Source organism: Curtobacterium sp. BRD11 (assembly GCF_031844345.1).
Lineage (GTDB): Bacteria > Actinomycetota > Actinomycetes > Actinomycetales > Microbacteriaceae > Curtobacterium.
The window spans coordinates 1-111,360 of record NZ_JAUZUZ010000009.1 but is presented as its reverse complement, the minus strand read 5'-3'; the positions used below and the strand labels follow the sequence as shown (position 1 = coordinate 111,360).

The 111,360-nt window shown below is 71.5% G+C and carries 114 protein-coding genes (1 of these 114 only partly in view); 51 read left to right on the top strand and 63 right to left on the bottom strand.

What is annotated here, in order from left to right:
• A protein-coding gene (locus Q9R28_RS16515; RefSeq protein WP_066656115.1) for a hypothetical protein crosses the window boundary here: on the top strand, positions 1–62 show its 3' end. 280 nt of this gene lie to the left of the window's left edge; only the last 62 of its 342 coding nucleotides appear in the window; the start codon falls outside the window, past its left edge; its stop codon occupies positions 60–62.
• A 100-nt stretch (positions 63–162) separates the two neighbouring features.
• On the opposite strand, the gene Q9R28_RS16510 is transcribed toward Q9R28_RS16515, so the two are convergent.
• Positions 163–1,020 carry an ABC transporter permease subunit gene (locus tag Q9R28_RS16510; RefSeq protein ID WP_066656118.1) on the bottom strand — a complete coding sequence of 286 codons (858 nt, stop codon included), beginning with the start codon at positions 1,018–1,020 and terminating at the stop codon, positions 163–165.
• Positions 1,017–1,937, bottom strand: a complete 921-nt coding sequence (locus tag Q9R28_RS16505) for an ABC transporter ATP-binding protein (protein WP_311206643.1) — start codon at positions 1,935–1,937, stop codon at positions 1,017–1,019. The genes Q9R28_RS16510 and Q9R28_RS16505 overlap by 4 nt, the downstream gene beginning before the upstream one ends.
• A gap of 214 nt (positions 1,938–2,151) precedes the next feature.
• Here Q9R28_RS16505 and Q9R28_RS16500 point away from each other — a divergent pair, with 214 nt between their 5' ends.
• Complete coding sequence (locus Q9R28_RS16500; RefSeq protein ID WP_209685837.1) at positions 2,152–2,610, top strand: DUF4383 domain-containing protein; 459 nt, start codon at positions 2,152–2,154, stop codon at positions 2,608–2,610.
• 208 nt (positions 2,611–2,818) lie between these two features.
• Here the strand turns inward: Q9R28_RS16500 and Q9R28_RS16495 are convergent, their stop codons facing one another.
• The 3 genes from Q9R28_RS16495 to Q9R28_RS16485 are packed head-to-tail and all read right to left on the bottom strand — an operon-like array spanning position 2,819 to position 5,581.
• The gene (locus Q9R28_RS16495; protein ID WP_066656122.1) at positions 2,819–3,760 is read right to left on the bottom strand and encodes a 3-oxoacyl-[acyl-carrier-protein] synthase III C-terminal domain-containing protein; all 942 of its coding nucleotides are present in this window, start codon (positions 3,758–3,760) and stop codon (positions 2,819–2,821) included.
• On the bottom strand, positions 3,757–4,584 hold the full coding sequence (locus Q9R28_RS16490; RefSeq protein WP_311206642.1) for an MBL fold metallo-hydrolase: 828 nt from the start codon (positions 4,582–4,584) through the stop codon (positions 3,757–3,759). Before Q9R28_RS16490 ends, Q9R28_RS16495 begins: the two co-directional genes overlap by 4 nt.
• Positions 4,577–5,581 carry an NAD-dependent epimerase/dehydratase family protein gene (locus Q9R28_RS16485; protein WP_311206641.1) on the bottom strand — a complete coding sequence of 335 codons (1,005 nt, stop codon included), beginning with the start codon at positions 5,579–5,581 and terminating at the stop codon, positions 4,577–4,579. The genes Q9R28_RS16490 and Q9R28_RS16485 overlap by 8 nt, the downstream gene beginning before the upstream one ends.
• A gap of 50 nt (positions 5,582–5,631) precedes the next feature.
• Here Q9R28_RS16485 and Q9R28_RS16480 point away from each other — a divergent pair, with 50 nt between their 5' ends.
• The gene (locus tag Q9R28_RS16480) at positions 5,632–6,885 is read left to right on the top strand and encodes a glycosyltransferase (RefSeq protein WP_251155779.1); all 1,254 of its coding nucleotides are present in this window, start codon (positions 5,632–5,634) and stop codon (positions 6,883–6,885) included.
• 56 nt (positions 6,886–6,941) lie between these two features.
• On the opposite strand, the gene Q9R28_RS16475 is transcribed toward Q9R28_RS16480, so the two are convergent.
• The 3 genes from Q9R28_RS16475 to Q9R28_RS16465 are packed head-to-tail and all read right to left on the bottom strand — an operon-like array spanning position 6,942 to position 10,302.
• On the bottom strand, positions 6,942–8,099 hold the full coding sequence (locus tag Q9R28_RS16475; RefSeq protein WP_311206640.1) for a Gfo/Idh/MocA family oxidoreductase: 1,158 nt from the start codon (positions 8,097–8,099) through the stop codon (positions 6,942–6,944).
• The gene (locus Q9R28_RS16470) at positions 8,096–8,938 is read right to left on the bottom strand and encodes a sugar phosphate isomerase/epimerase (RefSeq protein ID WP_311206639.1); all 843 of its coding nucleotides are present in this window, start codon (positions 8,936–8,938) and stop codon (positions 8,096–8,098) included. Before Q9R28_RS16470 ends, Q9R28_RS16475 begins: the two co-directional genes overlap by 4 nt.
• On the bottom strand, positions 8,935–10,302 hold the full coding sequence (locus tag Q9R28_RS16465) for an MFS transporter (RefSeq protein ID WP_066656135.1): 1,368 nt from the start codon (positions 10,300–10,302) through the stop codon (positions 8,935–8,937). The genes Q9R28_RS16470 and Q9R28_RS16465 overlap by 4 nt, the downstream gene beginning before the upstream one ends.
• 302 nt (positions 10,303–10,604) lie before the next feature.
• Here Q9R28_RS16465 and Q9R28_RS16460 point away from each other — a divergent pair, with 302 nt between their 5' ends.
• Entirely contained in the window at positions 10,605–10,910 is a 306-nt protein-coding gene (locus Q9R28_RS16460; protein WP_066656138.1) for a putative quinol monooxygenase, read from the top strand.
• 118 nt (positions 10,911–11,028) lie between these two features.
• Here Q9R28_RS16460 and Q9R28_RS16455 read toward each other — a convergent pair whose 3' ends face one another.
• A complete protein-coding gene (locus Q9R28_RS16455; protein WP_311206638.1) occupies positions 11,029–12,285 on the bottom strand; it encodes an endo-1,4-beta-xylanase in 1,257 nt (418 codons plus the stop codon).
• A gap of 203 nt (positions 12,286–12,488) precedes the next feature.
• On the opposite strand from Q9R28_RS16455, the gene Q9R28_RS16450 reads away from it, so the two are divergent.
• From Q9R28_RS16450 to Q9R28_RS16425, 6 genes are all read left to right on the top strand, one after another.
• Entirely contained in the window at positions 12,489–14,543 is a 2,055-nt protein-coding gene (locus Q9R28_RS16450; protein ID WP_311206637.1) for a glycosyltransferase family 39 protein, read from the top strand.
• 28 nt (positions 14,544–14,571) lie between these two features.
• Positions 14,572–15,180 (top strand): NTP transferase domain-containing protein, encoded by a 609-nt coding sequence (locus Q9R28_RS16445; protein ID WP_311206636.1) that lies wholly within the window; start codon positions 14,572–14,574, stop codon positions 15,178–15,180.
• A gap of 4 nt (positions 15,181–15,184) precedes the next feature.
• On the top strand, positions 15,185–15,517 hold the full coding sequence (locus Q9R28_RS16440; RefSeq protein ID WP_311206635.1) for a DUF6457 domain-containing protein: 333 nt from the start codon (positions 15,185–15,187) through the stop codon (positions 15,515–15,517).
• The gene (locus tag Q9R28_RS16435) at positions 15,514–16,710 is read left to right on the top strand and encodes a molybdopterin molybdotransferase MoeA (RefSeq protein WP_271826342.1); all 1,197 of its coding nucleotides are present in this window, start codon (positions 15,514–15,516) and stop codon (positions 16,708–16,710) included. The genes Q9R28_RS16440 and Q9R28_RS16435 overlap by 4 nt, the downstream gene beginning before the upstream one ends.
• Positions 16,711–16,816: 106 nt before the next feature.
• Positions 16,817–17,683: a formate dehydrogenase accessory sulfurtransferase FdhD gene (fdhD, locus tag Q9R28_RS16430; protein ID WP_066656158.1), complete on the top strand. Its 867-nt coding sequence runs from the start codon at positions 16,817–16,819 to the stop codon at positions 17,681–17,683.
• A 38-nt stretch (positions 17,684–17,721) separates the two neighbouring features.
• Positions 17,722–19,986, top strand: a complete 2,265-nt coding sequence (locus Q9R28_RS16425) for an FdhF/YdeP family oxidoreductase (protein WP_251160760.1) — start codon at positions 17,722–17,724, stop codon at positions 19,984–19,986.
• A 145-nt stretch (positions 19,987–20,131) separates the two neighbouring features.
• Here the strand turns inward: Q9R28_RS16425 and Q9R28_RS16420 are convergent, their stop codons facing one another.
• From Q9R28_RS16420 to Q9R28_RS16380, 9 genes are all read right to left on the bottom strand, one after another.
• The gene (locus Q9R28_RS16420) at positions 20,132–21,001 is read right to left on the bottom strand and encodes a hypothetical protein (protein WP_311206634.1); all 870 of its coding nucleotides are present in this window, start codon (positions 20,999–21,001) and stop codon (positions 20,132–20,134) included.
• A complete protein-coding gene (locus Q9R28_RS16415; RefSeq protein WP_066656163.1) occupies positions 20,998–21,558 on the bottom strand; it encodes an RNA polymerase sigma factor in 561 nt (186 codons plus the stop codon). Before Q9R28_RS16415 ends, Q9R28_RS16420 begins: the two co-directional genes overlap by 4 nt.
• Before the next feature lie 67 nt (positions 21,559–21,625).
• Positions 21,626–22,135 (bottom strand): hypothetical protein, encoded by a 510-nt coding sequence (locus tag Q9R28_RS16410; RefSeq protein WP_311206633.1) that lies wholly within the window; start codon positions 22,133–22,135, stop codon positions 21,626–21,628.
• A 120-nt stretch (positions 22,136–22,255) separates the two neighbouring features.
• On the bottom strand, positions 22,256–24,103 hold the full coding sequence (locus tag Q9R28_RS16405) for a choice-of-anchor G family protein (protein WP_245172510.1): 1,848 nt from the start codon (positions 24,101–24,103) through the stop codon (positions 22,256–22,258).
• A 65-nt stretch (positions 24,104–24,168) separates the two neighbouring features.
• Positions 24,169–24,894, bottom strand: coding sequence for a hypothetical protein (locus Q9R28_RS16400; protein ID WP_066656170.1), 726 nt, complete (start codon positions 24,892–24,894; stop codon positions 24,169–24,171).
• Positions 24,891–25,478: a signal peptidase I gene (locus Q9R28_RS16395; RefSeq protein ID WP_066656173.1), complete on the bottom strand. Its 588-nt coding sequence runs from the start codon at positions 25,476–25,478 to the stop codon at positions 24,891–24,893. Before Q9R28_RS16395 ends, Q9R28_RS16400 begins: the two co-directional genes overlap by 4 nt.
• Positions 25,475–26,155, bottom strand: a complete 681-nt coding sequence (locus Q9R28_RS16390; RefSeq protein WP_209685865.1) for an acyl-CoA dehydrogenase — start codon at positions 26,153–26,155, stop codon at positions 25,475–25,477. Before Q9R28_RS16390 ends, Q9R28_RS16395 begins: the two co-directional genes overlap by 4 nt.
• A gap of 236 nt (positions 26,156–26,391) precedes the next feature.
• Positions 26,392–27,993, bottom strand: a complete 1,602-nt coding sequence (locus Q9R28_RS16385; RefSeq protein WP_251155737.1) for an MFS transporter — start codon at positions 27,991–27,993, stop codon at positions 26,392–26,394.
• A gap of 197 nt (positions 27,994–28,190) precedes the next feature.
• A complete protein-coding gene (locus Q9R28_RS16380) occupies positions 28,191–28,415 on the bottom strand; it encodes a PLDc N-terminal domain-containing protein (RefSeq protein ID WP_066658679.1) in 225 nt (74 codons plus the stop codon).
• 111 nt (positions 28,416–28,526) lie between these two features.
• On the opposite strand from Q9R28_RS16380, the gene Q9R28_RS16375 reads away from it, so the two are divergent.
• The 3 genes from Q9R28_RS16375 (at position 28,527) to Q9R28_RS16365 (ending at position 30,913) form a co-directional block, all read left to right on the top strand.
• Entirely contained in the window at positions 28,527–28,943 is a 417-nt protein-coding gene (locus Q9R28_RS16375; RefSeq protein ID WP_209685867.1) for an HIT family protein, read from the top strand.
• Positions 28,944–29,049: 106 nt separating this feature from the next.
• A complete protein-coding gene (locus Q9R28_RS16370; RefSeq protein WP_251155735.1) occupies positions 29,050–29,481 on the top strand; it encodes a hypothetical protein in 432 nt (143 codons plus the stop codon).
• Position 29,482: 1 nt separating this feature from the next.
• Positions 29,483–30,913 carry an FtsX-like permease family protein gene (locus tag Q9R28_RS16365; protein ID WP_311206632.1) on the top strand — a complete coding sequence of 477 codons (1,431 nt, stop codon included), beginning with the start codon at positions 29,483–29,485 and terminating at the stop codon, positions 30,911–30,913.
• A 30-nt stretch (positions 30,914–30,943) separates the two neighbouring features.
• Here the strand turns inward: Q9R28_RS16365 and Q9R28_RS16360 are convergent, their stop codons facing one another.
• Together Q9R28_RS16360 and Q9R28_RS16355 are read right to left on the bottom strand one after the other, a co-directional pair.
• Entirely contained in the window at positions 30,944–31,372 is a 429-nt protein-coding gene (locus Q9R28_RS16360; protein ID WP_311206631.1) for a hypothetical protein, read from the bottom strand.
• Between the two features lie 211 nt (positions 31,373–31,583).
• Complete coding sequence (locus tag Q9R28_RS16355) at positions 31,584–32,033, bottom strand: DUF4383 domain-containing protein (RefSeq protein ID WP_066656188.1); 450 nt, start codon at positions 32,031–32,033, stop codon at positions 31,584–31,586.
• A 161-nt stretch (positions 32,034–32,194) separates the two neighbouring features.
• On the opposite strand from Q9R28_RS16355, the gene Q9R28_RS16350 reads away from it, so the two are divergent.
• Positions 32,195–32,917, top strand: coding sequence for a tyrosine-protein phosphatase (locus tag Q9R28_RS16350; RefSeq protein WP_311206630.1), 723 nt, complete (start codon positions 32,195–32,197; stop codon positions 32,915–32,917).
• A gap of 101 nt (positions 32,918–33,018) precedes the next feature.
• Here Q9R28_RS16350 and Q9R28_RS16345 read toward each other — a convergent pair whose 3' ends face one another.
• A complete protein-coding gene (locus Q9R28_RS16345; protein ID WP_311206629.1) occupies positions 33,019–33,885 on the bottom strand; it encodes an SMP-30/gluconolactonase/LRE family protein in 867 nt (288 codons plus the stop codon).
• Positions 33,886–33,914: 29 nt separating this feature from the next.
• The gene (locus tag Q9R28_RS16340; RefSeq protein WP_311206628.1) at positions 33,915–34,943 is read right to left on the bottom strand and encodes an LLM class flavin-dependent oxidoreductase; all 1,029 of its coding nucleotides are present in this window, start codon (positions 34,941–34,943) and stop codon (positions 33,915–33,917) included.
• 59 nt (positions 34,944–35,002) lie between these two features.
• Between Q9R28_RS16340 and Q9R28_RS16335 the strand changes: the two genes are divergently transcribed.
• Positions 35,003–36,913 (top strand): ABC transporter ATP-binding protein, encoded by a 1,911-nt coding sequence (locus Q9R28_RS16335; protein ID WP_066656205.1) that lies wholly within the window; start codon positions 35,003–35,005, stop codon positions 36,911–36,913.
• Between the two features lie 431 nt (positions 36,914–37,344).
• A complete protein-coding gene (locus Q9R28_RS16330; RefSeq protein WP_311206627.1) occupies positions 37,345–37,833 on the top strand; it encodes a hypothetical protein in 489 nt (162 codons plus the stop codon).
• Between the two features lie 24 nt (positions 37,834–37,857).
• Here Q9R28_RS16330 and Q9R28_RS16325 read toward each other — a convergent pair whose 3' ends face one another.
• Positions 37,858–38,805 carry a LysR family transcriptional regulator gene (locus tag Q9R28_RS16325; RefSeq protein ID WP_066656220.1) on the bottom strand — a complete coding sequence of 316 codons (948 nt, stop codon included), beginning with the start codon at positions 38,803–38,805 and terminating at the stop codon, positions 37,858–37,860.
• A 119-nt stretch (positions 38,806–38,924) separates the two neighbouring features.
• On the opposite strand from Q9R28_RS16325, the gene Q9R28_RS16320 reads away from it, so the two are divergent.
• The 6 genes from Q9R28_RS16320 (at position 38,925) to Q9R28_RS16295 (ending at position 43,167) form a co-directional block, all read left to right on the top strand.
• On the top strand, positions 38,925–39,929 hold the full coding sequence (locus Q9R28_RS16320) for a putative oxygenase MesX (RefSeq protein ID WP_209685877.1): 1,005 nt from the start codon (positions 38,925–38,927) through the stop codon (positions 39,927–39,929).
• A 20-nt stretch (positions 39,930–39,949) separates the two neighbouring features.
• Complete coding sequence (locus Q9R28_RS16315) at positions 39,950–40,999, top strand: methionine synthase (RefSeq protein ID WP_311206626.1); 1,050 nt, start codon at positions 39,950–39,952, stop codon at positions 40,997–40,999.
• 154 nt (positions 41,000–41,153) lie between these two features.
• Positions 41,154–41,579 carry a PRC-barrel domain-containing protein gene (locus Q9R28_RS16310; protein WP_311206625.1) on the top strand — a complete coding sequence of 142 codons (426 nt, stop codon included), beginning with the start codon at positions 41,154–41,156 and terminating at the stop codon, positions 41,577–41,579.
• Positions 41,576–42,088: an RES domain-containing protein gene (locus Q9R28_RS16305; protein WP_311206624.1), complete on the top strand. Its 513-nt coding sequence runs from the start codon at positions 41,576–41,578 to the stop codon at positions 42,086–42,088. Before Q9R28_RS16310 ends, Q9R28_RS16305 begins: the two co-directional genes overlap by 4 nt.
• A 78-nt stretch (positions 42,089–42,166) precedes the next feature.
• Positions 42,167–42,610, top strand: a complete 444-nt coding sequence (locus Q9R28_RS16300) for an SdpI family protein (RefSeq protein WP_311206623.1) — start codon at positions 42,167–42,169, stop codon at positions 42,608–42,610.
• Positions 42,611–42,639: 29 nt separating this feature from the next.
• Positions 42,640–43,167, top strand: a complete 528-nt coding sequence (locus Q9R28_RS16295; protein WP_311206622.1) for a histidine phosphatase family protein — start codon at positions 42,640–42,642, stop codon at positions 43,165–43,167.
• A 37-nt stretch (positions 43,168–43,204) separates the two neighbouring features.
• Here Q9R28_RS16295 and Q9R28_RS16290 read toward each other — a convergent pair whose 3' ends face one another.
• Positions 43,205–45,277, bottom strand: a complete 2,073-nt coding sequence (locus Q9R28_RS16290; RefSeq protein ID WP_311206621.1) for an acyltransferase family protein — start codon at positions 45,275–45,277, stop codon at positions 43,205–43,207.
• Between the two features lie 163 nt (positions 45,278–45,440).
• Between Q9R28_RS16290 and Q9R28_RS16285 the strand changes: the two genes are divergently transcribed.
• From Q9R28_RS16285 to Q9R28_RS16240, 10 genes are all read left to right on the top strand, one after another.
• On the top strand, positions 45,441–45,848 hold the full coding sequence (locus Q9R28_RS16285) for a hypothetical protein (RefSeq protein WP_251155710.1): 408 nt from the start codon (positions 45,441–45,443) through the stop codon (positions 45,846–45,848).
• Positions 45,849–46,221: 373 nt separating this feature from the next.
• Positions 46,222–47,493, top strand: coding sequence for an MFS transporter (locus tag Q9R28_RS16280; RefSeq protein ID WP_311206620.1), 1,272 nt, complete (start codon positions 46,222–46,224; stop codon positions 47,491–47,493).
• Between the two features lie 151 nt (positions 47,494–47,644).
• A complete protein-coding gene (locus Q9R28_RS16275) occupies positions 47,645–48,223 on the top strand; it encodes an NADPH-dependent FMN reductase (protein WP_251155708.1) in 579 nt (192 codons plus the stop codon).
• 71 nt (positions 48,224–48,294) lie between these two features.
• Entirely contained in the window at positions 48,295–48,840 is a 546-nt protein-coding gene (locus Q9R28_RS16270; RefSeq protein ID WP_311206619.1) for a DJ-1/PfpI family protein, read from the top strand.
• A gap of 236 nt (positions 48,841–49,076) precedes the next feature.
• Positions 49,077–50,384 (top strand): ice-binding family protein, encoded by a 1,308-nt coding sequence (locus Q9R28_RS16265; RefSeq protein ID WP_311206618.1) that lies wholly within the window; start codon positions 49,077–49,079, stop codon positions 50,382–50,384.
• Between the two features lie 140 nt (positions 50,385–50,524).
• The gene (locus Q9R28_RS16260; RefSeq protein WP_311206617.1) at positions 50,525–50,692 is read left to right on the top strand and encodes a hypothetical protein; all 168 of its coding nucleotides are present in this window, start codon (positions 50,525–50,527) and stop codon (positions 50,690–50,692) included.
• Positions 50,693–50,705: 13 nt separating this feature from the next.
• A complete protein-coding gene (locus tag Q9R28_RS16255) occupies positions 50,706–51,671 on the top strand; it encodes a diacylglycerol kinase family protein (protein WP_311206616.1) in 966 nt (321 codons plus the stop codon).
• A gap of 16 nt (positions 51,672–51,687) precedes the next feature.
• Positions 51,688–52,413, top strand: a complete 726-nt coding sequence (locus Q9R28_RS16250) for a GrpB family protein (protein ID WP_311206615.1) — start codon at positions 51,688–51,690, stop codon at positions 52,411–52,413.
• A 106-nt stretch (positions 52,414–52,519) separates the two neighbouring features.
• On the top strand, positions 52,520–52,951 hold the full coding sequence (locus tag Q9R28_RS16245) for a chemotaxis protein CheY (protein WP_251155705.1): 432 nt from the start codon (positions 52,520–52,522) through the stop codon (positions 52,949–52,951).
• Positions 52,948–53,265: a transcriptional regulator gene (locus Q9R28_RS16240; RefSeq protein WP_066656282.1), complete on the top strand. Its 318-nt coding sequence runs from the start codon at positions 52,948–52,950 to the stop codon at positions 53,263–53,265. The genes Q9R28_RS16245 and Q9R28_RS16240 overlap by 4 nt, the downstream gene beginning before the upstream one ends.
• 270 nt (positions 53,266–53,535) lie before the next feature.
• On the opposite strand, the gene Q9R28_RS16235 is transcribed toward Q9R28_RS16240, so the two are convergent.
• The 4 genes from Q9R28_RS16235 to Q9R28_RS16220 form a co-directional block, all read right to left on the bottom strand.
• Entirely contained in the window at positions 53,536–55,482 is a 1,947-nt protein-coding gene (locus Q9R28_RS16235; RefSeq protein ID WP_311206614.1) for a beta-L-arabinofuranosidase domain-containing protein, read from the bottom strand.
• Complete coding sequence (locus Q9R28_RS16230; RefSeq protein WP_311206613.1) at positions 55,479–56,342, bottom strand: carbohydrate ABC transporter permease; 864 nt, start codon at positions 56,340–56,342, stop codon at positions 55,479–55,481. The genes Q9R28_RS16235 and Q9R28_RS16230 overlap by 4 nt, the downstream gene beginning before the upstream one ends.
• A 116-nt stretch (positions 56,343–56,458) precedes the next feature.
• Positions 56,459–57,409, bottom strand: coding sequence for a sugar ABC transporter permease (locus tag Q9R28_RS16225; protein ID WP_311206612.1), 951 nt, complete (start codon positions 57,407–57,409; stop codon positions 56,459–56,461).
• A complete protein-coding gene (locus tag Q9R28_RS16220) occupies positions 57,406–58,707 on the bottom strand; it encodes a sugar ABC transporter substrate-binding protein (RefSeq protein ID WP_311206611.1) in 1,302 nt (433 codons plus the stop codon). Before Q9R28_RS16220 ends, Q9R28_RS16225 begins: the two co-directional genes overlap by 4 nt.
• Positions 58,708–58,860: 153 nt before the next feature.
• Between Q9R28_RS16220 and Q9R28_RS16215 the strand changes: the two genes are divergently transcribed.
• From Q9R28_RS16215 to Q9R28_RS16205, 3 genes are read left to right on the top strand one after another with little or no spacing between them, the layout of a single operon-like run.
• Complete coding sequence (locus Q9R28_RS16215; RefSeq protein WP_311206610.1) at positions 58,861–59,859, top strand: LacI family DNA-binding transcriptional regulator; 999 nt, start codon at positions 58,861–58,863, stop codon at positions 59,857–59,859.
• Between the two features lie 54 nt (positions 59,860–59,913).
• A complete protein-coding gene (locus Q9R28_RS16210; RefSeq protein WP_311206609.1) occupies positions 59,914–60,249 on the top strand; it encodes a hypothetical protein in 336 nt (111 codons plus the stop codon).
• 24 nt (positions 60,250–60,273) lie between these two features.
• Positions 60,274–61,221 carry a phosphotransferase family protein gene (locus Q9R28_RS16205; protein WP_396137175.1) on the top strand — a complete coding sequence of 316 codons (948 nt, stop codon included), beginning with the start codon at positions 60,274–60,276 and terminating at the stop codon, positions 61,219–61,221.
• A gap of 319 nt (positions 61,222–61,540) precedes the next feature.
• Here the strand turns inward: Q9R28_RS16205 and Q9R28_RS16200 are convergent, their stop codons facing one another.
• Positions 61,541–62,449: an LD-carboxypeptidase gene (locus tag Q9R28_RS16200; protein WP_311206607.1), complete on the bottom strand. Its 909-nt coding sequence runs from the start codon at positions 62,447–62,449 to the stop codon at positions 61,541–61,543.
• Positions 62,450–62,537: 88 nt separating this feature from the next.
• On the opposite strand from Q9R28_RS16200, the gene Q9R28_RS16195 reads away from it, so the two are divergent.
• Complete coding sequence (locus Q9R28_RS16195) at positions 62,538–63,341, top strand: hypothetical protein (protein ID WP_311206606.1); 804 nt, start codon at positions 62,538–62,540, stop codon at positions 63,339–63,341.
• A 329-nt stretch (positions 63,342–63,670) separates the two neighbouring features.
• On the opposite strand, the gene nrdF is transcribed toward Q9R28_RS16195, so the two are convergent.
• The 4 genes from nrdF to nrdH all read right to left on the bottom strand — a co-directional run bounded on the left by nrdF (position 63,671) and on the right by nrdH (position 67,658).
• Positions 63,671–64,672, bottom strand: coding sequence for a class 1b ribonucleoside-diphosphate reductase subunit beta (nrdF, locus tag Q9R28_RS16190; RefSeq protein ID WP_058725585.1), 1,002 nt, complete (start codon positions 64,670–64,672; stop codon positions 63,671–63,673).
• Positions 64,673–64,772: 100 nt separating this feature from the next.
• Positions 64,773–66,878, bottom strand: coding sequence for a class 1b ribonucleoside-diphosphate reductase subunit alpha (gene nrdE / locus Q9R28_RS16185; RefSeq protein ID WP_209685910.1), 2,106 nt, complete (start codon positions 66,876–66,878; stop codon positions 64,773–64,775).
• A gap of 17 nt (positions 66,879–66,895) precedes the next feature.
• On the bottom strand, positions 66,896–67,312 hold the full coding sequence (nrdI, locus tag Q9R28_RS16180; RefSeq protein ID WP_066656296.1) for a class Ib ribonucleoside-diphosphate reductase assembly flavoprotein NrdI: 417 nt from the start codon (positions 67,310–67,312) through the stop codon (positions 66,896–66,898).
• Between the two features lie 112 nt (positions 67,313–67,424).
• Positions 67,425–67,658, bottom strand: a complete 234-nt coding sequence (nrdH, locus tag Q9R28_RS16175) for a glutaredoxin-like protein NrdH (protein WP_058727719.1) — start codon at positions 67,656–67,658, stop codon at positions 67,425–67,427.
• Between the two features lie 412 nt (positions 67,659–68,070).
• Between nrdH and Q9R28_RS16170 the strand changes: the two genes are divergently transcribed.
• Both Q9R28_RS16170 and Q9R28_RS16165 read left to right on the top strand, forming a co-directional pair.
• Positions 68,071–69,276, top strand: a complete 1,206-nt coding sequence (locus Q9R28_RS16170; RefSeq protein WP_066656297.1) for an MFS transporter — start codon at positions 68,071–68,073, stop codon at positions 69,274–69,276.
• Positions 69,277–69,324: 48 nt separating this feature from the next.
• Positions 69,325–70,143, top strand: a complete 819-nt coding sequence (locus tag Q9R28_RS16165; protein ID WP_311206605.1) for an aldo/keto reductase — start codon at positions 69,325–69,327, stop codon at positions 70,141–70,143.
• Positions 70,144–70,183: 40 nt separating this feature from the next.
• Here Q9R28_RS16165 and Q9R28_RS16160 read toward each other — a convergent pair whose 3' ends face one another.
• From Q9R28_RS16160 to Q9R28_RS16145, 4 genes are all read right to left on the bottom strand, one after another.
• Complete coding sequence (locus Q9R28_RS16160) at positions 70,184–70,768, bottom strand: IS5 family transposase (RefSeq protein WP_311206604.1); 585 nt, start codon at positions 70,766–70,768, stop codon at positions 70,184–70,186.
• 70 nt (positions 70,769–70,838) lie between these two features.
• Positions 70,839–72,329, bottom strand: coding sequence for an MFS transporter (locus tag Q9R28_RS16155; RefSeq protein WP_311206603.1), 1,491 nt, complete (start codon positions 72,327–72,329; stop codon positions 70,839–70,841).
• A 94-nt stretch (positions 72,330–72,423) separates the two neighbouring features.
• Entirely contained in the window at positions 72,424–73,053 is a 630-nt protein-coding gene (locus Q9R28_RS16150) for a bifunctional 2-polyprenyl-6-hydroxyphenol methylase/3-demethylubiquinol 3-O-methyltransferase UbiG (protein WP_209685916.1), read from the bottom strand.
• Entirely contained in the window at positions 73,050–73,934 is an 885-nt protein-coding gene (locus Q9R28_RS16145) for an NAD(P)/FAD-dependent oxidoreductase (RefSeq protein WP_311206656.1), read from the bottom strand. Before Q9R28_RS16145 ends, Q9R28_RS16150 begins: the two co-directional genes overlap by 4 nt.
• Here Q9R28_RS16145 and Q9R28_RS16140 point away from each other — a divergent pair.
• Positions 73,842–74,105, top strand: coding sequence for a hypothetical protein (locus Q9R28_RS16140; RefSeq protein WP_271826366.1), 264 nt, complete (start codon positions 73,842–73,844; stop codon positions 74,103–74,105). The genes Q9R28_RS16145 and Q9R28_RS16140 overlap by 93 nt on opposite strands.
• Positions 74,078–74,653, top strand: a complete 576-nt coding sequence (locus Q9R28_RS16135) for a helix-turn-helix domain-containing protein (RefSeq protein WP_311206602.1) — start codon at positions 74,078–74,080, stop codon at positions 74,651–74,653. Before Q9R28_RS16140 ends, Q9R28_RS16135 begins: the two co-directional genes overlap by 28 nt.
• 762 nt (positions 74,654–75,415) lie before the next feature.
• On the opposite strand, the gene Q9R28_RS16130 is transcribed toward Q9R28_RS16135, so the two are convergent.
• The 5 genes from Q9R28_RS16130 to Q9R28_RS16110 form a co-directional block, all read right to left on the bottom strand.
• Positions 75,416–76,801: a LamG-like jellyroll fold domain-containing protein gene (locus Q9R28_RS16130; protein WP_144411376.1), complete on the bottom strand. Its 1,386-nt coding sequence runs from the start codon at positions 76,799–76,801 to the stop codon at positions 75,416–75,418.
• Between the two features lie 65 nt (positions 76,802–76,866).
• The gene (locus Q9R28_RS16125; protein ID WP_066656325.1) at positions 76,867–77,460 is read right to left on the bottom strand and encodes a hypothetical protein; all 594 of its coding nucleotides are present in this window, start codon (positions 77,458–77,460) and stop codon (positions 76,867–76,869) included.
• 133 nt (positions 77,461–77,593) lie between these two features.
• Positions 77,594–77,800: a tautomerase family protein gene (locus Q9R28_RS16120; protein ID WP_066656327.1), complete on the bottom strand. Its 207-nt coding sequence runs from the start codon at positions 77,798–77,800 to the stop codon at positions 77,594–77,596.
• A 39-nt stretch (positions 77,801–77,839) separates the two neighbouring features.
• Positions 77,840–78,742, bottom strand: a complete 903-nt coding sequence (locus Q9R28_RS16115; RefSeq protein ID WP_066656329.1) for an SDR family oxidoreductase — start codon at positions 78,740–78,742, stop codon at positions 77,840–77,842.
• The gene (locus tag Q9R28_RS16110) at positions 78,742–79,482 is read right to left on the bottom strand and encodes an SDR family oxidoreductase (protein ID WP_066656331.1); all 741 of its coding nucleotides are present in this window, start codon (positions 79,480–79,482) and stop codon (positions 78,742–78,744) included. Before Q9R28_RS16110 ends, Q9R28_RS16115 begins: the two co-directional genes overlap by 1 nt.
• A 97-nt stretch (positions 79,483–79,579) precedes the next feature.
• Between Q9R28_RS16110 and Q9R28_RS16105 the strand changes: the two genes are divergently transcribed.
• Together Q9R28_RS16105 and Q9R28_RS16100 are read left to right on the top strand one after the other, a co-directional pair.
• Complete coding sequence (locus tag Q9R28_RS16105) at positions 79,580–80,323, top strand: TetR/AcrR family transcriptional regulator (protein WP_311206601.1); 744 nt, start codon at positions 79,580–79,582, stop codon at positions 80,321–80,323.
• The gene (locus Q9R28_RS16100) at positions 80,320–80,820 is read left to right on the top strand and encodes a VanZ family protein (RefSeq protein ID WP_209685922.1); all 501 of its coding nucleotides are present in this window, start codon (positions 80,320–80,322) and stop codon (positions 80,818–80,820) included. The genes Q9R28_RS16105 and Q9R28_RS16100 overlap by 4 nt, the downstream gene beginning before the upstream one ends.
• 141 nt (positions 80,821–80,961) lie before the next feature.
• On the opposite strand, the gene Q9R28_RS16095 is transcribed toward Q9R28_RS16100, so the two are convergent.
• The 3 genes from Q9R28_RS16095 to Q9R28_RS16085 form a co-directional block, all read right to left on the bottom strand.
• Positions 80,962–81,252, bottom strand: coding sequence for an ArdC-like ssDNA-binding domain-containing protein (locus Q9R28_RS16095; RefSeq protein WP_209685924.1), 291 nt, complete (start codon positions 81,250–81,252; stop codon positions 80,962–80,964).
• Positions 81,253–81,301: 49 nt separating this feature from the next.
• Positions 81,302–82,142, bottom strand: a protein-coding gene (locus tag Q9R28_RS16090) for an IS5 family transposase (protein WP_311206600.1) whose coding sequence is annotated in 2 segments (ribosomal slippage) — positions 81,302–81,838 and positions 81,840–82,142 — 840 coding nt in all. Because the reading frame shifts where the segments join, the coding sequence is not laid out codon by codon here.
• 99 nt (positions 82,143–82,241) lie between these two features.
• On the bottom strand, positions 82,242–82,580 hold the full coding sequence (locus Q9R28_RS16085; protein ID WP_066656341.1) for a hypothetical protein: 339 nt from the start codon (positions 82,578–82,580) through the stop codon (positions 82,242–82,244).
• A gap of 149 nt (positions 82,581–82,729) precedes the next feature.
• Here Q9R28_RS16085 and Q9R28_RS16080 point away from each other — a divergent pair, with 149 nt between their 5' ends.
• Both Q9R28_RS16080 and Q9R28_RS16075 read left to right on the top strand, forming a co-directional pair.
• Complete coding sequence (locus Q9R28_RS16080) at positions 82,730–83,545, top strand: LysM peptidoglycan-binding domain-containing protein (RefSeq protein WP_311206599.1); 816 nt, start codon at positions 82,730–82,732, stop codon at positions 83,543–83,545.
• Between the two features lie 65 nt (positions 83,546–83,610).
• The gene (locus Q9R28_RS16075) at positions 83,611–84,132 is read left to right on the top strand and encodes a ribonuclease H (protein ID WP_126890654.1); all 522 of its coding nucleotides are present in this window, start codon (positions 83,611–83,613) and stop codon (positions 84,130–84,132) included.
• Positions 84,133–84,231: 99 nt separating this feature from the next.
• Here the strand turns inward: Q9R28_RS16075 and Q9R28_RS16070 are convergent, their stop codons facing one another.
• Both Q9R28_RS16070 and Q9R28_RS16065 read right to left on the bottom strand, forming a co-directional pair.
• Positions 84,232–84,483, bottom strand: a complete 252-nt coding sequence (locus Q9R28_RS16070) for a DUF6458 family protein (protein ID WP_066656348.1) — start codon at positions 84,481–84,483, stop codon at positions 84,232–84,234.
• 104 nt (positions 84,484–84,587) lie between these two features.
• Positions 84,588–87,149: a DUF3516 domain-containing protein gene (locus tag Q9R28_RS16065; protein ID WP_311206598.1), complete on the bottom strand. Its 2,562-nt coding sequence runs from the start codon at positions 87,147–87,149 to the stop codon at positions 84,588–84,590.
• A 182-nt stretch (positions 87,150–87,331) separates the two neighbouring features.
• Here Q9R28_RS16065 and Q9R28_RS16060 point away from each other — a divergent pair, with 182 nt between their 5' ends.
• The gene (locus Q9R28_RS16060; protein ID WP_311206597.1) at positions 87,332–88,354 is read left to right on the top strand and encodes an LLM class flavin-dependent oxidoreductase; all 1,023 of its coding nucleotides are present in this window, start codon (positions 87,332–87,334) and stop codon (positions 88,352–88,354) included.
• A 426-nt stretch (positions 88,355–88,780) separates the two neighbouring features.
• Here the strand turns inward: Q9R28_RS16060 and Q9R28_RS16055 are convergent, their stop codons facing one another.
• A complete protein-coding gene (locus Q9R28_RS16055; protein WP_311206596.1) occupies positions 88,781–91,267 on the bottom strand; it encodes a glycoside hydrolase family 3 C-terminal domain-containing protein in 2,487 nt (828 codons plus the stop codon).
• Positions 91,268–91,408: 141 nt separating this feature from the next.
• Between Q9R28_RS16055 and Q9R28_RS16050 the strand changes: the two genes are divergently transcribed.
• Together Q9R28_RS16050 and Q9R28_RS16045 are read left to right on the top strand one after the other, a co-directional pair.
• Positions 91,409–92,011 (top strand): TetR/AcrR family transcriptional regulator, encoded by a 603-nt coding sequence (locus tag Q9R28_RS16050; protein ID WP_081985082.1) that lies wholly within the window; start codon positions 91,409–91,411, stop codon positions 92,009–92,011.
• A 198-nt stretch (positions 92,012–92,209) separates the two neighbouring features.
• Complete coding sequence (locus Q9R28_RS16045) at positions 92,210–93,076, top strand: NAD(P)-dependent oxidoreductase (protein ID WP_066658693.1); 867 nt, start codon at positions 92,210–92,212, stop codon at positions 93,074–93,076.
• Between the two features lie 108 nt (positions 93,077–93,184).
• Here Q9R28_RS16045 and Q9R28_RS16040 read toward each other — a convergent pair whose 3' ends face one another.
• A complete protein-coding gene (locus Q9R28_RS16040) occupies positions 93,185–94,819 on the bottom strand; it encodes a methyltransferase (protein ID WP_396137174.1) in 1,635 nt (544 codons plus the stop codon).
• Positions 94,816–95,193, bottom strand: coding sequence for a helix-turn-helix transcriptional regulator (locus tag Q9R28_RS16035; RefSeq protein WP_066656359.1), 378 nt, complete (start codon positions 95,191–95,193; stop codon positions 94,816–94,818). The genes Q9R28_RS16040 and Q9R28_RS16035 overlap by 4 nt, the downstream gene beginning before the upstream one ends.
• A gap of 106 nt (positions 95,194–95,299) precedes the next feature.
• Here Q9R28_RS16035 and Q9R28_RS16030 point away from each other — a divergent pair, with 106 nt between their 5' ends.
• Positions 95,300–96,550: an MFS transporter gene (locus Q9R28_RS16030; RefSeq protein ID WP_066656361.1), complete on the top strand. Its 1,251-nt coding sequence runs from the start codon at positions 95,300–95,302 to the stop codon at positions 96,548–96,550.
• 13 nt (positions 96,551–96,563) lie between these two features.
• On the opposite strand, the gene Q9R28_RS16025 is transcribed toward Q9R28_RS16030, so the two are convergent.
• Both Q9R28_RS16025 and Q9R28_RS16020 read right to left on the bottom strand, forming a co-directional pair.
• Positions 96,564–97,031: a TIGR02611 family protein gene (locus tag Q9R28_RS16025; RefSeq protein ID WP_235426374.1), complete on the bottom strand. Its 468-nt coding sequence runs from the start codon at positions 97,029–97,031 to the stop codon at positions 96,564–96,566.
• A 262-nt stretch (positions 97,032–97,293) separates the two neighbouring features.
• Positions 97,294–97,626 carry a TraR/DksA C4-type zinc finger protein gene (locus tag Q9R28_RS16020; RefSeq protein ID WP_066656365.1) on the bottom strand — a complete coding sequence of 111 codons (333 nt, stop codon included), beginning with the start codon at positions 97,624–97,626 and terminating at the stop codon, positions 97,294–97,296.
• 56 nt (positions 97,627–97,682) lie between these two features.
• Between Q9R28_RS16020 and Q9R28_RS16015 the strand changes: the two genes are divergently transcribed.
• Positions 97,683–98,714 (top strand): LLM class flavin-dependent oxidoreductase, encoded by a 1,032-nt coding sequence (locus tag Q9R28_RS16015; RefSeq protein WP_396137173.1) that lies wholly within the window; start codon positions 97,683–97,685, stop codon positions 98,712–98,714.
• 15 nt (positions 98,715–98,729) lie between these two features.
• Here Q9R28_RS16015 and Q9R28_RS16010 read toward each other — a convergent pair whose 3' ends face one another.
• Positions 98,730–99,209, bottom strand: coding sequence for an ASCH domain-containing protein (locus Q9R28_RS16010; RefSeq protein ID WP_066658698.1), 480 nt, complete (start codon positions 99,207–99,209; stop codon positions 98,730–98,732).
• A 129-nt stretch (positions 99,210–99,338) separates the two neighbouring features.
• On the opposite strand from Q9R28_RS16010, the gene Q9R28_RS16005 reads away from it, so the two are divergent.
• Positions 99,339–99,782 carry a DUF2510 domain-containing protein gene (locus tag Q9R28_RS16005; protein WP_066656369.1) on the top strand — a complete coding sequence of 148 codons (444 nt, stop codon included), beginning with the start codon at positions 99,339–99,341 and terminating at the stop codon, positions 99,780–99,782.
• Positions 99,783–100,250: 468 nt separating this feature from the next.
• Here the strand turns inward: Q9R28_RS16005 and Q9R28_RS16000 are convergent, their stop codons facing one another.
• The 10 genes from Q9R28_RS16000 to Q9R28_RS15955 all read right to left on the bottom strand — a co-directional run bounded on the left by Q9R28_RS16000 (position 100,251) and on the right by Q9R28_RS15955 (position 110,024).
• The gene (locus tag Q9R28_RS16000) at positions 100,251–101,243 is read right to left on the bottom strand and encodes a site-specific tyrosine recombinase XerD (protein ID WP_066658700.1); all 993 of its coding nucleotides are present in this window, start codon (positions 101,241–101,243) and stop codon (positions 100,251–100,253) included.
• A 40-nt stretch (positions 101,244–101,283) separates the two neighbouring features.
• Complete coding sequence (locus Q9R28_RS15995; RefSeq protein WP_311206595.1) at positions 101,284–101,883, bottom strand: DUF1349 domain-containing protein; 600 nt, start codon at positions 101,881–101,883, stop codon at positions 101,284–101,286.
• Positions 101,880–102,479 (bottom strand): NUDIX hydrolase, encoded by a 600-nt coding sequence (locus Q9R28_RS15990; protein WP_311206594.1) that lies wholly within the window; start codon positions 102,477–102,479, stop codon positions 101,880–101,882. The genes Q9R28_RS15995 and Q9R28_RS15990 overlap by 4 nt, the downstream gene beginning before the upstream one ends.
• Positions 102,480–102,593: 114 nt before the next feature.
• On the bottom strand, positions 102,594–104,315 hold the full coding sequence (locus Q9R28_RS15985; RefSeq protein WP_066656378.1) for a CTP synthase: 1,722 nt from the start codon (positions 104,313–104,315) through the stop codon (positions 102,594–102,596).
• A 212-nt stretch (positions 104,316–104,527) separates the two neighbouring features.
• Positions 104,528–106,222, bottom strand: coding sequence for a DNA repair protein RecN (recN, locus tag Q9R28_RS15980; RefSeq protein ID WP_066656385.1), 1,695 nt, complete (start codon positions 106,220–106,222; stop codon positions 104,528–104,530).
• The gene (locus Q9R28_RS15975; RefSeq protein WP_066656388.1) at positions 106,219–107,142 is read right to left on the bottom strand and encodes an NAD kinase; all 924 of its coding nucleotides are present in this window, start codon (positions 107,140–107,142) and stop codon (positions 106,219–106,221) included. Before Q9R28_RS15975 ends, recN begins: the two co-directional genes overlap by 4 nt.
• Positions 107,139–107,984, bottom strand: coding sequence for a TlyA family RNA methyltransferase (locus Q9R28_RS15970; protein ID WP_271827128.1), 846 nt, complete (start codon positions 107,982–107,984; stop codon positions 107,139–107,141). The genes Q9R28_RS15975 and Q9R28_RS15970 overlap by 4 nt, the downstream gene beginning before the upstream one ends.
• On the bottom strand, positions 107,971–108,270 hold the full coding sequence (locus Q9R28_RS15965) for a hypothetical protein (protein ID WP_311206593.1): 300 nt from the start codon (positions 108,268–108,270) through the stop codon (positions 107,971–107,973). Before Q9R28_RS15965 ends, Q9R28_RS15970 begins: the two co-directional genes overlap by 14 nt.
• A gap of 10 nt (positions 108,271–108,280) precedes the next feature.
• Entirely contained in the window at positions 108,281–109,258 is a 978-nt protein-coding gene (locus Q9R28_RS15960) for an HAD-IIA family hydrolase (protein ID WP_066656392.1), read from the bottom strand.
• A 25-nt stretch (positions 109,259–109,283) separates the two neighbouring features.
• A complete protein-coding gene (locus Q9R28_RS15955; RefSeq protein WP_066656394.1) occupies positions 109,284–110,024 on the bottom strand; it encodes a hypothetical protein in 741 nt (246 codons plus the stop codon).
• 6 nt (positions 110,025–110,030) lie between these two features.
• Between Q9R28_RS15955 and Q9R28_RS15950 the strand changes: the two genes are divergently transcribed.
• On the top strand, positions 110,031–111,360 hold a 1,330-nt coding region (locus Q9R28_RS15950; RefSeq protein WP_311206592.1), incomplete at its 3' end, for a hypothetical protein.

The following is a 111,360-nucleotide window of genomic DNA, read 5'->3' as shown; positions in this document are numbered from 1 at the left end:
AGCCGCGGCGCTCGTGGCGACTGACGCGCGCCCTGCGCGGGCTGTTCTCACGGGCGGCCTGAACCGCCCGTACCCGGCTGCGGACGGACGGGAGGCTCGGTGCCGGTCGGCACCGAGCCTCCGTTCCGTCACGCCCCGCCTCGCGGGCCGCGCGGCTCGTCGTCAGACGTCGCGCTTCTTGACCGCGGCCAGGGCGAGGACACCGATCGCGACGACCCACGCTGCCAGGACCCCGCCGCCGGCCCAACCGTTCAGCACGACGCCCTCGGGTGCGGGCTGGCCCGCGGACCGCTCGTAGGTGTAGAGCTGGCTGCCGGCCTGGTCGGGCAGGAAGCGGGACACGTCGAGGAGCCACTGCTGGTCCACCAGCCCCGCGAAGAGCTGCAGCACGATCGGCAGGACGAGCAGCACGCCGAGCGCGATCGCGATGCCACCGGCGCTCGACCGGACCAGGAGGCCGATGCCGAAGGCGAGCAGTGCGATCCCCGTGACGTAGACCGACGAACCGAGGATCGGCATGAAGACGGCGGGGTCGGCCAGGTCGGCGTGCACGCCCTTGTCCGCCTGGAACAGCGCGACGAGCACGACCCCGATCCACGTCGCCGCTGCACTGACCACGAAGGTGGCCACGGCGAGGACGACGGCCTTGGCGAGGATCGCGCCGGTGCGCCCGGGGTCGGCCGTGAAGGTCGAGCGCACCTGCCCGGTGCCGTACTCACCCGTGATGATGAGGACACCCAGGACCGCGGCGACCAGCACGGTGAAGCCGACCGACGAGATGCTGAGGTTGACGATCTGGGCGTTCGCGACCGCCTGGGTCACCTCGGCGCCCTCGGGCAGACCGACGATCGGCGCGTAGAGCCCGAGCAGCGCACCGAGCCCGATGGTCAGCGCGACGATGATGGCGTAGCACCACCACGTCGACCGGATGCTGCGGAACTTGATCCACTCGCTGCGGACGAGTCGACCGAACCCGAGTCCGACGCGGTCGGGCATCGCGGTGGCCGTCGCGGCGCTCATCGTGCGACCTCCGCCTGGTACTCGACCTCGTCCTTCGTGAGGGCCATGTACGCCTCCTCGAGGCTCGCACCCATGGGGGTGAGTTCGTGGAGCACCGCGCCGACCCGGGCGGCGATGGTGCCGATCTGCTGTGCGTCGGGACCGACGACCACGAAGGCGCCGTCCTCGCGCGGGGTGATCGACGACGCCGCTGATCCCACGGCATCGAAGAGCTGGTCGGGGTGCGGGGTCCGGACGAGGGTCCGTGCGCCGCCGCCCTGTCCGCTGCCCGCGACGAACTCCGCGATCGGGGCGTCGGCCAGGACCTTGCCGCGGCCGAGCACGACCACGCGGTCGGCCGTCTGCGCCATCTCGCTCATGAGGTGACTGGAGAGGAAGACCGTGCGTCCCTCGGACGCCAGGTGCCGGGCGAGCTGGCGCACCCACACGACGCCGTCCGGGTCGAGGCCGTTGACCGGCTCGTCCAGGATCAGGGTCCTCGGGTCGCCGAGCAGTGCCGCCGCGATGCCGAGCCGCTGCCCCATGCCGAGGGAGAACCCGCCGACGCGCTTCTTCGCGACCGACTCGAGGCCGGTGAGCTCGATCACGTGGTGCACGCGGGACTTCGGGATGCCGTGCGTCGCCGCGAGCGAGAGCAGGTGGTTGTACGCGCTGCGCCCGGAGTGGACGGCCTTCGCCTCGAGCAGCGCGCCGACCTGGCGGAGCGGGTCGCGGAAGGACCGGTAGTCCTGGCCGTTCACCCGGACGCGTCCGGACGTGGGCGTGTCGAGGCCCATGATCATCCGCATGGTCGTGGACTTCCCGGCGCCGTTCGGCCCGAGGAAGCCGGTGACGCTGCCGGGACGGACGACGAAGGAGATGTCGTCGACGGCGGTCTTGGCGCCGTAGCGCTTGGACAGATGCTCGATCTCGATCACGTGGTCCACGCTATTTCCGGGACACCGTCGAGCGCGTCCCCCCTGGGGCGGAGACCCGGGGTCATCCCGCAGGAGGACGCCGCGCTGGAAGGACACCCGGACGGCGCACCAATCCGGCTGCGCACCTGCTCCGAAACCCCTGTACGACGACGACGCTGCCCCTGCGCGGTGACCCGGAGACGCCGTCGTGGAACGCATTCGGAAGGACCGCACCATGACCAGCAACGCAGCATCACCCCGTACCGGTTTCGCGTCGACCCTCGTCCAGAAGGGCGCACTGCTCTTCGGCGTCGTCTTCCTCATCGTCGGCATCGCCGGGTTCATCCCCGGACTCACGATGGACATGGGCACGCTGTCCTTCGCCGGCAACAGCTCGATGGCCATGCTCCTCGGCCTGTTCCAGGTGTCGGCCCTGCACAACATCGTCCACCTGCTGTTCGGCATCGTCGGCATCCTCGCCGCCCGCTCCGCCGCAGGGTCGCGCTCGTACCTGCTCATCGGCGGCATCGTCTACGCCGTGCTGTTCGTCTTCGGCCTCTTCGTCGCCGGCATGGCCGGGGCTGCGAACTTCGTCCCGCTGAACAGCGCCGACAACGTCCTGCACGCCTTCCTCGCCGTCGCGATGATCGTCCTCGGCGTGCTCCTGCCCCGCGCCGGACGCACCACCCGCTGACCGACCCCGGTGGACCGCCCGGTGCTGGGCGGTCCACCGGACCAGCGGTGGCCTCCCCGGGGATCAGGGGTCATCGGACGCCTCCGTCGCAGCAGCGGCGGGGGCGTCGTCGTGTCCCCGGCGAACCCGGCGCAGCGCCGACCGCGCGCGCCAGAGCCGCAGCGCCGACCGCGCGCGCGTCAGAGGCGCAGCGCCGACCGCGGGCGCGTCAGAGGCGCAGCGCGAGGGCGTTCGCGGTCAGGCCGGCAGCCGTCCCGCAGAGCAGCACGGTGTCCCCGCGCCGGAGCCGACCGTCGTCGAGGCACCGCGCGAGCATGAACGGCACCGACGACGAGACCGAGTTCCCGAACGCCGCGACCTCGTCGACGTACTTGTCCGTCGGGATCCCGAGCCGGCGCATCGCGAGCCCGATCGCGCCGCTGGCCTGGTGCGGTACGACCAGGTCGACGTCGTCCAGCCCGAGACCGCTGCGCTCCCAGAACCGCGCGAAGAACCCGGGCAGGACCCGGAGCATCCCGGTCAGGGCTCGCCGGCCGTGCATGTCGAACAGGTAGTCAGCGGGGTCGCCGTCGGCGTACTGCTGCGCCGGGTACCGGGACAGGCCGCCCCGGAGCTCGGTGTCGTGGGCGTGCTCCGGCCAGGTCTGCTGCAGCGCCGACAGCACCCCCTGCGTCCCGTCGCCGCGCGTCAGCACCACCGCGGCCGCAGCGTCGGAGAACAGCTCGGCGGACTCCCGTTGCGCCGGGTCGAGGAAACGTGACCCGACGTCCCCGGAGACGATGAGCACCCGGTCGTGGTCGCCGTCCTCCAGGTAGCGGGAGGCGATGTCGAGTGCCGTGATGAAGCTCGTGCACGTCGAGTTCACGTCGAACGCGGCCGCTCGGGCGTCGGGCGCGACCCGCTCCGTCACGAGTGCCGCCGTGCAGGGGATCGGCTGCACGCCGGCGGCGCAGGCGGCGATCACGAGGTCGAGGTCGGCGGCGTCGATGCCGGCGTGCTCGATGGCCCGGGACGCTGCCGTGGCGAGCATGTCGAGGTGCGACACGTCGTCGGCGATGCGGTACCGGGTGACGGTGCGGGCACCGCTGCCGTAGGTGACCGTCCGGTCCGGCAGTGCCGTCCCCCACCCGGCGATGGCGCAGTGCTTCATGGTCCCCCTCGGTCCTCGTCGTCGTCGACGAGCAGGTCCACCCCGGTCCGGTGCTCGTCGTGGCTGAACAGCAGTCTGACACCTGCGCGCTCGAGGGCGAGCAGGCGCTCGGCGGTGTCGCGCTGCGATCGGGCGTCGTGGGCGACCGCACGCGGCAGGAGGCGCAGGTCGCGCTCGCGTCCGAGCAGGTCGCGGCTCCAGGCAGCGTCGCCCGCGAGCAGCACACGGTCCTCGACCAGGACGCCGAGGTGCCCGTCGGCGTGCCCGGGCAGCCGGACGAGCCGCGTGCGACCGTCGCCGAACGGGTCGGCCGTCGACAGACCGACCGCGGCCAGCGGCCCGGTCGGGGCGGGGCCGAAGGCGCTGTCCGGGACGACCTGCAGCCGGTCGACGAGCCCCGCGGGCAGCAGCCCCCGCAGCTGCCCGGCGAGCACCCGCGGGCGGGCGGTGCTCCGGGCCACGCCCTCGGAGACCAGCACCCGCGCGTGCGGCACGGCAGCCAGCCCGCCGACGTGGTCGGGGTGCAGGTGCGACAGGACGACGTGCGTGACGTCGTCCGTGTCGATCGCGTCGGCGAGTGTGCTGCCCGGGGGGACGACGGGCGGGAGCAGGCGTCGGTACAGCCACCCGGCGGCACCCGTGCGCCACGGCAGGGGTGCGTACCCGGTGTCGAACAGCACGGAGCGGTCCGGACCGGACCAGTGGAAGACGTTCGCGGGGAAGACCCGACGGCCACGGGGTGCACCGCGGAGCAGACCGTGCACGTCGTGGGTCGTCCACCCGCAGGCGGCGGCGCGCAGGGTGCCGACCGGGCGCTCAGCCACGCGGCTGCCCACCGACGCGCCGGACGACGGTCGCGTAGCTCGCGAGTGCCTCGTCGAGCCCGACGACCGGCTGGTAGCCGAGCACCTGCCGAGCCCGGGTCAGGTCGAGGGTCTGCGAGTGCGTGATCGTCGTCACCGTGTACCGGGTGATCGGCGGCTCGGGCTGCCCGGGCAGCACCGTGCACACGGCCTCGAGCACGGCGGCCAGCGCGGACACCGGCCCGGCGGGCAGGTGCAGGTGCCGCGGCCGGACCCCGAGTCCGGTGAGCAGCTGGTCGAGGAGCTCGACGAACGGACGCGGGTCCCCGTTCGTGATGTTGAACGCCAGCCCGGCGGCCCCGGGCACCTCGGCCGCGAGCCGGACGGCGTGCGCGACGTTCTCGACGGCGGTCAGGTCGACGAGTCCGCGTCCGCCGCGCAGGAGGGGCACGCCGACCCGTTCGTGCACGCGGAGCAGCCTCGGGACGAGTCCGGTGTCGCCCGCGCCGATGATGCCGCGCGGCCGCAGGACGACGATCTCGGGTCCGTCGGGGTCGCCGGTCGCGGCGCGGAGGAGCGCCTCGGCGTGCAGCTTCGAGCGGATGTAGTGGTTCATCGGGCGGCTCGGGTCGACCTGGTCCTCGCGGATGTCGAGCCGGTCGCGCGGTGCGGCGTAGATGCCGGGCGACGACACGTGCACGAGCCGCCGCGCCCCGACGCGACGTGCGTACTCGAGCACCCGGGCGGTCCCGGTGACGTTGGCGTGCTCGAAGGCCGACCACGGGCCCCACGGCGAGCTGAGCGCCGCGCAGTGCACGACGACGTCGGCGGGGACGTCCGCGCGGGCGAGGTCGTCGAGGTCGCCGACGTGGACGTCCCCGGCGGGCAGCGCCGACGCCCGCCGACCGGACGCCGTGACGCGGTAGCCGTGCTCGCGCAGGGTCCGCACGACGTGACCGCCGACGAACCCGCTCGCCCCCGTGACCAGCGCGCGCTCCCCGGTGCCTGCTCCCCCCATGCCCCAGATCCTACGAGCCCGGCAGGAGCCGACGGCCCTAGGCTCGGGGCGTGCGGATCGCGCTGGTCACCGACTACTACCTGCCGACGCTCGGGGGCGTCCAGACGGCGGTGCGCTCCCTGGCCGAGGCCCTCACGGCAGCGGGACACGACGTCACGGTCTTCTGTCCCGACGACCCGGCGGGCCCCGCGCACTCGGCGGGCACGGCGCAGGCACCCGGCACCGCCACCGTGCCGGCCGTCGTCGGTCTGCCCGTCTCCCCCGTGTTCCGCCCCGACGGCTACCCCTTCGCGTGGTCCCCGCGTCGCCTCCGCGCCCTGCTCCGCCGCGAGTTCGCCGCACGCCGGGTCGACGTCGTGCACACCCACTCCGAGATGTTCGCGGCGCTCGGCGGGATCCGGGCCGCGCAGGACCTCGGCATCCCGGTGGTGCACACGATGCACGGCCGCATCGACGTCTACACGCGGAACGTCCTGCCCGTGCCCGCCGTCACGACCGCGCTGCTCGCCTTCCTGCACGCGACGCAGGTCCCCCGCCGGGGCGTCCGTGTCGCGGCCGACACCCCGTACACCCGGACCCGGACGGCGCGGCGGATGTGGCGGGTCATGCTCGCGCAGTCCCGGGCGAGCGACCACGTCGTGGTCCCGTCGCGGCACTTCGCCCACAAGCTCGTCGACCGGGGCGTCCGGACCCCGGTGTCGGTCGTCTCGAACGGCATCGAGCCCGCGGTCCTCGACGCGATCGGACCGGCGACCGTCCGGACCAGGACCGCAGACGAGCCGCTCCGGGTGCTCTGGGTGGGGCGCCTGTCGCCCGAGAAGCGTCCGGAGGTCCTGGTCGAGGCTGCCCGCTCCTTCCCACCCGGCACCGTGGTCGACGTGCTCGGCGACGGCGTCGCGCGTGCTGCGGTCGCCCGGGCAGCGGCCGGCACCCCGGTCCGGCTGCACGGCTCGACCCCGCACGACGAGGTCCTCGCCGCCATGCGCCGTGCACACGTGCTCGTGTCGAGTTCCTCCGACTTCGACAACCAGCCGATGGTGATGCTCGAGGCCGTCGCCACCGGCCTGCCCGTCGTGCACTGCGACCCGGACCTCGCCGAGGTCGTCCCCGACGGCGGTGGCTTCACGACGCCGACGCCGGACGCCGCGGGGATCGCGTCGGTCGTCCGACGGCTCCACGACGAGCCGGAGCATCTCGTGCGGGCGAGCGCCGCGCTGGTCGCGGCCCGCGACCGCGTCGAGCAGCGCGTCGACGAGCTGGTGGCGGTCTACGCGAGCGTCCTGCGGCCGTCCCGCACCACGTGACGGACGGGAGGCTCGGTGCCGGCCGACACCGAGCCTCCCGTCCGTCGTGTGGCCGCTCAGACCGTGGCGGACGCACCCTCGAGGGTCGCGGCGAGCGGGTCGAAGTCCTCGGGCAGCGACGCGATCGGCGCCACCGTCGACGCGACCTCGACGAACGCGCGGCGCGCGACGGACTCCTCGACCGCGACCATGGTGTCGAGCACGTGGTACCCGACCTCGCCGGTCGCGACGTGCGCACCGCCCCCGCGGATCGCCCGTGCCATGTCGAGCACGCCGAGACCACGGCCGACCGTCGGTTCCTCGTCGGACAGGGTCTCCCACGCCTGCTCGATCGGGAACGACACGTCCGTGCCGAGCGGTCGTGCGATGCGGATCGGGTGTCCGCCACCGAAGGTGTTCGGGTCCGGGAGCACGATCGTGCCCTCGGTGCCGTTCACCTCGAAGACGCCGTGCCGGAACAGCGGGGTGTCGAACGACAGCAGCGACTGCGCGTTCCCGCCCTGCTCGAACGACGTGAGCACCGAGAGGTGCGTCGGGACCTCGACCGGGAACTCCTGCCCGGCGTTCGGACCGACCACCAGCTGCCGGGTGCCGCGCGACCGGGACCCCGTCGCCACGACGGACGCGACCGGGCCGAGCAGGTGCACGAGCGCCGTGAAGTAGTACGGGCCCATGTCGAACAGCGGGCCGGCACCCTTCGCGTAGAGGAAGGACGCGTTCGGGTGGAACACGTCCGGTCCCTGCCACTGGAAGCTCGTGACGGCGGTGAGCGGGGTACCGATCGCGCCGGCCTCGATCGCACGCTTCGCGGTCTGCCACCCGGTGCCGAGGACGGTGTCCGGTGCGATGCCGAGGCGCAGGCCGAGCTCGTCGGCGAGCGCCACGAGTCCGGCGGCGCTCTCGCGGTCGACGCCGATCGGCTTCTCGCTCCAGACGTGCTTGCCGGCGCGGAGTGCCGCCGTGGAGACCTCGACGTGCGTGGCGGGCAGGGTGAGGTTCACGACGATCTCGACGTCGGGGTCGGTGAGGACCTCGTCGCCGGTGCCCGACGCGGGGATGCCCCACTTCGCCGCCGACGCCGCGGCGCGCTCGGTGTCGATGTCGCCGATCCGGACGACCTCGACGTCCGGGAAGGTCGTGAGGTTCGTCAGGTACTGCTCGCTGATCATCCCGGCGCCGATGAAGCCGACGCCGACGCGGCCGGTGCGGGTCATGCGGACACCCTCGTCGTGGCGGTCTCGTCCGACCCGGCGAGCGCGGCCTGCAGCCAGCGGTACGACTGCTCGACCCCGTCGAAGATCTCCCCGTCGAAGCCGTCGAACTCGATGACGGCGTACTCGAGCGCCGGTGCTGCGGCGAGCGCCTCGGCCAGCCGGACGTCGCCCTGGCCGGCCGGGGTCTGGTCGGTCGGCACCTGCGCGGTGGAGATCCCCTCGCGCATCGGGCCGTCCTTGACGTGCACGGCGACGATGCGGTCGCCGAGCTCCTCGACGAAGGGCACGAGGTCGATGCCCGCGGCGGACGCCCAGTACAGGTCGAGCTCGAGCACGACGCGCGGGTCGAGCAGTTCGGCGAGCACCTGGAGCGCGGGCTTCCCGCCGATGCGCGGCCGGAGCTCGTGGTCGTGGTTGTGGTAGCCGACGCGCAGGCCGTGGACGGCGGCTTCCTCGGCGGCGGCGTTCAGCCGGGCGGCGACCCGCTCGACGCCCTCGCGGGTCGTCCAGTGGTCGGGACCGACGAACGGGTCGATGACGATCTCGATGCCGAGCGCCGACGCCTCGGCGAACGTCTCGGCGTGCGACGGGGCGGTCATCACCGTGCCGTCCGGCAGCGGGATCGACTCCTCGACCAGGAAGGCGTGGCCGGTGCGGGCGCTGATGCCGTGCGCGTCGAACGCCGTCCGGAGCTCGGCTGCGCGGCCGACGAAGGCGAACGCCTCGACGGTGTCGAACCCGATGGCGGCCAGGCGGGCGACGCCGCCGTCGAGGTCGGGCGCCAGCGCCTTGTCGACCGTGTAGAGCTGGAGGGAGATGCGGGGTGCCACGGTGGTCACCGGACCTTCTTGATCGGGAGGATGACGAGCGCACCGAGGAGCACGGCGACGCCGGCACCCCAGAGCATGAGCGTGTAGTTCTGGCCGCCGCCGAGGCCCAGCAGGAACAGGCCGACCGCCGGGGCGAGCGACTGCGGCAGGGCGTTGGCGATGTTGATGACGCCGAGGTCCTTGCCGGGACGCTCGGGGTCGGGCAGCACGTCGACGACGAGCGCGGTGTCGATCGCTGCGTAGATGCCGAAGGCGAACCCGAGCACGATCTCCGCGAAGTAGAACCCGCCGACGCTGTCGACGTGCGCGAGGATCACCAGGCCGACCGCGGTGAGGGCGGTGGAGCCCCAGACGAAGACCTTGCGGCGTCGGACGCGGTCGGACACCCAGCCCGAGACCGCGGCGCTGACGAGCAGGGCGACCGTGTACAGGAGCACACCGAACGCGACGGTGGCGGTGGCCTCGGCCAGGTCCTCGATCCCGATCTGCTCCTGCATGTACAGCACGCGGTACGTCGTGAACATGAACGTGCCGAAGGTGATGAGGAAGCGGCCCCACCAGGCGAGCCCGAAGTCGGGGTGCTTGATCGGGTTCGTCCAGAACGACGCGATCAGGGTGACCCAGCTGAAGGGCTTGGTCGTGGCCGGGAGCTCGTCGCGGGCCACGACCGCGTAGACGAGGATCACGACGATCGCCAGGATGCCCGGCGCGATGAAGAGGACCGGCAGGTTCCCGACCAGGTACACGGCGAGGTAGAGGCCGGCGAGGATCGCGATGTTCTGCGCGAGGGCGATGACGCTCGACGCCTTGCCGCGCTGGAACTCGGGCACGTTGTCCGCGAAGCTCGCGGTCAGGGTGGCGAGGACGGCGTTCGCGGCGACCTGGGCGAGCACCCACGCGATGGTGAGCTGCAGGACGTCCGGCGCGAACGCGAGCCAGGCCAGCGCGACGACGAAGACGACGACGCCACCGACCATCCAGGGCCGACGGCGACCCCAGCGCGTGCGGGTGCGGTCGGAGAGTGCCCCCGCCAGCGGGTTGGCGAGCAGGGCGCCGAGGGCACCGAACGGCAGGACCGACCCGACGATCGTCTCGGGGCTGTCCGGGTTCAGCACCGTCGCCTTGATCGCCATGCCCACGAACACCGGGGTGAGCAGGGCGGCGAAGAGGCCGAACTGGGCGAGGCTGAGTGCCCAGAGGTACTTCGGGCCGACCCGGACGGTGCTGACGTTCTGCGTGAGGCCCTCGACCGAGAACGCACGCGATGCGGCTGCGGGGTCGGTGCTCGTGGCTCCCGCGGCCGCGGTGACCGGCGGGTTCGCGGTACCGGCGAGACCGGACTGCGGTTCTTCCTTCGACGTCGGTGTCGACATGACTCCTCCTCGAGCCATCGGGGGCGGCGTGCCCTCTCGAATACCTAGTGCTGCTAGGTGATCAGGACAGTAACACCGAAAACCTTCCTCCGGAAGCTTTCTTCTCGACATGTGTCGGCGTCGAGCCCGCAAGACGCAACCCCGGCGGTTCCCCGCAACGCCCCACCGCTGCGAGCAGTCGCCGACGTTGCGTTCTGCACTTCTCCGTCGGTCCGCGGAACACCACGGGTCACCCGGACGTTGGCGCACTCGGCACCCGACGGACGGGTGCCGAGAACGAGCACCAGACGAAAGGCACGCACATGACCCAGACGGTCCTCCTCGAGGTCCAGCTGCGAGACGACGTCGCGCAGGACACGATCGACTCCGCGATCCGCGAGACCCTCGCCCAGACGGCGACCTTCGCCGGCAACGAGTCGCTCGAGGTCCTGGTCGACGACTCCGACCCGCTGCACCTCGTCGTGCTCGAGCGGTGGACGACGCCCGCCGACCACGACGCCTACGTCGCCTGGCGCGCGACCGACGAGGGTGCCCCGAGGGCCCTCGCGGCGATCGTCGCCGCGCCGCCCGTCACGCGGACGTTCGGCCGGACGCTCGACCTGGGCTGAGCACGCAGGGCCGCGTCCGCGGTCCCGACGGCACCGCACCGCGCGGCGCGGGACCGGGGGGCGACACCGGACGGGAGGCACGGGACGGACCCGCACCGCGCCTCCCGTCCGCCGCTGGTCACGTCGCGGACGCGACCACCCGCTGCTCGGCCGGCTCGCGCCCGACGGTGACCGCCGCCGACGCGCCCCGCACCTCGGCCCGGTACTCCCCCCGGAACCCGCGCACCCGCACCTGTCCGCGCTCGTCCGTGCGGAGCACCGTCGGCCCGGTCCACCACTCGTCCTTCACCAGGCGACGGAGTGCCTCGTACGACGGCTTCGGCGTCCCGTCCTCGCGGACCAGCCCGATCGGCGCGCCGAGCCAGGCGCCCGCGTCGGTGATGCCCCAGGAGGTGACCGCCTCGACCGCGGGGTGCCCGACCAGGCTCCGGTGGTGCCGCTCGACCTCGTCCGCCTGTCGGGCCTCGCCCTCGGGCGTCGAGGGCCACGAGTCCACCACGTGGTCGTTCAGGTCCACGATGTCCGCGGGCATGAGGTCACCCGACACGAGCGAGGTCTCGGTCAGGTGCAGCGGCAGGCCGTACCGGGCGAAGCGGTCGACCATCGCGAGCACCGTGTCCTCACCCCAGTACCCCTGGTGCATGTGGGTCTGCAGCCCGATGGCGTCGATCTGCACGCCGGCCTCGAGCACGCCCTCGATCAGGCACTCGTACGCGCTCGACAGGTCGAAGTCGTTGAGCAGCAGGGTCGCGTGCGGGTTCGCGGCGCGGGCCTCCTCGAACGCCATCCGGATCGTCGGGATGCGGCCCTTCGCCCGGGCGAGCGGGGTGATGGCGTTGTCGCCGTTGTCGAACACGGGCATGATGACGACCTCGTTGATCGCGTCCCAGGTGTCGACCAGCCCGGCGAGGTCGCCGACCTCGCGGCGGATGCGCTCCCGCTGCAGCTGCTCGACCTCGTCGAGGGGCAGCCCGAGGAGCCAGTCCGGCTGCACGGTGTGCCAGACGAGCGGGTGCCCCTTGAGCGCGATCCCCCGGTCGCGGAACCACTCCGCGGTGCGCCGGAGACGAGCGGTGTCCGGGCGCCCGCGCTCCGGCTCGAAGCGACCCCAGTAGAACGGCAGCGTCGCGGTCGTGAAGACGTCGGCGTACAGGTCGGCGAGGCGTTCGAGGCGCTCCCGTCCGGCACCGTCGACCTCGTCGTTCGCCAGCTCCACGAAGTCGAACCCGATGTTGCCGAACCCGAAGGCGTGCCGGGTCTGCTCGACGGCGACCTCGACGTCCGGCAGCGGTGCGCCGTGGTGGTCGACGACCGTCAGGACCGTCTCGCCGGTGCGGTGCGCGACCGACTCGTGCTGGACTCCGTGCTCGACCATGGGCTGCTCCTCCGGCGGCCGCGTCGCCACCGTCGTCCGGTTTTGTTGTGCTGCCGAACATAGCCGGTGCTCGGCGGACGCGACAGCCCCGACCCCACCGTCGTCCGGAGATCGCGGTTCCCTGGGGGCCTGGCTGAACGGATCCGTTGCCCCCGGGCGGCTCCGCACGGCTGCTCCATCGACTGCGGCGGGACAGTCACCGCATGACGACGACGATCGACGCGGCCGCGGGACGCCCGGCCCGGTGGTGGCACCAGAGCCGGTGGGAGCAGACCACCCTCACCCTGGTGGTGGTGCTCGGCGCGGTGCTCACGAGCTGGAACCTCGGCCGCGGCGGCGACCTGTCCTTCTACGCGAGCGCCGTCCGGTCCATGTCCGAGTCCCTGCCGGCCTTCCTCTCGGGCTCCTTCGACCCGGATGCGACCGTCACGCTCGACAAGCTCGCCGGCTTCGCGGTCCCCCAGGCGATCAGCGTGCACCTCTTCGGCATGTCCGCGGCCGCGATGGGCCTGCCGCAGGTCGTCGAGGGCGCCGTCACCACGCTGGCGGTGTCGGTGGTCGTGCTCCGCTGGCTCGGGGCCCGCGCCGGTCTGGTCGCGGCCGCGCTGACCGCCGCGACCCCGATCTTCGTGTCGATGTTCGGCCACCCGATGGAGGACGGCCTGCTCACCGCTGCGCTCGCCGTCGCCCTCGTGTGGTGGCAACGCGCCGCCCTGACCCGCACCTGGTGGCCGCTGCTGCTCGCGGGACTGTTCGTCGGCATCGGGTTCCAGGCGAAGATGCTGCAGGCGTGGCTGGTCCTGCCGGCGCTGGTGGTCGGCACCCTCGTCGCGACCGCCGGTCCGGGTCCGCGCTGGCGTCGGGCCGCCGGTCACCTCGCCGCCCTGGTGTCGGCGACGCTGGTCGCGAGCCTCGGCTGGTCGGTCGTCGTCGCCCTGCTCCCGACGGCCGACCACCCGTTCGTCGACGGCTCCACCGACGACAGCGTCTTCGCGATGGTCTTCGGCTACAACGGGGTCGACCGGTTCCTGCCGGGCGCCTGGCCGGGCGCCGTCAGTGTGCTGCGGACCGCTGGTGACGCGGCCGCGGACCGGTGGTCGCTCGCGGTCAGCCACGCGGCCGGACACCCGCTCCTGCAGCTGTTCTCACCCCGCTACGCCTCGCAGGTCGGGTGGTCGTGGCCCGCTGCGCTCGCCGGGATCGTGCTCGGCGCGTTCCGCTGGTGGCCGCGACGCACCGTCCGGGAGGCCCGGGTCCCCTCCGCCACGCTGTGCACGCTGGTCGTCTGGCTGGCGACCGAGGTGGCGGTCCTGTCCGTCATGCACCTGCCGCACACCGCCTACGTCGCGGGCATCGGCGTGCAGCTCGCCGCCCTCGCCGCCCTCGGCTGGTGGGGAGCCGCCCGGCTCGCGGACGCGCCGGACCGCCGACTGCGGCTCGTCCCCGCCGGGCTGCTCGTCCTGCAGGGCGCCTGGTGGACCTGGCTCGCACGCACCTCGGCAGAACCGGCACTGCTCGCGACCGTCGCCGTCGGCACGACCGCCGCCGCCCTCGTCGTGCTCGCCGTCCGGAGCCGTCGGTCCGGGTCGGCGGCGACCGGACGAGCGCCGGGCGGGGCGGGGCGCCGGACCGCGGGGGCCCTGCTCGTCGCCGCGGTCGTGCTCGGGCCCGCGTGCTTCTCCCTGCAGGCGCTCGACGCCGCTCGCGACGGTGACCGGGGCGACGCGTCGGTCGGGGTGCGACAGGACGCTGCGACGTGGGGCGGTGCGCGGTCGCAGCGGGTGTCGGCGCCGGGCCGAGGCGGTCCCCGCCGCGTCGGGCAGGCGATCGAGGACGCTCCCTTCACCGTCTCGGCACCGGACCCGTGGGGCGCTGGGCAGGGCCTGCCCACGGCGGACGCCGAACTGGTGCGGGACGCCGAGCGCGCAGGAGGCGGGCGGGACGGCGCCCCGCTGTTCCTCACCGACTCGTGGCGGGTCGCGTCGGACGTGATCGGTGCCACCGGGAAGGAGGTCCTGACCGACGGCGGGTTCTCCGGACAGGTCGCCGTGTTCTCCGCGGCGCAGATCGAGTCGATGGTGCACTCCGGTCGGGAACGGCTGTTCCTCGTCGCACGGGACGGACGCGCCGCGGACCCGGTGCGCCAGGCCACGACCGCGCTCGGGTGCCGCGTCCTGCACCGGTGGGGCCCCGCGTTGGGCCAGGGACCGTCGCAGTGGGACGCACTCCAGTCCTTCGCGCTCGAGCGCTGCTCCTGACCCCGGGCCGTCCGGCTACGGTGCAGGCATGACCTCCCCGGCCGCACCGCACCACGACGCCGTCCTGCTGGCCGGCGGCCGAGCGACGCGCATGGGTGGGATCGACAAGACCGCCCTCGTCGCCGACGGCGTCGCACTGTCCGACCACGCCGTCGCCGCGGCCGCCGGCGCTCGTCGGACCGTGCTCGTCGGGCTGCGGGCGGGACGGGGTGCACCCGCCGGGGTCGTGCACACGCGCGAGGACCCGCCCCTCGGCGGGCCGGTCGCCGCGATCGCCGCCGGACTCGCCGCCGTGGCCGACCCCGCGCCGTGGACGCTCGTGCTCGCGTGCGACCTCGTGCGCCCGGAGCCGGCGGCCGCGCTGCTGCTCGACGCCGCCGGCACGGCACCCGACGACACGGACGGCGTCGTCGCGGTCGATGAGGACGGGCGTCGCCAGCACCTGCTCGCGCTGTACCGCTCGGACGCGCTGCGCGCCGCGGTCCGGGCGCTCGGCGACCCGACCGGCGCGGCGGTGCGACGGCTGACCGACGGCCTCCGGCTCGTCGAGGTCCCGCTGCCCGCCGCACTCTGTGCGGACGTGGACGAACCGGAGGACGCCACGCGGGCCACGGCGGACGCCCGGCTGCTTGACTGACCGCATGACCACTGACGACGTCCTCGCCGCCTGGACCGCCGAGCTCGCCGAGGCGCTCGGCCTCCCCCAGGGCTCTGCGCTCGACCGCGACGTCGTGCTCGACCTCGCCCGTGACGCCGCGCACGGCGTGGCCCGTCCGGCTGCCCCGCTGACCACCTTCCTGGTCGGGTACGCCGCGGGGCTCCGCGGCGGGTCGGAGGCGGACCTGGCCGACGCCGCAGCGACCGCGACACGGCTCGCACTCGCGCACGGGGACGCCCCGGACACGACCGACGGCCCGGACGGACCCGAGCACACGAGCCGGACCGACGGCACCACCGGGTCCGACGCCCGGTGACGCTGGTCCTGCCGTCCTGGTCCGACGCCCGACACGAGGCACACCGGCAGGGCGTCCGCCTCGCCGCCGACACCGCCGCCGACCCGGGAGCCGGATCCGTCCGGCTCGACCTGGCGTCGGCGCTCGGCCGGACGCTCGCCGGCGACCTCGCCGCCCGCGGCGACGTCCCCGGGCACGACGGCGCAGCCATGGACGGGTGGGCCGTCGCGGGGCCGGGGCCGTGGGTGCTCGGCGCGCCGATCGTCGCCGGAGCGGTCCCCTCCGGCGCGCCGCTGACGACGGGGCACGCCCGACCGATCACGACCGGGGCACCCGTCCCGCCCGGCACGGCGGCCGTGGTGCGGTCCGAGGACGCCACCGTCGACGACGACGGCCGGTTGGTCCGCCACACGCCGTCCACCCGACGACACGTCCGGCCGGCGGGCGAGGAGGTCACCCGGGACCAGGTGCTGTTCACCGGCGGCACGGTGCTCACGCCTCCGCGTGCAGCGCTGGCGGCCGCCTCGGGGGTCGACGACGTGCGCGTCGCGCCGGCCCCGACCGCCCGGGTCGCGGTGCTCGGCGACGAGGTCGTCGGTGCCGGGGTCCCACGACCCGGACAGGTCCGCGACGTCTTCTCGCACACCCTTCCCGCGGTGCTCGGGACCTTCGGTGCCGACCCCGTCGCCGCTGACCGCGTGCCGGACGACCCCGACACCACCGCCCGCGTGCTCGACGCCGCTCGCGAGCGCCTCGTCGTGAGCACGGGCGGCACGGCCGGTTCGTCGACCGACCACGTCCGCGGTGCGCTCGCCCGGATCGGGGCCGAGCTGCTCGTCGACCGGGTCGACGTGCGTCCGGGTCGACCGATGCTGCTGGCCCGCCGGGGCCCGACGGTGTTCCTGTGCCTGCCCGGCAACCCGATGGCCGCGATGGTCGGCCTCGTGCTGCTCGGTGGACCGCTCGTCGCCGGACTGCTCGGGCGACCGCTCGAGCCGGTGGGACGGGTGCGGCTCGCGGTCGACGTGCCCAACGACCGGCCGGGCGCGCTGGTGCTCGCGTACCGCGCGACGCCCGAGGGCGCCGTCCCGGCGTCGCACCAGACCTCGGCGATGCTCCGGGGCCTGGCCGACGCGGACGGACTGCTGGTCGTCCCGGCCGGCGGCGGCGTGGCGGGCGAGGACGTGCCTCCCGTCCGGCTGCCGTGGTGCTGACGGGCGCACCGGACGGTCCGACGGCGGGCCTGAGGACCGCCACAGGACGGCGCGCGGGAACCGCACCGCCCTGGCGGGTGCCGGGCGCGGGTGGTAGACCCGGAGCATGAGCCGGATCACGGCGCGGAAGCGCGTCACCCGCATCACCGTCGCGACGTCCCGGTCGGTGCGCGACGACCTGCTGGCCGTCGAGGAGCCGCTCGAGATCCGCGTCGGCGGGAACTCGCTCGCGATCACCATGCGGACGCCCGGCAACGACGTCGACCTCGCCGCGGGGTTCCTGGTGTCCGAGGGCGTGATCGCCCGGGGTGACGACTTCGCCGCCGCCCGGTACTGCGCCGGGGCGACGGACGAGGGGCTCAACACCTACAACGTGCTCGACGTGACGCTCGCACTCGGCGTCCCCGCGCCGGACCCGAGCCTGGAGCGCGCGTTCTACACGACGAGCTCGTGCGGCCTGTGCGGCAAGGCCAGCATCGACGCCGTGCGGACGACCTCGCAGCACAGCGTCCTGCACGACGACCTCGTGCTCGACCCGGCGCTCCTCGCGACGTTCCCCGACCGGCTGCGCGAGGCCCAGGACGTGTTCGAGAAGACCGGCGGCCTGCACGCCGCAGCGCTGTTCGACGGCGCCAGCGGGCGGATGCTCGTGCTCCGCGAGGACGTCGGTCGGCACAACGCCGTCGACAAGGTCGTCGGGTGGGCCGTGAAGGAAGGACGGCTGCCCCTGCGGGGTACGGTCCTCATGGTCTCCGGCCGGGCGAGCTTCGAGCTGACGCAGAAGGCCTCGATGGCCGGGATCCCGGTGCTCGCCGCCGTGTCCGCGCCGTCGTCGCTCGCGGTCGACCTGGCGAAGGAGGTCGGCATCACGATCGTCGGCTTCCTGCGCGGCCAGAGCATGGTCGTCTACAGCCGCCCCGAACGCATCACCGAACCAGCACCAGCCCCTCGAGAGACCGTGAGCGCACCGTGACCGAACAGCCCCCGAAGGACGACGTGACCGACGCCGAGATGACGGTCGGCGAACCGAAGGAGTGGGCCGCAGGCGTCCCCGGCGTCCTGCACTCGATGGCCCCGGCGATCGAGCAGCTGGGCGTGGCCCGCACCGCCAAGCTCATGCTGAACCTGAACCAGAAGGGCGGGTTCGACTGCATGAGCTGCGCCTGGCCGGACCCGGACAAGCGCAAGACCGCCGAGTTCTGCGAGAACGGCGCAAAGGCGGTCGTGTGGGAGGCCACCCCGCTGCTCGTGCCGCGCACGTTCTGGTCCGAGCACTCGGTCCACGACCTCGCCGACAAGACCGAGTACTGGCTCGGACAGCAGGGCCGCATCACCGAACCCGTGTGGAAGCCCGCGGGGAAGGACCACTACGAGCCGGTCAGCTGGGAGCGGGCGTTCCGGATCATCGCGGACAAGCTGAACGGGCTCGACTCCCCCGACCAGGCGTCGTTCTACACCTCCGGGCGCACCTCGAACGAGGCGGCCTTCGTCTACCAGCTCTTCGTCCGTGCCTTCGGCACGAACAACCTGCCCGACTGCTCGAACATGTGCCACGAGTCGACGAGCCTCGCGATGGCGGAGGTCGTCGGCATCGGCAAGTCGACCATCGCCTACGACGACTTCGAGGAGACCGAGCTCATCATCGTGATGGGCCAGAACCCCGGCACGAACCACCCCCGGATGCTCACCGCGCTCGAGGACGCCAAGGAGAACGGCGCCGAGATCGTCGCCGTCAACCCGCTCCCCGAGTCGAGCCTGAAGCGCTACAAGAACCCGCAGAAGGTCCGGGGCATCGTCGGCCGCGGGACCGAGATCGCCGACCAGTTCGTGCAGATCCGGCTCGGCGGCGACATGGCCCTGCTGCAGGCGCTCGCGAAGCGCGTCGTGCAGGCCGAGCTCGCCGCCCCCGGCACGGTCGTCGACCACGCCTTCATCGCCGAGCACACCAGCGGGTACGAGGCGTTCGTCGAGCACGTCCTGCGGGTCGACGACGACGAGGTCCTCCGCGCCACCGGCCTGACCACCGAGGAGATCGACGAGCTCGCCGAGCGCTACATGCGCTCCGAGCGGACGATCATCACCTGGGCGATGGGCATCACGCAGCACACCAAGGCCGTCGACACGATCAAGGAGATCATCAACCTCCTGCTCCTCCGCGGGAACATCGGCCGACCCGGCGCCGGCGCCTCGCCGATCCGCGGGCACAGCAACGTGCAGGGCGACCGGACGATGGGCATCTGGGAGCAGATGCCGGACAGCTTCCTCGACGCCCTGGCGGAGGAGTTCCACTTCGAGCCGCCCCGCGAGCACGGGGTCGACGCCCTGAAGGGCATCACGGCCATGCAGCGCGGCGAGATCAAGTTCTGGATGGGGATGGGCGGCAACCTCGTCGCCGCGATCTCCGACAGCCAGCTCGCCGAGGCGGCGTTCCGCGGCACCGAGATGACGGTGCAGGTGTCGACGAAGCTGAACCGGTCGCACGCCGTCGTGGGCGAGGAAGCCCTGATCCTGCCGACGATGGGCCGCACCGAGATCGACGTGCAGGCCGCGGGTCCGCAGTTCGTCTCGGTCGAGGACACCGTGTGCTCCGTGCACGGCAGCCACGGGCAGGTCCCGCCGGTCGCCCCCGGGCTGCTGTCCGAGGTCGCGATCGTCTGCGAGCTCGCGAAGGCCACCCTCGGTGACCGCGTGGCCGTCGACTGGCAGGGCATGCGGGACGACTACGACGTGATCCGCGACCACATCAGCCACGTCGTCCCCGGCTTCGACGACTACTCCCGCCGCGCCGCGAGCAAGGAGGGCTTCGTCCTGCCGAACGGTCCCCGCGACTCCCGGACCTTCGCCACGAAGACCGGCAAGGCGATGATCACCGTGAACGAGCTCGAGCACGTGGAGCGCCCCGAGGGCACCCTGCTGCTGCAGACGCTGCGGTCACACGACCAGTACAACACGACGATCTACAGCCTGAACGACCGGTACCGCGGCATCAAGAAGGGCCGCCACGTCGTCTTCGTGAACCCTGACGACCTGGTCGAGCTCGGGCTGCAGGACGGCGACCGGGTGGACGTCGCGACGGTGTGGGACGACGACGTCGAGCGCGTGCTGCGCGACTACCGGGTCGTCGCGTACCCGAGTGCTCGCGGGTGTGCGGCGGCGTACTTCCCCGAGGCGAACGTGCTCGTGCCGCTCGACAGCGCGGCGAAGGGCAGCAACACGCCGGTGTCGAAGGCGGTGCCGGTGCGGTTGACACGGGTGGCGGTGCCCGCGGGCGTGTGAGGCACGCGGGCGGCGGCGCGTGACACGCGTCCTGCGACGAGACCGCTGTCGTTCGACAGCCGCGACGTCGCGGAACGCGCACCGCTGACGGACGGGAGGCACGGTGCCAGCCGGCACCGTGCCTCCCGTCCGCCGCGGTGCCGGGTCAGGGCTCCGGGTGCTCGCCCTGCCAGATCGTGTCGACGGCCTCGAACTCGCGCGGGTAGCACTGGGTGTCGTAGACCTCGATGCTCTCCGACGCGATGCCGTACCGGTACCAGGGCCCGTCGCCGCCCGGTGTCGAGCTCCACAGGCCGTCCGCGGCGTACGTGAGCGGGACGACGGCCATCGGGTGGCCGGCCTGGGCCATGCACGCCTGCAGCCGGTTGAACGCCGTCGTGTACTCCTGCAACGTGACGACCCCGTCGTCGGTCTCGGCGTCCTGCTGCGGCGACGGTCCCGCGATCGTCGCCCGCTGCGTCCACGACGTCCACAGTGCCCACCGTGCCGATCCCGAGGCCGCGACCGTCACCCGCACCGCCCCGACGTCGACCGGCAGGAGGCCCACCGTGACCGGATCGTGGCCGTCGCGTGCGGGTGTGCAGGACTCGCCGCCGACCGGGGTGCCGTCGACCTCGACGCGGAAGCTCCCGGCATCGAGGCAGGTCCACGCGACGGTGAGCGCGTCCGCACCGCGGGGCGGATCGACGACCGTCGTCGTCCGGTCCCCGTGCGCCACGAGGAAGACCGGGTCCCCGAGCACGCGCGCGTGGTCGCCCTCCTCGACCTGGTACCGGGCGGAGATCGCCAGCCCGGTCTCGACCGCGGTATCGGGGTCCGCGCCCGGCAGCGCCGCCGCGGTCAGGCCGCCGGTCAGCCCGCCGCCGACCACGAACGCGGCGAGGACGGCGAGCACGGTGGCACGCGTCGGGCGTCGGTGACGGGCCGGGGCCGTCCCCGGAGCACCGGTGCGGTCGACCTCCGCGACGAGCGCGTCGCGCATGGCGGTCAGGCGGGGGGAGAAGTCGTCGTTCACAGTGCGCCTCCGAGGGGTTCCGCTGTGGCTGTGTACCGCTTGTGGAGCCGGGCCTTCGCCCGGTGGAGTCGGGACTTGACGGTCCCGGGGGCGACGCCGAGCACCGCCGACGCCTCGCGCTCGCTGAGTCCCTCGAGCACGCAGAGGGTCAGGACGCGCTGGTCGTCGAGCGACAGCCGCCCCATGGCCGCGACCGCACCGCCGTCGCCGAACTGCTCCGCGGGGTCGGGCGCCGGCTCGGGCGCCGGGAACCGGCCGAGGAACGCCCGGTGCCGGTGCGCCGACCGGGTGACGTTGTGCGCGGTGTTCGTCGCCGTGACGAGGAGCCACGGCAGGAGCGAGTCGTCGACGAAGCGGACGTGGTCACGGCGCCGCCAGGCCTCGAGGAAGGTCATCGCGACGACGTCGTCCGCGTCGGCCGGTGCTGCTGCCGGGACGAGGCCGACGGCATGTCGCCGGAGCCTCGCGGCGTGCCGGTCGAAGACCCTGCCGAAGGCCTGCCCGTCCCCCGCGAGGCTCAGGGCCCAGTCGGCCCGGTCCCCCGTGATCTGGTTCATGTCAGGTGGTGTCCGCACCGACGCGATCGGTTCCCGGCTCGGCGTGTCGCGCGCGGGCGCGGCGTGTTCAGCGCTGGTCGGCGGCCTCGCGCGGCTCCGTGATCCGCTCCCCGGTCTGCGGGTCCCAGCCGATGGTCCTCGGTTCCTGCGCACGCGGGCGTCGCTCCCAGCGAGGGAACCACGGGCGTGCCGACGGCAGGTACAGCAGCACGGCAGCGGCGACGACAGCGACCGGCTCGAGCGTGGCCCAGTCCGCGCTCCCGACGGCCACGGCGATCACGACGTTCACCAGGGCGAAGGCACCCAGCACCCCGAGCCACACCCGCGCGGTGCCGGAACCACGCCACACGAGCAGGGTCGCCCAGGCGAGCAACGCGCAGATCCCGATGCCGAGCACCCCACCGATCACCGCGATGAGCGGACCACCGGACTCGTCCTGCGCCAGCTGCACCGCTGCCACCGAGACCGTGGTGACCCGTACCAGCAGCACGACCGCCCAGATCGCCAGGGCCGCGGTGACCACCGTCGGTCGTCGCAGCGGTCGGTCGCTGTCCTGCGCGCGGTCGTCCGTCGTCACGGTGCCCCCTCCGGTCGCTCACGGACTCGTCGCCCGCGTACCGCGACGGTAGCGGAGTCGAGACGCCGACGGCAGCCCTAGGAGACGACCCGCTCCGTGTCAGCGCGGCGGCGGAGGCCCTCAGGACCGCGGGGTACCGAGGTCGACCAGGTTCGGCCCGACCGTCGACGACGCCAGGTCGACCCGGGCGAGGGGTGTGCCTCCGCCCGGTCCGAGGACACCGATGCGGATCGCCGTCACCGAGTACGCGCCCGTCCTCGCGTACCGACCGTCACGGGAACCGGGGAGGTCGCGCTGCACGTTGACCTGCACCGACAGCAGCGCGGGGAGCGCCCGGAGCACCGGTGTGACCGCGGCCACGAGCGGCCCCGTCGCCGCTGCCAGGGTGCTGCCCGCGGTGGTGACCTGGGCCAGGAGTCCCCTCGCCACACCCTGGACGACTCCCGGGAGGTCCTCCGTGAGGCCGCTGACGAGCAGGCTGACGAGACCGCCCAGTCCGAGGTCGAGCCCGAGCAGCTTCGACCCGACGGTCACGGTCCCGCTCCCGCCGGCGGCGGTCCCGAGCCCGCTGTCCGTGCGGATGTCCAGTTCGACGACCGGTGTCCCGAGCAGGCCGAGCAGCTGGACGTCGAGCGCGACCTGCAGGCGCAACGCCTCGAGCGTCGAGGTCAGGACCGCCGCGATGCGTTGCGTCCAGGCGTCCAGCATCGCCGTGACCCTGGCCGTGAGCTGGTCCACGAGACCGGCGTCGAGGACGATCTCGGTGTTCGGGGGCAGGCCGTTCAACCCCGAGGACCGACCACCGACGAGCCGTGCGAGGTCGACGTGGACGCTGCCGGACGCGAGGTCGACCGTGACGACGCCGTCGGTCAGCGGCTCCCGGGTGATCGGGGCGATCGCGGTCCCGAGGTCGGCTCCCTGCAGGGTCACGCTGCCGCGCACGGTCCCGACGCGGAGCGTGCCGCCGAGCAACTCCGCGCCGATCTCGGCCCTGACGGCGTTCGCGAGCAGCCCGCCCGGACCGGCGAGCTGGGCCACCGCGCCGTCGAGCGTCCGCACCGTGCTGTCCACCGAGCTCGTGAGCGACGAGACGAGCGGACTGTCGATCCGCAGGTCGAGCCCGGCGATCCCGTAGTCGCGCGTCACCCGCCGCGACCCGTCGGCAGCGGCAGCCGCAACGGGAGCCGTCGTGGTCCCCGTCGCCGCGAGCAACGCAGGTCGGACGGTGGGCGCGTCAGCACCTGCACCGGCCGCGGTGGGACCCGCGGTCCCCCACACCTCGTCCTCGAGCAGGTCGCAGCCGTCGAGCTGCGCCGAGGATCCCACGGCCCCGACCTCGAGCCCGACGTCCGAGACGTTCCGCAGGTCGACGACCCCTGCCAGGGCCTGCCCGAGGTCGAGCGTCGCCGGCTCGGGCAGCGCCTCGGTCGGCGTGGTGTCGGTGACGAGCACGCCCCCGGAGTCACTGACCAGGCCGGAAGCGGCGACCGACCTGCCCGTGGCGACGGACGTCGCGACCTGGTTGACCGCTCCGGCCGATCCTCCGGGCAGTCCGGTGCCGAGGCCGGTCAGGTCGAGTCCGGCGACACTGCCCAGGACGCCGACGTCGAGGGGGTTGCCGTACGCGGCGGTGGTCTCCGTGCGGGTGATCTCGGGCGCGGTCGCCGGGCTGACCGAGACGCCCTGCGTGCCGGTCTTCGTCACGTCGAGCCCGCGCAGGTCCGCGACCGCCCCGAGGTCCTGCCCCGCCACGCTCCCGGCGAGGAACCGGCTCGAGGAGTTCGCCGTGTAGCCGACGTCCTCGCCGCACGAGAACGACGAGGTCCCCAGAGCACCGTCACCGTGCACCCACTCCGAGTCCTGCCACGTCGCGGTCGACGGGGCGGGTCCGGGGACCGTCACCGCTGCGGTCGCCCCGACCACCGCCACGATCCCGACCAGCACGGCGCCACGACCACGGCGCAGCATGCCGAGCACCGCCGGGCGGTGACGGGCACGGTGGCGCGGTCGCTGGCGGGGGCTCGTGCGCGGGATCACCGGGCGCACCCGTCGCTCGACGCCGCTGTCCGCCACACCCGGACCACCACCCCGGCGAGCACGAGCGCCGCCGCGACGAACAGCGGCGCCACGAAGGCCGCACCGGTGGAGGCCAGCGAGGTGGACGACGCCGTCGGCGACACCGGTGGCCCCGCGACCGCGTCGTCCGCGCTCGCGGTCACCCCGAGCCCCACGGTCGCTCGGAGTCCCATGAGCCCGTCGTCGGCCGAGGCTCCCGCGGTGTCGGCGACGGCGAGCTCGACGAGCAGCCAGGTCGCACCGTCGCCGTCGGGATCGGAGACCGGCACACGGAGGGTGTCGGGCTCTCCCGGACCGACCGACAGGACCCGCTGCCCGCCGTCGCAGACCGGCACGGCATCGAGTCCTCGCCAGGGCCGCTCGCACGCCGACACGGCGACCCGGAGGCCGTCCGGGTGCTCGGCGAGCGCTCCGTCCCGACGGAGTTGCACCTCCGTCGCGATCAGCCCTGGTCGGTCGACACTGGTGCGCACCTGCCAGTGGACCGGTCGACCGGGCTGCAGCTCGGGTGCGCGCAGCGGGTACGGCGATGCCTCGAGCACGAGACCGCCCGGTACTCCGGTCTCGGGAACGACGTGCCACCCCGCTGCGACGGCCGCACCGCCGCTGGCGAGCCCGAGGACGGCGCAGATGACCGCTCCGGCCGCGGTGACTCCCGCACGAGCGCCCGCCGTACGACTCATGCTCGCGCTCCGGTGTCGTCGTCCCGAGCGGTCCGTCGTGCTGGCCAGAACGACCACACGACGAGCAGGCCGACCGTCGCCACCGCCAGCCCGCGGGCAACGGGGGTCGAGGACCACTGCAGCACGTGCCCGAGCCCGGGGGCGCTGGCGACGGTGAGCCGGGCCTCGCGGACGACCGAGGGATCACGGTCGATCGTGTCGTTCGCGTCGCCCCGCATCGTCAGCGACCTCGCCTCCGGGTCACCCGGCACCCGATCGACGGCGACCACGCGGTGGGTCACCGGCAGCTCGGATCCCGGTCGCGGGACCGTGACGACCTGCCCCGGTCGCACGTCAGCCGCTGCGATCCGCTCGGACACGACGACCGCCCCGGCGGGGATCGTCGGGCTCATCGACCCGGTGGTCACGACCACGAGCGACAGCCCCGTCGTCGTGGCGACGACCCACCACGCGACGCAGAGGACACCGACGACCCCCGCCACGGCGACGACGACGGCTCGCAGGCGGTGCAGCACGCCGCGACGGCGTGCAGCGGCGGTCGAGACCACTGCCGCGCTGTCCTGCACCGGAACGACCCCGGTCACCTCGAGGTGGCTGCGAACATCCATGCCGGCGCCGCGGTCCGTCCCTGCAGTGCGTCGAGCGCGACCCCGGCGGGCAGCGACGGCGTGGTCGGGAGCGACACCTCGAAGCAGTACGCCTGCTCCGAACCGGCGTCCGCCGCGAGCGCCTGGCTCGCGGCGGCTCCGGTCGACGCAAGGGGCCCGTCGGCGATGACGGTGCCGGTGGTGAAGGCCGTCGCACCGCACGGGACGCCGTCGGCCGTCGTCGCGACGCGGACCTGCAGGGCTTGCCAGAGCAGCTCGCCGGGGTCGGAGGTCGTCACCCCGGTCGCGGTCTCCGCCGCCGCCATCCGCACGTCGCCCGCGATCGAGCCCGCCACCGTCCGGAGTCGGACACCGGCGTACGTCGCGTCGCCCGGCGAGAGCGCGATGCCGTCGAGGCCGAAGGTCATCTCCTGGCCGGGGTTCTCCTCGGCCTGCGTCCACCCGGAGTCGAGCGCCGCGGTGACGTTCTGCTCCACCTCGAAGGTGGAGGTCCCGATCCCCGGCCCTCCGGTCCCGTTCCCGCCGAACACCCACTCGGTGTCCGTCCACGACGCGAGCGTGTACCCGACCCCGCCGACGACGAGGGCGCCGCCGGCGACGAGCGCCGCGGCCCTGGTGCGCCGCGAAGCGGGCGCGCTGGACTGTCCTGACATCGTTGCTCCTGATCCGTGCACGCGGACGCCGGTGGTGGGCCGGTCCGACACGGCGGGAGCTGGTGAGGTCCCCCGTCGGCGGCTGTCCGCTCTTCTGGGGACATGCTGCCGGACCTCCGGCCGGAAGACAAGCCAACCGCGAGGATTGCTCCGGAGACTACGGACGGGAGGCGCGGTGCCCGCTGGCACCGCGCCTCCCGTCCGTCAGCTGGTCGCCGCGCAACGGTCGCGCCCGTTCAGACGGACGCCTCCGTCCCGCGGACCTTCCCCACCACGACGTCGACGATCCCGGCGATGAGCGCCGCCGCGACGAAGACCAGGGAGACCCCGAGCCCGAGCGGCAGGCCCTGCGAGTAGTCGCCCTTCGTGCTCGCCAGCGACGAGTAGAACACGCTGCCGACCGCGGCGATGCCGATCGCCGAGCCGACGCGGGCCCCCACCTGGATGAGACCACCTGCGGACCCGCCCTGCTGGACCGGTACCTCGGAGAGCGTGAGCGTCTGGTTCGGCGAGATGGTGAGACCCGACCCGATGCCGGCGACGAGCAGCGGCAGCACGAGCCACCAGCCGAGGTCCGGGCCGTAGTGTTCCGCGACGACCCAGACGACCGCGCCGAGGCCGATGAGCACCAGCACGGTGCCGACCACGATGAGCTGCCGACCGAAGCGGTGCACGATCCGGCCGCCGACGGTCGACGCGATGCCCGAGCCGATGGCGAACGGCACCGACGCGACGCCCGCGAGCAGCGCGGAGTACTGCAGGCCCGACTGCAGCGCCAGGGTGAGGACGAAGAACAGCGGGGTGAACCCGGCGAAGTAGACCGTGGCGAGACCGACCCCGAGCGAGAACGACCGACGGCGGAACAGCCGCAGGTCGACCACGGGCTCGTGGTCCCGGCCGTAGCGGCGCTCCCAGAGCACGAACAGCACCGCGAACACCACCGCGGCGACGACGAGCCACCACTTGGCGTTGCTCTTCCACTGCTCCGACTGCACGAAGGGCAGCAGCAGCGCGACGACCGCGGCGCCGAGCAGGACGATCCCGACCGGGTCGAAGTCGTGCTTCTGGCCGCGCTCCGCCTTCGGCGTGGTGGGCAGGTAGCGGAAGGCGAGCAGGATCGTGACGAGCCCGACGGGCAGGTTCACGAAGAAGACGAAGCGCCACCCGTTCTCGGTGCCGAACGCCGTGATGAGCAGGCCGCCCACCAGCGGACCGATCGCGGTGGCGATGCCGACGGTCGCGCCGAACAGGCCGAAGGCGGTGCCGCGCTCCTTGCCGCGGAACAGCTGCTGGATCAGCGCGGTGACCTGCGGGGTGAGCAGACCGCCGGCCAGGCCCTGCACCAGGCGGGCGACGACGAGCACGAACCCGTTCGGGGCGAAGCCGCAGAGCGCGCTCGCCACCGTGAAGAGTGCGACACCGACGACGAACATGCGGCGACGGCCGACGGCGTCACCGAGCCGGCCACCGGGCACGAGCAGCAGTCCGAACGCCAGGGCGTACCCGGACAGGATCCACTGGACGGCCTCGGGGGTCGCGCCGCTCAGGCCGCTCGAGATGGACTGGAGTGCGACGTTGACGATCGACACGTCGAGCAGGACGATGCCGCCGCCGAGCAGGCAGATGACGAGTGCCTTCCACCGGTTCGGGTCCGGGGCGTCGTCCTGCTGCTGCGCCGGTCGTCCGCCGGTCGGCTGCTGCTGGTCGGAGTGCTGCTCGGGGTGTTGCTCGGCCTGCGGCCCCGAGGGCTGCTCGGCGCTCGCGGCGTGGTGCGCGGTGTGGTGCGCGACGGTGGGAGCCGCATCGGGCTCGACGGGTCTGCGGTGTTCGGCTGCCATGACGATGCCACGCTAGGCCGGACCCTCGGGGCGATCCGCAGGCTGTGCGGTTCTTGTCCCCCGATCCGACCCGCGGACGCCGAGGACACCGCGAACACCTCGGACACCTCGGACACCTCGGACACCTCGAACACCTCGGACACCTCGGACACCTCGGACGCAGCAGACGCCCCGGACGGGCCGGTGGGGCCGGAGGGTCAGCGCCCCGTGCGCTGCAGGCCGTCCGCCGCCCTCCCCAGGAGCCAGTTGACCGCCCAACCGAGCACGCCGACGACCGGCACCAGGACGATGACGAGCGTCCAGACGATCTTCACCGCGTCGCTCCGGCGTCGGTCGCGCCAGACCTGCACCAGCGCCAGCACGTCCAGGGTCAGCAGCAGCACGAGCACCAGCACGTGGGCACCAGCGAGGTTCTCGAACACGTCGTCCTCCTTCGTCGTCGGAGGTCCCACGCTAGGACGCACCCCGTGTCGGTCGCGTCCTCCGCGAGGACGACCTCACTCCCCCTGGTCGGCGTCGACCAGACTGGAGCGATGGAGTCGTGCACGTTCTGCAGCATCATCGCCGGCGGGGAACCGGTCACCTGGGTCGAACGCGAGGAGCACGCCGTCGCCTTCGCCCCGCTCCCGGCATCGGCGCTGGCGCCCGGGCACACGCTGGTCGTCCCGGTCGCCCACACCGCGGACCTGCTCAGCGCCGACCCCACCTCGCTCGCAGCCTGCACGGCGCTGGCGCGACGGGTCGGCCTCGCGCTGCGGGGTGCCCTCGGCGCGACCGGGACCGTCCTCCTGCAGGCCTCCGGCACCGACGCCGGGCAGAGCGTGCCGCACCTGCACTTCCACGTGGTGCCCTGCTGGCCGGACGACGGCACGACGCACTGGCCGGAGCCGCCGTCGGCGCACGTGCACGACGGCGATCCGTACGCCGACCTGCGGGCGATGTTCGAGTAGGCGCGGCACCGGATGTCATCCCGGAGGAGCACGTCGGTCCTCCGCTGTGCCGATCCCGCCGTGGGCCGCGGTGCGCTGTGATCGTCCCAGACACGAAAGGCTCGACATGCCCCGCTCCACGATCACCGCTCCCCTCGCCGTCGGCGTGCTCGCCCTCGGCGCCCTGACGCTCACCGGCTGCTCGGCCCTCGGCGACCTCGCCCACGACCGGGTGACCTCCGAGGCCTCGACCCGCGCCGACCTCGACTCCGCACCCGACTGGCTGCCCTCGGACGCCAGCGACATCACCTCGGTCGCAGGCACCGGCGGGAAGGGCTCCGACACGACCCCGACCACGCTGGTCTTCACGAGCACCGACGGTGTCACCGACGACGCCTGCAGCACGACGCCCCGGCAGTCCGCGCCGACGATGGACGTCGACGGTGCGCCGGACGTGTACAAGGCCACCTCGGTGCTGCGGTGCGGCCCGTGGTCGATGACGTCGACGGGTGACCGCTGGGTCGCCTGGACGCCGAACCCGGGCGACGGCGGGTCCTGACGTGCCCCGTCCCCGCGGCCGCCACCGACGCACGAGGACGCGGCGCGCCCGTCCGTTCGGCGAGCACCGCGCCACGGTCGCCGTCGCGGCCCTCTCCGCCGGCCTCGGCGCCCTCGTCGTCACCGGCGCCGAGGCCGCGCACCGGATCGTCGAGCTCGGCGAACGCACCGGGTCGAGCGCAACGGTGGCCGCGATCCTGCCTGTCGTGGCGTGGGTCTTCATCGGGATCGCCCTGTACGTCAGCGCCGTGGTCGCGTCCAACACCTGCGCGACCGTCATCGCCGGCCGCACCCGCTCGCTCGGACTGCAGCGTGTCCTCGGTGCCACCGGTCAGCAGCTCCGCTGGCAGGTCACCCGGACCGGGGCGACCTGCGGGATCGTCGGCGCCGCCGTCGGCACCGTCCTCGGCGCGGTCGTCGCGGACGCCGCGCTCGCCGTCGCCGCGGCCGCGGACGTGCTCCCGCCGCTCGGCGTCGTCGCCCCGCCGTCCCTGGTCCCGATCGGGCTCCTGGTCGCGGTCATCACGACGGTCGCGTTCCGCATCGGCTCCCGCGCCGTCCTCACCATCTCCCCGCTCCGCGCGCTCGAGGCCGGCGTCGAGGCCGCTCCCGGCACGACCCGTTCCGTCGGCCGCACGGTGACCGCGAGCACGCTCTCCCTGCTCGGCACGGCGGGGCTCGGCGTCGCCGTGGTGCTCGGCGCGACGAGCGTCGACTCCCTGCTGCTCGCGGTGGCCTGCGGTGCCCTGTCGTTCACGGGCGTCGTGGTCGCCGCCCCGGTGCTGCTCCCCGCCGTCCTGCGGATCGCGGCCGCCGCGTCCGCCCGGTCGGTCGTGCCGGCGATGGCCGCACGGAACTCGCTCCGGGCGCCGAAGCGCACCGCCCGCGCGACGGTGGGGCTGCTCATCGCGGTGACGCTCATGGCCACGTTCGCCGTCGGGTTCTCGACCTACGCCAGCATGCTCCGGGGCCAGGCCGCGGACGACCCCGAGTACTACCGCGGCATCCAGGAGCAGTTCGACCAGCTCGCGGTCATGTTCACCGGCCTCGTCGGTGCCGCCGGGGTCATCGCGGCCGCCGGGGTCGTCGCCGTCACGGCCCTGACGACCGCGCAGCGGGGACGTGAGCTCGGACTGCTCCGGGTGGTGGGCGCGACGCGGCAGCAGGTCCGCGCGCTCGTCCTCGCGGAGACGGCGATCACGGTCGCGGTCGCGGTCGTGCTCGGCGGGCTGCTCGGCACCGCGTACGGCTGGGCCGGGGCGTACACGCTGCTCGGCGCGACCAAGGGTGCGGAACTCATCGCACCCGTCGTGCCGCTCTGGCTCGTGGTCGTCGTGGTGGTCGGCGCTGCGGGCACCGGGCTCGCCGCTGCGCTGGGCCCGGCGGCACGAGCCGTGCGGGCGGCCCCGGTGACCGCGCTCCGGTACGAGTAGCGCCCGACGGGGCCGGCCCGTGACCCGGGGTCAGCCGGCCGCCCGGCGCACGAGCTCCCGGAGCCGCTGCTCGACCTCGTCGGTCCACTCGACGACGGCGAACGAGGTCGCCCACATCGCGCCGTCGTCGAGCGTGGCGTCCTCCTGGAACCCGACGGTCGCGTAGCGCGCACCGAACTTCGAGGCCGGCTGCACGAAGGTGACGACCTTGCCGTCCCGCGCGTACGACGGGAACCCGTACCAGGTCTTCGGATCGAGCTCCGGAGCGACCTCGGTCACGAGCACGTGGTAGCGCGCGGCCAGGACCTGGTCGAAGCCCACGAGTGCCTCGATCGCGGCCGTGCACGCCTCGCGCTCGGCCTCGCGCTTCGCGGCGCCCTTCAGCCCGCGCGTCGCCTTCCGTTCCGCTGCTGCCTGCTGCATCGCGGCTCGCTCCGCGTCGCTGAACACCTCGGCCATGCCCGTCTCCCTCACCGATCCGCCCGGTCCGCGACCGGTGCTGACGGCATCCTGGCACCGCCGGTGCGGACCGCGCGACCCGGCGGACGGGAGGCACGGTGCGGGTCGACCACGAGCCTCCCGTCCGTCCCGGCGCACGCCCGTGGCCCACGGACGACAGGAGCGCGCCGGTCCGAGGACCGACGCGCTCCTGTCTGCGCTGGGCTGGGTGTCAGCGGGTGGTGCGTCCGGCGCGGGGCAGGAGCACGCCGAGGACGATCATCGCGACGGCGAGGAAGGCGTGCAGGACGTTGTCGGCGCTGTTCAGCGGGACGAAGTTCGCAGCCCCGGCCATGCCGGCGACGAAGAGGCCGAAGACGAACAGCACGGCGTAGACGATGCCGCCGATGAGCAGGTACGAGCGCGAGCCCGCGGCCGAACGGGCGGCGAGCAGGCCGACGATGCCGAACAGCAGGTGCACGATGTTGTGGAGCACCGACACCTGGAACAGGCCGAGGAGCATGGCCATCGAGCTGTTGCCCGCGAAGGACAGCGTGCCCATGTCCATCGTGAGTCCGGGGATGAAGCCGGCGATGCCGACGATGAGGAAGACGATCCCGAAGAGCAGTGCGCCCTTCTGGACGAGGGTCGAACCGGTACGGGGGGTTGCTGCGCTGGACATGTGGTCTCTCCTTGTGTGCGAGGACCGGGTCGTGGTTCCGGTCGGGGACGTGACGCGTGTCACGCTCGGTTGCCTTTCACGGTAGACATGCAGCCTGCTCTCGGTTTCCCCCCGTCCGGGGGCACGCGCCGAACGGACAGGACCCGTCGTACGGTGGGAGGGTGCGGGAACTCGACTGGGACGGCTACCGGAACGTGCGGGACCTCGGCGGGCTCCCCACCCCGTCGTCCCCGACCGGTGCGACGCAGCGCGGCCGGATCGCACGCGGTCCGCGCCGCGAACTGCTCACTGACCGGGGCTGGCAGGACGCACGCGTGTGGGGGCTCCGGTCGGTGGTCGACCTGCGGTGCGCCGACGAGGTGGGGCGTCGCGAGGGCGATCCCCTCGTCGCTCCGGACGCCCTCACCGACATCACCGTCGTCGCGGCCCCGACCGAGGACCAGGACGACCCGGAGTTCCGCGAGGTGTGCTTCCCGATCCTCGACTCCCCCGAGTACTGGCGGCACAACTGGCGGATCCTGCCCGACCTGGTGCTCGGTGCGCTGCGGGCGATCGCGGACGCGCCGTCCGGGGTGCTCGTGCACTGCGGTGCGGGGCGCGACCGGACGGGCATGATCAGCACGCTGCTGCTCGCGAACGCCGGCGTCCCGCCGACGGCCGTCGCCGAGGACCACGCAGCTTCCGTCCGCGCGATGGCCGGCACCGGGACCCACGCTCCGGGTGACCGCCAGGCGACCTGGGATGCCGACCAGGTGACCAAGTGGCTCGCCACCGTCACACCGATCGTCGAGGACGTCGCCGCCGACGTCGACGCGGCGTTCGCCGCCGTCGGTGCCGACGACGACCTGCGCGCACGGTTGCGCGCCCGACTCACCATGCCCTGACCACGCGGAAGCCGTCGGACGGGAGGCACGCTGCCGGCCCGCACCGCGCCTCCCGTCCGTCAGCTGCGCCCCGCCGTCGACTGCTCAGGTCGGTCGTGCGGTCACGGTCCGGGGACGGTGACGCGGACGGCGCTGATCCGCCCGGCGCGCGTGCGCGCCGTGGTGTCCGGGTCGTAGCTGTCGGCGGTGGCGAGGTAGAGGGTGCGACCGTCCTCGCCGCCGAGCGCGCAGTCGATCGCGCACAGGCCGGGGGCGTCGACGCGGTCGGTGACCTCGCCGCCCTCGACGACGCGGAGGAACTCCCCCGTGTCCACCGAGCAGACCCAGATCGCGCCCTCGGCATCGACCGTGCTGCCGTCCGGCGTGACGCCCTCGGGCAGCGCCGCCCACTCGCGGCGGCCGGTGAGCGACCCGTCCGGCTCGATGTCGAACGCGGTCAGTCGACCACCCCAGGTCTCGCTGACCACCAGGGTCCGCGTGCCGGGGAGCACGTTCGCGCTGTTCGGGAACACCAGGCCGTCGGCGGCGAGCCGGGCGGAGCCGTCCTGGTCGACGACGTAGAGCGGTCCCGGGCGGAGCTCCTCGCCGCCGTACAGGTCGTAGCCGAACGCGCCGACGTACGTCCGGCCGGTCGCCTCGTCGACGACCAGGTCGTTGAGGAGCGACGGTTCGGTCGACGACAGGTCGGCGAAGGGCTCGTTCGTACCGTCCGGGCGGACGACCTGGATCGTCCGCGAGTTCATGGCACTGACGATCAGCCGGCCGTCGGCGAGCCACCCGAGGCCGGACGACTGCCCGTCGATGGTCGTCTCGAGGCGCGGCCGCGCGTCCGGCGAACCGGGGTCGACCGAGAAGACCTCGCCCGTGTGCATGTCGGAGTACCAGAGTCGGCCGTCGTGCCAGCGGTTGCCCTCGGGGAACCGGATGCCGGAGACGACCTCGGTCGCGGAGTCGATGGTGGTGTGCACCCGCCCAACCTGCCACTCGGGACTGGCGGTCACCTGGCGCTCGTGGACGGCGTCCAGCCGAGCTCGGGGCCGAGCCGCCCGGCCATGTCCTCGATGATCTGCGCGTAGTCGTCGGGCGCGAACGAGAACGGCAGCGCGAAGGCGACCTCCGTCGCCACCTGGTACCCGGCGTCGGCGCGGAGTCGATCGGCGATCTCGGCCGAGCTCCCGACCAGGTCGGCGGCGAACAGCAGCTTCCCCGGCCCCTGCGGGACCCCGACCCGACCGGCTCGCGCCGCGGCGTAGGCCCGGTACCGCTCGACCTGCTGCGGCGTCGCCGAGTCGGTCGGGATGACCACGAGGCCCTGCGAGACCCGCGCCGAAGCAGGGTCCGGGTGCGCGTCGAGGTAGGCGTCGACCTGCGCGCGCTGGTTCGCGGCGAAGTCGGTGCCGACCTCGCTCCGGGTCACGCTCGAGGTGAGCAGGTGGAAGCCGTGCTCGGCCGCCCACACCGCGGACCGCGTGCTGCCGGTGCCGTACCAGATCCGGTCGGCGAGCCCCGGGCTCTGCGGTTGGACGGTCGTGGCGAACTCCTCGATCCCCCGGCGCTCCACGGCCGCCGTGACGGGGTCGCCGCGCACGAGGTCCCGGAAGCGCAGGAGTCGGTCGTTGCCGAGGTCCTCGTGCTCGGCGGTGTCCGGGTGGATCGCGTCACGGTAGAGGTCGTAGTGCATGGGCGTCCCCACGGAGAAGCCGGGCTGCAGCCGACCGCCGAGCAGCACGTCCACCGTGCCGAGGTCCTCGGCGAGGCGGAACGGGTTCTCGGCGCCGATCGGGGTGACCGCGGTGCCGAGGGCGATCCGCGAGGTGCGCTGCGAGGCTGCGGCAGTGATCGCCACGGGCGACGAGATGCCGTGCTGCAGGTGGCGGTGCCGGAGCCAGGCACTGTCGAAACCGAGGGCCTCGGCTCGCTCGATCACGCGGAGCGTCTCCTCGTGGCCGTCGGCCGGGCGCACGGGGTCGAACGAGCCGATGGTCAGGAAGCCGAGGCGCTCGAGGGGCCGGTCGTCGGAGGGCATGCTCCGATCGTCGCAGACCGGGGCGCGGGGCGTCGGTGGTCCCGACGTATCCTGGCTGCATGAGCATGGAAGGCGCTGCCTGGAGCTCGCTGTACAAGATCTCGTCCGCGAAGGACGCCGGGCGGGGCTTCTCCCGCGAGTCGCTCCGACGGATCATGACGTTCGCCGTGCCCTACAAGGTGCAGCTCGTGGTGTTCATCGCACTGTCCGTCGTGGGGGCGTTCCTCGCGGTCGCGACGCCGGTGCTCGCTGGCCAGGTCGTCGACGTCATCGCGGCCCGCGGCGCCGTGTCGACGATCGTCTGGTTGGCCCTGGTCATCGCGCTCGTGGCCGTCGCCGACGCCGCGTCGTCGCTTCTCACCCGCTGGTACTCGGCGCGGATCGGCGAGGGCGTCATCCTCGACCTCCGCACCGCGGTGTTCAACCACGTGCAGAAGATGCCGATCGCGTTCTTCACCCGGACCCGGACCGGCGCGCTGGTCAGTCGGCTGAACAACGACGTGATCGGCGCGCAGCAGGCCTTCAGCGGGACGCTCTCCGGCGTCGTCACGAACTCCGTGGCACTCGTGCTGACGCTCGTCGTCATGCTCAGCACCTCGTGGCTGGTGACGGTCATCGCCGTCGTCATGCTCCCGGTGTTCCTCGTCCCCGCACGCCGGATGGGCAGCCGCCTCGCCGCGCTCCGCCGCGAGGCCGCCGACCACAACTCCGCGATGAGCACGCAGATGACCGAGCGGTTCTCCGCACCCGGCGCGACGCTCGTCAAGCTGTTCGGGCGCCCCGACGAAGAGGCCGAGGAGTTCCGCGTCCGCGCCGCCCGCGTGCGGGACATCGGCGTCCGCACCGCGATGCTGCAGTTCGTCTTCGTCACCGCACTCATGCTCGTCTCGGCGCTCGCGCTCGCACTCGTGTACGGGCTCGGCGGCACGCTCGCCCTCGGTGGCCAGCTGAACACCGGCGACGTCGTCACCCTCGCACTCCTGCTCACCCGCCTCTACGCACCGCTCACCAGCCTGGCGAACGCGCGCGTCGAGATCATGAGCGCCGTCGTGAGCTTCGAGCGCGTCTTCGAGGTGCTCGACCTCCGGCCGCTCATCCAGGAGAAGCCCGACGCCGTCACCCTGCCCGACGGTCCCGTCGCGGTCGAGTTCGACGACGTCCGCTTCGCCTACCCGTCCGCCGACAAGGTCTCCCTCGCCTCGCTGGAGGAGGTCTCCACGCTCGACACCCGCGGCGGTGACGAGGTCCTGCACGGTGTCTCGTTCCGGATCGAGCCCGGGCAGACCGTCGCTCTGGTCGGGTCCTCCGGCGCGGGCAAGTCCACGATCGCGCAGCTGCTCTCCCGCCTGTACGACGTCGACAGCGGCGCCGTCCGACTCGCCGGCACGGACGTCCGCGACGTCACCTTCGCGTCACTGCGGCACACGATGGGCATGGTCACGCAGGACGGGCACCTGTTCCACGAGACGATCGGCGCCAACCTGCGCCTGGCCCGCCCCGAGGCCACCGACGACGAGGTGTGGGACGCCGTGCGACGCGCACGCCTCGAGCCGCTGATCCGGTCGCTGCCCGACCAGCTCGACACCATGGTCGGCGAGCGGGGCTACCGACTGTCCGGCGGCGAGCGCCAGCGCATGACGATCGCCCGGCTCCTGCTCGCGCAGCCCCGCGTCGTGATCCTCGACGAGGCGACCGCCGCGCTCGACTCGACGTCCGAGGCCGCCGTGCAGGCCGCCCTGAGCGAGGCGCTCGACGGTCGCACGGCGATGGTCATCGCGCACCGGCTGTCAACCATCCGGAGCGCGGACCTCATCCTGGTCATCGAGGACGGCTCCGTCGTCGAGCGCGGCACGCACGAGGAACTCCTCGCCGCGGGCGGCCGGTACGAGGAGCTGCACCGGACCCAGTTCGCCGTCCAGGCGGACCAGGCGCCGGACCCCGCTCCGCTGCGCGGGAGCGGCATCCGCTGACGGCGCGACCGCAGCGTCCTGTGACGGGCTGCGGGCGGACGTGCGATCGCGCCCAGCGCCGGCCCGGAGGCGCGTGGTGCGCGCGCCCCGCGCCTCCCGTCCGGCGGCACCGCGGTCCGCAGCCGTCAGCCGCTCCGTGCCCGAGACCGAGATCGGGTCCACGTCCGTGACGATCCCGGTGCACGAACCGCGGCATCCGTGCACCGGGATCGTCACGCGGCGGACGGGACGTGGCCGCCCCGTACTCGGCTCCCGGCTCGCTCGGTGCGACGAGGCGCAGGATGGCGTCGTGTCGTCGCTCACGCCGCCACGGGACAAGGAGTCGAGATGACCGCGTACCACCTCTCGAGGCCGGCCTCGGGATCGTCCTCGGGATCGTCCTCGGAGCGGATCCCTGACCGATGCGGACGGTGAGGGAACACGTCCGTGCGGTGATCGCCGTCGTCACTGCGGCGACAGCGATCGTCGTCATCACCGGTTGCAGTGGAGGAAGCCGCGTGGACTCGGAGAGCAACGGGGCCGTGAGCACTGCCGAGGCCCGGCAGTCCGTGCAGGACATCGTCGACCGGACTGCCTCCTCACTCGAGGGCGACTGGGAGGTCTCCAGCGGGCCCTCGGTCGAACAGTGCAGCAAGAGCGACGGCAGCGACGGCGCTGCCTACAGGTACATCAAGGCTCTCGCGAAGCCGACCGGTGAACCCGAAGCGGACATCGCCGTCGTCGAGAAGCTGTGGGAGGAAACCGGGATCACCACGCAGCCGTACGAGAGCGGGGGCGACGACCCGATCCTCGGTCTCCGCGGCGCAGGAGGCCCGACCACGTCCATCAGCTTCCTGGCGGACACCCGTCGGTACACGGTCTCAGCAACGTCCGAGTGTGCTGACGGGGACGCCGTCGAGATGCAGCGCAACGGCGAGTGACGAGCGGCGGAGATCCTCGACGGATCAGTGCGGCCCGAGCAGCTCGACCCCGTAGCTGACGACGACCGCCCGCAACTCCTCCAGGTACGTCTGCGCCTGCTCCGTCAGGGGCACCGAGGAGTGCGCGATCCACCCGATCTCGATGCGCTCGTCGACGTCGAGCGGGATGGCGACGATCTCCGGGTCGAGGTCGTCGCTGATGAGCCCGGTCGAGATCGTGTACCCGCCGAGCCCGATCATGAGGTTGAAGATCGTCGCCCGGTCCGACACCCGGATCTCCCGCTTGCTCGACATCGTCGACAGGATCTCCTCGGCCAGGTAGAAGGAGTTGTTCGCGCCCTGGTCGAACGTCAACCGCGGCAGCTCGGCGAGGTCGTCGAGCGTCGCCCGCTCCTGCGACGCCAACGGGTTCCGCCGGGCGACGAAGACGTGCGGCTGTGCGACGAACAGCGGCGTGAACACGACCCCGGCGTCCCGCATGAGCTTGCCGAGCACCTGCCGGTTGAAGTCGTTGCGGTAGAGGATGCCGAGCTCGCTCCGCAGCGTCCGGACGTCCTCGATGATGTCCCACGTGCGGGTCTCGCGCAGCGAGAACTCGTACTGGTCGGCGTCGGCGCCCTCGACCATCCGCACGAAGGCCTCGACCGCGAACGAGTAGTGCTGGGCCGACACCCCGAGCAGCCGGCGCGACGCCTGGCGCCCGACGTACCGCTGCTCGAGCAACGACACCTGCTCGACGACCTGGCGGGCGTACCCGAGGAACTCGACGCCGTCGACGGTGAGTACGACCCCACGCGCGGACCGGGTGAAGAGCGGCCGGCCGATGCGAGCCTCCAGGTCCTTCATCGCGGCCGACATGGTCGGCTGCGAGACGTAGAGCAGGTCTGCGGCCGCGCTGATCGATCCTTCGGAGGCGACCTCGATGAAGTACCGCAGCTGCTGCAGGGTGATGTCGTTCGCAACGCGAGCCATAGGAACAGGCTATGCGACCGCATAGCGTCTCGGTATTACCTGATGACCCGCGCCTCCCGTCATGATCGGAGGACCCTTCCCACAGTGCCCGCGGGCGCTCGACGACCGGACTGCGGACCATGGCGAACGACATCACCTTCAGCATCAGCAGGACACGCTTCGACGAGGACTACTCGCCGGCCGAGAGCTCGCGCTTGACGACGAACTTCGCGAACCTGGCCCGCGGGGAGCACCGGCAGCAGAACCTCCGCGACGCGCTCGCGCTCATCGACGGGCGCTGCAACGACCTGGCCGGTGACCCGGACGCGGATCGCTACCGCGTCGAGCTCGACATCGTGTCGGTGACGATGCAGTTCGAGGACGGCGGACAGGTCGAGCGCTTCCCCTTGATCGAGGTGCTCGACGTCACGATCGTCGACCAGCACTCCGGCGAGCGCCACCAGGGCATCGTCGGCAACAACTTCTCGTCGTACCTGCGGGACCACGACTTCGCCGTCCGCCTGCCGTCGGCTCCCTCGCTCCCCGCCGACTTCGGGCTGCTGCACGGGCAGCTCTTCCAGCACTTCCTGCGATCGGACGCGTTCCGGTCGGAGTTCGACGCGGAGCCCGTCGTCTGCATCAGCGTCTCGACGAGCCAGACCTACCGGCAGACCGGGTTCGTCCACCCGGTCCTCGGCGCGGAGTACGCGCACGAGCACTCGTCGCTCACCGACGACTACTTCGGTCGCATGGGCATGCAGGTCCGGTACTGCATGCCGCCGGGGTCCAAGGCGCCGCTCGCCTTCTACTCGCGCGGCGACGTCCGCACCGACTACTCGAACCTCCAGTTGATCGGCACCATCGCCACCATGGAGACGTTCCAGAAGATCTACCGGCCGGAGATCTACAACGCGAACGAGGTCGCGCCGAGCACCTTCCGCCCGACACTCGAGCACGACGACTGGACGTCGACCGGCATCGCCTACGACCGCGAGGAACGCAGCCGCCTCGGCGTCACGCAGGGCCGGTGGACCGAGGAGCACCTCGTCACACCGCACCGCGACTTCCTCGACCGCTGGCTCGCTGAGCAGACCGCACACGCCGACCAGGCTCTTCCCGCCGCCCCCGCTGCCCTCACCCACTGACCGACTGGACCCCCACGCGCATGAGCACGCTCCTCCCCACCGCGATCGTCGGCAGCCTGCCGAAGCCCTCCTGGCTCGCCGAGCCCGAGCGACTCTGGTCCCCCTGGCTGCTCGAGGGTGACGCCCTCGTCGAGGGCAAGCAGGACGCGCTCCGCTCCGCCGTCCACGAGCAGGAGCGCAACGGCATCGACATCGTCAGCGACGGCGAGCAGACCCGGCAGCACTTCGTCACCACCTTCATCGAGCACCTCGACGGGATCGACCAGGAGCGCAAGGAGACCGTGCGCATCCGCGACCGCTACGACGCCGCCGTGCCCACGGTCGTCGGCGCGGTGAGCCGCCCGGAGCCGGTGTTCGTCGAGGACGCGAGGTTCCTCCGGGCCCAGACCGACCGGCCGATCAAGTGGGCACTCCCCGGCCCGATGACCATGATCGACACCCTCTCCGACCAGCACTACAAGAGCCGCGAGAAGCTGGCGTGGGAGTTCGCGACGATCCTCAACCAGGAGGCACACGAGCTCCAGGAGGCCGGCGTGGACGTCATCCAGTTCGACGAGCCAGCCTTCACCGTCTTCCACGACGAGGTGCAGGACTGGGGCGTCGCCGCACTCGAGCGCGCCGCCGAGGGCCTGCGCGCCGAGACCGTCGTGCACATCTGCTACGGCTACGGCATCGAGGCGAACAACCGGTGGAAGGAGACCCTCGGCGCCGAGTGGCGGCAGTACGAGCAGTCGTTCCCGCTGCTGCAGCAGTCCTCGATCGACATCGTCTCCCTCGAGTGCATCCACTCCCACGTCCCGCTCGAACTCGTCGAACTCATCCGCGGCAAGAAGGTCATGCTCGGCGCGATCGACGTCGCCACCGAGCAGGTCGAGACGCCGGAAGAGGTCGCCGCGGTCCTCCGCCGCGCCCTCGACCACGTCGACGCCGACAAGCTCATCCCGAGCACGAACTGCGGCATGGCGCCGCTGGCGCGCGGGGCGGCCCTGCAGAAGCTCGGTGCGCTGTCCGCGGGTGCGGACATCGTGCGAGCCGAGCTCGCGAGCGTCACCGTGCCGGCAGTGCGGTAGCGGCGCGGCTCCAGACCGGTCTGGAGGCACGGCTCCGTCCCTCGACGAACGTGACGATCGACTGCTTCACCTGCTCCGGGCTCCTCCCGCAGCGCTCGGCCCGCCGCGCGACCACTGACACAAGCAGGTCAGGCTGGGAGCGTTGACTACGCCCATGATCACCAAGAGCACGATCCACGAGATCGAGAACGCGCCCGTCAAGGACCGCGACGGCGCATCCGTCGGCAAGGTCGCGCAGGTGTTCCCCTCCAACGAGGACGGCAGCGCCGCGTTCGTCAGCGTCGCGACCGGACTCCTCGGGGGTCACACCGTGCTCGTCCCGGTCGAGGACGCCACGTTCGACGGCACCGACCTGCACGTCGGCTACTCGAAGAGCGCGATCAAGGACGCACCTTCCCCGGGAGCCGGGAACACCGTGACCGACACCCAGGCGAATGCCGTCCGCAAGCACTTCGGGCTGTCCCCCGCGGGCAAGGCGACCGGCGACATGGGCGACCCGCACGAGAACCTCGACCAGGCCGGTACCGGTCCGGCGGGCGCTGACGACACCGAGGGCGCGGGAGCGACGCCGTCGGCATGAGCGGCACCAGGACGAGCGACGACCGCGACGTCTTCGCATCGGAGGTGCGTGGCACCTTCTTCCGCGCGGTGGATCCACGCTTCCGCGCATCCGTCATCGCAGGGTCACGGTCCGCAGGTCGGTACTCACGACCTGACGAGCCCACGCTGTACCTCAGCTCGTCCGTCGCGGGCGTGGAGGCAGCGCTCGTGGCGCATCCGGACACGCGCGCCACGGAGCCGGTGATCGTCGAGGTGGACGTGGTGGCGCCCCGGATCGTCGACCTTCGCGACGCGACCGCTCGTGGTGCGGCCGGGGTCGACCTCGAGGACGCGACCGCGCCGTGGCAGCAGGTCGTGGCCGACGGAGGCGTCCCGGCCTCGTGGCAGGTCCGAGACCGCCTGGTGGCACTCGGCGCCGACGGCCTCATCGACCCGTCGCGGAAGCGCCCGGGCCTCTGGCACCTCGTGTTGTTCCGCTGGAACACCGATGGTGCGCCGCAGGTCCACGTCCGGACAGGGACCGGCTGAGATCGTTGCCGGGTTCGACGACACGCAGGTGACACTGATACTTCGCCGTTCTCCGCCGGGGGCGCTAGCGTCGTCGGCATGGACAGTGCGGTGGTGTTCCCGATGGCCCTCGAGATCGGGGCGGCTGCGCTGGTCACGTGGCTGACGTGGCGGGCCGCCATCGGCTCCCTGCCACGGAACAGCCTCGCCGGTGTCCGGACATCAGTCACGATGTCGAGCGAGGCGGCCTGGCGGATCGGCCATCGTGCAGCGCTGCGCCCGACGATCATCTCCGGCCTCCTCGTGACGGCGTGGTGCGCCATCAGCATCGGAGTTCCGGCACTCCGCACGCCTGCCGCCGTCCTCGTCGCCGCTGGCCTCCTCGTCGGTGGAGCACTCCTGTCCGTCCCGGCTGCCCACCGCGCCGTGCGCCGAGCATTGCCCGAGGCCGGAGGCGACGGCTCTCACACCTATGGCTCCCCCGCGACCCCGCCGCCCGTCTCGAACAGGAGGGACCCTGACGACGCCGGTACGGTCGAATGATTCTGTGCACGTGGGTGTCTCATCCCGAGGTGACCGTCGATCCGACCGTCCGGATCCCGGACTGGGGTCTGTCGCCGGTCGGACGGGCCCGCGCCGCACGCATCGCGACGCTGTTCCCTCAGCCCCTCCGCATCGTCAGCAGCAGCGAACGGAAGGCCCTGGACACCGCCGAGATCGTCGCCGGACAGTGGGGCTCGGAGTTCGAGATCGACGAGGACCTCGGCGAGATGGACCGCAGCGCGACCGGTTACCTCGACCCGCGTGAGTTCGAACCGACCGTCGACGCGTTCTTCGCCGAACCGCACCGGTCCGTCCGTGGTTGGGAACGCGCGATCGACGCCCAGAGCCGTGTCGAGCGCGCGGTCCGACGCATCGCGGCCCAGACTCCCGAGCGGGGCATCGCGTTCATCGCTCACGGCGGGGTCGGCGCACTCCTGCTGGCGAGCCTCCGACGCGAGCCCATCAGCCGCGCCCTCGACCAGCCCGCGATGGGCAGCTCCTTCGCCTTCGACCCGCAGGACTGGACGGCGCTGTCGTCGTGGGAGCACGTCCGCTGAAGCGGTGCGTGGTCCCGTCAGCCCGGGCCGGCGTCCGTCACTGCGGGACCGCAGAGCCGCAGCAATCCGCCCGGTCCAGAGCTGCTTCGAGACGCGGGCGAAGGGTCACCGCGAGCGTTTCCGTGATGTGGTTCGCGTCCCGGTAGGCGAGCCGGTTCCAGATCACGGGAGCACACTGGTCATCGCACAGCCAGCCGACCGGGTCGATCAGCGTGGATCGTGTCGATCGGGCGGCCGCTGCCTCGGCGGCACGTGCGGCATGATCGATCAGGCGTTCACGCGGCTCTGCGACGTCCGGAACGCTCTTGAGCGACGCGGACAGAGCTCGGTTGGGCGTGGTCGACCACGCGGGGGTGTCCTGCAACACGACCGTCGATGCGCCGGATTCCTGGATCCTGTGAATGGTGCGCTCGAGGGCATCCTGCCACGTGTCCGAGAACGCTCCAGGACGCGCCGTCAGGGGCGCGGTCAGGTTCCCGGCGTTGCCGAGGACGACCAGCGAGGGCCGCAACTGCGCGATCTTGTCGAGCGCGTCCTTCCGCCATGCGTCGCACTCGCGGTAGTCGCGGTCGAGATCCGAGGAGCGGACCGGGATGTCGGCGCTCGGGCACGAGGACTTGGTCATGGTGATCAGGCGCATGTCTCGGTCCGCGGCCCAAGCTCGGAGCGGGCTGAACCACTGCGCTGCGTGCGAATCGCCGAAGAGGACCACGGTCCGCGGCCCGGAACCGAAGCTGCATCCTCGGGTGGTCGTCGCTGCGAAGCCTGCGTGGCAGCCGTCGGCGTACAGCGGTGACAGATCAGCCGATGCGCCGGCGAGGCTCGGCTCGACGTTGGACGGCACCACGCCCGCGGGGCGGGGGCCGGCGAGCACGTCGGCGCGCGTCGGGGCAGCGATGCGATCGTTGGTATGCAGGGGCGGAATGGTCGACACTCCGAAGCAGACCGCTGCCCCCGCGGCGACGACGGCGACGAGCGCGCCAGAGCGGCGCCACACGCGTCTCTCGTTCCCCGGGGTCGCCGACCGGCGCCCCCGTCGGGACCTGGACCAAGCGGCTGCGCGGACCTCGAGCACGGAGTGACCGAGCCAGCCGAGGAGCACCGAACCGACGACGGCTGCAGCGCTCTCCCAGAAGTCGAGCGAGCGATCCCTGGCAAGCACCGGGATCGTCATGAGCGGCCAGTGCCACAGGTAGATCGAGTAGGAACGGTCACCGAGGCTCGTGACCCACCTCGTGCTGAGCAGACGGCGGACGGGCGACTCCACCGCGACAGGGGCGATGACCATCGCCGCGCCGGCGACAGGGACGAGGGTCGCGAGTCCCGGGTAGGTGACGTCCTCGGAGAGGAGCCCGAACGACAGGGCGATGAGCAGCAGACCGATGACCGGGATCCACGCGGACACCAGGCGGACGACGAGAGGACCCGAGGTCGCTGCGCCGCGGTGTTCCGCCGCTCGTCGGGCGAGCGTCGCGACCAGGGCACCCGCCGCGAACTCCCAGGCGCGGGTGTGCGGCCCGAAGAACGCCCACGAACCGCTGGTCTGCGACACGAGGACCATCGTCGCGAAGCTCACGACGACGATGCCGCCGAGGATCACCGGCAGGACCCTGCGAAGCGAGCGGGCCGCGAGCACCGCCGTCATGAGGATGCCCCACACCAGGTAGAACTGTTCTTCGACCCCGAGCGACCAGAACTGCTGGAAGGCACTCGCACTGTGCGTGGCGAGGTACTGCGTGCCGGTCCAGGCCAACCACAGGTTCTCGACACCGACGAGCGATCCGAGCGACTCGACGCGGATGACGGTCCGGTCGAGCGGCGGCAGGACGGCCACGGAGACGAGCACCGTGACGACGACCGTCACGATCGCCGCCGGCGCCAGGCGGGTGAACCGGTTCCGGTAGAACCTGGCGAGCCTGATGCGCCCGGTCCGCGCATGCTCTCGGAGCAGGTTGCTCGTGATCAGGAACCCCGAGATGACGAAGAAGACGTCGACGCCTGCGAATCCGCCCCGCAACAGCGGGACACCGGCATGGAACAGGACCACGCCGAGGACGGCGACCGCTCGGAGCCCCTGGACGTCCGAGCGCCACGATTCACCTTGCTGCATACATGCAGTATACAGGATATCACCGAAGGCACCGGGCCCAGGCGAGAGCAGTACGCTGCCGTCAGGGGAACGCGAGGGGGGAACCGTGACCACTGATCTTCGAGAACGACCGCCGGCCGGGCAGCTCGAGTGTCCCGCAGTGTCCCCGCCGAGGCGACCGTAGATGGACGACCAGGACACGAGCTCAGGCCTCCCGTACGACTCATGGCCGGAGTCGGAGGTCGACGACCAGCGCACCATCGCCCAGGTCAACAGCAGCCGGAAGGCCTTCCGCACCACGGCCAGGGCCGGCTTCATCATCGCGCCGGCGATGTTCCTCCTCCCGCTCGTCTACCCGCTGCTCGGCCTCGGGTGGCACTTCCTGCCGATCATCTGCATGACGGCGGCGTGGGCCGTGCTCGTCTCCGCGTGCTCGTTCGCCGCGATGACCGCCACGGAGCCAGCAGGTCACCCCTGGGTGCACCAGGTGTGGGCGGTACCCGCGGCCGTCCTCGCGATGTTCCCCGGCGGCATCGCCGCCTTCGTGCTGTACGGGTCGGTCGTCGCAACGGTCCACCAGGCAACGAAGTGACGGGCGGGCGCCGCTGCACCCGCAGGACCCGCGCCTCCCGGCCCGGACCGGAGGCGCGCGAGCGCCGCTGACCCGAACGGTGTGGTGCACCAGCCGTTGCTCGGTCGACGTGGGCGCTGCTATCGTTCGTCGGTCTGGTCCGACGCCGGGGAAGGTGGCGACGGTGCCGCTCAGTGCCCCTCGTGGACTGTTCCCCACGAAAGCCGCGCCCGAGCTCGGCGGACCGCGGCCCGTCCCGCCCGGAGTCACGTCAACGCAGCACTGAGCTGATCGACACGGTCAGCCCTCCTCGCCGCGAGCGTTCTGCTCGTGTGCTCCTGCACGCCCGCGCCGCCGCTCGGCGGCGGTGCGACGACCTCACGGGAACACCTCCATGCGCTTCACCCCTGCCCGGCTCCGGGCTCCACTCGCGAGCCTCCACGAGCACCGCTTCGTCACGTTCGCGGTCCTGACCGACACCATCGGTGCCGGCCTCACGCTGCCGCTGACGATCGTCTACTTCACGATCACCACCGACGTGTCCCTGGCGGTGATCGGTGTCCTCTCCACCGTCGCATCGCTGGTGGCCCTCCCGATCGGACTCGTCGGCGGCGTCCTCACCGACCGGTTCGGTGCCAGGGCGTCGATGGTCCTCAACAACCTGCTCTCCGCAGCGGGCTTCACGCTCTACCTCTCCGCCCACGATCCGGTGGTGATCTTCGCGGCGATCTTCCTCGCCAATGCATCCGAACGGCTCTACTGGACCTCGTGGACCGCGTACGTGCACGACATCGCGGCGGGCCGCCCGTTCGAGCGCTGGTTCGCCTTCCTCGAAGCGACGAAGGCCGCCGCCCTCGGGGCAGGCGCGATCGTCGCTGCGGTCACCCTCGCGCACGGACACCAGGACGGGTTGCGGTGGCTGGTCCTCGCCAACGTCGTCACCAGCGTCGCAGCGGCCGTCGTGTTCGCCACGCAACGCACCGGTCGTCGTACCCCGCAGGCAGCGGCACCGACGGGAGCGGGACCAGCCGACGCCTCCGGGCCGCTGCGTGCCTTCGTCGCCGACCGGTCGATGCGTCTCATCGCGCTCGGCCAGTTCCTGATCGGCCCCGCCATGCTGCTGCCGAACGTCGCGTTCAGTGTCCTGTTCATCGAGCGGTGGGACATGTCCCCGGCGGTCGCACCCGTCCAGTTCGCCATCGCCACGGGCCTGTGCGCACTCTTCCAGACATCCGTCACCCGGTGGGTCGCCGGGCGACGGCGCGGGACGCTCATCGCGCTCGGCGCCGTCCTGACCGCCGCGACGACGGCACCGTTGATCGTCCTTCCTCCGCTGCACGGACCGGGCGCGTGGTCCTACGTCGTCGTGGTCGCGGTCGTGCTGGCCGTGGCGGACATGATCTCCCTGCCCGCGGCGAACGCGGTCATGGCCGCAGCTCCGCACCCATGCATCCGAGGCCGAGCGATCGGGGTGTTCCAGACCGCGAGCTCGATCGGGATGGCACTCTTCCCGCTCACCCTCGGACTGCTGGACTCGCGGATGCCCTGGCTCCTGTGGCTCATCGCCACTGGTGTGTTCCTCGCCGCTGCCTGGGCCTGGCACGCAGCGGTCCGCGGACTGCCGCGCCGGGTCCAGGGAACGGGGTCGACCGACGTCGACGGGTGAGCAGGGTTCGGCCACTCGGACGGCTGGCTGTCCTGAGGAGGCCGGCTGCGGGTGGTCGCGCGTCAGCTGATGGCCCCGACCGGCACGAGGACGACCTGCCACGGACCGGTCGCACCACGCTCCGCCGCACCTGAATCGGTACCGTGCAGGGGTGACTCCCCTGCGTCTGCCGGTCATCTCGTGCAGCCTCGATCCCGTCAGCACCAGTCGCCGGCTGGCCGAGCGGTCGGCGTCGCTCCTGAGGGCGAACGGTCACGGGTCAGAGGTCGTCGACCTGGCAACGGCACCGCTGCCGGCGTTCGACAACGACCAGGTCTTCGACAGCGACGCATTCGGTGCGCTGCACGATGTCATCCGGGAGTCCGACGGCGTGGTGCTGGCGTTCCCGATCTACAACTGGGCGCCGTCATCGGCGGTCAAGTCGCTCATCGAAGCCACCGGTGCGACGGGGGAAGGCCGGCGTGCTGCATGGTTCGACAAGGTGGTCACCTTCGTGTGCGCTGCCGGGCTCCCGCACAGCTACATGGCGACGGGCGCGCTCGCGCAGTCCCTGATGCTCGACTTCAAGTGCGTCGTCAACCCGTACACGGCGTACGTCGCGGAGCGGGACTGGGAAGCGGGGACGCTCTCCGTCGACAGGGCAGCGCGTCTGGAGAAGACCATGACGGTGCACGCCGAACTCGCCGGTCTCCTCCGCGACAGGACCTCCCTGTCGGACTGGGAGGTGTGAGTCCGACGACGGTCGCGCGGTCCACCGACCACCGTCTACCAGGATCCTCGCGATTCCGCGACGATGTACGGATGAGCAGACCCGTCAGGTTCGTTGCGCTGTTGTTCCCGAACGTGACACAGCTCGACCTGACCGGCCCGGTACAGCTCTTCTCCAGGCTCCCCGGCGCGACCATCGACCTCGCCTGGCACGACCGAGAGCCGGTGGGCACCGATGCGGGCTTCGCGATCATGCCGACGGTGACCTTCGACGAGGCCCCGCAGGCGGACGTCCTCATGGTCCCCGGAGGGCAAGGTGCCTTCGACCTGCTCGAGACCATCGGAGCCGTACCCGAGCAGGCGCGGGTGGTCCGCGACGTTCGGATCATCACGGGAGGCGGGGTGACCAGTGGTGTCGACTTCGCCCTCACGGTCGCCGCTGAGGTCGACGACGATGCCGCAGCCCGCGCTGTCCAACTGGCCGTGGAGTACGACCCGCACCCGCCGTTCGACGCTGGATCACCGACGCGTCCGGAAGCGGACGCCGAGCAAGTGCGACGAGCCGTTGCAGACGCGCGACGCAGCCGCGGACCGGTCGTCTCGCGAGCAGCATCCCGACTCGGACTGGCGTCCTGCTGAGGGGCCTCCGGCGGAACGTCTCCGGCCGGGTCGCGTGTGGTGTCCGTCCTCGGATCGGCCGCGAGGTCCGTGCCGTGAGAGGGGCCCGGTCGACGACACCGTTCCTGACCATCGGCCTGCCGATCCGACGATCCGCACCGTTCTGCGTCGAGCAGGCGCATACTGCAGGGACCGGAGATCATGTTCGCGTCGTCGACGCTCGCCTTGTGGCTCTCCCACTCAGACAGGGGCCTCGCATGGCCACGTCCCGTATCCTCCGCCGCACCGCGTTCGCCCTGACCGGCATCGGCCTCGCCGCTTCGATGGCGATGATGTCGACCGCTGCGGCATCGGCCGCGACCGTGATCGACGGCCCGGTGAACCTCGGCACCGCGTCGACCTACGGTGTCCTCGGCGCGAGCGCCGTGACGAACACCGGCCCGTCAGTCGTCAACGGCGACCTGGGGCTCTCTCCCGGCACCTCGATCACCGGCTTCGGCGGTGCGCCGAACGGAACCGTCAACGGCACCACGCACCAGACCGACGCCGCAGCCGCGCAGGCGCAGCGGGACACCACGACGGCGTACGACGTCGCTGCGTCACTGTCCCCGACGCAGACCGGCCTCACCGAGCTGAACGGCCTCTCCCTCTCACCCGGGGTGTACTCCGGCGGGGCGCTCCAGCTCGCGAACAACGGTGCGTTGACCCTCGCCGGCAGCGCGGACTCGGTGTGGGTGTTCCAGGCCGCATCGACGCTGACCATCGGATCCGCCAGCCGGATCACGATCACCGGTGGTGCGAGTTCGTGCAACGTGTTCTGGCAGGTCGGCAGCTCCGCCACCATCGGCACCGGTGCCCAGTTCCAGGGGACCGTGCTGGCGCAGCAGTCCGTGACCGCCACCACCGGCGCCACCGTCGTGGGACGCCTGCTCGCCCGCACCGGCGCTGTGACCCTCGACACGAACACCATCACTGCCTCGACCGGCTGCCCCGCTCCGGGGATTCCGACCGAGACGACCGCACCGGTCATCACCTCCGACGCACCCGCCGCCGCGACCGCCGGGACGCCGTACTCGTACACGGTGACCGCGACGGGTACGCCCACCCCGACCTACACGGCGACCGGACTGCCCGCCGGCCTGACGATCAACGGCACCAGCGGCGTCGTCTCCGGCACGCCGACAACACCCGGCACGTCCACGGTGACGATCACCGCGTCGAACGGCACGCCGCCCGCTGACGTGCAGACCGTGACGATCACCGTGCGACCGGCTGCTTCGTCGACTCCCACGCCCACTGCGTCGCCGACCGCCCCCGCCAGCACCCCCGCTGGGACCCCGACAGGCGGAGCAGCTACGGGCGGGAACACCCCGACCGCTCCCACCGGCACCCCCTCAGGGAGCCCGACCGGCGGAGCGGCACCGGGCGGGAACACCCCGACCGGTGAACTGGCCTTCACCGGGAGCGACCCGGCGCTGCCCCTCGGCATCGCCGGAGTGCTCCTGGCAGCCGGCACGGCGATCACGCTGATCGTCCGGCACCGTCGTCGCACGAGCCGCATCTGACACGCAGCCGCCCCGGACCGCCACCGGTGTGGTGGCCAGGTCCGCGGAACGGCCGCGGACCCTCCTGCCGCACCGGCGACGAGGTCGTCGACGTCGAGCGGACCGCCGGCATCTCCCCCTCCCTGACAGGAAGCACCACCATGAAGACCGTCATCGTCCTCCTCACCCTCTGGCTGATCCTCGCCGTCGTCGGCTTCGCGCTGAAGGGCCTGCTCTGGCTCGCGATCATCGGCACCGTCCTGTTCGTCGGAACCGTGGTCTTCGGGGCGATCCGCCGCTCCGGGAACACGGCCCAGCGCACCGACTGATCGGGACGGACCAGTGCAGGATCCCCCACGGCAGCGAACCGCAGCCGTCGTCATCAACCCGGTCAAGACCGACCCGGCACGGCTGCGCACCCTCGTGGACGCCGAAGCGTCCCGCAACGGGTGGGCACCCACCCGATGGTTCGAGACCGCTGCGGACGACGACGGTCGCGCAGCCGCACGCGAAGCAGCCGAGTCGAAGCCGGACGTCGTCCTCGTCGCCGGCGGCGACGGGACCCTCCGTGTCGTCGCCGAGGAACTCCGCGGCACCGGTGTCCCGGTCGCGCTCCTGCCCAGCGGTACCGGGAACCTGTTCGCCCGCAACCTCGGTCTCACCCGCAACGATGTCGACAGTGCCGTCCACGACGCCTTCACCGGCGCCGACCGGCCGATCGACGTCGGGCTCGCCGAACTGACCGACGTCGATGGATCAACGACCACCCACGCGTTCCTCGTCATGGCCGGTGTCGGACTCGACGCGAGCATGGCGGCGGACACGAACGCGTGGGTCAAGAAGCGGTTCGGTTGGGTCGCGTACTCGGACCCGATCGCCAGGTCCATCGTCGGGAACCGTCAGATCCCCGTCCGCTACGACATCGACGGCGCCCCGACCAGGACGATGCACGCACACACCATCATCGTCGGCAACTGCGGCACCCTCACCGCCGGCGTGCTCCTCCTGCCGCGCGCCGAGCCCGACGACGGCATCCTGGACGCCGTCGCGTTCCGACCGAACGGCTGGTTCGGCTGGACGAAGATCGGCTCCACCCTCACGCTCAACCGCTTCTTCTCGCGCACCGGGTTCGGTCGGCTCCTCGCTCGGTTGCTGCCGCGTTCCCGGGCGCTCCCGACCACCCGAGCGCGACGACTCCGCCTCGCGTTCGACGAACCGGAACAGGTACAACTCGACGGGGACCCGTTCGGTCGGGTGGTCGCCGTGACGTTGAGCACCCACCCTCACGGGTTGACGCTCCGCGCCTGACCGGCACTCGTCCGCGGTGGTCACGCGCCGACCGTGCGAACGTCGCGCTCACACCACCACGGGGCAGTGCTCTCGGCCCTCCCCCGACATCCCTCGCCCAGCGGACGCGTCGAGGGTCCATGATGTGGCTGTGGCCACACACCCGCTCTGGCGGCCGTTCACCGCGGACGGCAACGCAGCCCGTCAGTCGCAGCGCGTCGCGTTCCGACAGGTCGACCCTGGCAGCCTCCAGGACCACGACCCGCGTTGGATCGATGCGTTCGCGCGCGTACGGGACCTCGTCGCAGGTGCGCTCGGCGCCGATCACACCATCGCGCACGTCGGCTCGACTGCCGTTCCCGGGATGATCGCCAAGCCGGTCATCGACGCCGACCTGCTCGTGCCCGACCTCGGTGATGAACGCACCTGGCTCCCGGAGCTCGAGGCCGTCGGGTTCCGTCTGGTCTTCCGCGACGTGATCGCCGGTGACCCGCACCGGCAGCTCACCCTCGGCGATCCCAACACCAACCTGCACGTGTGGCAGCCGGGGGCAGCGGAGCCGCAACGGCATCGCCTGTTCGTGGAGTGGTTGCGATCCCACCCCGAGGACCGGCAGGTGTACGCGGACGCGAAGGCAGCGGCCGTGAACGCCGGCAACGGCCTGCGCTACAACGACGCGAAGGCCGCTGTCGTGCACGAGATCTACGAACGAGCCTTCGCATCGGATCCGCACCACGCCCACGACGCTCAGCCGCGGCCATGACCACCCGCAGCCGTCCGTCGCCCGTGTCGCGGTAGGTTTGGCCGATCGGCAAGCACTTGCCAAAATGGCAAGTGTGTGCCAGGCTGGAACCCGAGAGGGGAACACCATGGACAACCAGAACAGCATCAGCCCGGCAGAGGCGCGGACGCTCCTCGACACCGCCGATCGCCTCAGTCGACGAGCGCACGAGTCCACCCGGTGGCCCTACGTGACGTTCATCCTCGCGCTCGGCACGGTGACCTCGTTCGGGACCCTCGGGATGGGCCTGACGACCGGCTCGGCCTTCGGCCTCACCTACGTCGGCACACTCGCCGCCTTCTTCGCCTTGATCGTGTTCTTCGCGGTGTCCATCCGCGGGCGAGCGGCCTTCGCGCGGAGCCGTCGATGGACGATCTACATCGCGAGCTGGTTCGTCACCTACGGGGCTGCGATCGCCGTCGTCGCCTGGGCGCACGGATCCGTCCTGTGGTCCGGGATCACTTCCGGAGCGATCCTGGCGGTCACGATGGCCTGCGCGTCGTACGAGGCACGACGATGACGTCGACGAACCAGGCACCGGTCCATCCCCGTCACCGGCTCGACGGACACTTGCTGAACCCGGTCCGCTTCTCGATCATGGCCGCACTCGACCGTGCCACCACGCTGGGGTTCCGCGAGGTCCGCGACGCCGTCGAGGTCACCGACTCGGCGCTGAGCAAGCAGGTCGCGCTCCTCGAGACGGCGGGGTACGTCGCCGTCGGGAAGGCCTTCACGGGGAAGACCCCCCGGACGTCGCTCACCGTCACACGCGAGGGTCGGACGGCGTGGCGTGCGCACCTCGCAGCGCTCCAGGAGATCGCCGACCCGTCCTGATCCCTGCGGTCGTCGCTCGCGCGGCACGGGACGAACTTCCTGGAGCGGCCGTCCGCTCCGCTACTGTCGGTGCGGACGACGGGGAGGCCAGAGTGCACCGAGAAGCGGTCGACACGTCGGGGAACGACGGGGGGGGGTACTTCGACCCACTGTGGCGGATCGAGGTGCGCCTCACGGCGACCGAACAGCGTCTCCTCCGCACCTGGCGGCGCCGGTCTGGAGGCGCGGTGCCAGCCGGCGCCGCCCCCTCAGACCGGCGGACGGCTCGGTCTACCGCCCTGGTTCCTCCGCGTCGTCCACGTCCCGCCAGTTCCCGATCACCGGGAACTCGGTGAGACGCAGGCGTGCCGATCCGTAGGGAACGAGCCGCAGGTCGTCATCGGGCCCGTGGTCCAACACCGGACTCGCCGGAGGCACGTCCGACTGCGCTCCCGCCATCCGCCACTCGGTCGCCCGAGCGCCGGGCGCGTGCAGCACGACCGCAGCGCTCCGCCGGTCCCGGAGCGACCACGGTGCTGACGGCACCGCTCCCCGGGTCACGCGCCACGAAACGGCTGATCCAACCTGGTCGAGCGCCCAGTTCCACGATCCGCGCGGGTGGACCTCCCACTCCCCGATGCCCGGCGCGCCCTCGTGCTCCACCCAGCGCTCCCCCGGCGAGTAGACCATCGTGAGCGGCCCGAGCCGGACCGATGCCGCCTGCCGCTCCCGTCGCGTCACCCGCGCCCGCATCGGCAGGACGAGCACGACGTCACCGACTGTCGACCAGTCGCGCTCCAGGGTCACGTAGCCGTCCTCGACCGGGACACCCGACGCTCCGGCGAGCGCCACCGCGACGTCGCCCAACGACAACCGGGCGTCGTCGGCCCACTCCGGGATCCGGAGTCGGAGCGCGAACGGCTCCGTCCGCTCGGTCGCCACACGGATGGTGACGGTCTCGTCGAACGGGTAGGCCGTGTCGACGTCGATCGACACCGGGTCGGACCCGACGGACGTGCGCACCGCCACGGGCGCGTACGCCACGACCCGCAACCCGTCGTCGTCGCGCAGCCAGGAGCTCGCGACGAACTTCGGCCACCCCTGGTGCAGGTTGGCGGTGCAGCAGCCGAAGTGGGGTTCGAGACCGAAGATCCCGGCGTCGTCCGACGAGAAGCTCCACTCGCGGCGGGCGACGGACACCTCGACCTGGTTCGCCTGCTGGTGGTACTGGTGCCCGCGCATCTCCGGGTCGCTCGACGCCGGCAGCAGGTTGTACGCGAGGTGCTCGAGCCGGTCGCCGTCGATCGCCCGGCCGTAGACCTGCGCGTGGACCTCCTGCGTGAACATCATCTCGACGACCTGGCACGTCTCGACCCCCGCGGTCGCGGCCGGTCCGCCGAGCCACTCGTCGCCGGAGAACCAGCCGTGTGCCTGCCCGTGCCACCGGTCGAGGTTCCCGAACGCCGACTCCGTGCGCGCGGCGTGGCCGGCGAGGTCGCGGTCGCGGAGGGCGTCCACGGCGCCGGTCTTCAGCCCCATCGCGACGTTCGGTCCGTGCGTCCGGTGCGAGAACACCCGCGCGGCACCGGTGATGAGGTCACCGGTCAGGTACTCGTCCCACCGGATCGTCTGTGCCGCGAGCACGTCGACGAGGTCGAGCAGCCAGTCCTCGCCGGTCTGCTCGTACAGCCACCAGACGGACAGCGCGTTGTCGGCACCGCGGGCACGCCCCCAGGACGTCAACGGACGGTTCGGCAGGTGCGCGAGCTGGTGCCGGAAGTACCGCGACAGGAAGGGCGCGACGCGCTCGTCCCCGGTCGCGTCGGCGTGCTGCGTGAGCACCTTGCACGCGACCATCCGTGGCCACCAGTCGTCGTTGCCAGTCGGGCCGAAGAAGCCGTCCTCGCGCTGCGAGCCGAGGATCCACTCGATCCACGGCGTCGCGAGCGCCAGCAGTCGGTCGTCATGGAGCACGTGCGCGAGCGGCACGAGTCCGTCGAGGTAGTACGGCCCGCGTTCCCAGTTCTCGCCCGGTCCGCCTCGCCAGCCGCTGTCCGGTCCCACGTCGGGCCAGATCGCCTCGAGCTGCCCGGTGATGTTGTCGGCCTGCAGCCGGAGCTGGTCGAGCAGCCAGCCGCTTGGTGTGATGCTCCCGAGTGGCAGGGGCCGGTGCGGTCGACCACCGGGGGCGGGGGCGCCTGCGGTGGTGCCGGTGGTCGGGGTGTCCGTGATGGTCATTTGATGGATCCTCCGATGAGACCTCTGGTGTAGTACCGCTGCAGGGCGAGGAACAGCACGACCACCGGGACGGTCGCGACACATGCGACGGCGGTGAGGAGCCCCGGGTCGATCACCGGCACGCCGGGGATCTTGAAGGACGTGCTGATGCTCGACAGCGCGAGCGGGAGTGTGTACTTGCTGTCGGTCGACAGGAACGTGACCGAGCTGAGCAGGTCGTTCCAGCCGGCCATGAAGCCGAACAGGGCGGTGGTGACGAGCCCCGGCCACGCGAGCGGGAGCATGACCGAACGCAGGATCCGCCCGGTGCCGGCGCCGTCGATCGCTGCCGCATCCTCGAGTTCCGACGGGATGCCGTCGAACGTGTTCCGCATCACGAACACCGAGAACGGCAGCTGGAGCGTCACCAGCACCAGCACCACCCCGGCGAGCGAGTCGAGCAGCCCGAGCTTGCCGAGCACGATCGACAGCGGCGTGAGCAGGCCCTGGAACGGCACGACGAGCGGCGCCAGCAGGAGCACGAACACGAGGGTCGAACCGCGGAACCGGATCTTCGACAGCGCGTACGCGGCGAGCGTCGACACGATCGCGACGAGCACGGCGACCGAGATCGCGACCACGAACGAGTTCACGATGTTCTGTCGCAGGTCCACCGAGGGGTCGAACACCTTCGTGTAGTTCCGCAACGTGAGGGTCGCGATCGACTCGAACCCGATCCCCCGGGCGTCGGCGTCCGCCGGCAGGAACGACCGGAACAGGATGTACAGGACCGGTGCGATGAACAGCAGCGCCAGCACCGTGCCGACGACGACGTACGCGATGCCGCCCGCGTGCACACGGCGGCGTCGCGGCGGGGTCACCTCTGGCAGGCCGGTCCGGCCCGCCCTGTCGGTCGTGTCCGGCGTGTCCGGTCTGGAGGCGCTACCCGCGTTGCGCCGAGACGCTGCCGTCGTCCCCCTGGTCACGTCGGTGGCGCTCATCGTTCGTCCTCCTGTCCGGTCGAGCGCAGGGCCCGGAGCTGGACGACCGCGATGATGAGGATGATCACCGTGAGGATCATCGACAAGGCGGCGCCGTAGCCGAGGTCGTAGCGGACGAACGACTGCTGGTACGTGTACATGACGGTCGTCGTGGTCGACCCGCTCGGGCCGCCCTTGGTCAGGACGTAGAACTGGTCGAACACCAGGATCGAGCCGGACACCGCGAGCAGCATGCACAGGGCGAACTGTCGTCGGACGAGCGGGAAGACCACGGAGCCCTCGCGGCGCCACCACCCGGCGCCGTCGATCTTCGCCGCCTCGATCACCTCGTTCGGCACGGCCTGCATGCCGGCCATGAGGAGGATCATCGCGACACCCATCGACTTCCACACCGTCAGGACTATGACCGCCCAGAACGCGGTGTCGGGCGAGGTGAACCAGGCGGTGCCGCCGTCCGTCAGGCCGACCGAACGGAGGAGCACGTTGATCACGCCGGTCCCCGGCACGAGCAGCACGTTCGCCATGTACGCCGCGGCGGTGAACCCGATCACGACCGGCATGAAGAACGCGGTTCGGACGAACGACACCAGCCGGCCCTCGCCGCGGACCATCGTCGCCGCGGCGTAGCTCGTCGCCATCCCGAGCGGCACGGAGACCACGGTGAACAGCAGCGAGAAGCCGAGGGAGCGCCAGAACGCGGAGTCCTGGAACGCCTGCGTGTAGTTCGCGATGCCGGCGACGCTGACCTTGCCGAGCAGCGGCCAGTTCGAGAAGGACATGCCGACGAGCAGCACCATCGGGACCACGAAGAAGACGACCGCGAGGACGAGCGCCGGCGCGACGAGCACCCACGCGAGCGTCTGGCGACGGCGGCTCGCGGACCGCGGGCGGGAGCGCTGTGCGCCGCCCGCGACCCCGGTGAGCGCCGAGGAGGTGACGGCTGTCACTGCCCGACCTGGCTGTAGGCCTGCTCGATGAGCGCGTTGGCCTGCTTCTCCGCGCTCGCCAGGGCGGTGTCGGCATCGGCGCCCTGGAAGATCACCTTCTGGGACTGCTGCGCCCAGGGGCCGTTCGGGTCGTTGATGACCGCGTTGTAGGCGATGCTCTTCGGGAGCTTGCCGATCGCGAGCGTGTCGACGATGTCCTTCGACCAGTCGTCCGTCGCGAGGCTCTTCGCCACCGTGAGGTCCGGTGCGATCCAGCCCTGCGACAGGTCGATCTCCGCGGCCTCTTTCGAGCTGACGAGCCACTTCACGAGGGACCACGCGCCGTCGGCGTTCTTCGCGCCGGCGGTCATGCCGATCTCGTCACCACCGAGGAACGAACCGGACCCGCCGTCCACGCCGGGGATCCCGACCGCGCTGCCGAAGTCGGCCTTCTTCGCGGTGAGGGTGTTCGCCCCGCCGAAGACGATGCCGACCTTGCCGTTCAGGGCGTTCTCCTGCCCGACGTTGCCCGGGTCCTGGTTCGGCTGGTCGGTCTTCTGCATGAGCCCGGACTTCCACATGTCCTGGTACCAGTCGACCATCCCGACGAGGTTGTCGCTCGTGAATTCCGCCTTCTGATTCTTGCCCGCCGCCGTCAGGACACTGCCGTTCTTCGCCCACGAGCTCGGGAACCCGGTCCACGCCTGTCCGACGCCGCCCAGGGTCGAGAACCCGGTGACGCCGCCCCCGAGCGCCTGGATCTTTTCGGCCGCAGCCTTGACCTCGGCGAGGGACGTGGGCGGCGTGGCCGGGTCGAGGCCCGCCTTCTCGAAGAGCGACTTGTTCCAGAACATCTGCGAGCCGGTGAGTGCCACGGGAAGGGCGTAGTTCTTGCCGTCGAGCGTGCCGATCTCGACACCGGCCGGCGCGAGGTCGTCCTTGTTCGACAGACCCTTCACCTTGTCGGTGACATCGGCGAGCAGGCCCTGGGTCGCGAGCAGCGGCGTGTTGACGATGTCGTAGCTGACGAGGTCCGGGACCGATCCCGCACGCGCGGAGTTCGCGAGCTTGATGAGGTACTGGTCGGCCTGGATCGTGGAGATCTTGACCTGCACGTCCGGGTTCGCCTTCTCGTAGGCCTTCACCTGATCGGTGAGGTCGACGCCGCCGTCGCGCTGCCAGAGCGTGACCGTGCCCTTCGCGGAACCGCGGCTGTCGGCAGTCCCGCTGGACGAGCAACCGGCGAGCCCGATCGCCGCGATCGTCACGGCGGCCGCGGCGATGGCGGTCCGCCGGATCGTGGATGTCTTCATCGTCATCTCCCGCTTTGCAGCTTGCCGCTCCGTTGCGGCAATATTTGCTGTGTTTGCCGACGCTAGAGCGTGGGGCGAGCAGTGTCAACACTTGACGTTGTAATCCTGATACGGCAAGGTTTGCCGGGTGCAACACGCTCGCATCGCAAGGAGGACGCTGTGGTCAACCGACGTGAAGTGACGCTCGCCGACGTCGCCGCCCAGACGGGCGTCTCCGTCGGGACCGTCTCCAAGGTCCTCAACGGTCGTGGGCAGATCGCCGAGGGGACGCGGCAACGCGTCGCTGCAGCGGCCACCGAGCTGGGACTGAGCGTACGCGCCGAGACGCGAGCCGCGCCTCCCGGCCGATCCTTCCTGGTCGGGGTGCTCTCCACCGACGCCTACGGACGGTTCACCATCCCGATCCTCACCGGAGCCGAGGACACCTTCGGGCCGGGCGAGGTGTCGATGCTGCTGGCCGAGAGCCGGGGCGACCCCATCCGCGAGGCGCACTACGTGCAGACGTTCCTCAACCAGCGCGTCGACGGGATCGTCGTGACCGGTCGTTCGAGCGACCCGCGGCCCTCGATCACCGGGCTGCTCGGCGTGCCCGCCGTGTACGCCCTCTCGCCGTCCCTTGACCCCGACGACGTCTCGATCGTGCCCGACGACGAAGCCGGCGCCGCCCGTGCGATCGACCACCTGGTCGGTTCCGGCCGCCGCTCCATCGCGGTGATCTCGGGCGCCCGGCGTCACACCGCGAGCGCGCACCGGGTCGAGAGCGCGAAGCGCGCGATCGCCGCAGCCGGGGCCACGCTCGCCGGTGGCGACGCACTGTACGGCGAATGGAGCGAGCGGTGGGGGTACGAGGCCGCCACGCGACTGCTCGGCACCGAGTTCGACGCGGTGTTCTGCACGAGCGATCAGATCGCCCGCGGAGTCGTCGATTGCCTGCGCGAAGCGGGGATCGTCGTGCCCACGCAGGTCGGGGTCGTCGGGGTCGACAACTGGAGCGTCATCACCGATGCTGCGCGGCCGTCGATCACGTCGGTCGACCTCAACCTGCGCGAGGTCGGGCGGCAGGCGGCGGACCTGCTCATGCGGATGATCTCAGGGGAGCGGGTCGAAGGCGGGGTCCGGACCGTGGACTGCTTTCTGGTGCCGAGGCAGTCGACGTGAGTATCGCTGCCGCTGGTATTGCACATACTGAGCGGTCGGGCCATCCTGCTGTCCATGAGCAAGTGGATCCTGGTCCCGGTCGTCCTCATCGGCGTTGTGGTGACGGCGTACGGCTGTCTGCACTGGAGTCCGCTCCTCGCCGGGCTGGCCGGATGGGCGACGCTCTGGGTCGCGACGACGGGGCCATCGGTCTTCGGACGGGCGCGCATCGCGCCGGGGACGATGGTGGACCCCGCGGAGGTGCGTCGGTACCGGAAGGAGCATCCGGGGTCGACGATCAGCGACGCGGTGGTGGCGGTCGCGGCTTCGCGCTCTTCGTCACCGGAGCAGCCTTCCCCGGCGCCGTCTTCACCGGAGGCCGGTCCGCTTCCGCGGACGCAGGCCGACTGAGCTGTCCTGCGCCCGGGAACACGCGTGTCTGACCCGCACGGCCGAACCGTCCTCGAGCGCATCCTCAACGCCGCCGGTCTGCCGACGAGCGGACGGTACGCCTCGGAGGGCGGATGGGTCAGCCGGGCGTGGGTCGGCGACGAGCACGTCGTGCGGGTAGCTCCGCTCGATGCCGGTGGCGCATCGGCGTACGAGCACGAAGCCAAAGTCGTCGGCATGCTCGCTGGCACCGCGGTCCCCCACGCTGCACACATCGCCCACGGCGTCGGGCCTGACGGCGCCTGGTACATCTCGTCGCGATTGCCGGGGCGGACGCTGCACGACGCGTGGCCGTCAGCGTCGCTCTCGGAGCGGCGGTCGATCATCGAGTCGCTGGGCCAGGTGCTTGAGGCACTGCATGCGGTGACGCCGCCGACAGACCTGATGCCGCCGTGGCTCGCTGCTGCTCTCAGCGGAGGTCCGTGGCCGGCGTACCACCCGCCGGTGATCGCGGCGCTGCCCGATCTGGCCGCGTCAGCTGACCTCGAGCGCTCGCTGTCGCGCGCGGTCCAAGAGTGGGTCGAGGCGCGGATGCAGTCCTTCGCCGATGACCCGCTCGTGCTCGTGCACGGCGACCTGCACGGGTCGAACATCATGGTCGACGAAGGACGGGTGGCGGGGTTGATCGATTTCGCGGAGGCCATCGCCGCCCCGGCCGATGCCGAGCTCGACACGATCCTCCGGTGGTGTGCTCGGCCGGCGGAGTTCCCGCCGCGGCCGGGAGCCCGCGGCCTGACCGCATCGTCCCTCGCATCGGTCCCGGACTGGCTCCAGGAGGCCTACCCGGCGCTATTCGCGCGGAGCCGCCTGCGCGTGCGGCTCGACGCCTACGACCTGTGGGTGGAACTGGCCATCGTCGGCCACCACCCGGACCCCACTGTCCGCGAGGCGTCTGCACGGCGGATCGAGCGACGCGTCGTGCTGTCTCAATAGGCGATCGGCTACCGAACCATCGCCGCCGGGCAACCAGCTGCGTCGTGGCGACCTAGTCCTAATCGCGTCCGCGGCGTAGACAGCTGAGCGCACCCACGAGCATCCCGGTACACACGACCAGCAGACCGCCCAGGATCAGTGCTGCTCCCGTTGCCGCTCCCTCGACCCCTCTGAATAAGAAGGCGACGACAAGGCCAGCGACCGTGATCGAAGGGCCGATCAGGTAGGCGGCGAAGGTCGTCTCGGACATACGACTATCTGGTTTCACAGCCGAACCCTACTGGCGATGCCGAACACCCCACAGTCGTCCGATAGCCGATCAGGTTCCGGACGGCGCGCAGACCGTCAAGCGTGCGTGGTCGGCGTCGAGGACGGCGTGCGTGCCGAGTGGCACGGTGACGAGGTCCTCGATGTGTCCGAGGGGCAGGCCACCGAGGACGGGGACGCCGAGCGCATCGAGGTGGTCGCGGAGCGTGTCGAGGATCGTCCAGCCGCGGTCTTCGTAGTCGGCGAACTGGTTGATGCTGCCGAGTGCGACGCCGGCGACACCGTCGAGCCCGCCGGAGTACCGCAGCTGTGTCAGCGCGCGATTCACCATCCCCAGCCCTGCGGCGCGGTTGATCTCGAGCAGGAAGATCCTGCCCGCGAGGTCGAGGTTCACAACCCCGACAGATCGCGCCAGCATCTCGAGGTTCCCACCGAAGAGCGCCCCCTCCGCATGCCCCGCTGTGGTCAGCTCCGCCGAGAGTGCGCCAGCATCAGCGTCGACGACGGTCTGGGCACCCTCCATGAGGAGCCGTCGGACGTGGTCAGCGTGAACGCCGGCGATCGCACCGTGCAGCGTCGGGACGCCGGCCGCGTCCCACACGCAGTGAAGCGCCGTGATGTCGCTGTACCCGACCAGCACCTTGGGGTCGGCGCGGAGGGCGTCGACGTCGACCTCCGGGATGATGCGGAAGCTGCCGCAACCCCCAGTCGACGCGATGACGGCTCGGACCGTGGAGTCACGAATCACGTTGTTGAGGTCTGCGATCCGGTCGGCATCGGTGCCGGCGAGGTAACCACGGTGATCAAGTGCGTGCGGTGCGATGGTTGCTCGAAGGCCCCACGACTCGACCTGCTGTGCGATCCAGCCGGGCACGGAGTCCTCCGGCCAGGACGCCGGCGACACGATCGCGACGGTGTCGCCGGCGACCAGGGTGGGAGGTTCAAGCGTCGTTGCTTCCATGCCTTCGGACCCTATCCAGCACCCCCGTCACAGCGTCTCGATAGCCGGTTGGCTACCGGACGCTGCGCCGGCCCTCCAAGATGGCCAGGTGAACGCAGCGGGAACACACGACGGCGGCCAGCATGATCGGCAGGAGACGTCCGAGCATGAGGAGCTGGGCCGACGCTCGCTTTCCCTGAGCTTTCGCCGGTACGAGTCCCTGGCGGCGCGATCCGAGGCGCAGTCCGTTCGCCCGGGTTCGTCCCTTGCCGGCGATCGTGCCGCCACTCCCTACAGCTCGGTACCTGACCAGGTGCGCGCAAGCGTCGGAGTGGCCCTCGACCACCTTCATGCGTTCAAACTCATCGTTGTGGACGGCGAGGCAGCCCTGCCGTTTGCGATGTACACGCTCGTGCGGAGCGCCTATGAGGCCGCAGGAACCGCCCTGTGGCTCCTGCACCCGGCATCACGCGACGAGCGTGTGTTGCGGTCCTTGAAACTCGCTCGCGAGAACCGCCGACTCGTGCACGTCGTCATGGAGAAGTCGGACCGCGAGGACCCCGGGTGGGACAGGGCTATTGCAGCGCTCGAACGCGATCGCGACGGTCGTGCGTCTCTGATTGGCGCTGACCTCCGCAAAGTTGCGACGGTCAGCTCCCGGCTCGAAGCAATCGCGCCTCTCGTTCCCGATCTGTTCCTCACGCCGCTGGCCCTTTGGCAGACGTCGAGCGGCATGGCCCATGCCAACAACTCGATGATGTTGCTGATGCTCGATCGGGAGCAGATTGGCGAGGCCGAGCACGGGGGAGCTGATTACAGGCTCACCACGAGTTTGCTCGTCGTGGCCGGCTACTTCGATGCGGCGCTCGACATGATCGAAATACTGATGGAGCTGTGGGACCAACGGAACTGATTCAGCGACGGAGCAGTAGCCACCGCCGTCCTCACTCCATGCTGGTGAGGCCTACCGTGTTGCGTTCCCCGCAACCCGCAGCGCTGGCCGGATAAGCAGCACCGTGCAGCTTCTCCGCAGTGCCGTCCGGAGGCGCTCGGCCGTTCGATAGCCGGTCCTTGACCGGATCAGTCGCACGCAGGACGCGCTCCGAGACCGCCCGTCTCACGTCACCCGTCCGGAAAGGTTCTCTGTGAGGGGGCGCCATCCGGACACGTTCGCGGCTCGGGAAGAACACGAACGCCCCGCCGGCCGGAGCCAGCGGGGCGTTCTCGTGCGTCAGACCGGGATCAGAAGTCCCAGTCCTCGTCCTCCGTCACGACGGCCTTGCCGATGACGTACGACGACCCCGACCCCGAGAAGAAGTCGTGGTTCTCGTCCGCGTTCGGCGACAGCGCCGACAGGATCGCCGGGTTCACGTCCGTCGTCTCCTTCGGGAACATCGGCTCGTAGCCCAGGTTCATCAGCGCCTTGTTGGCGTTGTAGTGCAGGAACTTCTTGACGTCCTCGGTCAGCCCGACACCGTCGTAGAGGTCCTGCGTGTACTGCACCTCGTTCTCGTAGAGCTCGAAGAGCAGGTTGAACGTGTAGTCCTTGATCTCCTGCTTGCGCTCCTCGGAAGCGCCCTCGAGGCCCTTCTGGAACTTGTACCCGATGTAGTACCCGTGCACGGCCTCGTCGCGGATGATCAGGCGGATCAGGTCGGCGGTGTTGGTGAGCTTCGCCCGGCTGGACCAGTACATCGGCAGGTAGAAGCCGGAGTAGAACAGGAACGACTCGAGCAGCGTCGAGGCGACCTTGCGCTTCAGGGGGTCGTCACCCGTGTAGTAGTCGAGGACGATCTGGGCCTTCTTCTGCAGGTTCGGGTTCTCCGTGGACCAGCGGAAGGCGTCGTCGATCTCCGGCGTCGAGGCGAGCGTCGAGAAGATCGACGAGTAGCTCTTCGCGTGGACCGACTCCATGAACGCGATGTTCGTGTAGACGGCCTCTTCGTGCGGTGTGATCGCGTCCGGGATCAGGCTGATCGCGCCGACGGTGCCCTGGATCGTGTCGAGCAGCGTCAGGCCGGTGAAGACCCGCATGGTGAGCTGCTGCTCCTCCGGCGTGAGCGTGTTCCACGACTGCACGTCGTTCGACAGCGGCACCTTCTCGGGCAGCCAGAAGTTGTTGACCAGTCGGTTCCAGACCTCGACGTCCTTGTCGTCCTGGATGCGGTTCCAGTTGATGGCACTGACCGCGCTGATCAGCGGGATGGACTTGCCCGTGGCGTGGACCGGGTCGGTGAGGGTCATGGGATCGTCTTCCGGATTCGAGATGGTGATCTGGTGACGGACGGGAGGCGCGGTGCGGTCTGGCACCGCGCCTCCCGTCCGAGGGTGATCGCGTGAGCGATCAGAGCATGCAGCTGACGCAGCCCTCGACCTCGGTGCCCTCGAGGGCGAGCTGGCGCAGACGGATGTAGTAGATCGTCTTGATGCCCTTGCGCCATGCGTAGATCTGGGCCTTGTTGATGTCGCGCGTGGTGGCGGTGTCCTTGAAGAACAGCGTCAGCGACAGGCCCTGGTCGACGTGCTGGGTGGCAGCCGCGTAGGTGTCGATGATCTTCTCGGCGCCGATCTCGTACGCGTCCTGGTAGTAGTCCAGGTTGTCGTTCGTCATGAACGGCGCCGGGTAGTAGACGCGGCCGAGCTTGCCTTCCTTGCGGATCTCGATCTTCGACGCGATCGGGTGGATCGACGACGTCGAGTGGTTGATGTACGAGATCGACCCGGTCGGCGGGACGGCCTGCAGGTTCTGGTTGTAGATGCCGTGCTCCTGGATGGACGCCTTCAGCGCCTTCCAGTCGTCCTGCGTCGGGATCGTGATGTTTGCGTCGTCGAACAACGAGGCGACGCGCTGGGTCGCCGGCGTCCAGGCCTGGTCGGTGTACTTGTCGAAGAACTCACCCGACGCGTACTTCGAGTCGCGGAAGCCGTCGAACGTCTCCCCCGTCTCGATCGCGATGTTGTTCGAGGCGCGCAGGGCGTGGAACAGCACCGTGTAGAAGTAGATGTTCGTGAAGTCGATGCCCTCTTCGGAGCCGTAGAAGACGCGCTCACGAGCGAGGTAGCCGTGCAGGTTCATCTGGCCGAGGCCGATGGCGTGCGACTTGTCGTTGCCGTCCTCGACGGAGCGGACCGACGAGATGTGCGACATCTGCGAGACCGAGGTCAGGCCGCGGATAGCAGTCTCGATGGTCTTGCCGAAGTCCGGCGAGTCCATCGTCAGCGCGATGTTCAGCGAGCCGAGGTTGCAGGAGATGTCCTTGCCGATCTCCTTGTAGGACAGGTCCTCGTTGAAGGTCGTCGGGGTGTTGACCTGCAGGATCTCCGAGCACAGGTTGGACATGTTGATCCGACCCTTGATCGGGTTGGCCTTGTTCACCGTGTCCTCGAACACGATGTACGGGTAGCCCGACTCGAACTGGATCTCGGCGATGGTCGTGAAGAAGTCACGCGCCTTGATCTTCGTCTTCTTGATGCGCGAGTCGTCGACCATCGCGCGGTAGTTCTCGGAGATCGGGACGTCGCCGAACGGCATCCCGTAGACCTTCTCGACGTCGTACGGCGAGAACAGGTACATGTCCTCGTTGTTCTTCGCGAGCTCGAACGTGATGTCCGGCACGACGACACCGAGCGAGAGCGTCTTGATGCGGATCTTCTCGTCCGCGTTCTCGCGCTTGGTGTCGAGGAACTTCATGATGTCGGGGTGGTGCGCCGACAGGTAGACGGCACCGGCACCCTGACGCGCGCCGAGCTGGTTCGCGTACGAGAAGGAGTCTTCCAGCAGCTTCATCACGGGGATGATGCCCGACGACTGGTTCTCGATCTGCTTGATCGGGGCGCCGGCCTCGCGGATATTGGAGAGCAGCAGGGCCACGCCACCGCCGCGCTTCGAGAGCTGCAGCGACGAGTTGATCCCGCGCGAGATCGACTCCATGTTGTCCTCGATGCGGAGGAGGAAGCAGGAGACGAGCTCGCCGCGCTGGGCCTTCGCGGTGTTGAGGAACGTCGGGGTCGCGGGCTGGAATCGGCCGGCGATGATCTCCTCGACGAGGTCGATCGCGAGCTGCTCGTTGCCCTGCGCCAGGCCGAGGGCGGTCATCACGACGCGGTCCTCGAAGCGCTCGAGGTAGCGCTTGCCGTCGAACGTCTTGAGCGTGTAGCTCGTGTAGTACTTGAACGCACCGAGGAACGTCTGGAACCGGAACTTCTTCGAGTACGCCAGGTCGTTGAGCTGCTGGATGAAGTCGAGCGAGTACTGCTCGATCGTCGCGGCTTCGTAGTACTCGTTCTCGACCAGGTAGTCGAGCCGCTCCTTCAGGTTGTGGAAGAAGACGGTGTTCTGGTTGACGTGCTGCAGGAAGAACTGCTTGGCGGCCTCACGATCCTTGTCGAACTGGATGTTCCCGTCCGCGTCGTAGAGGTTGAGCATCGCGTTGAGGGAGTGGTAGTCCATCCCCGTCTGCGGCGACGTCAGATCGACGTCTGCAACTGCTGCGTCCAAAATGCATCCAATCCTGAGTTGACCGCCTGCACGTCGTCAGGCGTTCCGAAGAGTTCGAAGCGGTACAAGAGCGGGACGCCGCACTTCTCGGCGATGACGTCCCCGGCGAGCCCGTAGGCCTCGCCGAAGTTCGTGTTCCCTCCGACGATCACACCGCGGATGAGCGAGCGGTTGCGTTCGTCGTTGAGGAACTTGATGACCTGCTTGGGGACCGCGCCCTGACCGTTGCCGCCACCGTAGGTGGGCAGCACGAGCACGTACGGCTCGTCCGCGTGGAGGAACGGGTCGCTCGGGAGGAGCGGGATGCGGTCCGCGTCACGGCCGAGCTTCTCGACGAAGCGGGCCGTGTAGCCGGACACGCTCGAGAAGTAGACGAGGCGACTCATGTGCGCGCTCCTTGTGAGAGGTGCGGACAGCAGATCAGGGGTGGCCCGTCGGAGGTGCTGCGCGCCTCCGGGCCGGCGGAGCTGCGGGCCCCGGTGACGGGACCCGCACGGCTCACGCGAGTTCGGCGCTGAGCGTCGCGATCTTGTCGGGACGGAAGCCCGACCAGTGGTCGTCGTCGGTCACGACGACGGGGGCCTGCATGTAGCCGAGGCTCTTGACGTGCTCGAGCGCTGCTTCGTCGGCGGAGACGTCGAGCACCTCGTACTGGATGCCCTTGTTGTCGAGCGCGCGGTACGTCGCGGTGCACTGGACGCAGGACGGCTTGGTGTAGACGGTGACGGCCATGATCTCCCCTGGTTCTTGCTGGTGTCGTGCTTGCTGTGGAGGTGGTGCTGATGCCACGTGTGCAGGTGGTGCAGGTAGCTGCGCAGACGTGTCCGGGAAGGGGCCGCTGCGATGTCTCCACACTACATCTAGTGGCTGACTGCCGCACCGACCACTAGAGGAAGTGTTACAGCCGTGTAGTTCTCCACAAGCCCTTCCACAGTGTGCACAGCTCGGGGAGGCCCGCGGTTCCGCCATTCTGCGGCCGACCACCGACACTTCCCCACACTCGTGGAGAGCCTCGATCCACAGGTGTGGAATCGACGCGTCGGCGTGTCGCGGCAGCCCGTGCCGAGCACCGTGGGCACCCGGTCTGTCCACAGCACCCCCGGACGGGTGACGGCACGTTCCGTCCGGTCGGTACGCTCGTCCCGTGAGCGCCTACGGACCCCTGCTGAAGACCCCCGGAGTCGGTCGCGTCATCGCAGCACAGCTCACCGCACGCTTCCCGTTCGGCATGCTGTCGCTCGCCTACCTGCTGCACGTCGAGCACGTGTTCCACTCCTACGGCGCCGCGGGGCTCGTCCTCGCGACGACGAGCATCGGCCAGGCGATCGCCGGTCCTCTCACCAGCCGCTGGATGGGCAGCTGGGGCATGCGGCCGGTGCTGGTCCTGACGAGCGCCGTCGCCCTGGCGAGCATGGTCGTGATCGCGTTCGTCACGATGCCGCTCTGGGGGTACGTCGTCGTCGGGTTCCTCGGCGGGCTGGCGGTCCCGCCCGTGCAGCCCGCGGTGCGCACCATCTACCCGAAGATGGTGACCTCGTCGCAGCTCACCCCCCTGTTCTCGCTCGACGCCAGTGCGCAGGAGCTCATCTGGGTCGCCGGCCCGGTCATCACCACGTTCGTCGCGACGCAGGTCGGCACGGTGCAGGCGATCGTCGTCGCCATGGTGTTCCTGGTCGTGGGCGGCGTGTGGTTCATCGCCTCCCCCGAGCTCGGTCGCGTCCGCATCCCCCGGTCGAAGCGCGCGTTCGGTGTCGTGCTGAAGCGGCCGTCGGTGATCGTCGCGACGCTGACCGGCCTGCTGCTCATCGGCGCGTGCTCGGCGGTCGAGGCGAGCGTCACCAGCGTCTTCGGAGAGGGCAGTCCGAACGCCGGCATCGTCCTCGCGGTGTTCGCGGTCGGGTCGCTCGCCGGCGGCCTCGCGCTCGGACACCGACCGATCTCGAAGAACACGCTCTGGGCGCGCATGTCGATCGTCTTCGTCGGGCTCGCGCTCGCGGTCGGCGGCACCGACTTCTGGTGGCTCTGCCTGGCCCTCGTCATCGCCGGTGCCGGCATCGCCCCGGCACTCGCGGTCATGTTCGGCTCGGTGTCCGCGACGGTCAAGTTCTCCGACACGGCCGAGGCCTACGGCTGGATGGGCACCGGCCAGCTCATCGGTGCCGCCGGCGGGTCCGCGGTCGCGGGCTTCCTCATCGACGCGAACGGCCCGACCGGTGGCATGACCGTCGGAGCGGTCATGGCGGCGGCGGGGGTCGTCCTGCCGCTCGTGACGAAGCGGTGGTTGCCCGACCTGCGCGGCCGCGACGCGAGTCCCCTCCCCGACACCGAGCCGGTCACGCTGCCGAGCTGACGGCCGGGAGGCACGACGCACCCCCGCCCCGATGGGCAGGATGGGTGCATGGTCACCTCCTTCCCCCTCCGCGACGGCCGGTCGATCCCCGCGATCGGGTTCGGCGTCTACAAGGTCGACGACGCCGAGGCGGAGACCGCCGTCCGCCTGGCGCTCGACGCCGGGTACCGCCACGTCGACACGGCCGAGATGTACGGCAACGAAGCCGGCGTCGGGAAGGCGATCCGTGCCTCCCGGCTGGACCGCGACGACGTCTTCGTGACCACCAAGGTGTGGAACGACCACCAGGGGCGCGACGCGACCCTGCGGGCGTTCGACGCGAGCCTCGAGCGGCTCGGACTCGACGCCGTCGACCTGTACCTCATCCACTGGCCGGCGGCGGCGAACGGCCGGTACGTCGAGACGTGGCGGACGCTCGTCGAGCTGCGCGAGCAGGGTCGGGCGCGGAGCGTGGGCGTCTCGAACTTCCAGGTGCCGCACCTGCAGCGGGTGGTCGACGAGACGGGCGAGGTGCCGGCCGTCAACCAGGTCGAGCGCCACCCGTGGCTGCCGCAGCGCGAGCTGATCGCGTTCCACGAGGAGCACGGCATCCGGACCGAGGCGTGGTCGCCGCTCGGACGTGGGCGGCTCGTCGACGACCCGGTGCTCACGCGGATCGCGGACGCGCACGGGGTGAGCGTGGCGCAGGTGCTCGTGCGGTGGAACGTGCAGCAGGGGGTCGTCGTGCTGCCGAAGTCGGTGACGCCGTCGCGCATCCGGGCGAACATCGACGTCGACGGGTTCGAGCTGACCGACGAGGACCTGACCGCGATCGCCGGTCTCGAGAACGGACAGCGGACCGGGTCGCACCCGGACTCGGTGTCCTGACGCCGTCGCCATCGCCGTCGCCGTCGCCGTCGCCGGGGATCTAGAGCGTGTCTCCTGAATGGTGGGTCCAGGCGATGACGGCGTTGAGCACGACGGCTGAGCGGTGGACGATCGCGAGGTCGTCGTACCTCGTCGCCAGGGCTCGCCATTGCTTGAGGCGACAGAAGCCACGCTCGACGACGTTCCGGTTCCTGTAGTCGATGCGGTCGTAGGTCACGGGTCTCCCGCCGCGGGAACCACGCCGTTTCCGGTGTCCTTGCTGGTCGCGAGGCTCGAGGATCACGGACTCGATACCGCGGTCGCGCAGGTGTTGCCGGATCGCTTTGGATGAGTACGCCTTGTCACCGCGGAGCCGGTCCGGTCGGGTCCGCGGCCTGCCGACCGGACGGGCCACTTCGAGCGCTGCCAGCAGCGGCAGCAGCATCGGTGAGTCGCCGGCTTGTCCGGGCGTGATCAGGGTGACCAGGGGCAGCCCGTGGCCGTCGACGAGCTGGTGGACCTTCGTGGACAGGCCGCCGCGGGAGCGGCCGCATCCGTGATCAGGCGGCTCGAGCGTCCGCAACCGGACGGCCACGTTTGCCTGTCGGACTCGGCATGAACGACTGGATCGAAGACCACTGAGCATCGGAGAGCAGCTGGAATCATGTCACCACTACAGCGCGCCAGCGCTCTACCTGATCTTCAGCAGACACGCCCTAGTGCGTTGCAGCGGGAGTACTGGCGTGGGCTTCTTCCGATGTGGGGTCTTCGCTCTGCGCTCGCTTGCCGGAATTCCGGGTCAGGAGACCGGCGATCGTCGCGGCGAGGAAGAGCGCGGCGGACACCAGGAAAGCGGTCTGGTAGGCGGCAAGCGTCGTCGCACCTGTCGGTGTTCCCGAACCCTCTGTGAGGAGAGCAGTGGCGTAGACGGTGTTCAGCAGCGCGACGCCGAGAGCTCCGCCCAGCTGCTGCGTCGTGTTGATCGTGGCGCTGGCGACTCCGGAGTCAGCGTCCGTGACGCCGTTCAGCGCGGCGTTGTTGATCGCAACGTACGTCACACCGAGTCCGAGGCCCATCAGGATCTGGGAGGGCAGCACAACGGTGATCCAGGATGACGGGCCGATCGTGGTCAGCCACGCCATGCCTGCGGTAGCGAGGATGAGGCCGCCGACGATGAGGGGCTTGGCTCCGATGCGGGGCAAGAGGGATGAGGACAGCGTGGCACTCGCGACGATGCCGATGCTGAAGGGGAGGAACGCAAAGCCGGTCTGCAGCGGTGTGAAGCCGAGGGAGAGCTGCAGGTAGTAGGTGAGGAACAGGAACATACCGAACACCGCCGCGTTGGCAAGGAAGCCGGCAGAGAGCGCGCTGGCGCGGGTGCGGTTCGTCAGGATCCGTAGTGGGAGCATCGGGTTCTTCACCTTCGCCTGCACGAACACGAAGGCTGCGAGAAGCACGACGGCGCCGATGAGCGAGGCGATCGTGACGGCGCTGGTCCAGCCCGCGCCGGGTTCGGCGGCGTAGGTGAACCCGACGACGAGGAGAGCGGATCCGGCGGTGACGAGCACCGCGCCGAGAACGTCCAGGCGGCGCGAGTTCCCGGCGTGGCTCTCCCGAACGGCCCACATCGCCGTGATCACGGCGACGAGGGAGATCGGCACGTTGATGAACAGCGTCCAGCGCCAGTTGACGAATTCGGTCAGGACCCCGCCGAGGAGCAGACCGACTGCACCGCCAGCCCCCTGAACGGCCCCGTACGCGGCAAACGCCCGTGCTCGCTCACGCGGGTTGGTGAACCTGACGTTCAGCAAGGACAAGGCTGCGGGTGCGAGGGCTGCGGCGAACACACCCTGGGCGGCGCGAGCGGCGAACAGCATCTCTGGCGTTGAAGAGAGACCACCGATGGCGGACACGATCGCGAAGCCGATGAGCGAGATGACCAGGGTCTTCTTGCGCCCGACGATGTCCGCGATCCGACCGCCGAGCATCAGGAGCCCGCCGAAGGTGATGGCGTAGGCGGTCACGGCCCAGACGCGGTCAGCGTCCGAGATCCCGAGTTCCTGCTGCGCCTCCGGCAAGACGATGTTGATGATGGAGGCGTCGAGCACGACCATGAGGCTGGCCAGTGTGATCGCGACGAGGGCGAACCACTTCCGTGGGTTCTCCGGTGCGGACGGCGGCGGGGCGGTGACGGGTGAATCTGACACGTGGTGGTCCACTACTTTCGGGCAGGCCAAGGAGGCCCGAGGTGACGGGGAGGGTGGGGCAAGCACGAAGCACGAACCGGCTTCGGTTGGTCGGTCAAGGACGCTGGGCGATGATGACGTTGTCAGCGACGTCGGCGCGCTGCCCGTCAGGGCCGGACGCCTCACGCCACGCGGTCTCCTGCCGCACGATGCGCAGGTCTTCACCGAGGCCCAGCCGGGTCACCGCCTCGTTCGCGGTGGGGAACTCCTGGTCGTGGGCACCCCAGGACCATGGTGCCGATGACGCGTGGTCGATGACGACGAGGTACCCGCCCGGGGACAGGACTTCGGATGTGCGACCGATGATCGCGTTCCGGTCGATGTCCACTGGCGTGTGGAAGTAACAGGCGTACACCAGGTCGAACGGGCCGGCGGGGATGTCTCGAGCAAGATCCTTCCGGAAGGCACTCAGGCGCGGGCCCAACTCACTGCGCTGCGCTGCGTCGGTGACGCGTGCAATGGCGGTCGCGGAGACGTCTACCGCAGTGACGTGCCAGCCGTTGGAGGCGAGCCAGAGCGCATCCCCACCGTGTCCGCATCCGAGGTCCAGAGCACGAGCCGGGACAGGAGCCAGGTCATCCAGGACTGCAGCGAGGACTGCGTTCGGCCGGGTCCCCCAAGACGGGTCCATGCCCTGGTAGTGGGATTCCCAGAACCGCTCGCTCGGCGTGGTGTCCTCGCTCATCGCGTCTCCGCCTTCGCGCTGCCGCGGAGTGCGAGGCGGACGTCGTCGAGGACGAGAGCGTGGTTCACCGCGCCTGCGGCGAGGGCCGCGGTGCCGATGGAGACAGGGACGTTGGCCATCGCGTTGACCACGTTCCCGGCCGCCCACACCCCGTCGACGCTCGTCCTCCCGCTGGGGTCGACGGTGGCGAAGGACCCCCAGGGGTGTTCAGTGCGCTCGACCTCCAGCTGTCGCAGTGCCGCGTCCTGTGGGATCAGACGCGGTGCGGTGAAGATCGCGTCGAGCTCGATGGTCCGTCCATCGTCGAACTCCACGCCGGACAGCTGGTCACCTCGGGACAGCACACGCGTGACTCGCCCGTCCTCGATCTGGATGCCGCGGGCGTCGAACGCCGCCTGGTCCTCACCGGTCGGCGCATCCGTGTCGTGTGCGAGGTAGATGATCTGGTCGGACCACTGTCGCAACAGTTGCGCTTGGAAGATGCTGCCGGGGCCGGTAGCCAGGATCCCGATCCGTCGGTCGCGCACTTCGTACCCGTCGCAGTACGGGCACGCCGCGACACCGCTGCCCCAACGCTCGGCGAGGCCATCGACGTCAGGCAGTTCATCGCTGGCACCCGTCGCCACAAGGAGCGCCCGCGCCAGCACGGTCCGGGAGTCATCGGTCTCCACCGCGAACCCGTCGCCCTCGTGACGGGTCGTCACAGCCGGAGTGTCCCAGATGGCACCGCCGTGGGCTTCGACTTCGGCCCGACCTACCGCGAGGAGCTCCAGCGGAGGTTTCCCGTCATGACCGAGGACACCGTGCATGTGGGCGGCGAACCTGTTCCGGGGTGCCCCCGCATCGAGCACAAGCACCTTGCGGCGCGCACGTCCGAGCATCAGCGCTGCGCTGAGGCCAGCACTACCGCCACCGAGTACCACGACATCCCACTCGAATCTGCTCACGTGATGACCCTGCAACACGGTGACCAGAACCTCAAACTGATTTGCGAGAATCGCAAAGGCGGGAGAGGCTGTACGGTATGGGACACGACGACCTCGATGCGGTGATGGACGGGCTCGGCGCGCGGCTGAGGGAGCAGCGGACGAGACGGGGCCTCCGGCTCGCCGACGTGAGCGAGATCACGGGAGTCTCGATCAGCATCCTGTCCAGGCTCGAATCAGGGGTCCGCGCTCCAAGCCTCGACGTGCTGCTGAAGATCGCCCGCGTCTTCCAGGTTCCTCTCGACGAGCTCGTCGGCGCGCCCGCATCCGGTGATCCACGTGTGCACCCCAAACCGGTCCGTCGCCACGGGATGATCTACCTTCCCCTCACCACGAGGCCGATCGGGGTTCAGGCCTTCAAGGTGATCCTGCCGGGTCGTGAGCCGGACGCGCGGATCTGCCAGAAGACCCATGTCGGCTACGAGTGGGTGTTCGTTCTCACTGGGACGCTGCACCTGCAGATCGGCTCGACACTCACGGTGCTCGATGCTGGAGAGGTGGCCGAGTTCGACACGGCAGCGCCGCACGGCATGGCCAGCGGCACGACGAACCCGGTCGAGATCCTGACCCTCTTCAGCGCACAGGGCGAGCAGCTGCACATCCGCGACGCCTGACCGTCGAGACTGCTCGCCAGGGTTGACGGTCGAACACAGAGAACCCGCGGTGTGGCGCCTTGCCGACCGCGTCACCTACGAGCGCGGGGCAGGGTTCCCAGGAGCGCCGAAGTTGATGAGCTCAGGAGGGCGTCCCAGAGACAGAGATGCCGCACCGCAATCTCCGGTTGGTCGGCCTACGCGGTGTGACCTGCAACGCGGAGTGGGCACAGGGCAGAGCTGCCCTGTGCGGACACCCTCCGTGCGGCGTGTGCCGTCGGGGCCGGCGTTGTGCTCCACGAGTCGAGCCAACCGCCGTTTCGTCACCTGTCAACGTATGTTGACGTGCCGTATCGGGCCGCGCCTCCGCGTCCCCTGACAAGAGCTCCTTCCGGTCAGCGAACTTCGTTGAAGCGAGGTCTGCTGGCCGAACCCGCGTTCACGACGCCACACGCGGCAGCCCCGAGTGGGCGAAAGTCGGACCCGTCACCCGACGACATCAACGCCGTTGTGCAACGGCGATCGTCGCTGCACCCGCACCCGAGCGGACGGCCAGTCGACGCCGCTGGCGCTACAGACAGGATCGGTCCGACCTACCAAGACTTCTTCACCAACGGAGATCCCAGTGGTACGCGCGTCCGTTCGGCTGGGGTCCAGAGAAATCGCACCGGACTGATCTGCCGACGACTCGGTTTGAACATGCGCTTGACTCCCGGCTCGGCGGGCGGGCCCCGTTCCCGAGTGACCAGGGCCTGCGTGCCTACTGCTTCGGCGTCCTGCCGGTCATCTGCCGACGGCAAAGTGTTCCTGCACCGCGGCCGCCGGCAGCGTGTCTTCATATACGGCGACGTTGTCGAGGTTGCCCTTGAAGTGGAATGTCGTGTGGTTGCCGGGCCAGCCGTTGAGGTTGTCGAAGCCGATCCGCCACCACCCGGTGCTGACCTCTGCTCTGGCGTTCGAGCTCGCGGCGACCTGTTCGCCGTCGACGTACAGCCGCATGCCCGACGCGTCCATGGTCGCGGTGGCGAGGTGCCAGACGCCGTCGTTCAGGCCGGCTGCGGAGCTGATCGCGATGTTGGTGCCGTTGTAGGCGCCGAAGTGCACGGCGCCCTCGTCGGAGAGGTAGAGCTGTCGGTCGTACTTGGTGGACTGGTCCGAGCGGAGGTTGCCGAAGCCGAGGAGCATCCCGCCGGTCGTCGTCGTGGTCCGGAACCACGTTTCGATCGCGAAGATCTGCGGTGCATCGACCGCCGCGTCCGTGATCACCTGCCCCCGCACCCCGCCCGTCAGCAGGGACGGACTGTCCCCGGCTCGGCAGGTGCCCGGGGCGAGCGAGACTCCCGAGGTGAGGGTGCCGTGGCGACCGTTCCCGGATCCGTCGGCCGCGGAGGTGCCGGGGGCGTCGTCGAACCGGTAGGTCAGGTACGTGTGTGCGAACGGCGCTCGCTGCAGACACGGGAACGTCGCGGTGGCGAGCCGGGTACCCGTGTTCGCCGCGGTGGCCGTGAACGCTGCGCGAGCGGCATCGTCCACCACGATCACCACGGCGAGGACGGCGGCGAGTGCACCGACGAAGACCACGCTCCGGGCACGTTCCGCGCGGACGGACCGCCGTCGTCGCCGACCGTGCCCGACCGCACGGGTCACCTCGGGTCCGCCTGGGCTGCCCAGGCGGGACGAGAGCACGAGGGCGCCCCCGAGTCCGAGCGTCGCCGCGGCGAGCCTGCCGACGTCGTGCTCGCGGACCCACAGTGCAGGGAGACCGACCAGCGGGACCCGGAGCACACCGACCCCGCGGACGTCCTCCGGCTCCACCGTCCGGGCATCGGGCGTGGGGTTCGCGTCACCGCGGAGTTGCAGGGAACCCGACGGCGTCCGCGCGACGAGTCGGTGCAGCAGCAGCGCTTCCGGGTGGTCGGGGTCCTCGACCAGCAGCACCTGCCCGATCGTCACCTCCCGATCGTGGACCGGCATCGCGACGACCACGTCACCTGGGAGGATCTTCGGCGCCATGGATCCCGACACCACCGTCGTGGGGGTCCACGCCCATGACGCAGGCAGCGCTGCCCAGAGCAGGAGGCTCACGGTGACCACGAGGACCGTGCGGCCGAGCAGTGCCGCAGCGAACACCACCCAGGTCGAGGCGGAGGCGTGCCCGGATCGTGTCACCGCGACAGCCGAGGGCTGTTCGCGTCGTCCGTCCGGACGCAGGGTGACGTCGGCCACGGCCGGGCTCAGGAACTCTGCGCTTCCCAGGTGAGACCGATGCGCGCGGTCCCGTTCTGGGCAGAGTTCGGCGTCGCGGCGTCGAGCGCGACCGTCACCTGGTACGTGCGCGACTCGGAGGAACCGCCGGCGGTGCGCCAGGTGCCGATGCCGTTCGAGAACCTCGTGGCGGTCGATCCGAGGTCGGCGAGGGAGCCCGACCAGACCGCGGCGGGCGAGAGCGGGGTGAAGCCGCTGCACTTGCCGAAGGACCCGCCGGTGCCCTCGGTGACGGTGACGTGCAAGGAGCTCGACAGTGCGTTGGTGGTCGCCGGGTCCGTGCCGTACAGCTTCACCGTCGAGGGGAGTGAGCCGGTCGACGTGACGACGATGCACGATGTCCGCGTGTCACCGGGCTGCAGCCCGGAGGCCGTGAAGAGCGCGGTGTCGGAATCGTCGTCACTGAGCGAGACGGACCCGGCAGACCAGGTGTTCGGGGCGTTGCTCGTCGTGGCCGAGAAGGCGGCGTAGGACGCCTGGGCGATGACGAGGCCGGAGGCCAGGACAGCCGTCGGGACGACGGCGAGGGCGATGGTGCGGCGTGCTCGAGACGTGAGGTGCACGGGGTTCCTTCGGGGAGGGCGCCACACCGTCGTCGGTGGACGCGAGCATGTGCAGGACGAGGGAGCGCGGATCGACTCCCGGTGCGGGGCGCGGCGGGGCCGTGCTGTCGGTCCCCGCCGCGCCCGGAGATGGTCAGACGCGGCCGAGCATCGCCTCGTTGAGGATGGTGCCGCCGAGCATCCAGCCGCCGTCGGCGACCTCGTCGAGGATGACGAGCGTCGTGGGTCGGGCTCGCTCGCCGTAGACGTCGACGATGGCGTCGGTGACGGCGTCCTGCAGCTTCTTCTTCGACTCCGGGGTCAGGGTGTCAGCGGGGACCTTGATGTTGGCGAAGGGCATGGTGTTCCTCTCGGTGGGGTGTCCCGGACGTTCCGGGGGTCAGAGCGCGGCGTTCGGGGACAGGAGGTCCTCGATGCCGACGCGGTGGTAGAACTCGGATCGGATGCGGTCGGCGACCGCCGAGACGACCTCGCTGCCGTCACGGGAGGGGTCGACGTGGGTCCGGAACGGGCGGGCGCCGTCGGCCAGGCCGACCACGCGCACGATCTCGTCGGCGACGTCCTGCACGTCGGCGTCGGCCGGCACGATCGCGGCGAGGCGGTCGGTCAGGTCGCGCCGGAGCGCCCCGTACTCCGTGTCGTGTTCGTCGACGCGGGCGGTGTCCGTCGGGACGGCGGCGTTCGTGAAGTGGTTCGTGCCCGAGGTGAAGGCGCCCGGGACCACGATCGTGGTGTCGATGCCGAAGCGGATCAGTTCCGCCGCGTAGCTCTCGGCCAGGGCGTCCATGCCGGCCTTCGCCGCGAAGTACGGCGCCAGGAACGGCGGGTGGCCGCCGCGGGTGGCCGAGCTGCCGACCCAGACGACGAGTCCGGACCGGCGCGCCCGCAGGTGTGGCAGGACGGCACGTGCGACGCGCTGGGCGCCGACGACGTTGACGTCGTACAGGGCGGCGAACTGTTCCGGCGTGAACGCCTCGGCCGGACCGTAGGCCATGTGGCCGGCGTTCTGCACCAGCACGTCGATGCGCCCGTGCGCACGGATCACGGTGCTGACCGCCTCGTCGACGGACTGCTCCGACTGCACGTCGAGCTCGACCGCGCCGAGCTGCAGGCCCTCGCGCACGGCGAGGTCGTCGAGCGCGGCACGGGCGGGCGCGTTCCGGCCGTCGACCGCACGCATCCCGGCGACGACGACGTGCCCCGCCCGCGCGAGCGACTCCGCCGTCAGCCGGCCGAAGCCGCTCGACGCGCCCGTGACGAGGACGACCCGCGGCGTCGGCATCAGACCATCCCGCCGTTGGCGCGGATGGTCTGGCCGTTGACCCAGTGCCCGTCGGGCCCGGCGAGGAACGCGACGACACCGGCGATGTCCTCCGGCATGCCGAGCCGTTCGAGGGGCGGGACCTTCGCCAGGGTGTCGATCTGGTCCTGCGTCTTGCCGTCGAGGAACAGCTCGGTCGCCGTCGGCCCCGGGGCCACCACGTTCGCCGTGACGTCCCGGCCGCGGAGCTCCTTCGCGAGGATCATCGTCATGCCCTCGACCGCGCTCTTGCTCGCGACGTAGGCGCCGTAGGTCGGGAACTGCGTCCCCACGACCGACGTCGACATGCCGACGAACGCCCCGCCGGCCCGGAGACGACGGGCAGCCTGCTGCGCGACGACGAAGGTGCCGCGGATGTTCGTCCGGTGCAGTGCGTCGAGGACGTCGAGGTCCTGGTCGGCGATCGTCGACAGCGCAAGGCGGCCGGCGGAGTGCACGACGACGTCGACGCCGCCGTGTTCGGCCTCGACCCGGTCGAACATCGCGGCCACGGCGTGCTCGTCCGCGACGTCGGCCTGCACGGCGACGCCACGGCCGCCCGTCCGCTCGATCTCGGCGACGGTGTCCTCGGCGGCGGCCGTCCCGCTGGCGTGGTTGACGACGACCGTGAAGCCGTCCGCGGCGAGCCGGATCGAGACGGCGCGGCCGATGCCGCGAGAGCCGCCGGTGACCAGGGCGACGCGGCGAGGAGTGGTGCTCATCGTCTGTCCTTTCAGTGATACGCGCAGAGCATTTCGGCGCTACGGCAGAACGTAGCACGGTTACGATCATCGATACAACTTGCGCTACGATCACTGCATGGCCCGATCTGACGAAGCGCTCCGCAGCGCCCTGCTCCGCGCAGCGGAGGACCAGCTGGTCACTGCCCCCGACGGGGACGTCGCCACCCGAGCGGTCTGCGAAGCGGCCGGCGTGACCCAGCCCGTGCTCTACCGGATCTTCGGCGACAAGCGCGGGCTCCTCGACGCCCTCGCCGAGACGGGCCTGCAGCGGTACACCGCTCGGAAGGCCGAGCTCGAGGTGTCCGACGACCCGGCAGCGGACCTGCGCCACGGATGGGACGACCACCTCGCGTTCGCTCGGGAACACGCCGCCCTCTACCGGCTGATGTTCGCCCCACGGCCGTGGGCGAGCAGTTCCGCGCGGGACGGCCTGACCGCGCTGCTCGAACGGACGCTGACCCGGTGCGCGGCCGCGGGCCTGCTCCGCGTCGACGTCCCCGTCGCAGCGACCATGCTGCTCGCCGCCAACGTCGGACTCGCACTCCACCAGATGACCACGACGGCTCCGGACACTGCCGACGACGACGCACTCCGGGACGCGGTCCTCGACGCCGTCCTCATCGAGGCGTCCGCCCGCGACCAGGACGACCTCGACGCGGCTGCTCGTCGCCAGCTCCGCGCCCGGCTCGACGACGACGGGTCGAGCGCGTTGCTCCCCGAGGAGACCGCACTCATGCGGATCTGGCTCGACCGACTCGACCACGAGGCCGACCACGGCCACGAAACCGACCACCACCAGGACCACGAAGGCACCCGATGATCTCCACGTTCCTCGCCGAACACGCACCCCTCGTCCCCATCGGGTTCTGGGTCGCCCTCGCCGTCGCCACGGGGGTCGCCTGGCTGCTCCACCGTCTGCGGCTCCGCGGCGTCCTGCTCGGCCTCTCCGGCCTGTCGTTCGTCGCCGCCCTCGTGCTCACCCTGCTCCCCGACGGTGCCCGCTCTGGCGGCGTCACCTGCACCGTGCAGTTCTCGGTCCCGTTCCAGGGCATCGACACCCTCGCCAACATCGCGCTGCTGCTGCCGCTCGCGCTCTTCCTCAGCGTGGCGACGAGCCGGCCACTCACCGTCCTCGCCGGCACCGTCGCCCTCTCCGTCGCCATCGAGGTCGTGCAGGCCCTCGCACCGGCCCTCGGCCGGCGATGCGACACCAACGACTGGTTCATGAACACCGTCGGAGCACTGCTGGGCGCGGTCATTGCTCTGACCATCCATGCGATCGACCGGCGGCGGCGCGCCGCTTTCGTCCTGGACTGAACCGCTGCCGGATCACGACAGGCGCTGACCGGTCGATGTCCGTCCTCGATCAGGGTGCGATGTGCGCGTGCTCACCTGCCGCAGCAAGAATGGTGAGCGCCCCGACAGGCCTGCCGTCAGCTGCACCGATCGTGTGCGGGATCATCGTCGGCCGAGTCCCTGCCACTTGCGGAACCCGGCGACGCGCGACGCGTCGGGGCGCTGACCGAGGATCAACAACACGTTGCCCAGGCTGTAGGCGTGGAACGCGGACGCGCGCGCGAGGAACGCCGTCCACCGTTCCGCGTCGCGCAAGCTCTCAACCTGCGTCGCGATCGACTCGTGGAGTGCGGCGGCCTGCGCCTTCTTCTCCTCGATGGTGCGGCGGGGCGTCGAGGTCTTCCCGGCCGGACGGAGGGCCGCGGTCTTGGTGGTGCGTGTCGTGGTGATCATGGTTCCTGCTCCTGGGTCGATCGGGGACGATGGGCGGAGCGGGAGGGATCTAGAGCGTGTCTCCTGAATGGTGGGTCCAGGCGATGACGGCGTTGAGCACGACGGCTGAGCGGTGGACGATCGCGAGGTCGTCGTACCTCGTCGCCAGGGCTCGCCATTGCTTGAGGCGACAGAAGCCACGCTCGACGACGTTCCGGTTCCTGTAGTCGATGCGGTCGTAGGTCACGGGTCTCCCGCCGCGGGAACCACGCCGTTTCCGGTGTCCTTGCTGGCCGCGAGGCTCGGGGATCACGGACTCGATACCGCGGTCGCGCAGGTGTTGCCGGATCGCTTTGGATGAGTACGCCTTGTCACCGCGGAGCCGGTCCGGTCGGGTCCGCGGCCTGCCGACCGGACGGGCCACTTCGAGCGCTGCCAGCAGCGGCAGCAGCATCGGTGAGTCGCCGGCTTGTCCGGGCGTGATCAGGGTGACCAGGGGCAGCCCGTGGCCGTCGACGAGCTGGTGGACCTTCGTGGACAGGCCGCCGCGGGAGCGGCCGCATCCGTGATCAGGCGGCTCGAGTCCCGGATCCGTGTGATTCGATGGTTCCCCCTGTGGTGCGGGCGATGTTCGTGGCGTGCTGATGCGCGCGAGCGATCGTGGAGTCCACTGACAACGACCGATCCACCGCCCCAGCCTGGTCCGCGGACGCTGTCACCGCGGCGAGGACCCTGTCCCACGTGCCGTCGCCTGCCATCCGGCGATGCCACTTCCACACCGTCTGCCACGGCCCGAACACCTCGGGCAGGTCACGCCACGCGATCCCGGTCCGATACCGGTCCACGATCCCCTCGACCATGCTCCGAGCGTCCGCAAACGGACGGCCACGTTTGCCTGTCGGACCCGGCATGAACGACTGGATCGAAGACCACTGAGCATCGGAGAGCAGCTGGAATCATCTCACCACTACAGCGCGCCAGCGCTCTACCTGATCTTCAGCAGACACGCCCTAGCCCCGGCGGTCCTCCTCGGACTGCCACGGCAGGTTCAGGTCGCCCGGCTCGGGCTCGACGTCGCCCGCGTCGTCCGCACCGCCGGTGCCGGGTGCCGCCACCACGCGGGACGGGTCGATGCCGTCCTGCTCGAGGTCCTCGCGGCTGCGCTGCTGCGTCTGGGACGCGACCGTCTCCCGTTCGCTCGACGGGCTGTAGGACGTGTCGGCGGCACGCTGCTCGCGGTCGCTCACGCCGTCGACGTCGTCGCTGTGCGCCGCGTCGCGGAGTTCGTCGTTGCGGGCGCGGTCGTCGGACTCGTCGGGGCCGGGCACGTTCGGGATGCTGTCGCTCATGCCCCGCACAGTAGGCCGGGGCTCCTGGTACCGGTTCGGTCACGACGGCCGTGATCCGGTTCCCGCTCGGGTACCGTCGTCCCGACGAAGGGGGCCGGACGATGGGTCGGACGAGGGCACGGGGCACGGCGGCCGTCGCACTGGTGGGGATGAGCACGCTGCTGCTGACGGGCTGCTCGGTGTTCGGCGACGACGCACCGCTGCCGGCGCCGACCGGGCACGCAGCGCCGAGCGCCTCCGCGACGCCGGGGCCCGTCGACGGGTCGGCTGCCGCGGACGACACCGCCCAGCCCGTCGCGGCACCGCAGGCGGTCCCGGCCGGCACGGTGGTCGCGGAGACCGACGCCGTGTCGAAGTCCGGCGACACCGCGGTCCACGTCCGGGTCGTCGCGAACGACCACGGCACGTTCGACGCGGAGCTCTCCGGCTACCGCACCACCCAGCCGCAGCCGATGTCGGTGGAGTTCCGGCGCACGGCGCAGTACGGGGACGGCTACGACGCCCGAGCCGCGGGCACGACGAGGTGGGGCGCGCAGGCCCAGCCCCCGGCCACCGTCAGCCTGTCCGGAGCAGGGGCGGACCCGGACTGGCTGCGCACCGTCGTCCTCGTGCCGGACCAGTCCGACGGTGACGACAGCGACCGCCCGTGGGTCCACAAGGTGCTCGCGATCGGCACGCTGTCCTGGTCGATCCCGGATCCGGAGCCGGATCTCCACGTCACGCTCGGCACCGCTCGCCCGGGTGCCTACGGCTACGCGTTCGACGCCGCCGACGAGACCCTCCGCGGCACCACCGGCACCCCGGTCAGCTACCGCGTCAACCAGGGTGACGACCTGACCACGATCGCGAAGCGCTTCGGGATCACCGTCGCCCAGTTGCGGTGGCTGAACCCGCAGATGGAGACGGAGGGCGACGACTGGGTGATCAAGGGGACCCTGCTCAACCTCGACCCCGCCACGCGCTGATCTGGTGTGCGTCCGTCGGTCGGCTACGCTCGACCAGCACCCCGCACCACCCAGGAGGCCACATCGTGACCATCGTCGCCGCCGCAGACGGCTCCGCCCTCGGCAATCCCGGACCGGCCGGCTGGGCCTGGTACGTCGACGACGACCGCTGGGCAGCAGGTGGGTGGCCGCGGGCGACGAACAACATCGGCGAGCTGACCGCCGTGCTGCAGCTGCTCCGCGCCACGAAGGACACCGGCGAACCGCTGCACATCCTCTGCGACAGCCAGTACGCGATCAAGGCGTGCACCGAGTGGCTCGCCGGGTGGAAGCGCAAGGGCTGGCGGAAGGCCGACGGCAAGCCCGTGCTGAACGTCGAGATCATCAAGGAGCTCGACGCCGAGCTGCAGGGCCGCAAGGTCACCTTCGAGTGGGTCCGCGGGCATGTCGGCCACGAGATGAACGAGGCCGCGGACGTCCGTGCCCGCGGCGCTGCGACCGCCTTCCAGAACCACACCGAGGTGCCGACCGGTCCGGGTTGGCCGGACACCGTCGTCCCGCCCGCTCCGGAGCCGGTGCAGGTCGAACCGCCCGCCACCCTGTTCTGACGAGCCGCACGCCCTGTCGGGCCGCACGACGACGAGCCGCATGACGACGGGCCCGGGCGATGTCCTCGCCCGGGCCCGTCGTCCGCTCGGGACGTGCGCTCAGTAGGTGCCGTCGCGACGGTCCTGCCGGGTGATCTGCTCCCCCGACGCCGGGTCGACGCCCGACCGGGTGGTGGTCGTGGTCCGACGCCCGCCGAACCCGACCGCCAGGCTGATGATGAGCAGCACGACCCCGGCGGCCATCAGGATGTAGCCGATCAGGCGCAGGTCGATGCCGGCGATCTGGTAATCGACCGCGAAGGCGACGATCGCTCCGATGACGATCAGGGCGATGCTCGATCCGATGCGCATGACGGGTCCTTCCGTGGTGCCCCGTCCCGGGTGTCCGGGGCTGGCGTCGAAGGTACCCGGACCGCGGCGGCGAGGTTCCGTGTGATCGCCGAGCGAGGCCGGCCTCAGTCGACGTCGACCTCGGCCCAGCCGTCGAACCGGCCGATCTCGGTGACGCGCACCACGGCTTCACCGGTCTCGTCGGACGCGTCCAGGTCGATCGTCGCCGAGAACCCGAAGTCCTTGTCGCCCTCGGGGTCGGCGAAGATCTGCCGTGCCCGCCAGGTCCGACCCGGTCCGTGCTCGTCGAGCACCAGGTACGCCATCGAGCGGGCGTCGCCGTCGGTCCCGATCGCGTCGTGCTCCTCGTAGTACTCCTCGAGCACGGCGTCCCACTCGTCCTGCCCGAACCCTGCGGCCCCGTCGAGCGCGGCGAGCCCGGCGACGTCGTCGGCCGCCGCGAGCAGCACGCGTTGGAACAGGGCGTTCCGCACGAGCACCCGGAACGCCCTCGGGTTGCCGGTGAGCCGCGCGGGCTGCGGCGGCGCGATCTCGTCGTGCTCCGCCGCGGCCTCCGCGACGGAGCCGTTGACCAGCGCCTCCCACTCGTCGACGAGCGAGGAGTCGGTCTGCCGCACGACCTCGCCGAGCCACTCGATCAGGTCGTCGAGCTCGGGCGTGCGCTGTTCCTCGGAGATGGTCTGGCGCATGGTGCGGTAGGCGTCGGACAGGTAGCGGAGCACGAGTCCCTCGGAGCGGGTCAGCTGGTAGAACCGCACGAAGTCGCCGAAGGTCATCGCCCGCTCGTACACGTCGCGCACCACGGCCTTGGGCGACAGCGTGAAGTCGAGCACCCACGGCTGTTCGGCCGCGTAGGCCTCGTACGCGGCGGTCAGCAGTTCGTCGAGCGGCTTGGGCCAGGTGACCTCCTCGAGCAGCTCCATCCGCTCCTCGTACTCGATGCCCTCGCGCTTCATCCGGGCGACCTCCTCGCCGCGCTCCTTGAACTGCTGCTGCGCGAGGACGGCGCGCGGGTCGTCGAGGGTCGCCTCGACGACCGACACCATGTCGAGCGCGTACGTCGGGGACTCGGGGTCGAGCAGTTCGAAGGCGGCGAGTGCGAACGGCGACAGCGGCTGGTTGAGCGCGAAGTTCACGGGCAGGTCGACGGTCATGCGGTAGCGCCCGTCGACCTTCTCGATCACGCGGGCGTTGATCAGCGTGCGGGCGATCGACAGCGCGCGTCGGGCCATCGCGAGCTGCCGGGAGCGCGGCTCGTGGTTCTCGAACACGAGCGAGCGGACGTCGGCGAAGGCGTCACCCCCGCGGGCGACGACGGCGAGCACCATCGCGTGCGTGATCCGCATCCGGGACACCATCGGCTCGGGCTCGGCGGCGATGAGCCGGTCGAACGACGCCGGCCCCCACGAGACGAACCCCTCCGGCGCCTTCTTCTTCTTGACCTTGTTCTTCTTCTTCGGGTCGTCCCCGGCCTTGGCGACGGCCCGGGCGTTCTCGATCTCGTGCTCCGGCGCCTCGGCCACGACGTCGCCCTCGGTGTCGTAGCCGGCTCGTCCGGCTCGTCCGGCGATCTGGTGGAACTCGCGGGCGGACAGCTGCCGCATCCGGGAGCCGTCGAACTTCGTCAGCCCGGTGAGCAGCACGGAGCGGATCGGCACGTTGATCCCGACCCCCAGGGTGTCGGTGCCGCAGATCACCGGCAGCAGGCCGCGCTGGGCGAGCTGCTCGACGAGCCGGCGGTACTTCGGCAGCATGCCCGCGTGGTGCACGCCGATGCCGGCCCGGATGAGTCGTGACAGCGTCTGCCCGAACCCGGCGCTGAAGCGGAACCCGGCGATCGCGGCGGCGATCTCGTCCCGGCGTTCGCGCGACGCCACCTTCACGGACATGAGCGCCTGCGCCCGTTCGAGCGCAGCGGCCTGGGCGAAGTGCACGATGTAGACCGGCGCCTTCCCCTCCTCGAGCAGACGTTCGACCGTCTCCTGCACCGGGGTCAGCACGTACTCGTACGACAACGGCACGGGCCGCGAGACGCCGGTGACCCGTGCGGTCGGGCGCCCGGTCCGGCGCGACAGGTCGTCGGCGATGGTCGTGACGTCGCCGAGCGTCGCCGACATGAGCAGGAACTGCGCGCGCTCGAGCACGAGCAGCGGCACCTGCCACGCCCAGCCGCGGTCGGGGTCGCCGTAGAAGTGGAACTCGTCCATCACCACGACGTCGACCTCGGCGTCCGGGCCCTGGCGGAGCGCGGTGTTCGCGAGGATCTCGGCCGTGCAGCAGATGATCGGGGCGTCCGCGTTGACGCTCGAGTCACCGGTCACCATGCCGACGTTCTGCGCGCCGAACAGGTCCACGAGCTGGAAGAACTTCTCGGAGACGAGGGCCTTGATCGGCGCCGTGTAGTAGCTGCGCTTGCCCTCGGCGAGCGCGGCGAAGTGCGCCCCGGCCGCGACGAGGGACTTGCCGGTGCCGGTCGGCGTGCTGAGGACGACGTTCGCGCCGGAGACGAGCTCGATGAGCGCTTCGTCCTGCGCCGGGTAGAGCGGTCGTCCGCCCGCCTCGGCCCAGTCGGCGAACGCCTGGTAGACCGCGTCGGGGTCGACGGCGCCGTCGACCGCCGCCGGCAGGGCGGCGAGGAGCGGCGGGGTGGTGGTGACGTCGGTCATGCGCCCATCCTCCCAGGTGGGCGGTGACCGGCAGACGAGCCGGCGGCGGACGGGAGGCACGGGGCCGCTCCGTCACGCATCCGGCGTCCGCACGCACCGACCGCAGGTCGCAGGCCGGAGACGAGCCGCGCCTCCCGTCCGGCGCCCTGTCGGGAATCGATGCGCGCGCATAGACTCAGACCGTGCGCGAACTCGGCTTCCTCTCCTTCGTCCCCAACCACGGCGGCACCGCCGGTGCTGCTGCCGCCCTGGAGGACGGTCTCCGCCTGTTCGAGACGGCCGAGTCGCTCGGGTACGGCACCGGCTGGGTCCGGGGCCGCCACTTCGAGCCCTTCCTGACCAGCCCGATGACGTTCTTCGCGGCGGCCGCCCAGCGCACGAGCACCATCGGTTTCGGCACCGCCGTCCTCGGCATGCGGTACGAGGACCCGATCCGTCTCGCCGAGGACGCCAGCACCGTCGACCTGCTCAGCGACGGTCGGGTGCAGCTCGGCATCAGCACCGGGATCGCCGGGTACGGCCCGATCCTCGACCCGGTGTTCGGCGGGTCGGAACGCAGCTTCCGCGACGAGGCCGAGGTGCGCGCGGCGCGGCTGCTCGAGGTCCTGCAGGGCGAGGCGCTCGGCACCGCGGGGAAGGGCTACGAGAGCATCCCCGCCGGTGCCGACCTGACCCTCCAGCCGCTGTCGCCCGGCCTGCGCGACCGCGTCTGGTGGGGCGGCGGCAGCACGGGCACCGCGGTCCGCACGGCCGAGAAGGGCCTGCTGCTGCACTGCTCGACGCTCAACACCGAGGACACGGGCGCTCCGTTCGCCCAGGCACAGGCGGACCAGCTCACCGCGTACCGCGACCGCTTCGCCGAGCTTCAGGCCACTGGCGAGCACCCCGGCCGCACGCCGAAGGTGGCGGTCGGTCGGATCGTCGTCCCGCTGCTCGACGACCACGACCGCCGGGTGCACGAGGAGTTCCTCACCGGGTACGCGAGCGGGATGGACGACGAGGGGCGCCCCCTGAGCGGTCCGCCGTTCCGGTTCAGCAGGATCGTGTCGGGCGGTGTGGACGAGATCGTCGACGCCCTGGCAGCCGACCCCGCGGTCCAGGCGACCGACGAGCTGGTGATCACCCTGCCGGCGAACGGCGACGCCGCGGCGCACGAACGCATCCTGCGGGTCGTCGCCGAGGAGATCGCCCCGCGGCTGCCCTGAGCACGACCGCTGACGACAGGCACCCGGCCGGGGCTCGAGTCGGGGTGGTGAGGTCCGACGAGCCCCGGGCCGGATGACCATCTCGTCCCTGATCCGTACGGGATGGTGGCATCACTCTTTCACTTTCTGAAGGATTTGTCATCATCACTTCCCCGGGAACGGGCACATGGCCAGTTGCGCACGACAACCCCTGGTCAGAAGCGGAAAGGTACGCTCTCGTACCTTTGCCCACAGGACGACGAATGCGCCCCCGCGCGGACGCGGGGACGCATTCTGGACGCACCGGGATCGACGGGGTTCCACGGCCGGATCAGGAGGCCGCTTCGCTCACACGACGATCCCTCGGTGGTGCGCGCGCCGACGGTAACCAGCCGACTGGCGCGGATTCATGCTACTGAACGCATCCACGACCGTGCGGAAATCGGCTCACTCCAGTTCGAGGGCCGCGGAACCGGCCAGGTCCGCGACCGAGGCACCGACGTGGAGCTCGAACGTCCCGGGCTCGTAGCGCCAGGCGCCGTCCCAGTGTGCGAACGCCCGGGCCGGAACCTCGATCGACACCTCGGTGGACTCCCCTGCCCCGAGCCGGACGGGCGCGAAGCCGACGAGCCAGCGAACGGGACGGTCGACCGACGACTCCGTCCGCGAGGCGTAGACCTGCACGACGTGCTTCCCGGCACGGTCGCCCGTGTTCGCCACGGTCGCGGTGACGATCGCGGCGTCACCCTCCGTCACGGTCGGCGACGCGGCCACGCCGTCGATCGTCCAGGTGGTGTAGCCCAGGCCGTGACCGAACGGGTAGGCGGGCTCGGTGCCGGCGCGCAGCCAGGCACGGTAGCCCACGTGCACGCCCTCGTCGTAGGCGACCTTGCCGTCGACCGGCGTGACGTCCTGCACCGGGACGTCGGCGAGGGTCGCCGGCCAGGTGGTGGGCAGGCGCCCGCCGGGCTCCGCGGCACCGGTCAGGACGTCGGCCAGCGCGTTGCCGTACTCCTGCCCGCCGAACCAGGTCAGGAGCACCGCGGCGACGTCGTTCCGCCAGGGCATCTCGACCGGCGAACCGGAGTTCACCACGACGACCGTGTTCGGGTTCACGGCGGCGACGGCACGGACCAGCTCGTCCTGGTGGCCCGGCAGCGCGAGCGACGAGCGGTCGTAGCCCTCGGACTCGACCTTGCTGTTCGTCCCGACGACGACGATCGCCACGTCGGCGTCGCGGGCCGTCGCGACCGCGGCCTCGACGAGTGCGGCGGGGTCGGCGTCGCTCGGCTCGGTACCGAACTGGTAGGCGAGCACACCGCCCAGCGCCTCGTCCTGCACGATGTCGTGCTCGATCCGGATCGCGAGCTGCTGCCCGGCCTCGACCGACACCGGCACCGAGCGCGCCGGCGGGTTGAGGAACGCCGCACCGAGCTGGTCCCCCTCGACCGGCACGGTCTCGTCGAGCAGGAGCTCGCCGTCGACCCACATGCGCGAGCGGCCGGCGGCACCGATGCCGATCCGTACGGTCCCCGTCGTCTCGGCGGTGTACGTCGTGGTGACGTCGAGTCGGTCGGACTCCCGGATCGGGGCGTCGCCGCCGAACCAGAACAGCGCGGTGGCACGGCGGTCCTCGACGAACAGCTCCTCGCCGCCCTTGACGAACGCCACCCGTGCGCCGGGCTCCCCCGTGGCCGGGTTCGTGATGCTGGACAGCGGGAACTCCGCGATGCCCTCCTGCACCACGGCGCCGATGGCGTGGTCGACCGTCGCGCCGGGGAAGGCCGCTCGGATGCCCTCGATGGGCGTGACGACGTGCTCCGGCACCACCGTCGCAGAACCGCCGCCCTGCGTGCGGGCCTGGTCGGCGTTGTGCCCGAGGAGCGCGATCCGCGACACCCCGGACGCATCGAGCGGCAGGATCCCGGTGTTGCGGACGAGGACGGTGCCCTCGGCCTCGGCCGTCCGCACGAACGCGACGCCGTCCTCGACGTGCACCGGCTGCGCGGCCACGGGCTCGAAGCCCTCGAGCGCGCCGACGCGGGCGGCGAGGGTCAGGATGCGGCGGACCTTGCGGTCGACGGCCTCCATCGGGACCTCGCCCGACTCGACCGCCTGCAGCAGGGGCCCCTGGCTCCACCAGGGGTTCGGCCCGGGCATCGCGACGTCCTGCGACGCCTTCGCCGACTCCACCGAGCGGACGCCGGTCCAGTCGGACACGACGATGCCGTCGAAGCCCCACTCCGAGTTGAGCGGTGTCTCGAGCAGGTCGTTCTCGGACGCGGTGACGCCGTTGATCGCGTTGTAGGACGACATGACCGCCCAGGCGTGCGCCTCGGTCACGGCCTTCTCGAACGCGAGCAGGTACAGCTCACGGAGCGCACGGTCCGACACCTCCGTCGACGCGGTGAACCGGTCGGTCTCGTAGTCGTTCGCGATGTAGTGCTTCGGGGTCGCGGCGACGCCGTTCTCCTGCACGCCGTCGACGTAGGACGCGGCGAGGTCGCCGGTCAGCAGCGGGTCCTCGCTGAACGCCTCGAAGTGGCGACCACCGAGGGGCGAGCGGTGCAGGTTGATCGTCGGGCCGAGGACGACGTCGACGCCCTTCCGGCGGGCCTCGACCGCCGCGGCGGCACCGTAGCGCTTCGCGATCGCGCGGTCCCAGCTCGCCGACAGGGCGGTGGCGGACGGCAGGTTGAGCGACGGGTCGCGCTCGTCCCAGACCTCGCCGCGGACGCCGGACGGACCGTCGGACATCAGGATGCGGCGCAGCCCGATCTTCTCGACCGGCCAGGTCGTCCAGAAGTCGCGCCCGGTCAGCAGCTGGACCTTCTCCGCGGTCGTCAGCTGTCCGACGAGCGCGGCGATGCGCTCGTCCAGCGGCGACGCGGCGGTCGGCCGGGAGGCGCGGGTGGTGTCGTCCACGGTGGTCACGATGGTCGGTCCCTTCGTTGTGCGACGCAGGCGACGGGGCATGACCTCCGCGCGCCATCGTCGGCGGCTGCGGGCAGCGTAGCACCCAAAACCTATCGAAAGTAGGTTTGTTGGGTCTCGAACCCGCTGTACGCTCGCGCCATGGCACGACGGGGTTCGTACGCGAAGGGGATCGCGAAGCGCGAGGAGATCCTCACGGTCGCGCTCGACCTCGTCGCGCAGCAGGGGTTCCGGCGCACGAGCATCAAGGACATCGCCGACGCGGTCGGGCTCACCCAGGCCGGGCTGCTGCACTACTTCGACTCGAAGGACGACCTCTGGGTGGAGATCCTCCGTCGCCGCGACGAGGTCGACCTGGCGCACGACTGGGGCACCGCGGCCGAGGACCCCGGTGCGTTCCTCGCGGCGATCGTCCGGCACAACACCGAGGTCCCGGGCCTCGTGCAGATGTTCGTCAACCTGTCGGCGGCCGCCGCGACCGACGACGAGCACCCCGCGCACGAGTACTTCCGCGAGCGCTACGAGCGCAGCCGGAACGACTTCGCCCGGGACTTCCGCACCATGCAGCAGGACGGCCGGCTCCGCTCCGACGTGGACACCGAGCAGCTGGCGAGCGTGCTCCTGGCGATCTCCGACGGCATGCAGATCCAGTGGCTGTACGACCCGTCGCGGGACATGGCCGACCACGTCGAGCTCGTCGCACGGCTCGCGGTCGCGCAGTCCGTCACGCCCGCCCCGGCCTGACGCCGGCACCCCGGCCCGCCGCGCTCCCGCCGCGCTCGACCGCTCCGGCCCCGGGCCGCGTCGGCCGCATCGCCTGCGTCGCCTGCACCGCCTGCGCCGCCCGGACAGGTACCGCCAGTGCCTGGTCCCCGCTCGGGCGCGCACGGCAGGATGGGGTCCGGCCGACCAGGCCGTCCGACGACGATGTGGAGTGACGCGATGACGCGTGTTGTGGTGACCGGAGGCAGCGGGAAGCTCGGACGGGCGGTCGTCCGCGACCTCGACGAGCACGGGTACGACGTGGTCCTGCTCGACCGGGTGCCCTCCCCCGACAAGCCGGAGCGGGTGCCCTTCGTCCGCATCGACCTGAGCGACTACGGCCAGGTGCTCGGGGCGCTCACGGGCATCGACGACCGCTACGACCGCGTCGACGCCGTGGTGCACCTCGCCGCCGTACCGGCCCCCGGACAGGTGCCCGACGTCGCTCTCATCACGAACAACGTGACCGCGTCGATCAACGTCTTCCACGCCGCCCGTGTCGCCCGGATCAAGAACGTCGTGTGGGCGTCGAGCGAGACCCTGCTCGGCATCCCGATGGGCGAGCACCACCCGCCGTACCTGCCCGTCGACGAGGAGTTCGCGGTCCGCCCGCAGTCCTCGTACTCGCTCGGCAAGGCGGTCGAGGAGGAGATGGCCCGCCACTTCACCCGCTGGGACCCGGAGCTCAAGATGATCGGGCTGCGCTTCTCGAACGTCATGGACGAGACCGACTACCCGTCGTTCCCGTGGGACGCCTCCCCCGAGGCGAAGACCTTCAACCTGTGGTCGTACATCGACTCGCGCGACGGGGCGCAGGCCGTGCGGCGGTCGCTCGAGGCCGAGCTCACCGGGTTCGAGGCGTTCGTCATCGCGAGCCCCGACACCGTGATGGACACCCCGACGATCGAGCTCGTGGAGCGCTTCGTGCCGGACATCGAGCGCCGTGCGGACATCGACGGCACGAGCTCCCTGCTCTCGAGCGAGAAGGCCCGCGAGCTCCTCGGCTACGCCCCCGAGCACACCTGGCGGAACCACCGCTCGCGCTGACCGTTTCCGCGGGACGCAACGTCGGCGGCCGCTCGCAGCGCTCCACCGCTGCGAGCAGCCGCCACAGTTGCGTTCCGCGGGAGACCGGACGGGAGGCGCGGGGCGGCCTCAGGACGTCGGCGCGAGCAGCAGGCCGTCCAGCACCAGGTCGCGCACGCGCGGCAGCAGGTCTGCCACGAGCGCGTCCTCGTCCACGCCGGTGATCTGCGCGATGGCGCCGACGATCGCCGCGACCGACAGCTCCCCGTCGCAGGCACCCACGAACGCGGCGAGCGCCGTGTCCGCGTCCACCCGACGGCCGAAGCCACCGCCCTGCACGAGCGTGATCACGGTCGGGTCGTCGTTCCCTGGCCAGTAGTGCCGCTCCTCGGTCACGTCACCGGCGACCCGCAGATGGGCGGCGGCGAGCGCCTCGTCGTCGTGCGCCTCGAGCCACCCGGTGGCGTCGAGCACCCGTGCGACCGTCGCGCCGAGCCCCACGGGGTTGGAACCGAGCGCCTCGGGGACCCGCTCGGCGCGGCGGAGGCGAGCCGTACCTCCCGGCCGACCGATCTCCGTTGCCGACGCCGACGCACGCCGGACGACCACGTACCCGAAACCGACCCCGGTGACCCGCCGGGTCGCGAAGTCGTCGAGCCAGGCGTCCACGAGCCGGTCGAACCCGTCCGTGCCGGGCTTCGTGCCGCCGTCGCGGATCCAGGTCTCGGCGTAGGCGGGCGGGTCCTCGCGCTCCCGCTCGACGACCCACAGGTCGAGGTCCTCGGCGTCCGCGAACCACGAGCGCACCCGGTCGAGCCCGTCGACGCCCCAGCGGTACTCCCAGTTGCCGAGCAGCTGCGCGGTCCCGCCGGGTGCGAGGTGGTCGGCGAGCCCGCGGAGCACGGTCTCGACGAGCGCGTCGCCGACCATGCCGCCGTCGCGGTACTCGTAGGACGGCACGTCGTCGCGACGCGGGGTGATGACGAACGGCGGGTTCGACACGATCCGGTCGAACCGCTCGCCCGCCACCGGCTCGTACAGCGACCCGAGCCGGAACTCGATGCCGTCGATGCCGTTGAGCGCCGCGTTGAACCGGGCGATGTCGAGCGCACGGCGGGAGATGTCCGTGGCGACGACCTCGTCGGCGAAGCGACGGGCGTGCATGGCCTGGATCCCGCACCCGGTCCCGAGGTCGAGCACCCGACGGACCGGCACCGGGACCTGGAGCCCGGAGAGCGTGGTGGTCGCGCCGCCGATGCCGAGCACGTGCTCCTCGCCCAGTGCCGTGCCGAGCGCGAGCTCCCCGAGGTCGGAGACGATCCACCAGCTGCCGGCGCCGAGGTCGTCGACGAAGGCGTAGGGCCGCAGGTCGACGGTCGGGTGGACCAGGACGTGGTCGGCGTCGGGAGCACCGGCGTCGTCCGTGTCGTCGTCGATCCGGAGCAGACCGGCCGCGAGCACCGCGTCGAGCCCGGCCGTCGGGAACGCCCGCTCGGCATCGCTCCGGTCGACCGGCAGGCCGAGCACGAACAGCGTCGCGAGCGTGGTCAGCGGCGTGGAGTCCCGCGCGGCGAGCGCCCGCAGCGCGGCGACCCGGGAACCGCGGTGCAGCGATGCGGCGGCCTCGGTGCCCCAGAGTGCGTCGATGCGGTCGACGGTGAAGCCCACGGCGTCGAGGTCGGCGGCGAGCGCCGTCGTCACCGCGGGGACGGTCGTGATCGTCGGGAGCTCGTGGGCGATCGGACCGCGGGGCCGGCCGGTCACGCGGGGACCTCCTCGCGCATGACGGTCGCGGGGACCTGCCACGCGGCCACCAGGTCGAGGAGCCCGGGGAAGCGCTGCTGCACGTCCTCGACCCGGACCCGGCTCGACCGCGTCAGTCCCTCCTGGTGCTGCTCGAGCAGGCCGGCCTCGCGCAGGACGCGGAAGTGGTGCGTCAGCGTCGACTTCGGTCGGTCGACCCCGACCCACCCGCAGCTGCGGACGCCGCCGGCGGCGTCGACCAGGTAGCGGTGCAGGATCGTCAGCCGGATCGGGTCGCTCAGTGCGTCGAGCACGACGGGCAGGTCCATCTCGGCGACGGTCGGCTGCGGCAGGCGTTCTGGGGCGACGACGGAGTCCACGGGCGCGGCGGGCATGCGACGACGGTAGCACCGCGCTGGCAGTAGTACGACTTGCGTCGTACTGGTGCACTGCTGTACGAATGCTGTCGTACAGCAGTCGATCCGGCCGGAAGGTGCCACCATGCAGTCAGCACGCGGAGTCGCGGGGTTCTGGATCCTCGCCGCCATGCTCTTCGTGGCGATGGCCTCGTCCTCGGTCCCGTCGCCGATCTACCCCGTCTACGCCGCCGAGTGGGACCTCACGCCGCTCATGCTCACGGGGGTGTTCGCGATCTACGTCGCCGGACTCCTCGTCACCATGCTCGTCGCCGGTCGGCTGTCCGACCACGTCGGCCGGAAGCCCGTGCTCGTCGCCGGCGGACTGCTGCTCGTCGTGTCGCTCGTGCTGTTCACCGGCGCCGACGGGTTCACGGCCCTCGTGGTCGACCGGATCGTGCAGGGCGTCGCGGTCGGGCTGCTCATCGGCGCCCTCGGTGCAGCGCTCATCGACAACTCGCTCGAGCGCTTCCCCTCGCTCGCGGGCGTGCTGAACGGTGCCGTCCCACCCTTCGCCCTGGCGACCGGCGCGGTGTCGAGCGGCGCCCTCGTGGAGTGGGGCCCGGCACCGGAGCAGCTCGTCTACGTGCTCTTCGGTGCGCTCCTGCTGCTGCTCGTCGCCGCCCTGGTCGTCGTGCCCGAGCGGGTCACGCGCCGACCGGGTGCACTCCGCTCCCTCCGCCCGACCGTGTCCGTCCCGCGGGCGTCGCGGGCGCTCTTCCGCGGCGTCGCCGGGGCGCTCGTCGCCAGCTGGGCACTGGGCGGGCTGTTCCTGTCGCTCGTGCCGTCGGCCCTCGGCGCGGTGTTCGGCATCCACGACCACTTCGCAGCCGGGGCTCTCATCGCCGTCGTCACCGGCGTCGGCGGACTCACCGGTCTCGCCATCCAGCGCCTCGACACACGTCGGAGCCTGTTCCTCGGGCTCGTCGCGCTCATCGTCGGCCCGGTCGTCACCGTGACGTTCGTGTTCGCGCACTCGCTGCCCGGGCTCGTCGTCGGCAGCGCGATCGCGGGCGTCGGCTTCGGCGCGGGCTTCCAGGCACCCCTGCGGATGCTGCTCGCCACCGCGGCGCCGACGCACCGCGCCGGACTCCTGTCGTCGGTCTACATCGTCAGCTACCTGGCGTTCGGCGTACCCGCCGTCGTCGCGGGACTCGTCGAACCGGCGTTCGGCTTCGTGCCGGTGCTCGCCGGCTACGGCGCCTTCATCGTCCTCGCCGCGGCGATCGCCCTCGTGCTGCAGCTCGCGTCACGCAGCGCGGCCGGGGTCGAGGAGCGCGCCGCCGAGGCCGTCGAGCGCACCGCGACCGGTTCCGTCCGGACCGTCGCCGAGTAGCGCTGCGCGAGGGCTAGTGCCCGGCCCGCGCCCGGTTCGGTCGCTGTGCGCGGACCCCGGTGCTGCGGTGTGCGTCGGCGTGCGCCGCGTCGACGTCGGCCTTGCCGCGGTCGGCCGCCCTCCGCAGCCACTGCGGTCCGTGCGCCTTCGCCCAGTCCCAGAAGCGGTGGAGCTGCGCGCGCAGCCACGTGATGATGCGGTGGAAGAAGTGGAACTCGCTCGCCAGGATCGTCAGGCCGATGAAGACCACGAGCCACCCCGGACCGGGCAGCGGCACGAGGATGAGCCCGATCACCACGACGAGTCCGCCGACGATCCCGACGAGCACCTTGTAGAACAGGTGCCACCCCGGCCGCGCGTGGATCCAGGCGCGCATCCGACGGAACCACCGGAAGCGGTGGTGCCGGTCGTCGGCGTCGGTCTCGGGAGCCGTGGTGTCGGCACGCACGACCGCGTCGGGTCGCTCGTGGGTGTCGTCCATGGCGGCAACCTAGGGCGCGCGGCTGGGAAACGGCGGCGCAACCGGTCCACGCCACGTGAGCAGTGGGACGGGCGGACACCGCGCCTCCCGGCCGTCACGGGCCTCGGCTCACCGGAGCCCTCGTTCCGTCGAGACGCCGCGGTCTCGTCGCGACGGCGTCGGATGCAACGGCGTTCTGCGCGCCCCGCGGCGTCTCGCGCAGTCGGGGCCGTGTCGCGCCGGCCGCAGCCCCGTCAGCGGGCCCCGTCGGCCTGGAGGCTCGTCACGCGTGAGCGACGCACGTCGCAGCCCACGGGACCGCGGCGAGACGGGCCTCCGGGATCGGTTCGCCGCCGACGGCGCACCGCCCGTAGGTGCCGGCGTCGAGCCGCGCGAGCGCGGCGTCGACCAGGCGGATGCGTTCCCGGGCGTCGTCGCGCACCGCACCGAGCGACCCGCGCTCCCAGGCGAGGGTCGCACCCTCGGGGTCGTGCTCGTCGTCCGCGTTGGCGTCCAGGCGCGCGTCGCTGACGTCCCGCATGCTGCGCTCGACGTCGGCGAGCAGCCGCTCGTTGCGCCGCCGTTCGTCGGCGAGCGCGGTGCGGGGGTCGTCCATGCCGACGACCGTAGTCGCGTCGGAATGCGGCCGCAGCAGCATGCGTTCGCATCGGCATGACGAAGATCGGGTTCCTGTCCTTCGGGCACTGGCGCGACGTGCCGGGCTCGCGTGTGCGCAGCGGCCGCGAGGCCCTCGTGCAGGCGATCGACCTCGCCGTCGCGGCCGAGGAAGCGGGCGTCGACGGCGCGTACTTCCGCGTGCACCACTTCGCTCCGCAGCAGGCGGCGCCGTTCCCCCTGCTCTCGGCGATCGCCGCCCGGACCAGCCGCATCGAGATCGGCACCGGCGTGATCGACATGCGCTACGAGAACCCGCTCTACATGGCCGAGGAAGCCGCGGCCACCGACCTCATCTCGGGAGGCCGACTGCAGCTCGGTGTCTCGCGGGGGTCACCCGAGACCGCCCTCGCCGGGTACCAGCAGTTCGGCTACGTGCCCGAGGCGCACGACACCAACGGCGGCGACATGGCGCGCTCCCACACCGACGTGTTCCGTCATGCGATCGCCGGCGAGCCGATGGCACACGCGAACCCGCAGATGACCGGGTCGGCCGGGTCGCTGTCGGTGTCCCCGCTGTCGGACTCGCTGCCCGACCGGATCTGGTGGGGTGCCGGGACCCGCGCGACCGCCGAGTGGACGGCCGAGCAGGGCATGAACCTCATGTCGTCGACCCTGCTCACCGAGGACACCGGCGTGCCGTTCGACCAGCTGCAGGCCGAGCAGATCGAGCGATTCCGGACGACGTGGCGCGAGATGGGCTGGGAGCGGACGCCCCGGGTCTCGGTGTCGCGCAGCATCATCCCGATCACCGACGACGAGTCGCGGCACTACTTCGGCGTGCGGGCACAGGTCGAGGGGCAGGACCAGGTCGGGCACCTCGACGGCGGGCTCGCCCGCTTCGGTCGGTCCTACATCGGGGAGCCGGAGCAGCTCGTCGCCGAACTCGCCGCCGACGCCGCGGTCCGGGCTGCCGACACCGTGCTCGTCACCGTGCCGAACCAGCTCGGCGTGGACTTCAACGCCCGGCTGCTCGCAGCGACGAAGGCCGTCATGGACGAGGTCGACGCCGCGACCGTCCCCGCGTAGGTCGGGTCGTCCGGCTCACGCCCCCGCGGGCGCTTCCGGCCAGAGCAGGCGGAAGCGCTCGCACAGCACCGGCATGTCCGGTTCGTACCCGCGCGGGTTCTCGGAGTGCTCACGCCAGTAGCGCTCGTGCACCGCACGCCAGTGCGCGAGGGTGCGGTCCCCCTCGCCCTCGGCGCGGGCGTGCTCCTCGCCGACCTGGTCGAACGGGACGACCCGCAGGTCCGTCGTCTCGATCACGGCCCGGGGCTCGCCGCGACCGTCCAGGATCACCGAGAGCTCGCCGACCTCGGGCAGCGGGTCGCCCGTCGCCTCGTAGTCCCACATCGACGACGCCGTGCCGTCCTTGATCCCGCGGAGCACCAGGTCGAGCAGTCCGTCGGCGTGGTCCGGCGTCGCGCCGAACGCCCACGCCTCCGGCACGGCCTCGGGCAGCTCCGGTGCCTCGTCGCGGCGGGCGGCCCAGAAGGCGGACAGGGTCTCGGCGTCGGCGGTGATCACCGCACGACCGTAGCGCAGGTGCGACCGGTCCCCCTTGTTGCCGACACCCGCTGTGGGACTGTGGCCGTGCCTCCCGGCTGCGTAGCGTCGAGGTGCACCATCCACCGCACCCGCGAGGAGCACCCCGTGACGCTGCCGGCCGCCGGCTGGTTCCCGGACCCCCAGGACGCCCACCGCCTCCGGTGGTGGGACGGTCACGCGTGGGGCGGGGCGACGCGGGTGCTCCCGGCACGGCAGGAGCCCGTCGCACCGGTCGTCGTCGCACCGGTCGGGCCGTCGTTCTCCGTCGAGGGCGCAGCGGTGCGCACCGGGTCCTGGGCGTCCGGCGGGTCCGTGCAGCGGGTCGGGGCGGCGGCGCTCGTGGCGGTCCTGCTCGCGGTCGTGTCGATCGTCTGGAACCCGGTCGGCATCGCGAGCACGCTGGCCGTCGTCACGGGCGTCCTCGCGATCGTGCGTCCCGGCGCGACCGGCGGCTGGCGGGCGCTGTGGCGGAGCGCCGCGGCGAGCGCCCTCGTGGTCGCGGTCGCCACGGGCGTGGTCGCTGCATCCGCGCAGTTCCACCTGTTCTGAGCGCTGCGGGCGCAGCGCTACCGCCGCGCCCGCGGCGCTCGCGCGCTCGGCGCGCGGCGCTCGGCGCGCCGCGCGCCGCACCACGGGAAGCACGTCGCGCCAGGGTTCTCCATGGCGCGACGTGCTTCCGGTTGTGCCCGAGCACGTCGCGCCGCACGTCACCCCGGCCCCGCCTCCGGCCCTGCCCGCCCGGCCGGCCGGTCGGCAGGCCGGCAGGCCGGCAGGCCGGCAGGCCGGCAGGCCGGCAGGCCGGCAGGCCGGCAGGCCGGCAGGCCGGCAGGCCGGCAGGCCGGCAGGCCGGCAGGCCGGCCGCAGCGCTACCGCCGCGCCCGCGGCGCGCGGCGCGCCGCACCACGGGAAACACGTCGCGCCACGGTTCTTCATGGCGCGAGGTGCTTCCGGTTGTGCCCGAGCACGTCGCGCCGCACGTCACCCCGGCCCCGCCTCCAGCCCCGCCCGGGCGCAGCGCTACCGCCGCGCCCGCGGGTGCGCCGTCTGGTACACGTCCCGCAGCATGTCGGCCGTGACGAGCGTGTAGATCTGCGTCGTCGCGACGCTCGCGTGCCCGAGCAGCTCCTGCACGACGCGCACGTCCGCGCCGCCCTCGAGCAGGTGCGTCGCGAACGAGTGCCGGAACGTGTGCGGGGACACGTGCGCGGCCAGTCCGGCCCGCTCCGCCGCCGCCTGGATCACGAGCCAGGCGCTCTGCCGCGACAGCCGTGCGCCCCGAGCGCCGAGGAACAGCGCCGGTGTCGACGGCCCACGCGCCGCGAACACCGGCCGGGCCCGGACGAGGTACGCGTCGACCGCGGCCCGCGCGAAGCTGCCGAGCGGCACGATGCGCTGCTTGTTCCCCTTGCCGGTGACCTTCACGACCGCGAGCCCGTCGCCCTCGTCGTCCTCGGGGTCGGACAGCGTCGCGACGTCGTCCACCGACAACCCGACCGCCTCGGAGATGCGCGCGCCCGTGGCGTAGAGCAGCTCGAGGAGCGCCCGGTCCCGCAGCTGCACGGGGTCGTCGTCCGCCGAACCCGCGGCGCCGAGCAGTCGCTCCATGTCGTGCACCGAGATCGCCTTCGGCAGCCGTGACGGCGCCTTCGGTGGCCGGACGGCCGTGGCGGGGTCGAGCGGCAGCCAGCCCTCGGCGGCCGCGAACGCGGTGAAGGACCGCACCGAGCTGAGCATCCGGGCGACCGACCGGGGCGCGAGCGGTTGCTCCGGTCGCGAGGTCAGGTGCGTGACGAACCCGGCGACGTCCGCGCGGGCGAGGCGTGCGACGTCCGTCAGCGCCTCCGCTCCCCCGGCCCGGTCCGCGCCCGCGGAGTCGACCGCCGGCGTCGAGGCGAGCCACTCCGCGAAGACCGCCAGGTCCCGCCGGTAGGCCGCCACCGTGTGCTGCGACAGTCCCCGCTCGACGGCGACGTGCCGCAGGTAGGTGTCGGTGGCACGGTCGAGGGGGATCACCCGACAAAACTAGTGCGGGACCGCCCTGCGGAGTTCGTCAGTGCAGCCCGGCGTCCGGCTCGCCGAAGCGGCAGGCGGTGAAGGTCACCGTGAGCCCGGCCCGGGTGGGTGCGGCGCAGAACAGGCCGGCCGACACGACGGCGTCCGGGTCGAGGTGCGCGACCCGCACCAGCCGGGGCTCCTCGCCGTCGGCCCAGGCCCGGACCGTCACGGCGTCACCGGAGCGGCTCGCGCGCACCGTCACGAGCCGCCCGGTCCAGGACGGCACGGGCGCGACGGACCAGTCGGACGTCCCGTGCGTCACGACGGCCCCGACCTGCGGCAGCCCGTCGGAGAACTCCACGCCCGCCTTCACCCACTCCTGCTCGTCGACCCGCAGGAACACCCCGGCCTGGTCGAACTGCTCCGCGAAGTCGAGGACGAACGAGACCTCCACGGCGAACGCGCCGTCGGTGGGTCGGAGGAGCGCGTGCTCCGAGTCGTGGACGAACCCGTACGAGGTCGTCCGCCAGGCATCGCTGCCCTCCTCCGCGGTCACGAGCAGGGCGGCACGATCGACGACGGGTTCGACGGCGACGGGCTCGTGCGTCCAGAGCCCGTCCCGCAGCAGGGCACCGAGCCCGCTGTCGGCCGTCACGCCGTCGCGCCCCGCTCGACCGCGCCGCGCTCGATCGCATCGACCGCGAGGGTGGCGACGACGAGCGCCGAGTTCTGCAGGCGGCCCGCGAGGATCCCCTCGACGAGCTCCGCCCGCGGCACCCACCGGGTCACGATGTCCGCCTCCTCGGCCTCACGCTCGAACGCGGACGCCGTCGCACGGACCCCACGGGCCCGGTAGACCTGGATGAACTCGTCGCTGCCGCCCGACGAGGTGTTGTACCGGACGAGGGGCTCCCAGTGGTCCGCCTCGAGGTCGGCCTCTTCCCCGAGCTCCCGCTGCGCGGCGGTGAGGTGGTCCTCGCCCTCGTGGTCGAGGAGCCCGGCCGGCAGCTCCCAGTCGCGCAGCTGCACGGGGTGGCGGTACTGCTGGATGACGAGCACGCGGCCCTCGTCGTCCTCCGCGAAGACGGCGACGGCGCCCGTGTGGTCGATGTACTCGCGGACCATGTCGTGCCCGTCGTAGTCGACGTGGTCACGGCGGACGTCCCAGACGGCACCCTCGTACACGACGGTGGAGTCGGTGACCTCGTACGAGGCGTGTTCGTCGGCGATCGGTGCGTCAGCGGCAGTCACCAGCCCATCCTGGCACGCGGCTCCGTCAGCCCTCCCCGGGACGGACGGGAGGCGCGGTGCCAGCTGGCACCGCGCCTCCCGTCAGCGACAACGCGCGTTGAGCGACAGCGCGCGTTACGCGACGACCTCCGCCGACTCCTCGGCCGGGTCGAACAGGCTGGACGCCTCGTGGCGCGCGATCGCCGCGTCCACCAGCCCGGCGAACAGCGGGTGCGCGTTCGTCGGACGCGAGCGCAGCTCCGGGTGTGCCTGCGTGGCGATGTAGAACGGGTGCACGTCGCGCGGCAGCTCGACGTACTCGACCAGGGTGCCGTCGGGCGAGGTGCCCGAGAACACCAGGCCGGCGTCCGCGATCTGCTGACGGTAGGTGTTGTTCACCTCGTAGCGGTGACGGTGGCGCTCCGAGGCCTCGGACGCACCGTAGAGCTCGGCCGCGAGCGACCCGTCGGTGAAGTGCGCCGGGTACAGGCCGAGGCGCATCGTGCCGCCCATGTCGCCACCGGCGATGATGTCGACCTGCTCCGCCATGGTCGCGATGACCGGCGTCGAGGTCTCCGGGTCGAACTCGGTGCTCGACGCGTCGGTCAGGCCGGCCTCGTGGCGGGCGTACTCGATGACCATGCACTGCAGGCCGAGGCACAGGCCGAGCGTCGGGATGCCCTGCTCACGCGCGAACCTGAGCGCGCCGAGCTTGCCCTCGATGCCGCGGACTCCGAAGCCGCCGGGGACGCAGATGCCGTCGACGTCACCGAGCTGCTTCGCGGCGCCCTCGGGCGTCGTGCAGTCGTCGGACACGACCCACTTCAGCGTGACCTTGGCGTTGTGGGCGAAGCCACCGGCGCGCAGGGCCTCGGTGACCGACAGGTAGGCGTCCGGCAGGTCGATGTACTTGCCGACCAGCGCGATCGTGACGTGCTTCTTCGGCTCGTGCACCGCGTCGAGGACCGGGTTCCACGCGGACCAGTCGACGTCGTGCGCGTCGAGCTTCAGCGCGTCGATGATGACCTGGTCGAGACCCTGGTCGTGCAGCAGCGTCGGCAGGTCGTAGATCGAGGGGACGTCGACGGCGTTCACCACGGCGTCCTCGTCCACGTCGCACATGAGGGCGATCTTGCGCTTGTTCGACTCCGACACCGGGCGGTCCGAGCGGAGCACGAGGGCGTCCGGCTGGATGCCGATCGAGCGGAGCGCGGCGACGGAGTGCTGCGTCGGCTTGGTCTTCTGCTCGCCCGAGGCGCTCATGAACGGCACGAGCGACACGTGCACGAAGAACACGTTGTTGCGGCCGAGCTCGTGGCGGACCTGGCGGGCGGACTCGATGAACGGCTGGGACTCGATGTCACCGACCGTGCCGCCGACCTCGGTGATGATGACGTCGGGCTGCGGGTCGTTCTCGGCCTGCTCGCGCATCCGACGCTTGATCTCGTCGGTGATGTGCGGGATGACCTGGACGGTGTCGCCGAGGTACTCGCCGCGACGCTCCTTGGCGATCACGCTGGAGTACACCTGACCGGTCGTGACGTTCGCGGCCTGCGACAGGTTGATGTCGAGGAAGCGCTCGTAGTGCCCGATGTCGAGGTCCGTCTCGGCACCGTCGTCGGTCACGAAGACCTCGCCGTGCTGGAACGGGTTCATCGTGCCCGGGTCCACGTTGAGGTACGGGTCCAGCTTCTGCATGACGACCTTGAGGCCGCGCGCCGTGAGCAGGTTGCCGAGGCTGGCCGCCGTCAGGCCCTTGCCGAGGGACGAGACGACCCCGCCGGTCACGAAGATCTGCTTCGTGACCTTCGGGGTCGAGGTCGAAGAATTGGTTCCGCCGCTGAGAGTGTCCGCCACGGGGTTCCATCGTACGTCAGAACTGCCGGGAGGCGCGACCCGCGTTCGCCGCGGGCGTTGCGCCCGCCGACCGGTCACCCCCGCCGTCCCCGCAGGACGCAACGTCGGCGACTGTGCGCAGCGCTGTACCGCTGCGCGGAGCCGCCTTCGTTGCGTGTCGCGGACGAGGGCGGAGGGACGGGGCGGGGCGTGCCTCCAGGCCGGAACGTTGCCTAGGCGCGCTGGCCGGCGACGTCGAGGAGTTCGCGCGCGTGCTCGATGCCGCTCGCGCTGTCGCCCAGGCCGGAGAGCAGGCGGGCCATCTCCTGGAGCCGGTCCTCGCCCTCGAGCCGGCGCACGCTCGACGAGGTCACGGCGCCGCTGGCGTCCTTGACGACGTTGAGGTGGTTGTTCGCGAACGCGGCGACCTGGGCGAGGTGCGTGACGACGATGACCTGTGTCCGCTCGGCGAGCTTCGCGAGCCGCCGACCGATCTCGATCGCCGCGGCTCCGCCGACGCCGGCGTCCACCTCGTCGAACACGAAGGTCGGGACGGTCGTGCTGCCGGCCATGACGACCTCGATCGCGAGCATCACGCGCGAGAGCTCACCGCCGGACGCGCCCTTGCCGATCGGGCGGGGGTCGGTGCCGGAGTGCGGCTGGAGCAGGATCGCGACCTGGTCGCGCCCGTGCCGGCGGTACTCGCCGCCGTCGGTGACCTCGACCACCAGGGTCGCGCCGGCCATCGCCAGCGTCCGGAGTTCCGCGGTGACCCGCTTCGCGAGGTCGCCCGCGGCCTTCGTGCGGGCCGCGGTCAGCGCCGCGGCCGTCTGCGCGAGGGCCTGCTCGTCCTGCTCGACGCTCTGCTGCAGCGCGACGATGCGGTCGTCGTCACCGTCCAGCTCCAGCAACCGGTCGCTCGCCCGCTGGCCGTACGCGATCACGTCGTCGACCGTCTCGCCGTACTTGCGCGTCAGGTTCGCCAGGAGTGCCCGGCGTTCGTTGACGAGCTCGAGGTCGTGCCCGGCGTCCGGCTCCAACGAGCCGAGGTAGCTGGACAGGCCGGCGGATGCGTCCGAGGCCTGGATCCCGAGTTCGGTCAGCTGCTCGAGCACGGGCTGGAGGGCCGGGTCGGACCCGGCGACGCGCTCGACGGCCCGGCGTGCCGCCTCGACCAGTCCGACGACGTCGGCGACCCCGTCGAGGGACTCGCTGGACAGTGCCTCGTGGGCGGTGCCGGCGGCCAGGCGGAGCTCCTCGAGGTTGCCGAGGCGTTCGGCGCGTTCGGCGAGCTCGACGTCCTCGCCGGGCTGCGGGTCGACCGACTCGATCTCGTCCGACGCGGCGCGGATGCGTTCGGCCTCGGCGACGCGGTCGTCGCGGTCCCGCACGAGCGTCTCCAGCTCGCCGGCGTGCGCCTGCCAGGTGTCGTAGGCGGCGACGTAGGCACCGAGTGCCCGCTGCACGGCCCTGCCGCCGAAGCCGTCGAGGGCGGCGCGCTGCGCCGAGGCCGACGTCAGGCGGATCTGGTCCGACTGCCCGTGCACGGTCACCAGCTGGTCGGCGAGCTCGCCGAGCACCGCGACCGGGGCACTGCGGCCACCGACCGTCGCACGGCTGCGGCCCTCCGCCGAGACCGTGCGGGTCAGGATGAGCTCGCCGTCCTCGACGGTCCCGCCCGCGTCCTCGACACGCTCCGCGACGGCGGCGTGGTCCGGGACGTGCCAACGCCCCTCGACCACCGCGCTGGAGGCGCCGCGGCGCACGGAGCCGGCATCCGCCCGGGCACCGAGCAGCAGCCCGAGCGCCGTGACGATCATGGTCTTGCCCGCACCGGTCTCGCCGGTGACGACGGTGAAGCCGGGTCCGAGCTCGAGCGTGGTCTCGCCGATGACGCCGAGGTCGGAGATGACGATCTCCTCGATCATGCGTCGTCCTCGGTCGCCGGACCGCGCCAACCCGCGACGGGCAACTGGAACTTGGCGACCAGCCGGTCGGTGAAGGGCGCGTCCTTCAGCCGGGCGACCCGGACGGGGTCGGGCGATCGACGGACCTCGACCCGGGCACCCGGCGGCAGGTCGTGGGTGCGACGGCCGTCGCACCACAGGACACCGACGCCGCTCGTGCGCCGGAGTACCTCGATCGCGAGGGTGCAGTCCGGCCCGACGACGATCGGACGCGAGAACAGGGCGTGCGCGCTGAGCGGCACCATGAGCAGGGCGTCGACGTCCGGCCAGACGATCGGGCCGCCGCCCGAGAACGAGTAGGCCGTGGACCCCGTGGGGGTGGCGACGACGACGCCGTCGCAGCCGAAGGACGACAGCGGCCGACCGTCGACCTCGGTGACGACCTCGAGCATGCGCTCGCGGGAGGCCTTCTCGATCGTCGCCTCGTTCAGCGCCCACGACGAGTAGACGACCTCGTGCCCGACGACCACGTCGACCTGGAGCGTCACACGCTCCTCGACCTTGTAGTCGCCGACGAGGGCACGCTCGACCGTGGCCCGCAGCCCGTCGCGCTCGCTCTCGGCCAGGAAGCCGACGTGTCCGAGGTTCACGCCCACGATCGGGGCGCGCGTCCCCCGCACGAGTTCGGCGGCACGGAGGATTGTGCCGTCCCCGCCGAGGACGATGACGATCTCGAGGGCGTCGGCCTGCACGTCGACCCCCAGGATGTCGACCTGGCCGACCGAGGCCTCGGCCCGCCGGACGTCGGCGTACTCGTCGAACGGCATCACCGGGGTGAGTCCGGCGGCGTGCAGCAGGTCGCAGACCTCGACGGCGGCGTCGATGGAGTCCTGTCGGCCCGTGTGGGAGACGAGCAGGATGTGCCGGTCGTCGTCGCTCATGCAGCCCCTTCGGTGAGTTCGGTGGCCCGACCGATCCACGCTGTCGGGTTCCCCCATCCTGCCGGATGACCCCCGACACCACGCTGGAAGTGCGCGAGGTACTCGTGGTTGCCGTGCGTGCCGACGATCGGCGATGCGGTCAGCCCGACCGTCCCGAGGCCCGCGTCCCACGCCGACCAGAGCACGTTCATGAGCGCGTCGTTCCGCAGGGCGGGGTCGCGCACGATGCCCTCCCGCACCCCACCACGGCCGACCTCGAACTGCGGCTTCACGAGCAGCACGAAGTCGTCCGCGGGCACGGCGGCCGCCAGCACGGGCAGGACGATGCGCAGGGAGATGAAGGACAGGTCCCCGACGACCAGGCTCGTGCGGGGCGCTGCGTCGTCGAGCGCCGCGTAGGTGTCCGGCGTGAGGTCACGGGCGTTGCACCCCTCGACCACACGCACCCGCTCGTCGATGGCGACCACCGGGTCGAGCTGACCGTGCCCGACGTCGAGGGCGACGACGCGGGCGGCTCCGTGGTGGAGCAGCACCTGCGTGAATCCTCCGGTACTGGCGCCCACGTCGAGCACGACGCGCCCGCTCGGGTCGACGTCGAAGGCCTCGAGGGCACGGACGAGCTTCCGCGCCGCACGCGACACCCACTCGTCCTCGGTGTCGACGACGAGCTCGGCGTCCGGCGCGACCGGGGCCGACGGCTTCACGACCGCCGTGCCCCCGACCGTCACGCGGCCGGCCTGGACCAGCTTCGCCGCGGCGGTCCGTGACCTGACCAGCCCGCGGGCGGCGAGCAGTGCGTCCAACCGGACCGGGCGGGCCTCGTCGTGCTCAGGCACCGACACCGCCGTCTCCTCGTCCGCTCCCCCACACCTGCGTGGCGCCGGCAGCGCGACCCGAGCTGTGCCCCTGCGGTGCCTGGCCGCTCTCGAGGCGGGTGCGCAGGTCGTCGTGCAGCGCGGCGAAGGCGTCGGCGCGCTCGGGCAGGGGCAGCGCCTCGGCAGCCGCGGTGCGCTCGGCGAAGGCGTCCGGCTGCTGCACGGGCTGTCGGTGCTCGCCCTGCTGCTGCTGCTCGCCCGGTTGCTGCTGCTCGCCCGGCTCCTGCTCGGGCGGCTGCTGCGGGTGGGGCACGTCGGTCACGCTACTCGCCGCCGTACAGCTTCGGGTCGACGTCGAGGCCGTAGATCGCCAGTCCGGACTCCCAGATCAGCGCCGCTCCGGCGCGGAGCAGGTCGATCGGCGTCCCGCTGTCGAGCACCCGGACGACGTGCCCGTGCATCGCGACCGTGGCGCCGCCGACCGTGACGTACCGGGTGCCGTCCGGGTCCTGCCGCCGCACCGTCACCGGGTACGGCTCGGACAGCCCACGGAGGTCCTGCAGGACGTACGTCGGACGCGAGCGCTGGTCGGCCGCGAGCACCTGCTTCGCCTGGTCGATGCCCGTCAGCACGAGCACGCTCGGGATGCCGGCGTCGTTCGCGCCCTTGATGTCCGTGTCGAGCCGGTCGCCGATGAACAGCGGGTGCTCGCCGCCGAAGCGGGCGATCGCGGCGTCGAAGATCGGTCGCTCCGGCTTGCCGGCGACCACCGGCATCCGCCCGACGGCCTGGTGCACCGCGGACACGAGCGTGCCGTTGCCGGGCGCGATGCCACGCTCGACCGGGATCGACCAGTCCATGTTCGTCGCCACCCACGGCACGTCCGGATCGGCGAGGGCGAAGGAGGCCTCGGCCAGGTGCGTCCACCCGAGGTCCGGCGAGAACCCCTGGATGACCGCTGCCGGAGCGTCGTCGGCGCTCGTCGTCACCGTGAAGCCCGCCTCCTCGACGATGCTCGTCAGCCCGAGGCCGCCGGTGACCAGCACGGTGGACCCGGCCGGCACCAGCGTCTCGAGCAGCCGCACGCCCGCCTGCGACGAGGTCACGACGTCGTCGGCGGTCACCTCGAGGCCGTAGCCCTCCAGGTGCTCCGCGACGTCGGACGGCCGACGAGAGGCGTTGTTCGTGATGTAGCCGACCCGAGCGGTCAGCGACGCCCGTGTCAGGGCCTCGACAGCGTGCGGGATCGCGTTGCGTCCGCGGTACACGACACCGTCGAGGTCGGTGAGGACGACGTCCACACCGTCCGTCGGCGGCGTCGGGACGTCAGTCGGCTGCGGAGCCGTCGACGTCGCGGGGGTTGTCGTCGTCGATCTCGCCGAGGTCGTCGTCGGGGTCGACGTCGTCGCCGAGCTGGTCGGTGTCGTCGAGCGCTCCGGTCCCGTGCTCGTCACCGGCGACGGACTCGTCACCGACGACGGCGTCGTGCTCGTCGTGTCCTTCGACTTCTTCCTCGACCACATCGACAGTCTCCCATGCGTTCTCGTCGGCGATCTCGGCCAGGGCGGCGGCAGCCCGGTCGACCCGCGCCCACCACTCGTCGGCCTCGTCCTGGCGGCCGAGCTCCTCGAGCGTGGCCGCGTAAGCACTGTAGAGGGCCGGCGACCAGCTGTACGCCGTGGTCGGGTCGAGCTGCGGGATCTCGAGCTCGCCGAGCGCGGCCGTCGGGTTGCCCAGGTCGATCCGGGCGCCGGACATCGCGATCGCGAGCTCCACCTGCACCGCCGTGTCCAGCGCGGCGCGGTCGACCGACCGGCCGAGCTCGAGCGCCCGCTCCGGACGTCCGAGACCCCGCTCGCAGTCGACCATCATCGGCAGCTGGTCGTTCTTGCCGGAGATGCGACGGTAGGTGCGCAGCTCACGGAGCGCCGTGGCGAAGTCGCCCGTCCGGTACGCGGTGATCGCCGCGGTCTCGCGGACGACCGCCACACGACCGGCCCGACGCGCAGCGCTCAGCGCGTGCAGGTTGGCCGTCTCCGGGTCCTCGTCGACGAGCAGCGCCGCCATGACGAGGTGCTTCGCGACCCACTCGGCGTTGTCCTTGCTGAGCGTCTTGAGCTCGGCGCGGGCAGCCGGGTCGAGGTCCCGCGGCGAGACGCTCTCGTCGATCTCGGGGTCCTCGTGCCGCGGACGGACGGAACGCGTGCCGTACGGGTCACGGTCCTCCCAGTCGTCACGGGCAGCCTCGCCGAAGCGTGCGCCGGCATGACGGGAGCCATCGCCGAACCGAGGGCGGTCGCCCCGGTCGTCGTCGCGGCGGGGGCGGTCGTCGCCACCGCGGAACGGACGACGCTCACCACCGTCACGCTGCGGACGACGGTCATCGCCACCACGGAACGGACGACGCTCGCCACCGTCACGCGCCGGACGACGGTCGTCGCCACCACGGAACGGACGGCGCTCGCCACCGTCACGCGCCGGACGACGGTCATCGCCGCCACGGAACGGACGGCGGTCATCACCGTCACGCTGCGGACCGCGGTCGTCGCCACCACGGAACGGACGACGCTCACCACCGTCACGCGCCGGACGACGATCATCACCACCACGGAACGGACGACGGTCGCCACCGTCACGCGCCGGACGACGGTCGTCGCCACCGCGGAAAGGCGCGCGGTCATCGCGACCGCGGAAGGGACGATCACCATCACGCTGCGGACCACGGTCGCCACCGTCCCGCTGCGGACGACGGTCGTCGCCACCACGGAAGGGCGCGCGGTCATCGCGACCACGGAAGGGACGATCACCATCCCGCTGCGGCCGACGGTCGTCGCCACCACGGAACGGACGGCGGTCACCATCACGGCCCGGGCGCTCAGCGCCTCGAGGACCGTCACCGCGGGGCGGACGCCCCGCACCGTCGCGGTCACCCTGCCGAGCCGGCCGACGGCCACCGTCACTGAACGACCGGTCGCCCTCGCGGAAGCCCCGACGGTCGTCACGACCACTCCGGCCGGCGTCGCGGGCTGGACGGTCACCGTCCCGTCGCGCACGATCCCCCTCGCGACGCTCGAAGTCGCGCGGCCCGGACGACCAGCGGCTGCCTTCGCGCCGCTCCCCGCGATCCCGGTCGTTGCGCTGCTGCTCGTCGTCGTTCGCCACCGTTGCTCCTCATCGCGTGCCCGTGCTCGAATGCGCCGGGCGGTCGTCCGCTGTGTCGTTGTGGGGGGGGTGCCGCACGGTCGTCCGTGCTCACTGCTGGGCCCAGTCCATCACGAACCGGACCGCGAGTCGAGCGACCTACGGCGGAAACAGATGTGGCCACCGGCCTCCACGAGAACGAGGGTCTCCCCTACGAGTTCTCGATGGAGGGCCGATGGCCACATCACTTACGTTGAGTCCG

Coding starts and splice junctions, on each gene's coding strand:
- Q9R28_RS16510 (WP_066656118.1), bottom strand. CDS start 1,020: ATGAGCGCCGCGACGGCCACCGCGATGCCCGACCGCGTCGGACTCGGG.
- Q9R28_RS16500 (WP_209685837.1), top strand. CDS start 2,152: ATGACCAGCAACGCAGCATCACCCCGTACCGGTTTCGCGTCGACCCTC.
- Q9R28_RS16495 (WP_066656122.1), bottom strand. CDS start 3,760: ATGAAGCACTGCGCCATCGCCGGGTGGGGGACGGCACTGCCGGACCGG.
- Q9R28_RS16485 (WP_311206641.1), bottom strand. CDS start 5,581: ATGGGGGGAGCAGGCACCGGGGAGCGCGCGCTGGTCACGGGGGCGAGC.
- Q9R28_RS16475 (WP_311206640.1), bottom strand. CDS start 8,099: ATGACCCGCACCGGCCGCGTCGGCGTCGGCTTCATCGGCGCCGGGATG.
- Q9R28_RS16465 (WP_066656135.1), bottom strand. CDS start 10,302: ATGTCGACACCGACGTCGAAGGAAGAACCGCAGTCCGGTCTCGCCGGT.
- Q9R28_RS16460 (WP_066656138.1), top strand. CDS start 10,605: ATGACCCAGACGGTCCTCCTCGAGGTCCAGCTGCGAGACGACGTCGCG.
- Q9R28_RS16455 (WP_311206638.1), bottom strand. CDS start 12,285: ATGGTCGAGCACGGAGTCCAGCACGAGTCGGTCGCGCACCGCACCGGC.
- Q9R28_RS16450 (WP_311206637.1), top strand. CDS start 12,489: ATGACGACGACGATCGACGCGGCCGCGGGACGCCCGGCCCGGTGGTGG.
- Q9R28_RS16445 (WP_311206636.1), top strand. CDS start 14,572: ATGACCTCCCCGGCCGCACCGCACCACGACGCCGTCCTGCTGGCCGGC.
- Q9R28_RS16440 (WP_311206635.1), top strand. CDS start 15,185: ATGACCACTGACGACGTCCTCGCCGCCTGGACCGCCGAGCTCGCCGAG.
- fdhD (WP_066656158.1), top strand. CDS start 16,817: ATGAGCCGGATCACGGCGCGGAAGCGCGTCACCCGCATCACCGTCGCG.
- Q9R28_RS16425 (WP_251160760.1), top strand. CDS start 17,722: ATGACGGTCGGCGAACCGAAGGAGTGGGCCGCAGGCGTCCCCGGCGTC.
- Q9R28_RS16415 (WP_066656163.1), bottom strand. CDS start 21,558: ATGAACCAGATCACGGGGGACCGGGCCGACTGGGCCCTGAGCCTCGCG.
- Q9R28_RS16405 (WP_245172510.1), bottom strand. CDS start 24,103: ATGCTGCGCCGTGGTCGTGGCGCCGTGCTGGTCGGGATCGTGGCGGTG.
- Q9R28_RS16400 (WP_066656170.1), bottom strand. CDS start 24,894: ATGAGTCGTACGGCGGGCGCTCGTGCGGGAGTCACCGCGGCCGGAGCG.
- Q9R28_RS16390 (WP_209685865.1), bottom strand. CDS start 26,155: ATGTCAGGACAGTCCAGCGCGCCCGCTTCGCGGCGCACCAGGGCCGCG.
- Q9R28_RS16385 (WP_251155737.1), bottom strand. CDS start 27,993: ATGGCAGCCGAACACCGCAGACCCGTCGAGCCCGATGCGGCTCCCACC.
- Q9R28_RS16375 (WP_209685867.1), top strand. CDS start 28,527: ATGGAGTCGTGCACGTTCTGCAGCATCATCGCCGGCGGGGAACCGGTC.
- Q9R28_RS16370 (WP_251155735.1), top strand. CDS start 29,050: ATGCCCCGCTCCACGATCACCGCTCCCCTCGCCGTCGGCGTGCTCGCC.
- Q9R28_RS16360 (WP_311206631.1), bottom strand. CDS start 31,372: ATGGCCGAGGTGTTCAGCGACGCGGAGCGAGCCGCGATGCAGCAGGCA.
- Q9R28_RS16355 (WP_066656188.1), bottom strand. CDS start 32,033: ATGTCCAGCGCAGCAACCCCCCGTACCGGTTCGACCCTCGTCCAGAAG.
- Q9R28_RS16340 (WP_311206628.1), bottom strand. CDS start 34,943: ATGCCCTCCGACGACCGGCCCCTCGAGCGCCTCGGCTTCCTGACCATC.
- Q9R28_RS16335 (WP_066656205.1), top strand. CDS start 35,003: ATGAGCATGGAAGGCGCTGCCTGGAGCTCGCTGTACAAGATCTCGTCC.
- Q9R28_RS16325 (WP_066656220.1), bottom strand. CDS start 38,805: ATGGCTCGCGTTGCGAACGACATCACCCTGCAGCAGCTGCGGTACTTC.
- Q9R28_RS16320 (WP_209685877.1), top strand. CDS start 38,925: ATGGCGAACGACATCACCTTCAGCATCAGCAGGACACGCTTCGACGAG.
- Q9R28_RS16315 (WP_311206626.1), top strand. CDS start 39,950: ATGAGCACGCTCCTCCCCACCGCGATCGTCGGCAGCCTGCCGAAGCCC.
- Q9R28_RS16310 (WP_311206625.1), top strand. CDS start 41,154: ATGATCACCAAGAGCACGATCCACGAGATCGAGAACGCGCCCGTCAAG.
- Q9R28_RS16305 (WP_311206624.1), top strand. CDS start 41,576: ATGAGCGGCACCAGGACGAGCGACGACCGCGACGTCTTCGCATCGGAG.
- Q9R28_RS16300 (WP_311206623.1), top strand. CDS start 42,167: ATGGACAGTGCGGTGGTGTTCCCGATGGCCCTCGAGATCGGGGCGGCT.
- Q9R28_RS16290 (WP_311206621.1), bottom strand. CDS start 45,277: ATGCAGCAAGGTGAATCGTGGCGCTCGGACGTCCAGGGGCTCCGAGCG.
- Q9R28_RS16285 (WP_251155710.1), top strand. CDS start 45,441: ATGGACGACCAGGACACGAGCTCAGGCCTCCCGTACGACTCATGGCCG.
- Q9R28_RS16280 (WP_311206620.1), top strand. CDS start 46,222: ATGCGCTTCACCCCTGCCCGGCTCCGGGCTCCACTCGCGAGCCTCCAC.
- Q9R28_RS16270 (WP_311206619.1), top strand. CDS start 48,295: ATGAGCAGACCCGTCAGGTTCGTTGCGCTGTTGTTCCCGAACGTGACA.
- Q9R28_RS16265 (WP_311206618.1), top strand. CDS start 49,077: ATGGCCACGTCCCGTATCCTCCGCCGCACCGCGTTCGCCCTGACCGGC.
- Q9R28_RS16260 (WP_311206617.1), top strand. CDS start 50,525: ATGAAGACCGTCATCGTCCTCCTCACCCTCTGGCTGATCCTCGCCGTC.
- Q9R28_RS16245 (WP_251155705.1), top strand. CDS start 52,520: ATGGACAACCAGAACAGCATCAGCCCGGCAGAGGCGCGGACGCTCCTC.
- Q9R28_RS16240 (WP_066656282.1), top strand. CDS start 52,948: ATGACGTCGACGAACCAGGCACCGGTCCATCCCCGTCACCGGCTCGAC.
- Q9R28_RS16235 (WP_311206614.1), bottom strand. CDS start 55,482: ATGACCATCACGGACACCCCGACCACCGGCACCACCGCAGGCGCCCCC.
- Q9R28_RS16220 (WP_311206611.1), bottom strand. CDS start 58,707: ATGACGATGAAGACATCCACGATCCGGCGGACCGCCATCGCCGCGGCC.
- Q9R28_RS16210 (WP_311206609.1), top strand. CDS start 59,914: ATGAGCAAGTGGATCCTGGTCCCGGTCGTCCTCATCGGCGTTGTGGTG.
- Q9R28_RS16200 (WP_311206607.1), bottom strand. CDS start 62,449: ATGGAAGCAACGACGCTTGAACCTCCCACCCTGGTCGCCGGCGACACC.
- nrdF (WP_058725585.1), bottom strand. CDS start 64,672: ATGACCCTCACCGACCCGGTCCACGCCACGGGCAAGTCCATCCCGCTG.
- nrdE (WP_209685910.1), bottom strand. CDS start 66,878: ATGGACTACCACTCCCTCAACGCGATGCTCAACCTCTACGACGCGGAC.
- nrdI (WP_066656296.1), bottom strand. CDS start 67,312: ATGAGTCGCCTCGTCTACTTCTCGAGCGTGTCCGGCTACACGGCCCGC.
- nrdH (WP_058727719.1), bottom strand. CDS start 67,658: ATGGCCGTCACCGTCTACACCAAGCCGTCCTGCGTCCAGTGCACCGCG.
- Q9R28_RS16165 (WP_311206605.1), top strand. CDS start 69,325: ATGGTCACCTCCTTCCCCCTCCGCGACGGCCGGTCGATCCCCGCGATC.
- Q9R28_RS16160 (WP_311206604.1), bottom strand. CDS start 70,768: ATGCTCAGTGGTCTTCGATCCAGTCGTTCATGCCGAGTCCGACAGGCA.
- Q9R28_RS16150 (WP_209685916.1), bottom strand. CDS start 73,053: ATGAGCGAGGACACCACGCCGAGCGAGCGGTTCTGGGAATCCCACTAC.
- Q9R28_RS16140 (WP_271826366.1), top strand. CDS start 73,842: ATGACCGAGGACACCGTGCATGTGGGCGGCGAACCTGTTCCGGGGTGC.
- Q9R28_RS16145 (WP_311206656.1), bottom strand. CDS start 73,934: ATGCTCGGACGTGCGCGCCGCAAGGTGCTTGTGCTCGATGCGGGGGCA.
- Q9R28_RS16135 (WP_311206602.1), top strand. CDS start 74,078: ATGGGACACGACGACCTCGATGCGGTGATGGACGGGCTCGGCGCGCGG.
- Q9R28_RS16120 (WP_066656327.1), bottom strand. CDS start 77,800: ATGCCCTTCGCCAACATCAAGGTCCCCGCTGACACCCTGACCCCGGAG.
- Q9R28_RS16115 (WP_066656329.1), bottom strand. CDS start 78,742: ATGCCGACGCCGCGGGTCGTCCTCGTCACGGGCGCGTCGAGCGGCTTC.
- Q9R28_RS16110 (WP_066656331.1), bottom strand. CDS start 79,482: ATGAGCACCACTCCTCGCCGCGTCGCCCTGGTCACCGGCGGCTCTCGC.
- Q9R28_RS16105 (WP_311206601.1), top strand. CDS start 79,580: ATGGCCCGATCTGACGAAGCGCTCCGCAGCGCCCTGCTCCGCGCAGCG.
- Q9R28_RS16100 (WP_209685922.1), top strand. CDS start 80,320: ATGATCTCCACGTTCCTCGCCGAACACGCACCCCTCGTCCCCATCGGG.
- Q9R28_RS16095 (WP_209685924.1), bottom strand. CDS start 81,252: ATGATCACCACGACACGCACCACCAAGACCGCGGCCCTCCGTCCGGCC.
- Q9R28_RS16085 (WP_066656341.1), bottom strand. CDS start 82,580: ATGAGCGACAGCATCCCGAACGTGCCCGGCCCCGACGAGTCCGACGAC.
- Q9R28_RS16080 (WP_311206599.1), top strand. CDS start 82,730: ATGAGCACGCTGCTGCTGACGGGCTGCTCGGTGTTCGGCGACGACGCA.
- Q9R28_RS16070 (WP_066656348.1), bottom strand. CDS start 84,483: ATGCGCATCGGATCGAGCATCGCCCTGATCGTCATCGGAGCGATCGTC.
- Q9R28_RS16065 (WP_311206598.1), bottom strand. CDS start 87,149: ATGACCGACGTCACCACCACCCCGCCGCTCCTCGCCGCCCTGCCGGCG.
- Q9R28_RS16050 (WP_081985082.1), top strand. CDS start 91,409: ATGGCACGACGGGGTTCGTACGCGAAGGGGATCGCGAAGCGCGAGGAG.
- Q9R28_RS16045 (WP_066658693.1), top strand. CDS start 92,210: ATGACGCGTGTTGTGGTGACCGGAGGCAGCGGGAAGCTCGGACGGGCG.
- Q9R28_RS16035 (WP_066656359.1), bottom strand. CDS start 95,193: ATGCCCGCCGCGCCCGTGGACTCCGTCGTCGCCCCAGAACGCCTGCCG.
- Q9R28_RS16030 (WP_066656361.1), top strand. CDS start 95,300: ATGCAGTCAGCACGCGGAGTCGCGGGGTTCTGGATCCTCGCCGCCATG.
- Q9R28_RS16025 (WP_235426374.1), bottom strand. CDS start 97,031: ATGGACGACACCCACGAGCGACCCGACGCGGTCGTGCGTGCCGACACC.
- Q9R28_RS16020 (WP_066656365.1), bottom strand. CDS start 97,626: ATGGACGACCCCCGCACCGCGCTCGCCGACGAACGGCGGCGCAACGAG.
- Q9R28_RS16015 (WP_396137173.1), top strand. CDS start 97,683: ATGACGAAGATCGGGTTCCTGTCCTTCGGGCACTGGCGCGACGTGCCG.
- recN (WP_066656385.1), bottom strand. CDS start 106,222: ATGATCGAGGAGATCGTCATCTCCGACCTCGGCGTCATCGGCGAGACC.
- Q9R28_RS15975 (WP_066656388.1), bottom strand. CDS start 107,142: ATGAGCGACGACGACCGGCACATCCTGCTCGTCTCCCACACGGGCCGA.
- Q9R28_RS15955 (WP_066656394.1), bottom strand. CDS start 110,024: ATGGCGGCGCTGCTCGTCGACGAGGACCCGGAGACGGCCAACCTGCAC.